Annotated in this window: 124 protein-coding genes, 8 pseudogenes and 1 riboswitch (1 of these 133 running past the window's edge); of the genes and pseudogenes, 114 read left to right on the top strand and 18 right to left on the bottom strand. The window is 41.3% G+C overall.

Annotation, left to right across the window (positions count from 1 at the left end; all coding sequences use genetic code 11):
* The 3 genes from AB5Z12_RS02175 to rlmH form a co-directional block, all read left to right on the top strand.
* Positions 1-1,005, top strand: partial view of a DNA translocase FtsK gene (locus tag AB5Z12_RS02175; protein ID WP_148462573.1) — the 3' portion only. It extends 2,157 nt beyond the left edge of the window; only the last 1,005 of its 3,162 coding nucleotides appear in the window; its start codon lies beyond the left edge, outside the window; its stop codon occupies positions 1,003-1,005.
* Between the two features lie 152 nt (positions 1,006-1,157).
* On the top strand, positions 1,158-1,460 hold the full coding sequence (locus AB5Z12_RS02170; protein ID WP_118578395.1) for a Dabb family protein: 303 nt from the start codon (positions 1,158-1,160) through the stop codon (positions 1,458-1,460).
* Entirely contained in the window at positions 1,461-1,940 is a 480-nt protein-coding gene (gene rlmH / locus AB5Z12_RS02165; protein WP_148462572.1) for a 23S rRNA (pseudouridine(1915)-N(3))-methyltransferase RlmH, read from the top strand.
* 240 nt (positions 1,941-2,180) lie between these two features.
* On the opposite strand, the gene AB5Z12_RS02160 is transcribed toward rlmH, so the two are convergent.
* The gene (locus tag AB5Z12_RS02160) at positions 2,181-3,338 is read right to left on the bottom strand and encodes a pyridoxal phosphate-dependent aminotransferase (RefSeq protein ID WP_173769123.1); all 1,158 of its coding nucleotides are present in this window, start codon (positions 3,336-3,338) and stop codon (positions 2,181-2,183) included.
* Between the two features lie 411 nt (positions 3,339-3,749).
* Between AB5Z12_RS02160 and AB5Z12_RS02155 the strand changes: the two genes are divergently transcribed.
* From AB5Z12_RS02155 to AB5Z12_RS02090, 14 genes are all read left to right on the top strand, one after another.
* Complete coding sequence (locus AB5Z12_RS02155; RefSeq protein ID WP_118578392.1) at positions 3,750-4,691, top strand: tRNA-dihydrouridine synthase; 942 nt, start codon at positions 3,750-3,752, stop codon at positions 4,689-4,691.
* Positions 4,692-4,770: 79 nt separating this feature from the next.
* Positions 4,771-5,319: a DUF2284 domain-containing protein gene (locus AB5Z12_RS02150; protein WP_118578391.1), complete on the top strand. Its 549-nt coding sequence runs from the start codon at positions 4,771-4,773 to the stop codon at positions 5,317-5,319.
* A gap of 74 nt (positions 5,320-5,393) precedes the next feature.
* Positions 5,394-5,660, top strand: coding sequence for a YabP/YqfC family sporulation protein (locus tag AB5Z12_RS02145; protein WP_118578390.1), 267 nt, complete (start codon positions 5,394-5,396; stop codon positions 5,658-5,660).
* A 17-nt stretch (positions 5,661-5,677) separates the two neighbouring features.
* The gene (locus tag AB5Z12_RS02140; RefSeq protein WP_368356834.1) at positions 5,678-5,752 is read left to right on the top strand and encodes a hypothetical protein; all 75 of its coding nucleotides are present in this window, start codon (positions 5,678-5,680) and stop codon (positions 5,750-5,752) included.
* Between the two features lie 17 nt (positions 5,753-5,769).
* Positions 5,770-6,969 carry a sporulation protein YqfD gene (locus tag AB5Z12_RS02135; protein ID WP_368356827.1) on the top strand — a complete coding sequence of 400 codons (1,200 nt, stop codon included), beginning with the start codon at positions 5,770-5,772 and terminating at the stop codon, positions 6,967-6,969.
* Positions 6,970-7,045: 76 nt separating this feature from the next.
* Positions 7,046-8,065: a PhoH family protein gene (locus AB5Z12_RS02130; protein WP_118578388.1), complete on the top strand. Its 1,020-nt coding sequence runs from the start codon at positions 7,046-7,048 to the stop codon at positions 8,063-8,065.
* Between the two features lie 171 nt (positions 8,066-8,236).
* Complete coding sequence (gene ybeY, locus AB5Z12_RS02125; RefSeq protein WP_226814799.1) at positions 8,237-8,734, top strand: rRNA maturation RNase YbeY; 498 nt, start codon at positions 8,237-8,239, stop codon at positions 8,732-8,734.
* Between the two features lie 371 nt (positions 8,735-9,105).
* Positions 9,106-10,119 (top strand): DUF3048 domain-containing protein, encoded by a 1,014-nt coding sequence (locus tag AB5Z12_RS02120; protein ID WP_226814800.1) that lies wholly within the window; start codon positions 9,106-9,108, stop codon positions 10,117-10,119.
* Positions 10,120-10,462: 343 nt separating this feature from the next.
* Positions 10,463-11,320 (top strand): glutamate 5-kinase, encoded by an 858-nt coding sequence (gene proB / locus AB5Z12_RS02115; RefSeq protein WP_118578387.1) that lies wholly within the window; start codon positions 10,463-10,465, stop codon positions 11,318-11,320.
* An 84-nt stretch (positions 11,321-11,404) separates the two neighbouring features.
* Complete coding sequence (locus AB5Z12_RS02110) at positions 11,405-11,626, top strand: DUF896 domain-containing protein (RefSeq protein ID WP_118578386.1); 222 nt, start codon at positions 11,405-11,407, stop codon at positions 11,624-11,626.
* Positions 11,604-12,164 carry a 5-formyltetrahydrofolate cyclo-ligase gene (locus AB5Z12_RS02105; protein WP_118578385.1) on the top strand — a complete coding sequence of 187 codons (561 nt, stop codon included), beginning with the start codon at positions 11,604-11,606 and terminating at the stop codon, positions 12,162-12,164. Before AB5Z12_RS02110 ends, AB5Z12_RS02105 begins: the two co-directional genes overlap by 23 nt.
* Positions 12,165-13,415, top strand: a complete 1,251-nt coding sequence (locus AB5Z12_RS02100) for a glutamate-5-semialdehyde dehydrogenase (RefSeq protein WP_173715584.1) — start codon at positions 12,165-12,167, stop codon at positions 13,413-13,415.
* 88 nt (positions 13,416-13,503) lie between these two features.
* A complete protein-coding gene (locus AB5Z12_RS02095) occupies positions 13,504-15,783 on the top strand; it encodes a hypothetical protein (protein ID WP_173769124.1) in 2,280 nt (759 codons plus the stop codon).
* Between the two features lie 257 nt (positions 15,784-16,040).
* On the top strand, positions 16,041-17,057 hold the full coding sequence (locus AB5Z12_RS02090; protein WP_226814801.1) for a M14 family zinc carboxypeptidase: 1,017 nt from the start codon (positions 16,041-16,043) through the stop codon (positions 17,055-17,057).
* A 166-nt stretch (positions 17,058-17,223) separates the two neighbouring features.
* On the opposite strand, the gene AB5Z12_RS02085 is transcribed toward AB5Z12_RS02090, so the two are convergent.
* Entirely contained in the window at positions 17,224-18,594 is a 1,371-nt protein-coding gene (locus AB5Z12_RS02085) for an MATE family efflux transporter (RefSeq protein ID WP_118578383.1), read from the bottom strand.
* A gap of 372 nt (positions 18,595-18,966) precedes the next feature.
* On the opposite strand from AB5Z12_RS02085, the gene AB5Z12_RS02080 reads away from it, so the two are divergent.
* The 3 genes from AB5Z12_RS02080 (at position 18,967) to AB5Z12_RS02070 (ending at position 20,437) form a co-directional block, all read left to right on the top strand.
* Positions 18,967-19,332, top strand: a complete 366-nt coding sequence (locus tag AB5Z12_RS02080) for a BMC domain-containing protein (protein WP_118578382.1) — start codon at positions 18,967-18,969, stop codon at positions 19,330-19,332.
* A gap of 11 nt (positions 19,333-19,343) precedes the next feature.
* Positions 19,344-19,772, top strand: coding sequence for a BMC domain-containing protein (locus AB5Z12_RS02075; RefSeq protein WP_118578381.1), 429 nt, complete (start codon positions 19,344-19,346; stop codon positions 19,770-19,772).
* Positions 19,773-19,897: 125 nt separating this feature from the next.
* Positions 19,898-20,437: a EutP/PduV family microcompartment system protein gene (locus tag AB5Z12_RS02070; RefSeq protein ID WP_148462568.1), complete on the top strand. Its 540-nt coding sequence runs from the start codon at positions 19,898-19,900 to the stop codon at positions 20,435-20,437.
* Between the two features lie 93 nt (positions 20,438-20,530).
* Here AB5Z12_RS02070 and AB5Z12_RS02065 read toward each other — a convergent pair whose 3' ends face one another.
* A complete protein-coding gene (locus AB5Z12_RS02065) occupies positions 20,531-20,920 on the bottom strand; it encodes a hypothetical protein (RefSeq protein ID WP_148462567.1) in 390 nt (129 codons plus the stop codon).
* 357 nt (positions 20,921-21,277) lie between these two features.
* On the opposite strand from AB5Z12_RS02065, the gene AB5Z12_RS02060 reads away from it, so the two are divergent.
* The gene (locus AB5Z12_RS02060; protein ID WP_173719510.1) at positions 21,278-21,787 is read left to right on the top strand and encodes an Ig-like domain-containing protein; all 510 of its coding nucleotides are present in this window, start codon (positions 21,278-21,280) and stop codon (positions 21,785-21,787) included.
* A 32-nt stretch (positions 21,788-21,819) separates the two neighbouring features.
* Here AB5Z12_RS02060 and AB5Z12_RS02055 read toward each other — a convergent pair whose 3' ends face one another.
* Positions 21,820-22,701, bottom strand: coding sequence for an AraC family transcriptional regulator (locus tag AB5Z12_RS02055; protein WP_118578380.1), 882 nt, complete (start codon positions 22,699-22,701; stop codon positions 21,820-21,822).
* Positions 22,702-23,007: 306 nt separating this feature from the next.
* Here AB5Z12_RS02055 and AB5Z12_RS02050 point away from each other — a divergent pair, with 306 nt between their 5' ends.
* The 5 genes from AB5Z12_RS02050 (at position 23,008) to AB5Z12_RS02030 (ending at position 27,700) form a co-directional block, all read left to right on the top strand.
* Positions 23,008-24,243 (top strand): galactokinase family protein, encoded by a 1,236-nt coding sequence (locus AB5Z12_RS02050; RefSeq protein ID WP_148462565.1) that lies wholly within the window; start codon positions 23,008-23,010, stop codon positions 24,241-24,243.
* A 214-nt stretch (positions 24,244-24,457) separates the two neighbouring features.
* Complete coding sequence (locus AB5Z12_RS02045) at positions 24,458-25,708, top strand: DNA polymerase IV (protein WP_148462564.1); 1,251 nt, start codon at positions 24,458-24,460, stop codon at positions 25,706-25,708.
* A gap of 174 nt (positions 25,709-25,882) precedes the next feature.
* The gene (locus tag AB5Z12_RS02040) at positions 25,883-26,239 is read left to right on the top strand and encodes a GntR family transcriptional regulator (RefSeq protein ID WP_173773243.1); all 357 of its coding nucleotides are present in this window, start codon (positions 25,883-25,885) and stop codon (positions 26,237-26,239) included.
* 16 nt (positions 26,240-26,255) lie between these two features.
* Entirely contained in the window at positions 26,256-26,966 is a 711-nt protein-coding gene (locus AB5Z12_RS02035) for an ABC transporter ATP-binding protein (protein ID WP_179962500.1), read from the top strand.
* Entirely contained in the window at positions 26,960-27,700 is a 741-nt protein-coding gene (locus AB5Z12_RS02030) for a hypothetical protein (protein WP_313721979.1), read from the top strand. The genes AB5Z12_RS02035 and AB5Z12_RS02030 overlap by 7 nt, the downstream gene beginning before the upstream one ends.
* 129 nt (positions 27,701-27,829) lie before the next feature.
* On the opposite strand, the gene AB5Z12_RS02025 is transcribed toward AB5Z12_RS02030, so the two are convergent.
* Positions 27,830-28,063 (bottom strand): alpha/beta-type small acid-soluble spore protein, encoded by a 234-nt coding sequence (locus tag AB5Z12_RS02025; RefSeq protein ID WP_118584211.1) that lies wholly within the window; start codon positions 28,061-28,063, stop codon positions 27,830-27,832.
* A gap of 331 nt (positions 28,064-28,394) precedes the next feature.
* Between AB5Z12_RS02025 and AB5Z12_RS02020 the strand changes: the two are divergent.
* The 4 genes and pseudogenes from AB5Z12_RS02020 to AB5Z12_RS02005 form a co-directional block, all read left to right on the top strand.
* Positions 28,395-28,748: pseudogene (locus AB5Z12_RS02020) on the top strand (response regulator transcription factor); the annotation flags it as partial.
* A 14-nt stretch (positions 28,749-28,762) separates the two neighbouring features.
* Positions 28,763-29,488, top strand: coding sequence for a non-hydrolyzing UDP-N-acetylglucosamine 2-epimerase (gene wecB, locus AB5Z12_RS02015; RefSeq protein WP_368356826.1), 726 nt, complete (start codon positions 28,763-28,765; stop codon positions 29,486-29,488).
* A gap of 49 nt (positions 29,489-29,537) precedes the next feature.
* Entirely contained in the window at positions 29,538-30,623 is a 1,086-nt protein-coding gene (locus tag AB5Z12_RS02010; RefSeq protein ID WP_368368539.1) for a hypothetical protein, read from the top strand.
* A gap of 353 nt (positions 30,624-30,976) precedes the next feature.
* Positions 30,977-31,759 (top strand): ZIP family metal transporter, encoded by a 783-nt coding sequence (locus tag AB5Z12_RS02005; RefSeq protein WP_173770888.1) that lies wholly within the window; start codon positions 30,977-30,979, stop codon positions 31,757-31,759.
* A gap of 267 nt (positions 31,760-32,026) precedes the next feature.
* On the opposite strand, the gene AB5Z12_RS02000 is transcribed toward AB5Z12_RS02005, so the two are convergent.
* The 3 genes from AB5Z12_RS02000 to AB5Z12_RS01990 are packed head-to-tail and all read right to left on the bottom strand — an operon-like array spanning position 32,027 to position 34,691.
* On the bottom strand, positions 32,027-32,452 hold the full coding sequence (locus AB5Z12_RS02000) for an aspartate carbamoyltransferase regulatory subunit (RefSeq protein WP_148462559.1): 426 nt from the start codon (positions 32,450-32,452) through the stop codon (positions 32,027-32,029).
* Positions 32,452-33,393, bottom strand: a complete 942-nt coding sequence (gene pyrB / locus AB5Z12_RS01995; RefSeq protein ID WP_195478796.1) for an aspartate carbamoyltransferase — start codon at positions 33,391-33,393, stop codon at positions 32,452-32,454. The genes AB5Z12_RS02000 and pyrB overlap by 1 nt, the downstream gene beginning before the upstream one ends.
* Entirely contained in the window at positions 33,390-34,691 is a 1,302-nt protein-coding gene (locus tag AB5Z12_RS01990; RefSeq protein WP_368366354.1) for an adenylosuccinate synthase, read from the bottom strand. Before AB5Z12_RS01990 ends, pyrB begins: the two co-directional genes overlap by 4 nt.
* A gap of 180 nt (positions 34,692-34,871) precedes the next feature.
* Between AB5Z12_RS01990 and AB5Z12_RS01985 the strand changes: the two genes are divergently transcribed.
* From AB5Z12_RS01985 to AB5Z12_RS01920, 14 genes and pseudogenes are all read left to right on the top strand, one after another.
* Positions 34,872-35,765, top strand: a complete 894-nt coding sequence (locus tag AB5Z12_RS01985) for a LysR family transcriptional regulator (RefSeq protein WP_227201138.1) — start codon at positions 34,872-34,874, stop codon at positions 35,763-35,765.
* Between the two features lie 55 nt (positions 35,766-35,820).
* Complete coding sequence (locus tag AB5Z12_RS01980) at positions 35,821-36,294, top strand: DUF2284 domain-containing protein (protein WP_368357495.1); 474 nt, start codon at positions 35,821-35,823, stop codon at positions 36,292-36,294.
* A gap of 166 nt (positions 36,295-36,460) precedes the next feature.
* A complete protein-coding gene (locus AB5Z12_RS01975) occupies positions 36,461-37,267 on the top strand; it encodes a DUF4866 domain-containing protein (RefSeq protein ID WP_195591161.1) in 807 nt (268 codons plus the stop codon).
* A 27-nt stretch (positions 37,268-37,294) separates the two neighbouring features.
* Positions 37,295-38,626: a threonine/serine exporter ThrE family protein gene (locus AB5Z12_RS01970; RefSeq protein ID WP_195409835.1), complete on the top strand. Its 1,332-nt coding sequence runs from the start codon at positions 37,295-37,297 to the stop codon at positions 38,624-38,626.
* Between the two features lie 76 nt (positions 38,627-38,702).
* Positions 38,703-38,987, top strand: coding sequence for a hypothetical protein (locus AB5Z12_RS01965; protein WP_243249314.1), 285 nt, complete (start codon positions 38,703-38,705; stop codon positions 38,985-38,987).
* Between the two features lie 671 nt (positions 38,988-39,658).
* Complete coding sequence (locus AB5Z12_RS01960; protein WP_368368538.1) at positions 39,659-39,832, top strand: hypothetical protein; 174 nt, start codon at positions 39,659-39,661, stop codon at positions 39,830-39,832.
* A gap of 37 nt (positions 39,833-39,869) precedes the next feature.
* On the top strand, positions 39,870-40,250 hold the full coding sequence (locus AB5Z12_RS01955; RefSeq protein WP_368357496.1) for a hypothetical protein: 381 nt from the start codon (positions 39,870-39,872) through the stop codon (positions 40,248-40,250).
* A pseudogene (locus tag AB5Z12_RS01950) lies at positions 40,240-40,931 on the top strand (transglutaminase family protein). Before AB5Z12_RS01955 ends, AB5Z12_RS01950 begins: the two are co-directional and overlap by 11 nt.
* Positions 40,906-41,625: a class I SAM-dependent methyltransferase gene (locus AB5Z12_RS01945; RefSeq protein WP_243249313.1), complete on the top strand. Its 720-nt coding sequence runs from the start codon at positions 40,906-40,908 to the stop codon at positions 41,623-41,625. Before AB5Z12_RS01950 ends, AB5Z12_RS01945 begins: the two are co-directional and overlap by 26 nt.
* A gap of 165 nt (positions 41,626-41,790) precedes the next feature.
* Positions 41,791-42,003: pseudogene (locus tag AB5Z12_RS01940) on the top strand (ATP-binding cassette domain-containing protein); the annotation flags it as partial.
* A 227-nt stretch (positions 42,004-42,230) separates the two neighbouring features.
* Positions 42,231-42,923, top strand: coding sequence for a Crp/Fnr family transcriptional regulator (locus AB5Z12_RS01935; protein WP_173717498.1), 693 nt, complete (start codon positions 42,231-42,233; stop codon positions 42,921-42,923).
* A 39-nt stretch (positions 42,924-42,962) separates the two neighbouring features.
* Positions 42,963-43,394, top strand: coding sequence for a flavodoxin family protein (locus tag AB5Z12_RS01930; protein WP_148463783.1), 432 nt, complete (start codon positions 42,963-42,965; stop codon positions 43,392-43,394).
* Positions 43,395-43,419: 25 nt separating this feature from the next.
* Positions 43,420-45,174 (top strand): annotated as a pseudogene (locus AB5Z12_RS01925) (DNA/RNA helicase domain-containing protein).
* A 14-nt stretch (positions 45,175-45,188) separates the two neighbouring features.
* Positions 45,189-45,509 (top strand): nucleotide pyrophosphohydrolase, encoded by a 321-nt coding sequence (locus AB5Z12_RS01920; RefSeq protein ID WP_173717500.1) that lies wholly within the window; start codon positions 45,189-45,191, stop codon positions 45,507-45,509.
* Between the two features lie 44 nt (positions 45,510-45,553).
* Here AB5Z12_RS01920 and AB5Z12_RS01915 read toward each other — a convergent pair whose 3' ends face one another.
* Positions 45,554-46,084: a CdaR family transcriptional regulator gene (locus AB5Z12_RS01915; RefSeq protein ID WP_173717501.1), complete on the bottom strand. Its 531-nt coding sequence runs from the start codon at positions 46,082-46,084 to the stop codon at positions 45,554-45,556.
* 585 nt (positions 46,085-46,669) lie between these two features.
* On the opposite strand from AB5Z12_RS01915, the gene AB5Z12_RS01910 reads away from it, so the two are divergent.
* The 9 genes from AB5Z12_RS01910 (at position 46,670) to AB5Z12_RS01870 (ending at position 51,902) form a co-directional block, all read left to right on the top strand.
* Positions 46,670-47,506 carry a zinc ribbon domain-containing protein gene (locus AB5Z12_RS01910; RefSeq protein ID WP_272111260.1) on the top strand — a complete coding sequence of 279 codons (837 nt, stop codon included), beginning with the start codon at positions 46,670-46,672 and terminating at the stop codon, positions 47,504-47,506.
* A gap of 91 nt (positions 47,507-47,597) precedes the next feature.
* Complete coding sequence (locus AB5Z12_RS01905; RefSeq protein WP_173717503.1) at positions 47,598-48,191, top strand: TetR/AcrR family transcriptional regulator; 594 nt, start codon at positions 47,598-47,600, stop codon at positions 48,189-48,191.
* A gap of 87 nt (positions 48,192-48,278) precedes the next feature.
* Complete coding sequence (locus AB5Z12_RS01900) at positions 48,279-48,557, top strand: hypothetical protein (protein ID WP_173717504.1); 279 nt, start codon at positions 48,279-48,281, stop codon at positions 48,555-48,557.
* Positions 48,529-48,816, top strand: a complete 288-nt coding sequence (locus AB5Z12_RS01895; RefSeq protein WP_226815906.1) for a hypothetical protein — start codon at positions 48,529-48,531, stop codon at positions 48,814-48,816. The genes AB5Z12_RS01900 and AB5Z12_RS01895 overlap by 29 nt, the downstream gene beginning before the upstream one ends.
* A 61-nt stretch (positions 48,817-48,877) precedes the next feature.
* Positions 48,878-49,516 (top strand): CHC2 zinc finger domain-containing protein, encoded by a 639-nt coding sequence (locus tag AB5Z12_RS01890; protein WP_173717505.1) that lies wholly within the window; start codon positions 48,878-48,880, stop codon positions 49,514-49,516.
* Positions 49,434-50,765: a virulence-associated E family protein gene (locus AB5Z12_RS01885; protein ID WP_173717506.1), complete on the top strand. Its 1,332-nt coding sequence runs from the start codon at positions 49,434-49,436 to the stop codon at positions 50,763-50,765. Before AB5Z12_RS01890 ends, AB5Z12_RS01885 begins: the two co-directional genes overlap by 83 nt.
* Before the next feature lie 224 nt (positions 50,766-50,989).
* A complete protein-coding gene (locus tag AB5Z12_RS01880; protein ID WP_055263562.1) occupies positions 50,990-51,169 on the top strand; it encodes a transposon-encoded TnpW family protein in 180 nt (59 codons plus the stop codon).
* A 96-nt stretch (positions 51,170-51,265) separates the two neighbouring features.
* Complete coding sequence (locus tag AB5Z12_RS01875; RefSeq protein WP_173717507.1) at positions 51,266-51,496, top strand: hypothetical protein; 231 nt, start codon at positions 51,266-51,268, stop codon at positions 51,494-51,496.
* Positions 51,497-51,566: 70 nt separating this feature from the next.
* A complete protein-coding gene (locus AB5Z12_RS01870; RefSeq protein ID WP_173717508.1) occupies positions 51,567-51,902 on the top strand; it encodes a pyridoxamine 5'-phosphate oxidase family protein in 336 nt (111 codons plus the stop codon).
* A 106-nt stretch (positions 51,903-52,008) separates the two neighbouring features.
* Here the strand turns inward: AB5Z12_RS01870 and AB5Z12_RS01865 are convergent, their stop codons facing one another.
* Entirely contained in the window at positions 52,009-52,740 is a 732-nt protein-coding gene (locus tag AB5Z12_RS01865; protein ID WP_173770326.1) for an XRE family transcriptional regulator, read from the bottom strand.
* Positions 52,741-53,566: 826 nt separating this feature from the next.
* Between AB5Z12_RS01865 and ltrA the strand changes: the two genes are divergently transcribed.
* The 13 genes and pseudogenes from ltrA (at position 53,567) to AB5Z12_RS01800 (ending at position 61,183) form a co-directional block, all read left to right on the top strand.
* Positions 53,567-55,036, top strand: a complete 1,470-nt coding sequence (ltrA, locus tag AB5Z12_RS01860) for a group II intron reverse transcriptase/maturase (RefSeq protein ID WP_173770327.1) — start codon at positions 53,567-53,569, stop codon at positions 55,034-55,036.
* A gap of 134 nt (positions 55,037-55,170) precedes the next feature.
* Positions 55,171-56,357, top strand: a pseudogene (locus AB5Z12_RS01855) (DNA polymerase IV).
* Between the two features lie 14 nt (positions 56,358-56,371).
* A complete protein-coding gene (locus AB5Z12_RS01850) occupies positions 56,372-56,584 on the top strand; it encodes a DNA-binding protein (protein ID WP_117594103.1) in 213 nt (70 codons plus the stop codon).
* 12 nt (positions 56,585-56,596) lie between these two features.
* Positions 56,597-56,836 (top strand): hypothetical protein, encoded by a 240-nt coding sequence (locus AB5Z12_RS01845; protein ID WP_173770328.1) that lies wholly within the window; start codon positions 56,597-56,599, stop codon positions 56,834-56,836.
* A 259-nt stretch (positions 56,837-57,095) separates the two neighbouring features.
* Positions 57,096-57,467 (top strand): hypothetical protein, encoded by a 372-nt coding sequence (locus AB5Z12_RS01840; RefSeq protein WP_118583137.1) that lies wholly within the window; start codon positions 57,096-57,098, stop codon positions 57,465-57,467.
* A gap of 276 nt (positions 57,468-57,743) precedes the next feature.
* Positions 57,744-57,908: a rubredoxin gene (gene rd / locus AB5Z12_RS01835; RefSeq protein ID WP_368357230.1), complete on the top strand. Its 165-nt coding sequence runs from the start codon at positions 57,744-57,746 to the stop codon at positions 57,906-57,908.
* Between the two features lie 76 nt (positions 57,909-57,984).
* Positions 57,985-58,419, top strand: coding sequence for a bacteriohemerythrin (locus AB5Z12_RS01830; protein WP_368357231.1), 435 nt, complete (start codon positions 57,985-57,987; stop codon positions 58,417-58,419).
* 287 nt (positions 58,420-58,706) lie between these two features.
* Complete coding sequence (locus AB5Z12_RS01825; RefSeq protein WP_368357232.1) at positions 58,707-58,919, top strand: sporulation initiation factor Spo0A C-terminal domain-containing protein; 213 nt, start codon at positions 58,707-58,709, stop codon at positions 58,917-58,919.
* A 4-nt stretch (positions 58,920-58,923) separates the two neighbouring features.
* Positions 58,924-59,352: a hypothetical protein gene (locus AB5Z12_RS01820; RefSeq protein ID WP_024854725.1), complete on the top strand. Its 429-nt coding sequence runs from the start codon at positions 58,924-58,926 to the stop codon at positions 59,350-59,352.
* Positions 59,353-59,531: 179 nt separating this feature from the next.
* The gene (locus AB5Z12_RS01815; RefSeq protein ID WP_005421604.1) at positions 59,532-59,744 is read left to right on the top strand and encodes a DUF6219 family protein; all 213 of its coding nucleotides are present in this window, start codon (positions 59,532-59,534) and stop codon (positions 59,742-59,744) included.
* A 3-nt stretch (positions 59,745-59,747) separates the two neighbouring features.
* Entirely contained in the window at positions 59,748-60,203 is a 456-nt protein-coding gene (gene bcp / locus AB5Z12_RS01810) for a thioredoxin-dependent thiol peroxidase (protein WP_195478322.1), read from the top strand.
* Complete coding sequence (gene yaaA / locus AB5Z12_RS01805; protein ID WP_118583128.1) at positions 60,203-60,949, top strand: peroxide stress protein YaaA; 747 nt, start codon at positions 60,203-60,205, stop codon at positions 60,947-60,949. Before bcp ends, yaaA begins: the two co-directional genes overlap by 1 nt.
* Before the next feature lie 75 nt (positions 60,950-61,024).
* On the top strand, positions 61,025-61,183 hold the full coding sequence (locus AB5Z12_RS01800) for a rubredoxin (protein ID WP_005339874.1): 159 nt from the start codon (positions 61,025-61,027) through the stop codon (positions 61,181-61,183).
* Positions 61,184-61,445: 262 nt separating this feature from the next.
* On the opposite strand, the pseudogene AB5Z12_RS01795 reads toward AB5Z12_RS01800, so the two are convergent.
* Positions 61,446-61,825, bottom strand: a pseudogene (locus AB5Z12_RS01795) (transposase); the annotation flags it as partial.
* 103 nt (positions 61,826-61,928) lie between these two features.
* The gene (locus AB5Z12_RS01790; protein WP_173771954.1) at positions 61,929-63,017 is read right to left on the bottom strand and encodes a histidinol-phosphate transaminase; all 1,089 of its coding nucleotides are present in this window, start codon (positions 63,015-63,017) and stop codon (positions 61,929-61,931) included.
* Positions 63,018-63,169: 152 nt separating this feature from the next.
* Here AB5Z12_RS01790 and AB5Z12_RS01785 point away from each other — a divergent pair, with 152 nt between their 5' ends.
* The 6 genes and pseudogenes from AB5Z12_RS01785 (at position 63,170) to AB5Z12_RS01760 (ending at position 68,127) form a co-directional block, all read left to right on the top strand.
* A complete protein-coding gene (locus AB5Z12_RS01785) occupies positions 63,170-63,985 on the top strand; it encodes a GNAT family N-acetyltransferase (RefSeq protein ID WP_368357233.1) in 816 nt (271 codons plus the stop codon).
* Between the two features lie 45 nt (positions 63,986-64,030).
* Positions 64,031-64,789: a sulfite exporter TauE/SafE family protein gene (locus AB5Z12_RS01780; RefSeq protein WP_368357234.1), complete on the top strand. Its 759-nt coding sequence runs from the start codon at positions 64,031-64,033 to the stop codon at positions 64,787-64,789.
* 167 nt (positions 64,790-64,956) lie between these two features.
* Positions 64,957-65,703 carry an SDR family NAD(P)-dependent oxidoreductase gene (locus tag AB5Z12_RS01775; protein WP_173716729.1) on the top strand — a complete coding sequence of 249 codons (747 nt, stop codon included), beginning with the start codon at positions 64,957-64,959 and terminating at the stop codon, positions 65,701-65,703.
* Between the two features lie 92 nt (positions 65,704-65,795).
* Positions 65,796-66,101 carry a thioredoxin gene (gene trxA, locus AB5Z12_RS01770; protein ID WP_005421612.1) on the top strand — a complete coding sequence of 102 codons (306 nt, stop codon included), beginning with the start codon at positions 65,796-65,798 and terminating at the stop codon, positions 66,099-66,101.
* A 12-nt stretch (positions 66,102-66,113) separates the two neighbouring features.
* Positions 66,114-66,434, top strand: coding sequence for a rhodanese-like domain-containing protein (locus AB5Z12_RS01765; protein WP_368357235.1), 321 nt, complete (start codon positions 66,114-66,116; stop codon positions 66,432-66,434).
* 1 nt (position 66,435) lies between these two features.
* Positions 66,436-68,127 (top strand): annotated as a pseudogene (locus AB5Z12_RS01760) (FAD-dependent oxidoreductase).
* Positions 68,128-68,247: 120 nt separating this feature from the next.
* Here AB5Z12_RS01760 and AB5Z12_RS01755 read toward each other — a convergent pair.
* A complete protein-coding gene (locus AB5Z12_RS01755; RefSeq protein WP_334285474.1) occupies positions 68,248-68,982 on the bottom strand; it encodes a Crp/Fnr family transcriptional regulator in 735 nt (244 codons plus the stop codon).
* 115 nt (positions 68,983-69,097) lie between these two features.
* On the opposite strand from AB5Z12_RS01755, the gene AB5Z12_RS01750 reads away from it, so the two are divergent.
* From AB5Z12_RS01750 to AB5Z12_RS01720, 7 genes are all read left to right on the top strand, one after another.
* The gene (locus AB5Z12_RS01750; protein WP_005330449.1) at positions 69,098-69,421 is read left to right on the top strand and encodes a co-chaperone YbbN; all 324 of its coding nucleotides are present in this window, start codon (positions 69,098-69,100) and stop codon (positions 69,419-69,421) included.
* Between the two features lie 15 nt (positions 69,422-69,436).
* Complete coding sequence (gene trxB / locus AB5Z12_RS01745; RefSeq protein WP_173718989.1) at positions 69,437-70,360, top strand: thioredoxin-disulfide reductase; 924 nt, start codon at positions 69,437-69,439, stop codon at positions 70,358-70,360.
* A 117-nt stretch (positions 70,361-70,477) separates the two neighbouring features.
* Complete coding sequence (locus AB5Z12_RS01740) at positions 70,478-70,768, top strand: hypothetical protein (protein WP_243271409.1); 291 nt, start codon at positions 70,478-70,480, stop codon at positions 70,766-70,768.
* A 412-nt stretch (positions 70,769-71,180) separates the two neighbouring features.
* On the top strand, positions 71,181-71,576 hold the full coding sequence (locus AB5Z12_RS01735; RefSeq protein WP_021926957.1) for a methylglyoxal synthase: 396 nt from the start codon (positions 71,181-71,183) through the stop codon (positions 71,574-71,576).
* Complete coding sequence (gene rsmD / locus AB5Z12_RS01730) at positions 71,573-72,127, top strand: 16S rRNA (guanine(966)-N(2))-methyltransferase RsmD (protein ID WP_195590845.1); 555 nt, start codon at positions 71,573-71,575, stop codon at positions 72,125-72,127. Before AB5Z12_RS01735 ends, rsmD begins: the two co-directional genes overlap by 4 nt.
* Before the next feature lie 9 nt (positions 72,128-72,136).
* Positions 72,137-72,625: a pantetheine-phosphate adenylyltransferase gene (gene coaD / locus AB5Z12_RS01725; protein ID WP_368357236.1), complete on the top strand. Its 489-nt coding sequence runs from the start codon at positions 72,137-72,139 to the stop codon at positions 72,623-72,625.
* Between the two features lie 17 nt (positions 72,626-72,642).
* Positions 72,643-73,278 (top strand): ATPase, encoded by a 636-nt coding sequence (locus AB5Z12_RS01720; RefSeq protein WP_118583101.1) that lies wholly within the window; start codon positions 72,643-72,645, stop codon positions 73,276-73,278.
* An 87-nt stretch (positions 73,279-73,365) separates the two neighbouring features.
* Here the strand turns inward: AB5Z12_RS01720 and AB5Z12_RS01715 are convergent, their stop codons facing one another.
* Complete coding sequence (locus AB5Z12_RS01715) at positions 73,366-74,286, bottom strand: hypothetical protein (RefSeq protein ID WP_368357237.1); 921 nt, start codon at positions 74,284-74,286, stop codon at positions 73,366-73,368.
* Between the two features lie 172 nt (positions 74,287-74,458).
* Between AB5Z12_RS01715 and AB5Z12_RS01710 the strand changes: the two genes are divergently transcribed.
* From AB5Z12_RS01710 to hisI, 13 genes are all read left to right on the top strand, one after another.
* Positions 74,459-75,910, top strand: coding sequence for an aminoacyl-histidine dipeptidase (locus tag AB5Z12_RS01710; protein WP_204452122.1), 1,452 nt, complete (start codon positions 74,459-74,461; stop codon positions 75,908-75,910).
* 252 nt (positions 75,911-76,162) lie between these two features.
* Positions 76,163-76,996 carry a M23 family metallopeptidase gene (locus AB5Z12_RS01705; RefSeq protein ID WP_243271410.1) on the top strand — a complete coding sequence of 278 codons (834 nt, stop codon included), beginning with the start codon at positions 76,163-76,165 and terminating at the stop codon, positions 76,994-76,996.
* Positions 76,997-77,113: 117 nt separating this feature from the next.
* A complete protein-coding gene (locus AB5Z12_RS01700; RefSeq protein ID WP_118583092.1) occupies positions 77,114-77,956 on the top strand; it encodes a GTP pyrophosphokinase family protein in 843 nt (280 codons plus the stop codon).
* 91 nt (positions 77,957-78,047) lie between these two features.
* Positions 78,048-79,958, top strand: a complete 1,911-nt coding sequence (locus tag AB5Z12_RS01695; protein WP_173736056.1) for a YgiQ family radical SAM protein — start codon at positions 78,048-78,050, stop codon at positions 79,956-79,958.
* Positions 79,959-79,968: 10 nt separating this feature from the next.
* Positions 79,969-80,580: a hypothetical protein gene (locus tag AB5Z12_RS01690; protein WP_173736057.1), complete on the top strand. Its 612-nt coding sequence runs from the start codon at positions 79,969-79,971 to the stop codon at positions 80,578-80,580.
* A gap of 13 nt (positions 80,581-80,593) precedes the next feature.
* The gene (locus AB5Z12_RS01685; RefSeq protein ID WP_173718995.1) at positions 80,594-81,574 is read left to right on the top strand and encodes an RluA family pseudouridine synthase; all 981 of its coding nucleotides are present in this window, start codon (positions 80,594-80,596) and stop codon (positions 81,572-81,574) included.
* Between the two features lies 1 nt (position 81,575).
* On the top strand, positions 81,576-82,145 hold the full coding sequence (gene lepB / locus AB5Z12_RS01680) for a signal peptidase I (RefSeq protein WP_173716740.1): 570 nt from the start codon (positions 81,576-81,578) through the stop codon (positions 82,143-82,145).
* 2 nt (positions 82,146-82,147) lie between these two features.
* Complete coding sequence (locus tag AB5Z12_RS01675; RefSeq protein WP_368357238.1) at positions 82,148-82,687, top strand: Holliday junction resolvase RecU; 540 nt, start codon at positions 82,148-82,150, stop codon at positions 82,685-82,687.
* Positions 82,688-82,968: 281 nt separating this feature from the next.
* Complete coding sequence (gene hisZ / locus AB5Z12_RS01670; protein WP_173716742.1) at positions 82,969-84,105, top strand: ATP phosphoribosyltransferase regulatory subunit; 1,137 nt, start codon at positions 82,969-82,971, stop codon at positions 84,103-84,105.
* On the top strand, positions 84,102-84,737 hold the full coding sequence (gene hisG, locus AB5Z12_RS01665; RefSeq protein ID WP_148463394.1) for an ATP phosphoribosyltransferase: 636 nt from the start codon (positions 84,102-84,104) through the stop codon (positions 84,735-84,737). The genes hisZ and hisG overlap by 4 nt, the downstream gene beginning before the upstream one ends.
* Before the next feature lie 48 nt (positions 84,738-84,785).
* Entirely contained in the window at positions 84,786-86,099 is a 1,314-nt protein-coding gene (gene hisD, locus AB5Z12_RS01660) for a histidinol dehydrogenase (RefSeq protein WP_173716743.1), read from the top strand.
* Positions 86,096-86,683 (top strand): imidazoleglycerol-phosphate dehydratase HisB, encoded by a 588-nt coding sequence (gene hisB / locus AB5Z12_RS01655; RefSeq protein WP_173716744.1) that lies wholly within the window; start codon positions 86,096-86,098, stop codon positions 86,681-86,683. Before hisD ends, hisB begins: the two co-directional genes overlap by 4 nt.
* A gap of 128 nt (positions 86,684-86,811) precedes the next feature.
* Entirely contained in the window at positions 86,812-87,156 is a 345-nt protein-coding gene (hisI, locus tag AB5Z12_RS01650) for a phosphoribosyl-AMP cyclohydrolase (RefSeq protein ID WP_118583473.1), read from the top strand.
* On the opposite strand, the gene AB5Z12_RS01645 is transcribed toward hisI, so the two are convergent.
* On the bottom strand, positions 87,140-87,190 hold the full coding sequence (locus AB5Z12_RS01645; protein ID WP_368072645.1) for a hypothetical protein: 51 nt from the start codon (positions 87,188-87,190) through the stop codon (positions 87,140-87,142). The two genes, hisI and AB5Z12_RS01645, sit on opposite strands and share 17 nt — an antisense overlap.
* A gap of 79 nt (positions 87,191-87,269) precedes the next feature.
* Between AB5Z12_RS01645 and AB5Z12_RS01640 the strand changes: the two genes are divergently transcribed.
* The 8 genes from AB5Z12_RS01640 to AB5Z12_RS01605 all read left to right on the top strand — a co-directional run bounded on the left by AB5Z12_RS01640 (position 87,270) and on the right by AB5Z12_RS01605 (position 99,452).
* Complete coding sequence (locus tag AB5Z12_RS01640) at positions 87,270-88,700, top strand: VanW family protein (protein WP_173716745.1); 1,431 nt, start codon at positions 87,270-87,272, stop codon at positions 88,698-88,700.
* Positions 88,701-88,776: 76 nt separating this feature from the next.
* A riboswitch (cobalamin riboswitch) is annotated at positions 88,777-88,976 on the top strand.
* Between the two features lie 197 nt (positions 88,977-89,173).
* Positions 89,174-92,197, top strand: coding sequence for a hypothetical protein (locus AB5Z12_RS01635; RefSeq protein ID WP_237963236.1), 3,024 nt, complete (start codon positions 89,174-89,176; stop codon positions 92,195-92,197).
* 18 nt (positions 92,198-92,215) lie between these two features.
* Complete coding sequence (locus AB5Z12_RS01630; protein ID WP_368368537.1) at positions 92,216-93,454, top strand: ABC transporter substrate-binding protein; 1,239 nt, start codon at positions 92,216-92,218, stop codon at positions 93,452-93,454.
* A 44-nt stretch (positions 93,455-93,498) separates the two neighbouring features.
* On the top strand, positions 93,499-94,551 hold the full coding sequence (locus tag AB5Z12_RS01625; protein ID WP_148463387.1) for an iron ABC transporter permease: 1,053 nt from the start codon (positions 93,499-93,501) through the stop codon (positions 94,549-94,551).
* 1 nt (position 94,552) lies between these two features.
* Complete coding sequence (locus AB5Z12_RS01620; RefSeq protein WP_195992999.1) at positions 94,553-95,653, top strand: ABC transporter ATP-binding protein; 1,101 nt, start codon at positions 94,553-94,555, stop codon at positions 95,651-95,653.
* Positions 95,654-95,746: 93 nt separating this feature from the next.
* The gene (locus AB5Z12_RS01615) at positions 95,747-96,610 is read left to right on the top strand and encodes a YitT family protein (RefSeq protein ID WP_118583485.1); all 864 of its coding nucleotides are present in this window, start codon (positions 95,747-95,749) and stop codon (positions 96,608-96,610) included.
* Between the two features lie 88 nt (positions 96,611-96,698).
* Entirely contained in the window at positions 96,699-97,637 is a 939-nt protein-coding gene (locus tag AB5Z12_RS01610) for an alpha/beta hydrolase (RefSeq protein ID WP_330382812.1), read from the top strand.
* Positions 97,638-97,640: 3 nt separating this feature from the next.
* Positions 97,641-99,452 (top strand): DUF6320 domain-containing protein, encoded by a 1,812-nt coding sequence (locus tag AB5Z12_RS01605; protein WP_368357239.1) that lies wholly within the window; start codon positions 97,641-97,643, stop codon positions 99,450-99,452.
* Between the two features lie 40 nt (positions 99,453-99,492).
* Here AB5Z12_RS01605 and AB5Z12_RS01600 read toward each other — a convergent pair.
* A pseudogene (locus AB5Z12_RS01600) lies at positions 99,493-99,597 on the bottom strand (DUF6783 domain-containing protein); the annotation flags it as partial.
* A 45-nt stretch (positions 99,598-99,642) separates the two neighbouring features.
* Positions 99,643-100,164, bottom strand: a complete 522-nt coding sequence (locus tag AB5Z12_RS01595; protein WP_118583489.1) for a hypothetical protein — start codon at positions 100,162-100,164, stop codon at positions 99,643-99,645.
* A 368-nt stretch (positions 100,165-100,532) separates the two neighbouring features.
* Between AB5Z12_RS01595 and AB5Z12_RS01590 the strand changes: the two genes are divergently transcribed.
* The 9 genes from AB5Z12_RS01590 (at position 100,533) to AB5Z12_RS01550 (ending at position 109,650) form a co-directional block, all read left to right on the top strand.
* A complete protein-coding gene (locus tag AB5Z12_RS01590; RefSeq protein WP_368357240.1) occupies positions 100,533-101,906 on the top strand; it encodes a sodium-dependent transporter in 1,374 nt (457 codons plus the stop codon).
* Positions 101,907-102,202: 296 nt separating this feature from the next.
* Positions 102,203-102,868, top strand: coding sequence for a response regulator transcription factor (locus AB5Z12_RS01585; protein ID WP_368357241.1), 666 nt, complete (start codon positions 102,203-102,205; stop codon positions 102,866-102,868).
* On the top strand, positions 102,865-104,301 hold the full coding sequence (locus AB5Z12_RS01580) for an ATP-binding protein (protein WP_368357242.1): 1,437 nt from the start codon (positions 102,865-102,867) through the stop codon (positions 104,299-104,301). The genes AB5Z12_RS01585 and AB5Z12_RS01580 overlap by 4 nt, the downstream gene beginning before the upstream one ends.
* 172 nt (positions 104,302-104,473) lie before the next feature.
* Positions 104,474-106,060, top strand: coding sequence for a DUF6034 family protein (locus tag AB5Z12_RS01575; protein WP_368357243.1), 1,587 nt, complete (start codon positions 104,474-104,476; stop codon positions 106,058-106,060).
* 1 nt (position 106,061) lies between these two features.
* Positions 106,062-106,511, top strand: a complete 450-nt coding sequence (locus AB5Z12_RS01570) for a hypothetical protein (RefSeq protein ID WP_368357244.1) — start codon at positions 106,062-106,064, stop codon at positions 106,509-106,511.
* The gene (locus AB5Z12_RS01565; RefSeq protein ID WP_368368536.1) at positions 106,471-106,773 is read left to right on the top strand and encodes a hypothetical protein; all 303 of its coding nucleotides are present in this window, start codon (positions 106,471-106,473) and stop codon (positions 106,771-106,773) included. The genes AB5Z12_RS01570 and AB5Z12_RS01565 overlap by 41 nt, the downstream gene beginning before the upstream one ends.
* Before the next feature lie 84 nt (positions 106,774-106,857).
* The gene (locus tag AB5Z12_RS01560; protein ID WP_173716756.1) at positions 106,858-107,418 is read left to right on the top strand and encodes an NUDIX hydrolase; all 561 of its coding nucleotides are present in this window, start codon (positions 106,858-106,860) and stop codon (positions 107,416-107,418) included.
* Between the two features lie 54 nt (positions 107,419-107,472).
* Positions 107,473-108,204, top strand: a complete 732-nt coding sequence (locus AB5Z12_RS01555) for a class I SAM-dependent methyltransferase (RefSeq protein WP_195700314.1) — start codon at positions 107,473-107,475, stop codon at positions 108,202-108,204.
* A gap of 165 nt (positions 108,205-108,369) precedes the next feature.
* Positions 108,370-109,650, top strand: coding sequence for an Ig domain-containing protein (locus AB5Z12_RS01550; protein ID WP_368357245.1), 1,281 nt, complete (start codon positions 108,370-108,372; stop codon positions 109,648-109,650).
* 217 nt (positions 109,651-109,867) lie between these two features.
* Here the strand turns inward: AB5Z12_RS01550 and AB5Z12_RS01545 are convergent, their stop codons facing one another.
* Positions 109,868-110,152: a hypothetical protein gene (locus tag AB5Z12_RS01545; protein ID WP_173736063.1), complete on the bottom strand. Its 285-nt coding sequence runs from the start codon at positions 110,150-110,152 to the stop codon at positions 109,868-109,870.
* 152 nt (positions 110,153-110,304) lie between these two features.
* On the opposite strand from AB5Z12_RS01545, the gene AB5Z12_RS01540 reads away from it, so the two are divergent.
* The 5 genes from AB5Z12_RS01540 (at position 110,305) to AB5Z12_RS01520 (ending at position 114,406) form a co-directional block, all read left to right on the top strand.
* Positions 110,305-111,066: a class I SAM-dependent methyltransferase gene (locus AB5Z12_RS01540; RefSeq protein ID WP_148463379.1), complete on the top strand. Its 762-nt coding sequence runs from the start codon at positions 110,305-110,307 to the stop codon at positions 111,064-111,066.
* Positions 111,067-111,829: 763 nt separating this feature from the next.
* Positions 111,830-112,027, top strand: coding sequence for a hypothetical protein (locus tag AB5Z12_RS01535; RefSeq protein WP_148463378.1), 198 nt, complete (start codon positions 111,830-111,832; stop codon positions 112,025-112,027).
* A 3-nt stretch (positions 112,028-112,030) separates the two neighbouring features.
* Positions 112,031-113,683 carry a hybrid sensor histidine kinase/response regulator gene (locus AB5Z12_RS01530; RefSeq protein WP_148463377.1) on the top strand — a complete coding sequence of 551 codons (1,653 nt, stop codon included), beginning with the start codon at positions 112,031-112,033 and terminating at the stop codon, positions 113,681-113,683.
* Positions 113,683-113,898, top strand: coding sequence for a response regulator (locus AB5Z12_RS01525; RefSeq protein WP_148463376.1), 216 nt, complete (start codon positions 113,683-113,685; stop codon positions 113,896-113,898). The genes AB5Z12_RS01530 and AB5Z12_RS01525 overlap by 1 nt, the downstream gene beginning before the upstream one ends.
* A gap of 241 nt (positions 113,899-114,139) precedes the next feature.
* Complete coding sequence (locus AB5Z12_RS01520; RefSeq protein ID WP_148463375.1) at positions 114,140-114,406, top strand: hypothetical protein; 267 nt, start codon at positions 114,140-114,142, stop codon at positions 114,404-114,406.
* Positions 114,407-114,692 lie beyond the last annotated feature (286 nt).

Raw genomic sequence — 114,692 nt, 5'->3', positions numbered from 1 at the left:
GCAGGTTCCACCGGATCTGGTAAATCTGTTTGTATTAATACACTTATTATCAGTATTTTATATAAAGCCAAGCCGGACGAGGTCAAGCTGATCATGATTGACCCGAAAGTGGTAGAGCTTAGTGTTTATAATGGTATCCCGCATCTGTTCATTCCGGTTGTCACAGATCCGAAGAAAGCTGCCGGGGCTCTGAACTGGGCAGTAAATGAGATGAGTAACCGTTACAATACCTTTGCAGAGTATGGGGTACGAAATCTGGAAGAGTTTAACCGTAAGATCGAGAAGATGAAGTTTCCGGAGGGAGAGCAGCGCCCTGAGAAAATGTGCCAGATCGTCATTATCGTAGATGAGCTTGCAGACCTTATGATGGTAGCACCAGGAGATGTGGAGGACGCTATTTGTCGTCTGGCCCAGCTGGCCCGTGCTGCAGGCATCCATCTGGTTATTGCTACCCAGAGACCGTCTGTCAATGTTATTACCGGTCTTATTAAGGCGAACATGCCGTCACGTATTGCCTTTGCAGTCACTTCCGGTGTGGATTCCAGAACCATTCTGGATATGAATGGTGCTGAGAAGCTTCTTGGTAAAGGAGATATGTTGTTTTATCCGCAGGGCTACCAGAAGCCTGCCAGACTGCAGGGAGCCTTTGTTTCAGATGATGAAGTCAGTAGTATTGTGGATTTCCTTGCAGATAAGAATCCACGGACAGATTACGACAATAAGATTGAACAGCAGATGAACAATGCAGTCCTTACGGCAGGTGGAAGCTCTGGCGGCAATGAGCGGGATGTCTATTTCGAGCAGGCAGGTAAGTTCATTATTGAGAAGGAGAAGGCTTCCATCGGTATGCTGCAGAGAATGTATAAGATTGGATTTAACCGCGCAGCCCGTATTATGGATCAGCTGTGCGATGCCGGGGTTGTAGGGCCGGAAGAGGGCACCAAGCCTCGTAGGGTACTTATGTCTATGGAGGAATTCCAGACATACGTAGAAGAACATTTGTAGGAAATTAATTTATGTTATGAAAATTTGTATATGAATAATAGCACAGAACCTGTCTAAATACGTTTAAAATAAACTATGAGGACGGATTATCAGAAGTATGAATTTGGAGTAATAGTTAAGAAAATATAATTCATGTAAAGGAGACAATAGAAATGGTAAAACATATGGTAATGTGGTCATTTAAAGAAGAGATTCCTGAGGAGAAGAAACCTGAATTAAAAGCACAGATCAAAGAGCATCTTGAAGGTCTGGTTGGTGTTGTGCCAGGGCTCATTAAGGCAGAGGTTGTTACAGACCTTCTTCCATCCAGCACACGTGATTTATGTCTGATCACTGAGCTGGAAAGCGCTGAGGCACTGGCTGCCTATGCAGTAAATCCGAATCATGTTCATGTTGCGGACACTTACGTAAGACCAAATGTATGCGATCGTGTAGCAATGGACTTTGAGGTGTAAATGGAAATTCGTATTATCACAGTTGGAAAAATTAAAGAGAAGTACCTGAATGATGGAATTGCAGAGTACGCCAAGCGTCTTGGCCGCTATTGTAAGCTGAATTTTATCCAGGTGCCAGATGAGAAGACTCCAGATAAAGCTTCCGATGCGCTGAACCGTCAGATCAAAGAGACGGAGGGCAATCGGCTTCTTAGCCATATCCGCGATACAGATTACGTGATTGCACTTGCTATAGAAGGTAAAATGCTGGATTCTGTAGAGCTTTCTGACCTGATTTCCAAATTAGGCGTTCAGGGAAAAAGCAGCATTGCCTTTGTGATCGGAGGATCACTTGGGCTTTCTGATGCTGTTTTGAAACGGGCAAATTATAAGCTCAGTTTTTCAAGAATGACGTTTCCACACCAATTGATGCAGATGATTCTGTTGGAACAAATTTACAGGGGATATCGGATTATGAATCATGAGCCTTATCATAAATAATGAGATTTCATTTTTGTAAAGTTTCATAAATGATAATTGCAGACACAAGAACTCCCAGATGTTAGAGCATGTTTGAGGTAGCTAACATCTGGGAGTTTATTAATTTACATGAGCAATCAGTCCAAACCTAAAGCAACGTTTATGTAAGTTTCTGGCGATTGCTGCCATAACGCGCAAAACGTGTGGTGTACGGTTTGTTAAAGCTTGCAATATATTTGAAGATAAATTTGGGAGTGGTACTTAAATTCCACTTGTGCGGATAGATTCCACAGCCTCTTTGATTTTCTCTGGTGGAAGTACCAACGCGAAGCGCACATATCCTTCCCCATGAGGACCAAAGCTTGCGCCAGGAGTAACGATGACACCGGCTTTTTCCATTAATTCCATACAGAATGCCATGCTGTCCGTGCGTTTTCCAGGAAGCTTTGCCCACACGAACATAGTTCCTTTACCGTTTGGCTTCTCCCAGCCGATGGAAGCAAGTCCGTCGCATAGAGCATCACGGCGTGCCTGGTATTGTCTGCATTGTTCTTTTACGCTGTCCAGAGGTCCCTCCAGAGCAGCGATAGCCGCTTTCTGGATTGGCAGGAACATACCGAAATCGATCTGGCTGCGAAGCTTTTTTAGAGCAGAGATGATTTCTGGATTTCCAATGAGAAAGCTGATTCTGGCGCCGGTTACGTTAAAGGATTTGGAAAGGCTGAAAAATTCAACACCAATCTCCCGCGCGCCAGGAGTGGCAAGAAAACTTCCACCTTCCACGCCATCAAAGATAATATCGCTGTATGCATTGTCATGGATAATTAAAATATCGTATTTTTTTGCAAATGCAACAATTTCTTCATAAAGTCCCGGTGTGGCAATGCTTCCTACCGGGTTGGATGGAAGAGAGACTACCATGTAACGGGCCTTGCGAGCCACATCTTCCGGAATATCCTTTACATATGGCAGGAAATCATGCTCTGCTACAAGCGGGTAGTAGTAAGGAACCGCGCCTCCTAATTTGCTTCCTGCTGCGAAAACCGGATAGCACGGATCTGGAAGAAGAACCACGTCTCCCTCGTCGCATAAAGTCATGCCAAGATGTCCCATGCCTTCCTGACTGCCATAAACGGACATTACCATATCCGGTGTGATTTCCACATGGAAGCGCTTCTTGTAATATGCACAGACCGCATCCAGAAGCTCAGGCAGATCGCGGAGACTGTAACGCCAGTTCTGATCGTCAGCAGCAGCTTCCATCAGTGCTTTCTTAATATGATCTGGTGTATGGAAATCCGGCGTTCCAACACTCATGTTGTAGATCTTCTTTCCCTGTTTCTCAAGTTCAAGCCGCCTTTCATTGAGCGCGGCAAAAATTTCATCTCCAAATAAATTCAGTCTTTTGGAAAAATTCATCGTAAGTAAGCCTTCTTTCTCTCAAAATGCCAAACCAATAGGTTTATGCTAAAATCCTGTTTATTTTATCACAGTACTACAACAGAGTGCAAGACAAAAATGTATTTTCGGGAAAGACATTTGTATTGCTAATAGCAAACGAAAATGGATGGCTGCCGTGCACTGCCAGATTTAGGGGTAAAGTTCTTTTTTGTATAAATTTTAGAAAAAAATAGCAGCAGACACTTAAGAGGGCATTGTCTAAAAATAGAGAAACGTGTATAATTGGCTATATCAAACCAAGGGAGGAAAAGAAAATGAAGAAGTTTCTCGAAGAATTTAAGGAATTTTTTGCATGGTGAAAGCTCTGAATAAAGCAGCTGAGAAAATCCCCCCCCCTTGATTTGAATAAAAAGACATGCGAGGATATAAATGAAAGACTACATGGCCCCTATGGAGGGCGTGACAAACTTTGTATACCGCCGGACGTATCACCGGTTTTATCATCCCATGGATAAATATTTTACTCCGTTTATTTCTGCCAAGCCGAAGAAAAACCTGAGCTTCCAGGAAATTTGCGAGGTGTCACCGGAGCGGAATGAGGGAATGTACGTGGTTCCCCAGATCCTGACCTGCAATGCAGATGATTTTATCCGTACTGCCCAGCTTTTGAAAGATGATTACGGACACCAGGAAGTGAACCTGAATCTTGGTTGTCCTTCTGGAACAGTTACAGCGAAGGGAAAGGGTGCCGGATTTCTGGCAGAGCCCCAGAAGCTGGATCAGTTCCTGGATCAGATTTTTTCGAAACTTGATATGAAAATTTCCATAAAGACCAGAATTGGAACTCACTACGAGGAAGACTGGGAGTATCTGCTGGCCATTTATGAAAAATATCCCATTCATGAACTGATCATCCACCCAAGGATTCAGACAGATATGTATCGCGGAGTGCCGCGGCTCGGAGCTTATGAGAAGGCTGTAAACCGTCTGAAAATGCCACTTTGCTATAATGGGAATCTGTTTTCTGCAGCTGATTATAAGCGGATTACAGAGCGTTTTCCAGACACTTGCTGCTTCATGTATGGAAGAGGGCTGATCACGAATCCGGGGCTGGTAACTGAGATCCGGGAAGGCATTCGTCCGAATAAAAAGACAGTAAGAGAATTCCATGATTGTCTTTTCGAAGAGTATCGGGAACTTCTTTCCGGCGAACGGAATGTGCTGTTCCGTATGAAAGAATTATGGAGCTATATGGCCGTTAATTTTACAAATTATGAGAAATATGCCAAGAAAATCAAGAAATCCCAGCATCTGTCAGAGTATTCGTCTGTGGTATCCAGTTTATTTGCAGAGCAGGATTTGATAGATTAAGTATTTTGGATATTTAGAACGCTGAAAGGATCCCCCTTGGCGGGCTAAATAGCAATAAATAATTCGAAAGAGGAATGACATGTTAAATACCGATCGTTTTGAAGAATTTATATCTCAGTATCCCATTTATGAATACCGCCTTGTGGATACTGCTGAAATAGAGGTAAGGGAGCGGGTGCGGATCATCTGCAAACAGGAGTGTGAGCGCTATGGCACCACCTGGGCTTGTCCCCCTGCTGTGGGCAGCCTGGAAGAATGTGGGAAGCGAATCCACAGTTATCCAAATGGAATTCTTTTTTCCAGTGTGGCAGAGGTTTCTGATGTGATGAACATGGCGGAAATGCTTGCCACCCGAGATGCTCACGAGGAGCTGACTACAGAGGTAGCCGGATTTTTAAAAGGGGAGGGATTTGAGACATTTACCCTGTCCACTGAATCCTGCGATCTTTGCGAGCATTGTGCCTATTTAGACGGAAAGCCCTGTCGCTTCCCTGAGAAAATGCATCCCTGCCTGGAAAGTCACGGTGTAGTGGTAAATGAGCTGGTAGAGCATCATTCCATGGAATATAATCTTGGCGGAAATACCATTCTGTGGTTTTCTCTGGTGCTTTTTCGCCAGAGAGCGTGATCTGTTAACTGTAAATCAGAATGAAAAGAAAACCTCCCGCATAAGCTAGAGATAAAGACCGGGAGGCTTTTTTTATGTCTGTATCAGAACGTTTTATGACAGCTATGGAACTTCCTGGTGACCTGTCCTGTAAAGCCCCTATTATAACGATTACCGGACCGTCGCAGGTACAGATTGAAAATTATAAAAGCATCTTATCCTATACAAGCGAGAAATTAATCGTGGTTACCTGCCAGGGACGCGTGATCCTTCAAGGGAAAAATCTGGAAATATTTCATTACACTACTTGGGAAATGGAAATAAAAGGGCAGATTTTGTCGGTAATGTTAGAGCGTGTTTGAAAAATCATTCCCGCAGTCTGCAAGCTCCGGTTTGCGGTATATTTCACCTAAATTCGGTTGCCGTCCGGCAGTACATCGTAAATCCAATATAAATGGAGGCGAGATTAAAATGAATAACCCCGAAAAAATACTCCATGGATTTTTAGAACTTTCAGTATCCGGTGACCAGCTGGAACGCTTCCTGAATTTGTGCCACGCCAGAGCTGTCTCTTTGGAAAGAATCCGTTATCTGTCAGAAAAAAAGATAACAACTCGCATTTCCATAAATGATTTCCGAAAACTCCTTCCCATACATAGAAAGACCAGAGTCCGTATCCATATTCTGAAAAAAATAGGTTTGCCGTTTTTGCTGCTCAGAATCCAAAAACGCAAGTGCTTTACAGCCGGGTTCCTTCTCTGTGTGGTCTTGCTGCTCTGGCTCTCTGGCCACATCTGGAATATCCACATTGATGGAAATGTAAAAAATTCCACCCCTCAGCTTCTGGAATTTTTGGACCAGCAGGGAATTACTCATGGGATCCGTAAAAATCAGGTTAACTGTACCCGGATTGCCGACCTTCTCAGGAAAAACTACCCGGATATTACTTTTGTTTCTGCCAGGGTTCAGGGTACCCGGCTTCTTCTTACCATTCAGGAAGAAAACCTCACAGAAGATATCCAGCAAACCAACTCCCCATGCAATCTGATTTCCGACCTGGATGGAAAAATTGTGAATATGGTTATCAGAAATGGAACTCCACTTGTTAAAACTGGAGACATTTGCAAACAGGGTGATATTCTGGTATCTGGCGAGGTGCCGATCCTGAACGACAGTCAGGAAGTTGTACGTGTGGAATACGTTCCGGCAGACGCAGACATCTATGTGCGTCATCAGATTGCCTATTATCAGGAGGTCCCCCTTTCCTATGAAAAAAAGGTTCAAAGCGGCACTTCAAAAACCAGCTGGTATTTTCGTGTTGGTGACTTCGTTTTTGGCGCAGATACAGGAAAAAAATCCAGATATATAACCTCAACGGAAGAAATCCCTTGGAAACTTACCGAGAATTTCGTCCTTCCTTTTTCCCTGGGAAAAATCACCCGAACACCTTATAAGATACAGAGCACAGTTTACACGAAAGAACAGGCTCAGAAGAAAGCAGTACAGCAGCTGAGAATATATGAACAAAAACTTCTGAATAAAGGAATCCGGATTGCAGATTCCTGGTTGTCAGTCACATTTGACAGTACAAATTGTACTGTGCAGGGTACATTGACAGTAGACGAAAAAAGCGGAAAGAAGCAGAATATAGAATTCAGTCAGGAATCATAAGTGTTGAAAAACAATCTTTAGAGTGGTATACTTTTACCCAGAGATATTTTTGAACAGACACAAGGAGGAGCAGTTTTTGAAATCCACGAATATAGAGATTGACTCATTAGATATTTTACAGGAGCTTTTTGGAATCAATGATAAGCTGATCAAGGTGATTGAGAATCGTCTTGGCGTATCCATTACCCAGAGAAATTCCTGCATTACCGTAAGTGGGACTAATGACGGCAGGATACATTCAGCTGTGAATATTATTGAAGCCATGAAGGAAGCTCTTGAAAAACAGCAGCAGCTTTCCGTGGATATGATCCATCGTTTTCTGGATGAGACCGAGGAAGAGGATGACAGCGAGGAGGATATTGCAGACAGCACCCGCAAGGTGCTGGGGGATGCAGTGACTTTGAATTATAAGAATATTCCAATTCGAACTAAGACAATCGGACAGAAAAATTATATCACTGCTTTGAAGAACAATACGGTTACTATCTGTATCGGACCTGCCGGTACAGGTAAAACATACCTGGCAGTTGCTTATGCGGCAGAGCTGTACCGGAATGACGAGATTGAGAGAATCATTCTCAGCCGTCCGGCCATTGAAGCGGGCGAGAAGCTTGGTTTCCTCCCGGGAGATTTACAGGAGAAGGTTGATCCTTATCTGAAGCCGCTTTACGATGCACTAAATGACGTATTCGGGCCGGATCAGGCTGCGAAGTTAAGAGAACGGGGAATCATTGAGGTTGCACCTCTTGCATATATGCGAGGCCGTACTTTGAATAACAGTATGATCATCATTGATGAGAGCCAGAATGCCACACTTCCTATTTTGAAAATGGCACTTACCCGTATTGGTACTGGTTCTAAGATGATTCTTACCGGCGATGTAACACAGATCGACCTTTCCAAAGAGACGGATTCCGGACTTCAGAAGTGTGCTTCTATTTTGAAAAATGTAGACGATATTGCTACTATTTCCCTGACGAACCGTGATGTTGTCCGCTGCAAGATCGTGAAGGACATTGTTAAAGCATTTGAGAAAGAGGAAGCGAAAGCCCAGGAAAAGACCCAGAAGCGGGCAGTTCGGAGGACAAGCCGGTAATTGGGAAGCCAGGACAAAATTTTCAGTAAATGACAATCAATATCCTGTGGGAAGATTAATTTGAAACTGAAATGTGAATTTTACAGAATAATTCAAACAAAATAGTAAAATTGAACATATGGTGTCGCCTGTTTGAGAAATCAGGCAGATGTCATACAGGAGGAATAAGTTTTGGTAACAATAGAATACGAATGCGAGACCGATTTTGACCTTGGACTTGACTGTCCGGCGCTTGCGAAGATGGTTGCAGAGAAGGTGCTTGACATGGAGAAATGTCCATGGGATGCACAGGTAAATCTGGTTCTCACAGATAATGAAGAGATTAAAAGGGTAAATACAGAGTTCCGTGGCATTGAGAGAGCTACTGATGTTCTTTCTTTTCCAATGCTGCCATTTGAAACACCGGCAGATTATTCTGTGGCTGAAGATGATGAGTCCTGCTTTGATCTTGACAGTGGAGAGCTTCTTCTGGGAGATATTATGATTTCTGCAGAACGTGTTGCTGCCCAGGCAGAAGAGTATGGACACAGTGTAAAGAGGGAATTTTGCTTCCTAGTTGCACATAGTATGCTACACCTTCTGGGATACGATCACATGACTCCGGAGGAAGCCGCAGATATGGAAGCACGCCAGGCGAAGGCACTGGAGGAACTTGGAATTACCCGTTAAATTTTTTTGTGCATGACCCTATAACTGGAGAGGCTTTTGCTGTTTGCCGGTTACTGTTCACTGGTAACGTTCCGCGAGGTGTTTTTTGTGAACAAAGTTCACAGAAAACCCGAGAGTTGCGGCGCGAAATCATGCAAAGCATGATTTCTGTGCATCGCGAAGCGCGTTACTGTGAACGGAGTGAACAGTAACGTTTGCCGTGAATAAGTTACTATGAAAGTTCCGGATGGCAGTTGCAAAGCGACTGATTTTCATATAAGGTGATGTCATCAGCAGGTGGCATTACCATTCCGGATGTATTTATAAGTGGCGGTTTCTGCAGTTTCTGTTCAGTTAGAAGGTTAAATATATATGCATAAGGAGGAGAAGACATGAAGAAAAAAATATTTAAACTTCTCACAGGAATGTTGCTTTCCTGCGCACTTGCAGGATCCACAGTAGCGGTACAGGCAGAGGAAGCCGGGACAGATACCGTGAAGAGTTATCTTACCGGAGAGGATGTATCTGTCGGCATTGGCCACAGACGTCCCATCGCAGTTATGCTTGGCAACGATACCAATGGCGCTCCACAGAGCGGAACTGAGAACGCAGGAGTTATTTATGAAGCACCGGTAGAGGGAAGCATCACCCGTCTCATGGCGATCATCGAGGACTATGACAATATTCCAAGGATCGGTTCTGTGCGAAGCTGCCGTGATTACTTCCTGTTCTATGCAAATGAGTATGATGCCATCTATTCTCATTATGGACAGGCTGTATATGCACTTCAGTATCTGGACCAGCACCTGATCGACAATCTGAACGGACTTACACTTGGAAATGCTTACTATCGCAGCACAGACCGTGTAGCACCGCACAATGCTTACACTGATTTCTCCCATCTTCAGGCAGGAATCCAGAGCCAGGGCTATAGCCAGGATTATAAAGAGGACTATAATGGTCATTTCCAGTTTGCACCGGAAGGAACTGAGACAACCCTGGATGACGGAGTTTCTGCAAATGTTGTGAAGCTTGATAATTTCGCCTATAACCATCCGTGGTTTGAGTACAATGCAGAGACTAAGGAGTACAGCCGCTTCCAGTTTAATGCACCGCATATTGACCAGAACACAGGTAATCAGCTGACATGTGAGAATATTATTTTACAGTATTCCAACTATGTTCCATATGATCCAAATGGTTATCTGAACGTAGATACCCAGTCCGGAGGTGAGGGCAAATACATCACCAGAGGCAAGGCAATCGACATCCACTGGACAAAGGATTCCCAGTGGGGAATCACTCATTATTATGATTCCAATAATCAGGAGATTCAGCTGAATCCTGGAAAAACATGGGTCGAGATCGTGCTGAATGATTCTGTAGGTTCTGTGTCTTTACAGTAAAATAAATTAAAAATGGAGAGGGACGTCATAAGATAAGGCGTTCCTCTTTTGTATTTACGTGAAAAACATGCTCTAGAGCCTGTCTGCACGAGCGCATGATGCAAATGAACGCGTTTTGACTTGATTTGCAAAAGTGATAGGACGATCAAAACACGGTAGAGCTCTTTCAGATTATGCAATATTTTACAGAAACAATAATTCTACACGTTAAAATGTGAAATTTTTCTGAAATTAAGAACTGTTTACCTGAAACCATGGACGAAATGAAAAAAATGATGTAAGATAAGAAATTGATATGTATGAAAAACTACATGGAAACATAATAACGGAGTTGACAAATAAAATGAATGATCGGGAAAGACTGAAAGATAAAAAACGTATTGTAATCAAGATTGGAAGTTCCTCTCTTACCCATGCTGAAACTGGCAAGCTGAATCTTCGGAAACTGGAGATTCTGGTAAGGGAATTGGGCGATCTTCGAAATCAGGGTAAAGATGTGGTTCTGGTATCTTCAGGTGCCATCGCTGTTGGAGCAGCAGCTCTTGGATTTAAAGAGAAGCCACAGGAGCCTCGTCAGAAACAGGCATGTGCAGCGGTTGGACAGGCCAGACTTATGATGATTTACCAGAAGCTGTTTGGAGAATACAATCAGATGGCAGGTCAGATCCTGATGACCAAAAATACCATGGTAAACAACGCCAACCGCAAAAATGCAGAGAACACGTTTAATGAGCTTTTATCCATGGGTGTGATCCCTATTGTTAATGAGAATGACTCTATTTCCACCTATGAGCTTCAGTCTCTGGAAAAATTCGGAGATAACGATACCCTTTCTGCAGTGGTAGCTGCTCTTATAGGGGCAGATCTTCTGATCCTTATGTCAGACATAGACGGACTTTTTACAGATGATCCGAATACAAATCCAGATGCGAAATTTATTGACACGGTAGAAACATTGGACGATGAACTTCTTAACATGGGAAAATGCTCCTCCGGAAGCAAAGTGGGCACTGGAGGAATGGCTACCAAGCTTACAGCTGCCAGAATTGCCACAGCTGCCGGTACCGACATGGTAATTGCCAATGGCGGCGATTTTCATAATATTCACCGCATTGTGGAGGGCGACCCCTGCGGTACATTGTTTGTTGGAAAGAAAAAGGAAGAGTTTTTCCTGATCGATTATATTGAAAAATTGCTGTAACTGTTCAGTATCTTCACAGTTACAATTGCTTTAAGTTTTTGTATAAATTAAAATTACACAGAACATTCTCAGGAGGAGTATATTATGGACAGCACAAAAATCGACAGAATCAACACCCTTCACCATAAGGCACAGAGTGTAGGCCTTACAGAAGAAGAGAAAAAAGAACAGGCAGAGCTGCGCAAGGAGTATATTGCCACCATTAAGATGAACCTTAGAAATCAGCTGGATAATATTGATGTAAAGGAAGCCGATGGTACGGTTGTGAATCTTGGAGAAAGATATGGAAGAAAAAAGACTCATTAGAAAGCAGATTTTTGCAGCCAGAAAGCAGTGCAGCGATGCGCAGGTAGAAGAATGGAGCCATCAGATTACAGATCAGGTGCTGAAACTCTCAGAGTTTGTGAAGGCTAAGCATATTCTGGCTTATGCAGATTACAATCATGAAGTAATGACCAGATATATCATTGAGGAAGCCTGGAAAGCAGGAAAAGAAGTGGCAGTCCCGAAGGTTGTGGGAAAGGATATGGTTTTTTACCGCCTTACTGATTTTTCTCAGCTAGAGCCTGGATATTTTGGAATTCCGGAGCCTGTCAGAGGCGAGATCGTGAAGTGGGAGGATGCTCTTATGGTCATGCCTGGTGTAGCTTTTGATCCTGAGAACAACAGAGTGGGATATGGCGGCGGCTTTTATGACCGCTTTTTAGAAAAACATCCTGATATTACCAGACTGGCAGTGGCTTTTGATTTTCAGATCCTTGATCTGGTGCCCACAGAACCTACGGACATTTGTCCTCAGATCATTGTGACACAGAGTAAAGTTTACCGGAGGGAGGACTTATAAATGAATGAAATGCTGGAAACTCTTGGCAGGAATGCCAAAGAGGCAGAAATCGTTCTTCGAAACCTTGATACAGCTAAGAAAAATCAGGTTCTGGAGGCTGTTGCAGACAGCCTTGTTGCAGATTCGAAAGCACTTCTTACAGCAAATGCCATTGATGTAGAGAATGGCAGGAAGAATCAGATGCCAGAAGGACTGGTGGACCGTCTGATGTTGACAGAAGCCAGAATTGCAAGCATGGCAGAGGGGCTTCGTCAGGTTGCGGCACTGGAAGATCCTATCGGGGAAGTGACCGGGATGAAAAAACGTCCCAACGGACTTCTCATTGGACAGAAGAGAGTCCCTCTTGGAGTGATCGGAATCATCTACGAGGCAAGACCAAATGTGACAGCAGATGCTTTTGCCCTTTGCTTTAAAACTGGCAACGTGGTGATCTTAAAGGGTGGTAGTGATGCCATCCATTCCAATACTGCTATTGTGGATTGCATCCGCAGAACCCTGGATGAGAATGGAATTACGAAAGATGCGATCCAGCTGATCTCTGATACTTCAAGAGAGACTGCCGGAGAATTCATGAAGATGAATGAATATGTGGATGTACTGATTCCACGAGGAGGCAAAGGTCTTATTAAAGCAGTAGTAAATAACAGCACGATTCCTGTAATCGAAACTGGTACCGGAAACTGCCATATTTATGTGGATGAGAGCGCAGATCTTCAGATGGCGGCAGACATTGTGATGAATGCCAAGACACAGCGGGTGGGTGTCTGCAATGCCTGTGAGTCTCTTCTGGTGCATGAGAAAGTGAAGGATGCTTTCCTTCCGGTTCTTGCAGAGCGCCTTCGGACAAAGAATGTGGAGATGCGTGCTGACGAGGAAGCGAAGGCTTTGATCCCAGACGCAGTCACTGCCACTGAGGAAGACTGGGGTACAGAATATCTGGACTATATACTTTCTATAAAAGTAGTTGGATCTGCAGATGAAGCGATTCGCCACATCAATCGCTACAATACAGGCCATTCAGAGGCAATTATTACCAGAGATTACAACAATGCCCAGAAATTCCTGGATGAAGTAGATGCAGCTGCTGTATATGTGAATGCTTCTACAAGATTTACGGATGGTTTTGAGTTTGGTTTTGGTGCCGAGATCGGAATCAGCACCCAGAAGCTTCATGCCCGTGGCCCCATGGGACTTCTGGCACTTACTTCCACAAAATATATCATTTATGGAAACGGACAGATTCGTCCTTAGGTTTGATTTTTGAACCGAGATATGTTATACTAGACTTCGATGTTAATATTTAATATGGGGGACTCATTTATAAGGAGGACTTTTTAAAATGAAGAAAAAGCAACTTTTGGTATTCATTATGGCGGGAAGCCTTGCAGCCGGAATGTCTCCGGTGACAATGGCATTTGCAGAGGCAGATACCCAGACCGTGACAATAGAGGACATAGTAGCTGTTGCCGCAGAGTCAGAAGAAGGAGAAGCAGCAGCTGAACCAGTGCAGGATATTTCAGATGCCGCAGCAGATACACCTGTGGAAGAACCTGCACAGGCAGCAGATACGCCGACTGCAGAACCAACCCAGGCAGCTGCAGATACACCGGCAGCAGAACCAACCCAGGCAGCTGCAGACACACCGGCAGCAGAACCAGCTCAGGCAGCGGATGCGGTTGTGGATGATGGCTTTAACAGCGGAGATACTGCTGAGCTGACTTTGGAGGAAGAGGAGAGTGCTACCCCTACTCCTGAGACCACTGGTCAGATTATCCTGAAGGCAGCAGATGGAACCCAGACATCCTATTCCACATTAGCAGAGGCAATTGCGGCAGCACCGGTTAATATTGGCAAGGATGGTGAAGTTACCCAGATCCTTGTAACCGGAACTGTAGAGATCAGTGAGACTGTTGTGATCGATCAGAATAAGAATATCTCTATTGCAGCAGCTGCGGATGGAACTACTATTAAACGTGCAGCCGGATTTTTAGGAGATATGTTTAAAGTAAAAGATGAGTCCACTTCTTTCCAGTTTGGTACAGGCAAGGAGGGTGAGACTGTTTTAAGTCTGACTGTAACAGGAGCACTTGACCAGGGGGATGCAACAGGCTCCATTATTTCTGTGGAGGGCGGTTACTTCGGATTGTCCGATGGTGTAACCCTGACAGGAAACAGAACCAGTGCGCCGGGAGCTGCAATCTGTAATTCTGGCGGAAGCATCGGACTGGCAGGTGGTACTATCACAGGAAACCAGTCTGAAGGTATTGTAAATGAAGCTGCTGAAATTACAGGTGGAGCTATTTACAGTCTGGGCGAGATCCGTGTTTCCGGCGCCGTAATTGTAAAGGATAACAAGGACGATGGTCTTAATGATAACAGTATTGTTTTAGGCGGTGATAACGCATGTATCGCAGCAATTGGCCAGCTTGCTGAAACAGCAGACCTTCAGGTAAGAAGAAGTGACGCAGCTGCCGGAAAGATTATTGTAAAGGTCGGTACGGATGCGAATGGTACTGCACTTACTACTATGGAGAATATTCTGGCACATGTTCATTATCTGGACACTACAGAGTATACCATTAACAACCAGACTGGAGCACTTGAGTCTGTTACAGCTCCTGTTAGTACTATGACGCTGACCGCAGATTCTATTTCCTGGAACAAGGCGTATGAGCATACTGTTGATCTGACTTTCCATACCAATGATGCAGGTGTTGGAGGCAGATATTATGTGACCTGGGTGAAGAAATCTGATTCTACACCTGGATTTGAAGCAGTAAAGAGCAATTATAAGAGCTCTGGAGATATTGCTAGCTCTGCAAGCGTACAGTTGACAGATGTAGCTTATGATACAGCCATTAAAGTAGTTGTATATGCTGAGGATTCCAAGGGACTTGAAGCAGTTGCACCACTTGTACTCACATTAAAGGCGAAAGCAAGTACTCCCACAGAAGCTCCGGTTACTACTACACCGACGCCAACCACTCGTGCAACCATTAACCCGTCTGTCAGCGAAAGCAAGGTAACAGGTCTTGAGAAAGCACTGGAATTCTACCCGAAACAGATGTACAATTTCACAGTAATTGGCGCTGGAACTGACAATACAAACCCGATCAAAGGTGATACCAAGTGGATCCCGTATGGCTGGAGCATGTCCGCGAAGAACATTGACACCGGATATCAGAAGAGCTGGTCTATCGGAAATGTAAATGGTATCAAGCAGGCGAAGACCTTTAGAATGTATATCTTCTTCCAGAAGTACATATACAATGGATCCGAATGGGAAGCTACCGGCGTGAAGGAAGCTCTCCCTACAGAATTTAAGTCCAAGGCAATCGACTTCACAGTAACTCCATCCGGCACAATCACGCCAACTGCAACAGCCGGTTCTGGTTCCGGCGGTTATGATTATAACGGAACAGGTAGCGGCGATGGAGATGGAACAGATGGCGATGATGCAGAGAACCATGACGGAACAGACAGCGATACCGGTTCTACATCTGCAACAAACGCGAGAACAGCCGATAACTCCCCGATTGCCACTATGATGATGCTTGCAAGTCTTTCTCTGGTAGCTGGAGGTTATGTTATCGTCAGAAAGAGAAAAAAAGAAATCTAAGAAAATCTATGGCATATGAATAACCATGCATTTTGATCAGAAGTTTTTCTGACAGCAAAATAATAAGAAACATACATTAGGCAGGTCTTTTGACCTGCCTTTTTGCATATAATAATACAGGCAGCGGGGGGACAGGCTATAGCGTGTAAAAAAAGGCCTTCTGCAAGATGTACGTTACACTTTGTTGGAATGATTTTTCAAACACGCTCTAGAGATGAAATGCCGCCTGAGTTTTTTCCTGCTGCAGGAGGTAAAATATGTTGTCAGAAAGCGTATTGTCAGTCAGAAAAGAATTGTTCCCACAGAATAAAACGGCTGTCAGTGACATGCCGAAAGTAAATATACAAAAGAAAGTACAACCGACAGATGCAGATATGGTACAAACATCGCTGTCATTTGAAAACATATATTATTCTTTATGGGAAATAGCTGGACGCTACAGCAGCTTTTGCCAGTTTCGCGTGATTGGAAACAGTCATGACGAGAGAATGATCCCAATGCTGGAAGTTGGCACCGGGGCACAGATGATCTTCTGTGTGGCTGGAATTAATGGAACTCAGGCTCTTTTGCCGGAACTTCTTCTGAAAATGGCAGGAGAATACTGCAGGGCCTACGAATGCGGCTGGAAGCTGGATGAATTTTATGAAGTGAAAAAACTCCTTGATAAAATAAGGATCTGTCTGATTCCGATTCTAAACCCGGATGGTTATGAAATCCGCCAGAATGGCTTTGGTGCTATTCGAAATCCAGTTTACCGTCAAATGCTTCGTATGCAAAGCATTCCTGCTGAGGATTTTGGATATAATGCCCGTGGAATGGATATTTCACATAATTTTCCAACGGTTCATTATATCCGTTCACGTATGGGAGAGGAACCAGCCAGCGAGAATGAGACAAAGGCATTGATCCGGATCATTCAGGAATATGATGGAAGAGGACTTTTGACGTTTGCTCAATCCGGAAGGGAAATCATTTATTATCACTGTCAGCAGGGAGTGGGAAGTCTTCCGAAATCCTACCGGCTGGCAAGACATATGCAGAAATCTTCTTCCTATCATCTGGAAAGGGAACAGATGACCGAATCGGCCAGGGAAAAATTTAAGGGAATGGGAACCCCGGAACAATACTATATTCAAACGAAAAAACAGCCGGCATTTCGTATTAAAGTACCAGCTCAAAGCGGAAATGGAAGAGGCGTTGAAGAGGATAAAAAGGCAGTATATGAGGAAATACATTTGCTTCCATTGGAATATATATTTTCATTAGACAATTAAATGTTATTGTTTGCAGGTGAGCTTTTGTAAAATAATTACCGGGGAAAGCTGGCCGGTAACCATAAAAGGAGATGTCCGAAATAATCGAAACATCTCCTTTTAGTATATGATTTGTTTTTTGGCGTTTACGAAACGCATAGAAGATTGCCATGCGCATCCGAAATGATTATTTTTCGGAAGTAGCAGTTTCCGGTCTTTCGTATTTCCTGCGGATATCTTTCATGACAAAAAGATAGGAAACACCGGTAAATACTGCTGCTGTAACCCACGCTGCCGGGTCACAGAAGCATGCAAGTGCATAACTTCCTACCGCCATGGAAATCATTGCTACAACCAGACGTGCAACCAATTCAGAAACACCACCCATCATAGGCAGGAATCCATATCCGCAGCCCTGCATGGTATTTCGGAATACGAAAATACTGCTTAAAGGAATGTAAAAGATCACACTCATATAAATGTAAGTTTTTGCCCATGGAAGCATGCTGTTCATATCCACATTTCCAGTGAAGAAAAGTCCAAGAGCTGGTTTCAGAAGAATACAAACCAGCACGGCTGCTGCAAGAGCATATACAACAGAAGCTTCCAGAGACGCTTTAACACCCTGGCGGATTCTCTTGATATCACCCTTTCCGAAGTTCTGTCCACTATATGTCGCCATAGTCTGTCCCATAGCCATCATTCCCTGGGTTACCAGGTTCTGCACCTTGCTGGCTGCCGTAAAAGAGGCAACGGCATCGGAACCGAAAAGATTGATGGCAGATTGCATGACCATAGTACCGGAAGCTGTAATTGCAAACTGCAATGCCATAGGAATTCCCATAGCCAGCTGGTTACGGCTCTCCTGGCCGTGAAGCCTCCAATGTCTTCTGTTTGGGGCAAGAGAAGGCATACGTATATAGATGTAGACCAAACAGAGTATTGCGGAAACGCCCTGAGAAATAATGGTTGCCCATGCTGCTCCGGCAACGCCCATTTTAAAATTGATAATCAGTACCAGATCCAGAATTACATTTAAAGCTGCGGAAAATACAAGAAATACCAGCGGAATCTTACTGTTTCCAACTGCACGCAGGTAAGAGGAAAACAGGTTGTAAAAAATAGTGGCGATGATTCCGGCGCTGATGATCATAATGTAGGTATATGCATCCTGAAAAATGTTGTCAGGTGTGTTCATCAGCTTCAGAAGAGGGCGCATGCCCAGCAAACTTAAAGAACTGATGATTACGGTAAAAATCAGGGAAAGAAGAATTCCGTTAGCTACACTGATCTTTACCCCTTCGGTATCTTTGGCACCGAAGCGCTGAGCGGTGAGTACGGAGAAACCAGCTGTGATTCCCTGCGAGAAGCCCACAGTAAGAAACATGATCGTTCCGGTGGATCCGACTGCCGCAAGGGCATCCGCGCCTACATAGCGTCCTACAATAATCGTATCTGCCATATTATAGAGCTGCTGAAAAATGTTTCCAATAATAAGAGGAAGCATAAATTTCAGGATTACCGGCAAAGGCCGGCCTTTTGTCATATCTTTTTCCATAAAAAACTCCTTATTGAGAAATATAGAAATCGTAAATAAAAAGTGTTACTAAATTACTTACATATTAGAGTGTATCAGAGTCTGTTTGAAAAATCATTCCCACAAAATATAACGCACATTTTGCAGATTGCATTTTTTTACATACTCTGGAAGCGAAAATTATTTTATCACACTGCGGATTATCTGTCACTATTTTATTTTTGACTATTTTAAAGGCATTTAATGCCATAATGTTCAAGAAACCACACTTTTTCTCAAAAAATGTTTAGGAATTTTGACTGATATGTTGGTTTTGCTTGCTATTTGCTCTCATAAATGGTAAAATCAAATATAACGTGAAGATATTTTTTTGAAAGAGAGGCATTCATATAAATGGCAAATGAACATGGAGAACAGATCAGAATCGTGCAGGAGACTGTGGCTGGTAAGGAGATTACTTTTGCCCATGTAATGGGAGGACCGGCACCGATCATTTATCAGAAGCTTGGGTTGAATCCGCAGCTGGATTATCGTTCCTCTGCAATTGGAATCATGAATATGACACCTCCGGAATCCGCAGTTATCGCTTCTGATATTGCGGTGAAGAGCGGTAATGTTTATCTTGGATTTGCAGATCGGTTTACAGGGACTTTGATCATTACAGGAGAGATTTCTGATGTAATGTCTGCAATGACTGAAATCGTAAATTATTTCCGGGATTCTCTGGGATATGTGGTCTGCAATATTACGAAACGATAGGAAGTAGAAGCATGGAGCGAATAACGAAGGAAGAGCTGCTGGAAATGCTATTCCATGATGATTATGAACATCTGAAGGGGAAGAAGCTTCGTATGACTCGTGTGCGTGTACCGGGAAAGGAAGTTTGTCTTGCTCATGTGATCAGTCCTTCCCAATCTTGTATTTATGAAAATCTGGGACTGCATATTGGAGTTCATGAGGGGGAAGACCACACAGGAGAATCCATTGGTCTGATCCGTTTTACTCCCTGGGAAGCGGTTGTGGTAGCTGCAGATGTTGCCATGAAGAGTGCAGATGTACAGATCGGGTTTATGGATCGTTTTTGCGGTTCTCTGATCATTACAGGAGGATTGTCCCAGGTGCAGACTGCTGTGGAAGAGGTCGTACGTTTCTTTGACAGAGAGTTAGGCTTTAAAACATGCGCGGTTCACAGAAGCTGACAGATACCTTATGGCTGCGGGAACAGCAGCTTATGGATACGATATTATGATATGCAAATGTAAAAATACTGCACTGCTGTATTTTTACAAGTAAGGTTTATTGAAAACAGGGGAAATACAATTCGATGAAGAAAATTTTTTTGATGGGAAGAAGTGAGGCCGGCAAGACCTCACTGACGCAGGCACTAAAAGGCGAGGAGCTTCATTATATAAAAACACAATATACCAATTCCAATGACGATACCATTGACTCTCCGGGGGAGTATGCAGAGTCAAAAAGATTCAGTGTAGGACTTGCATGTTTTTCCTTTGAGGCAGATGTGGTGGCAATTGTGCAGGCTGCAGATGAGCCATTTAATCTGTTTGGTGCAAGCTGCCGCTCTTTTATCCTTCGTCCTCTTATTGGCATTATCACAAAAATTGATTCACCATATGCCAATATCCCTATGGTGAGACAATGGCTGATCAACGCTGGATGTGAACGCATTTTTATGGTGAATAATGTGACCAGAGAGGGAATTGATGAGTTGATGGAATATCTGCAGGAGGATACCCCGAAGCTTACATTGGAACAGGCGAAATTCAAACAGAGCCTTGGTCTGAACGAGTGGGATCCTCTTCCAGAGGGAGTGGCTTATCCGGAAGAAAAAGAGAATATGCTATAAAAAATTCCCATTCAGATTTTCCTGTTATCTGGATGGGAATTTTTATATGGTATGTTGCTTATGTAAATTACGGTATTAAAGAAATGTACCGCTTTAACAGACAGAGGGTTTCTTCCTTCGGACGATCAGACTGGTGATCGTGCCGTTTTCTGTTTCTTTATACAATTCTGTTAACATCATTTTTACATCCAAAGGTTCCAGAGGAGGAACATATTGGGGCGGTAAATCCTGAAGAATTCCATTTTGGATAAAAGTTGACAATCCTTTTTCCGAGAAAATCGTTACATAATTTTTCTGAATGTTCCGCAATACGGAAAAATGTCTTTCAACAAGGTGGAACATGGTATCATAAGGCAGGTTTGGTGCCTTCATATATTTTTTTATAAGTCCAGGAGTGATATACCTGCCGGGACAGGGATGCGCCATGAGGATTTGCAGTCTGTCAGGACTGGTTCCGGTAAGATACTCCTGCAGCACATCCATAATATTGGAACTGCATTGTACCCAAAGCTCGCAGTTTTGAACCAGAGATAAAAAGTAATTCCGATAATAAAACACTAAAGGCTCATTTTTGAATACCTGGGCAGTACTTTGATCTTCTGCAATTGTTTGAAGGATATTATCCGAATGCAGGGATTTATACAATTTTGAATTATTTGACGGATGGAGAGGGAGCAGCCTATTTCTATAATTCGGATGGAAGAAGGACTAAGGGAAAAGTAGAGAACTACTATTATTTGCCTGACTGTTCAGAAAAAGATACCGATTCTATCAATCGAGGCGGAATGATCCAACCTATTGGATGTCATTTTTTAACTGAGGATGATGAAAAAGTTTGGAATGATAATTGGATTAATAGCAGTTTTAATGTGTGTACCAGAAATGGCATGGGCAGAGGCAAGCTCTGTTCGGGTAGATGCACAGGAGGTTCCAGTAAATGGAAACTGGTACGAGTATAAAATTTCAGAAGGGGAATATGTATATTGTCCTATTGTGATTAAAGATAATGGAAGACTGGATGTAAGTGTTCAGATAAACTTTGAAGGTCACCATTATGTGGGGCTACTGGATCAAAACTATGAGGCTGTCAGGCGGGACAGCGTGAATCCCCCGGAAGAGGAACCGGAGCCTGAAATTGCAATTCCTAAAATAGAAATAGCAGTAGGAGAAACCACAGAATTAACAACAGATAGTAGTTCTGATAATATCAGCTGGGGCAGCACAGATCCGTCCGTAATCGTGGTATCCAACACGGGAACTGTTATGGGCTTAAAATCCGGAACCGCCTGGGTAGCAGGAATCCCCACCGACGGTTCACCGATCATATTATATCAGATATTGGTGCAATAATTGGAAAATAAGTTAGCAACCACCAGTTCAACTTAAAATCTATGATTTCGATATTCCCGGGGACTGCATCCCTTTATTTTGGCAAAAACTTTGGAATAATAATTGGGGTCTGAAAATCCAGCCTTGTCAGCCACCGCGCTGACAGGCTGGTCATCCTGCAAAAACTCCAGGCTGCGCTCGATCCGATATTCCTGCAAAAAGGCAAACAAGGTAGTATTCATATGACGTTTAAAAAGCCGGGTACATTCGCTTTCACACAGGTGGATGTGTCCGGCGATGTCATTTAAGGTGATCTTATTTTGATAATTTTCTTCTATGTAGGACAGAATCTTCTTGATTCGGTCGTATTCCAGAGAGTTTTCCCTGGAAGCCTGGGGTTCGTAGGTAATATGCTCCAGAAGAAGCCGCCACATGGATTGCAGGCAGATGGTAATGTCCAGCTCATAAAAATCCGGTTTCTTTTCATCCAGATCAATAATGCGGAGAAGATATTCGCGAAAAGGCTTGTGCCAGGGCTCACTCTGGTCGATACAGATGGCAGGGAGCATAGAATCCTGAATGACAGGATCTACATATTTGCTGTTGACAGTGCTTTGGAAAAATCCATAAATCAGCCTGGAATCAAAAGTTACAGGAATATAAGCGCAGTCCTTCTGATTTTCCATTGTGCCAGAGTGAAGGGCACCGGAGTTGTTAAATACAATATCTCCTTCTTTTAAGTGGTAAACCATATGGTTGACCTTGTAGCACATAGTGCCTTTTTGCACATAAGTAATCTCTATTTCCGGGTGCCAGTGCCACATAAAGGAACCAGACTCATATTCTGAAAGTTTCTGGTAGCTGACCAGGAATGGAAACTGTTCATTGCCGTGCTGTTTTAATTCTTTTTGAAACTGATTGGTTATGATCTGCATGCCAAACCTCCCGAGAAAAAATTTCATATCCTGTGGACTGTATAGAATTCCATATGTTCAAAAATAGAGAACTACAATAAAACGCATAAATTTACCTGTATTATACATCTGTTAAAGATAAAAACGCAATATATTACTTGTTTTTCGCAAGTTATTTAAGGTAATGCAAAGGAAATGCATGTAAAATGAAATTAACTTGATGAGAGATCCGGATAAGCACAGATGAAGCGGAAAATATGCACTGAGGCAGCTGGAGTACAGAATGTAAAATTATAACAATATTAACAAAAATAGGAGAATGAGACCATGAATTTACCAGAAAAAGCAAACCTTGAGAAAATCTATGGAGAGAACAGTGCCTGCGCAGCTCGTTTCCAGAATCTAGCAGACAACTTTGCCAGAATCTACAAACATGACCATGCAGATTTCTTTACTTCCCCTGGAAGAACAGAAATCATCGGAAACCATGTTGACCACAACGGCGGCAAGGTAATCGCAGGAAGTATCAATCTGGATACCATCGGCGCAGCTGCACCGAATGGAACCAACGTGATCCACATTACAAGTGAAGGCTACAGAGATGAGATCGTAGTTGATCTTGACAAGATCAGCAGAGCCAACTATCCGAAAGGAACCTTTGCCCTGGTTGCCGGTATGATGGAAGGTGCGAAGAAGAATGGCTTTCAGACAGCTGGTTTTGATGCCTATGTAAGCACCAACGTGATCGCAGCAGCAGGAGTAAGTTCCTCTGCATCCTTTGAAATGCTGATCTGCGTAATCATCGATTACTTCTTTAACGACAGCAAGATGACTTACACAGACTATGCAAAGATTGGTCAGTACGCAGAGAACGTATACTGGGATAAAGCTTCCGGAATGATGGATCAGATGGCATGTGCAGTTGGTGGTCCGGTTCTCTTCGACTTTGCAGACAGAAATGATCTGAAATACAGCAAGCTGGACTTCTCCTATGGAAAATTTGATCACAAACTGGTTATTGTAAACACCGGAAAAGGCCATGCAGATCTCAGCCAGGAGTACTCTGAGATTCCAGGTGAGATGAAAGCAGCAGCCAAGGTACTTGGTGCAGAGCTTCTTCATGAGACTACTCTTGAAAATCTGCTTGCACATGTAAACGAGATTCAGGACGACAGAGCAATTCTCCGTTCCATTCACTTCTTTGAAGAGACTTCCCGTGTAGAACGGGCAGCAGAGGCAATTGGTAAGGCAGATTACGAGGAATTTTTGAAGCTGATGGATGAATCCGGAAGATCGTCCTGGGAACTGCTTCAGAACTGCTACTGCATGAAAGACTGCCACGAGCAGAAGATCCCGTTGGTTCTTGCTCTTACCCAGCTGTTCCTGAACAAGATCGGCGGCGGTATCTGCCGAGTACATGGCGGCGGATTTGCCGGTGTTATTGCAGCTGTTGTACCGGAAAATGAAATGGAGAATTATGTAGAATACATTTCCCAGTATGTTGGCAGAGAGAACGTTTATCCAATGGATATCCGCGCAATTGGAGCTGTTCACATTGGATAATGACAATATTCTGAGTTATCTGAACTAAAGGTGACCTTTTTCGCAGCAGCTTTTCGCTATGACAGCCAGTTTAGAACTTTTACAGTCTTTTTGTGTTACCGTATTTGCGTAATATATACATAAAGAATCTGGACATATTTCCTTCTGACGTGCTATATTGAGTCTATCACAGAATTTTCGGAAATAAAGGAAAATACGAAAGAAGGAGAATCAGATGGAAAGATTGATTTTTCATGTTGATGTGAACAGCGCTTTTCTTTCCTGGGAGGCAGCGAGCAGAGTAAAGGCAGGTGAGCCGGATCTGCGGGAAATTCCGTCTGCAGTAGGCGGTGATCCCAGGACACGTACCGGAATCATAGTTGCGAAATCCATTCCTGCCAAGAAATACGGAGTACAGACTGGTGAGCCCGTGGCAATGGCCCTTCGAAAATGCCCGAATCTGGTAGTGGTACCTAGTGATTTTCGCCTTTACACGAAGAATTCCCAGGCATTTAAAGCAATTTGTAAATCTTATGCTCCTGCAATGGAATCCTTTTCTATTGATGAGGTATTTCTGGACATGACTGGAACTTCCCTGATCTACCCGGATCCCATAGCAACAGCCTGTGAGATAAAGGATAAGATTTATCAGGAGCTTGGATTTACAGTAAATGTGGGAATTTCCACCAATAAGCTGCTGGCGAAAATGGCCTCGGACTTCGAGAAGCCAAATAAAGTGCACACCCTTTTCCCGGAAGAAATCCCGGCAAAAATGTGGCCTCTTCCCATCAGAGACCTGTTATTTCTGGGAAAAGCTTCGGAAAAGAAGCTGGTTGATTTCGGTATCCGCACCATAGGGGAACTGGCTCAGGAAAGGGAGTCCACTATTCAGACACTTCTGGGAGAAAAGACCGGACATCAGCTCTTCCAGTACGCCAGAGGCATTGACAATTCTCCGGTTTTGGAAGTGCCTGAAGAGAGTAAAGGCTTCAGCGTGGAGAAGACTTTCAATGATGATATTGTATCTATGGAGCAGATCCAGCCTATTTTATTGGAGCAATGCGATGTGGTAGCCACCAGAATGAGGCGGAAAGGAAAGAAATGTACCTGTATTTCTGTCACCTTCCGCACTCTGGATTTTAAGAATCGTTCCCATCAGATGAAGCTTGGAAGTGCTACGGATGTAACCGATGAAGTCTACGCAAATGCCAGAAAACTGTTCGCAGAGTTCTGGAAAGGGCAGCCATTACGTCTGATCGGTGTGGCACTGACCGGACTTACTGAGGACGGATTCGAACAGATGTCCCTGTTTGAGGACTGTTCGAAAAAGGAACAGCGCCAGAAGCTGGATGCGGCGATGGATGCCATCCGCATGAAATTTGGAAACGACAAGATCACCCGTGCCAGCATTATGAACAGCAATGCAGGGATCGGGCGAAAAGCCAAGGCGCAGATGGAAAACGAAGAAAATGAAAAAGAATTCTAAAAGAAATAGAAAAGAGAACATTGTCATTTCCTTTGCAGGGAAGTGCAATGTTCTTTTTTTACACAGGAAACACGGTTTTGTTCCTTATATGAAAAAATGTAAAAAACCACTTGACAAAAATACAATTCTAGTGTACTATACAGCTATGACAGTGATACAGAAAGAGAGGTAACCATGGAATATAATTCATCGCTGCCAATTTATCTCCAGGCAGCAAATTCTATAAAGCAGGATATTGTAACAGGCAAGCTGTCTCCTGGTGCGAGGCTTCCATCTGTGCGGGATCTGGCGGTAGAATATACCATTAATCCCAATACAGTCAGCCGTGTATATAAAGAATTGGAGATGGAAGGCGTCTGCTTTACCAGACGCGGGATGGGAACCTTCGTGACAGAAGATCCGGAAAGGGTGCAGCAGCTGAAGGAAGAGATGGCAGGAACCCTGATCCGGGAATTTCTGGAGGGAATGGAGCAGCTTGGCTTTTCCAGAGCCCAGGCAATCGGACTTCTGGAGAAAGAACAGTCGGAATGACGAGGAGTGTATAAAAATGATCTTAGAGAGCAGAGAAGTAACGAAGAAATACGGCAGTAAGACTGCTGTGAATCAGGTATCTTTACAATTGGAGCCAGGTCTTGTATACGCCATGCTTGGCCCCAACGGAAGCGGCAAGACTACCTGGATGAAAATGGTGGCAGGACTTGTAAAGCCTACCAGCGGTGAGATCCTTTATCAGGGAACGCCCATTGGCAAAGAAAGTAAAAAAGAGATTGCTTATATGTCCACGGAGCCTTATTTCTACAACTGGATGACAGTTTCAGATGTGGGGAAATATTATGAGGACTTTTTCGAAGATTTTTCCATGGAGAAATACAGACAGATGATTTCCCGCATGGAGCTTACAGAGGACATGAAAGCGAAAAAGCTGTCCTCTGGTATGATGGCCAAGCTGAAAATTGCAGTTACCATGGCAAGGAAGGCCAGGCTGTACTTGCTTGACGAACCGTTGAATGGCATTGACCTTCTTGCAAGAGACCAGATTATGAAGAGCATTCTGGAAGCCATAGATCCAGATGTGACACTGGTAGTTTCCAGCCATCTCGTAGACGAACTGGAACGTGTAGCAGATGCAGCCATTTTTATGAAAGATGGCATTTTGGCAAATCAGTGCATGGTAGAGGAGCTTCGGATCAATGAACACAAATCCGTAGTGGATCTGTACCGTGAAATCTATGGACATGGAGGAGAAGAAGTATGTTAAAGTTGATGAAATACGAGCTTCGGAAAACCGCATTTTCCAAACTGGTTCTGTTAGTGATAACAGCAGTTGCGGAAATTGCATTTTTAATAGGTGTATTTTGGAAAAAGGATAATATTCTGGCAATGGGAATTATTTTCCTGGTCATGTGTACAATATTTGGTGTTATCTACATTGGTATAGAGAGTGTAAATGTTCTCCATCGTGACCTGAATACCAAACAGAGTTATATGTTATTTCTTACGCCAAAGAGCAGCTATCAGATTCTGGGAGCCAAGATCCTGGAAAATGGAATTTCCATTATCATGGCAGGCGCATTTTTTGCAGCACTGGCAGCCCTTGATGTGACAGTGGCAACTCTTTACATTGGTGGTCTGAAAGAGATGATCAATCTGGTGAGTTCCTTTATGGAAGTAAACTGGTCCGTGACTTTTACTCCGGCAGAAGCAGCTTTCTATTTCTTTGGTCTTCTGGCAAGCTGGATCGTCTTCATTGTGAATGCTGACCTGTCCGTGATCTTATCTGCCAGTGTCCTTGCAGGTAAAAAAGGCAGCGGCATCGCCGGCTTCCTTATCTTCCTGGTAATATCTTCTATTATTGGAAAGCTGCTGGATCTCATTCCGGTTCTGAAGAGTATGGAACTTACTTTTGTCCTGTATATTGCAGCATCATTTGCCATTGCGGCAGTGCTGTATGTAATCAGCGGTTGGATCATGGAGAAGAAGCTAAGCGTATAATAGAAAACGCAGGATCAGAAGTTTAGAGCGTCAAAAAAGATCTATTTCAAAACAGGGCATTACCTGCTTCTCGTTGAGGAGTAAGTAATACCCTGTATTTTTTTTTACTTAATCAGGCGTTTTTTTGAATTAGTACTGACCACTCTGGCCGCTCTGTCCTGCGGACATGGATCTTTCCTGCGCCTCGATCATCTTTTTCACCATATATCCACCTACACTACCATTCTGTTTGGAAGTAAGGTTTCCGTTGTATCCGTCTGTAAGCGGCACACCCAGCTCATTTGCAACCTCAAATTTGAAACGATTTAATGCGCCCTTTGCTTCTGGTACAGCTGCTTTGTTAGAAGAAGTATTGTTTGACATAATCATTTTCCTCCTTGGTTAATTGTTGTTTTGTTTGATGTTACATTGCTAGTATGTACTCTGAAAATGAAAATACACTGGGAATAAATGGGGTGCTCAAAAAACAGACAACAAAAAATAAATATGCCGGACAGCAAAATGTTTTAACTTGACGCTACACTCGATAATAATTTATGATAAAATAATTGTGAAAGGAGCTGTTTTACTCTAATTTTCAGGCTGTTCCTATTCCGACCACGATCCGGTTTATATGAAATTTGAATTAAAAAAATGATGTTATGATCAACAAGATTTGCAGGAATGAAATGGAAGTATTGTGAGGTGAAAGAAGATGTACCGGATTTTAATAATAGAAGATGATGATACTATTGCCAAAAATATTGCAGCGCATTTTAATCGTTGGAATTATGAGACAAAGCAGATTGCAGATTTTAAAAATATAATGGAAGAATTTCTGAAGTTTGCTCCTCAACTTGTTCTCTTAGATATCGGACTGCCATTTTACAATGGTTTTTACTGGTGCCAGGAAATACGTAAAATCTCAAAAGTACCGATTCTTTTTCTATCATCAATGAATGATAACATGAATATTGTGATGGCAATGAACATGGGTGGAGACGAATTTATAGAGAAACCGTTTGATCTGAATGTATTAACGGCAAAAGTACAGGCATTGTTGAGACGCGCTTATTCATTTCTATGAACTCTCCCTATCCGGAAGAATTTAACAGGCAGGCCATTGGACTTACTGCCAGCCTGCATTTTGCACCGACTCAGAAAGCAGCGGATGCACTGCTGAAAGAGGGTAAGGATCCAGAGCAGATTTTTGTCACAGGAAATACAGGAATTGATGCTTTGCACTATACGGTGCGAAATGATTTTTATCACCCGGAAACAGAATGGGCAAAAGGCAGCAGACTGATTGCTGTGACAGCACACAGAAGGGAAAATCTGGGAGAACCCATGCGTGATATGTTCCGGGCTATACGCAGGATCGTGGAGGAATTTACAGATGTGAAGGTTATTTATCCTGTACATTTGAATCCGCAGGTCAGAAAAATCGCAGATGAGGAATTCGGTGGATGTGATAGAATACACCTGATCGAACCACTGGATGTGGTAGAATTTCATAACCTGATGAAAGCCAGTTATCTGATCATGACTGATAGTGGCGGAATTCAGGAAGAAGCTCCGGCATTGGGAAAACCTGTGCTGGTCATGCGAGATACAACAGAACGTCCGGAAGGTGTGGAAGCAGGAACCTTAAAGCTTGCAGGCACGAAGATGGAGGATATTTACAGAGAATGCAGGCAGCTTCTTACAGAACCTGAAATTTACAGAAGGATGAGTGAGGCCAGAAATCCTTATGGTGATGGGACTGCAAGTATCAAAATCAGAAAAATCCTGGAGAATATAGATGCATGAGCATAAACACAATTAATGCAGAAGAAAAGTAAAACATCGAAAGAACGTGATGAAACTTATTATATTTTGCATAACTGTGGGAATTTCACTTATGTTCATTTATTATCAGAATCTGAGAAAAGAAATAGATGTCCGGCAGAAATGGCTGGAAACAGTCTTGACCGGAGAAAAAAAGTGGATTCTTGAAAATCAGGGGCCTGAGGGTGAATTTTACATGAATGGAAGTAAAGCCGGAGATGTTAATCCATACTTTGCATGTATGGCTGCACTGGGGCTTCTGGCAGAAACAAAGAACTGCCCCATTACTGAAACAGAGAAAAAAGCTGTTGGCAGGTATCTGGACTGGCATACCGGGATTTTGCTGGAAACAGATGGAAAAATGGGAATCTACAGGAAAAAGAGTGGGAAACTTATTTATAAAGAAAAGGCTGATTCCGAAGACGGGTATCTTGGTATGTATCTTTTTCTTATGGTAAAATATCTGGAAAAGACAGAAAGTACAGACCTGCCGGAATACTGGAAAAAGGGAATCAGCCTTGCATTAAAAAAGATTCAAAGCCTGATGCAGGATGGAATTACACAGGTCTCAGAAGAAAATACAACAGTTTATCTGATGGATAATCTGGAAGTATGGAAAGGCCTGTACGAATTAGAACATGCAGGACTAAAGGATGTGCAGGCAATCCGTGAAATGCGTAATAAGCTACAGGCACAGATAGAAAAGCTATTCTGGGATGATGCAAATCAAAGATGGAGAATTATTGAAAACAGTGATCTGTATCACCAGAAAGAATTTTATCCGGATGGAGTTGCTCAGATTTATCCGCTGATTTATGAATTTCCGGTAAAAGAGAAGAAAAAGCAAAAGATATTATATAAGCAGTTTACGGAAAGGTTTCAGTGGCAGAAGCTGACTAAAAAAAGAAATGGCTTTTTGTGGGCAATGACAGGAATGGCTGCTGCGCAGATGGGGGATATCAATAACCTTTTGGAAATGATAAGAAATTATGAAGCAGAATACTGTGAGAACCGAAAATATCCGCTATACACAGGCGAAGCAGGATGGATTTGTATGGAATGTGAGAAATTGTATAGTTTATATGAAAGAAAAATAAAAACAGGATTTTTGGTTTGACCGGGCTTCCGGCTTTTTGTAAATTGCTGCAGAATATTAAATATGTACTCTTTAGACAATGACTTCAATTGTCCAGAAAAAAATCAAAGCATTGTTGAAAAAATTCTATTGTTACATGATTACGTAAATGATATACTTAAGTACAAGAAAACCGTGTGAAATTACAGCTTGCTTTTTGCACGGTTTCCTTTAAATTAGATAGTTAGTTTTGCCTAACATGATAAAAATATGACAAATTATAGAATAATAGATATTAGGGAATATAATCAACAAGCTATAGAATAAATACTATATCGCTGAAGATAATTACTTTTGCCAATAAATTTTTTCGAGCATATATGAAAGGAAATTTTATGCTAATAAATATTTTTGAAGGTATACTGATTCCATTTGTTGGAACAACGCTAGGTGCAGCATGCGTGTTTTTTATGAGAAAAACACTTAGCAAGTCAGTGCAACGTGCACTTGCAGGGGTTGCAGCAGGTATAATGGTTGCTGCTTCAATCTGGAGTCTTCTGATTCCAGCAATTAAACAATCTGAGAATATGGGAACTTTATCGTTTGTTCCGGCAGTTGTTGGGTTCTGGATGGGTATATTGTTTTTACTCGCACTTAATCATTTGATTCCGCATCTTCATGTTGGAAGTGATCAGGCAGAGGGACCGAAAAGCAAACTTGGCCGTACTACGATGATGGTGTTGGCAGTTACATTGCATAACATCCCTGAAGGTATGGCAGTTGGTGTAATGTATGCAGGATTTCTTGCTGAAAATGCACAGATTACAGCAACAAGTGCACTTGCTTTATCACTTGGAATTGCTATCCAGAATTTTCCGGAAGGAGCGATTATATCCATGCCGCTTAGGGCAGAGGGTGAAAGTAAAAGAAAGGCATTTCTGGGAGGTGTACTTTCAGGAGTGGTTGAACCGATTGGAGCAGTAATGACGATTCTTGCTGCACAGCTGGTAATCCCGGCATTACCATATTTACTGAGCTTTGCAGCAGGAGCCATGTTGTATGTCGTGGTTGAAGAACTAATCCCGGAAATGTCTCAGGGACAGCACTCGAATATTGGTACGCTTTTCTTTGCACTTGGATTTAGTTTGATGATGATCCTGGATGTGGCACTGGGGTAAGAGGAATGTTTCTTATGAGAATATTGATTTATGGTGCGGGTGTGATTGGATCCTTGTATGCGACTTTATTTGCAGATGACGGTTATGAATGGCTATGAGGCAACGAAAGCAATCCGCAGAAGTTCCCATGAACTGGCAAAGACGATCCCTATTATTGCCATGACTGCTAATGCATTTAAATATTTTTTTAAATACCCTTTAGGAATAGAAATAAACCTAAAGGGTATTTTCCTCTTAAGCGACATACAAGGGAGGGTTTGGTAGTTTCTATCTTAAGAGGGAAGCTTCCTGGTTGCAGTAAATACATCTATATTTTCCACTGGAGGACAATTTGAAGATGTGCTCGCAGTTTGCTTCCGTACTGGTAATGCAGCGGGGATTTTTGCATTTGATTACATTTTTTAAAGTTCTTGGCGGAACAGGATGATATTTTTTTACCACCTTTCCATCGCGAATTACGATCAAAGTGACTCCATCGTTTAAATAACCAAGGACTTCAAGACGCTCAGGCTCTGTAAGCCCCTCTATTTTAATCAGATCTTTACAGCCGTATTTTTCACTTCTTACGGACTGCAGTAGGGCAATGGACTGCTTCTGGGAATCCAGTTCCAATAGCTTGTAAATATCCATTCCTTTTCCAGCCGGGATATGGTCGATCACAATTCCATTTTGGATAGATTCAATCTTTAACATTACAGCACCGTCCTTCCTGTCAGCGGATCCGGGATTTCAAGCAGCGCCATAATAAGTGCCATACGGATATATTTTCCGTTTTGTACCTGGTCAAAATAAGCGGCTCTTGGATCCTGATCCACATCTGAGGCAATCTCATCCACCCTTGGAAGAGGATGGAGAACCGGCATATCCGGCTGTGCCAGATTCAGCTTCTCGCGGTTTAAAATATAGGTATCCTTTAACCGGACATAATCTTCTTCGTTAAAGAAACGCTCTTTCTGAACCCTTGTCATATAGAGTACGTCCAGTTTGGGAAGTGTTTCCTCCAGGCTGGTAACCTCTTTGTAAAAAGAATGGTTAGGCTTTAAGGTCTCTTCAATTACGTAATCCGGGATTTTAAGCTCTTCCGGGGAGATGAAGTAAAACTCATTTTCTGGATGACGTACCAGACTGTTTACAAGGGAGTGTACGGTTCTTCCAAATTTCAAGTCACCGCAAAAACCAACTGTCAGGTGATCCAGATGACCTTTTCTCTGGCGGATGGTCATAAGGTCGATTAATGTCTGGGTAGGATGATTATGTCCGCCATCCCCGGCATTGATTACCGGCACTGTGGCATACATGGAAGCGCGAAGGGGAGCGCCTTCCTTGGGATGCCGCATTGCAATGATATCTGCATAGCAGCTTACCACCCGGGCAGTATCGGCTACCGTTTCTCCTTTTGTGGCACTGGACTGTTCAGCACCTGCAAAGCCAAGGGATTTTCCGCCAAGGCTTAACATGGCAGATTCAAAGGAAAGACGGGTTCTGGTACTTGGTTCGTAAAAAAGAGTGGCAATCTTTTTCCCATCTGCCACATGGCTGTACACTTCTGGACTTTCTGCAATGCGGTCAGCCAGATCCAGAACTTTTGTAGTTTCTTCAAGGGTAAAATCAAGTGGATCGATCAAATGTCTCATAACCAGGCTCCTTTTGTTAAAAACTGATCCCGTCTGGCTCCGACGGAAATAAACTGAATTTCATGGTTCAGAAGCTGCTCCAGGATACGAATGTAAGCTTTTGCATTCTCCGGAAGCTCTTCATAGGTCCGGCAGCCCGAAATATCGCATTTCCATCCTGGAAGCATTTCTACTACAGAGGTATAACTATCCAGTTCATCCATAGGATCAAAATCGGTTACTATAACACCGTCACGTTTATAGCCTGTGATCACAGGAATCTCTTTCATGGAACTTAAGACATCCATTTTTGTCAACGCGATCTTATCTGCATTCTGGCATTTTAACCCATAGCGGCTGGCTACGGCATCAAAGGGACCTATCCTTCTGGGACGACCGGTGGCAGCACCATATTCACCGCCAGCTTTCCGCAACGCTTCTTCCCAGTCATCGGACATGGCATGTTCTGCCACAAAAGGACCTGCGCCAACACAGGTGGAATACGCTTTTAAAACGCCAATTACGTGATCCAGGGATTTTCCAGGGATTCCGGCACCAATGGGACCATAGGCAGAAATGGTAGAGGAACTTGAGGTATAGGGGAAAATACCGTAATCAATGTCCCTCATGGCTCCAAGCTGAGCTTCCAGTACCACCTTTTTGCCCTCTGACACTGCCTGTTCCAGATATTCCCCGGTGTCTGCAATATAGGGACCAAACAGTTCAGCCTGTTCCTCACACCAGGTAAGGAGTGCAGGGTAGGACATTGGCTCCTGATGATAACAGCCTGCAAGCTCCAGGTTCTTTGCCTCTAGCATGGTTTTTAATCTGGCTTTTACGGAATCCTCTTTTAAATGAAGGAGATCTCCCAGGCGAAGTGTTTTTTTACGGTACTTGTCACTGTATGCATAGGCGATTCCACGGCGGGTAGAACCAAAGGCACTTCCTGTCTTTGCAAGTCTGTTTTCTTCTAACTCATCCTGCACCTTATGCCATGGCATGGAGACTGTAGCACGTTTTGAAAGTTTCAGATGATCCGGTGTTACCCGGATTTCTTTTTTCTCTATTTCATGGATTTCCTGGGAAAGATGTTCCAGGTCAACCACCATTCCGTCCCCGAGGACGCACACCACACCTGGATGTAAAATACCAGAGGGGAGAAGATTTAAAACGAATTTGCCCTGGGTGGTTACCACTGTGTGACCTGCATTGTTTCCGCCCTGGTAGCGGACAACCACATCTGCCTGCTCTGCAAGAAGATCGATCACACGTCCTTTTCCTTCATCGCCCCAGTTAATACCGGTTACTGCTGTAAGCATTTGTTCCTCCTTTGAAAACTGGTCGGGCTGCTGTTTTCCTATTACAATAAACCGCTTTTTGCCCTACAACAGCGTTCTTTTTTGTTCGAGTACATAATACGCTTGACGTAGAAATAAGTAAAAGCTATAATTGATATGGCTGAAATAAATATATGACATGTCAAAAAAAGGAAAAATATTATGGACGTTAATTTCGAGTATTATAAGATCTTTTATTATGTGGCAAAATACCACAACTTTACCAAGGCGGCCCAGGCGTTAAACAACAGTCAGCCTAATATTACCCGGGCCATGAACTGTCTGGAACAGCAGTTAAATACCACTTTATTTATCCGTACCAACCGCGGCGTACAGCTCACTCCGGAGGGAGAACGGCTTTATATCCATGTGCTAAGTGCAATGGAGCAGTTCCAGGCAGCAGAAGAGGAACTGGCCGACAGCTCCGGATTATCCCACGGAAGTGTAGCCATCGGTGCCAGTGAAACTGCCCTCAATATTTTTCTGCTGGATAAATTAAAAAGTTTTCACATGACTTATCCTGGAATCCGGCTGAGGCTGTACAACCATTCCACCCCGGAAGCCATTGAATCAGTTAAGAGCGGAAAGATTGATTTTGCAGTAGTTTCCACTCCGGCAGAGGTGGATTTCCCATTGAAACAGATCATGCTCATGCCGTTTCAGGAGATTCTGGTTGGAGGCACTACTTTTACCGCCCTTAGCAGTCAGGAGCTTTCCCTTCGGGAGGTAAAGAACTATCCGCTGATTTCTCTTGGGCGGGAAACTATGACCTATAAATTCTACAACAGTGTATTTTTATCACATGGTCTGGATCTTTCCCCGGATACGGAAGCTGCCACTGCGGATCAGATTCTGCCTCTGGTAAAATGCGAGCTTGGGCTTGCTTTTTTGCCCCAGCCGATGGCAGCACCATCCCTTCTGAAAAAAGAGATCGTACAGATCCCATTAAAAGATGAAATTCCGGAGCGCCAGATCTGCCTGGTGTATGATAGCCAGCATCCTATGGGAGCTGCGGCAAGGGAATTAAAAAATACCATTCTATTAGGGCATGTATAAAAACAGCGTATGGAAAAAATTTTGGTAATTAGAAAAAACTTGGAGAAAGTACTTTATGGATTACATAAAAGAAGCGAAAATACTTGGTTTTTCAAATACGGCAATCATGGACACAAAAAAACTCGTATTCAAACCGGAATACCGAAAGTTTTGTGAAGAAAATCAGTGTGGATGTTACAACGTGAATCCAGCGTGTCCACCTGAATGCGGAACGGTAGAATCTATGAAACAAAGGGTATTTGCCTATGAAAAAGCGCTTATTCTACAGACGATACAAAGCAAGGATATGGACTATAAAATGGCGAAGCTTGCGCACAATAAACTCACCGAACAGTTGGCTTCTAAAATAATGGAATCTGGAAATACCGACCTGCTGATCATGTCCGCTGGTCCTTACAGGCACTATTCCTGCCTGTCCGCCTACTGTGTTGATGCCCAGGAAATGGCAGATGCGGTGGGAATGACCTGCTGGGGGACCGATGATAAGATACGGTATTTTTCACAAATTTTATTTCATGGAAACTTATAATGGAAAACACTTACAACGGTCTGTGATATGGCAGACATAAAAATATGATATGAAAAAGAAATCTCTCATCCTATTGCGGTATGACTATAACAATGCTATAATCCCTCCCGAAAAGAGACAGGTACAGTTCTCATTATGATCCAAACAGAAAAAGAGGCGTTTTAGTATGAAAACAGTTTTACCAAGAGAACAAGCTGTAGAAGATATTTTTTCCAGAATCCTGGCTTCCCCGGAGGCATCAGGAAGGCTTCGGAAAGTGTTTTACCAATATCTGGACGATGAACATATGCTGGTGGATGAGGATCCGGACCACTTTTTGCAGGTACTCTTTCACGCTTACCAGAACGGGGATGTAAGTGCTCTTCTTCTGGAATTGTGTGGCAAAAGTATGTTTGATCTGCTCCGCGAAGCCTACCTGATTCCAAGAAAATTCCATGGAAAAGCAGGAGAGAACCCGGTTCTTCTTACTAATGTGGAAGGAGAGCTTCTTCCAGAAACAGGGAAGATGGTTTCCGATCATGAATACGGAAAATTTAAAGAGACATTTGACAGGCATGAGTGTGTACCCAGGTCCGGGCTTTACCTTGCAGATGGATATGACATTGTACATTCTTACACGGACGGACTGGAAATTAAAGAAGAAAAAGAAGAACGCCAGCGTGGAATCTTGATCCTTTATGCACTCCCGGATACCTGTAAGCTGGGTCTTACAGAAGCCCAGACTTATGCCGTTGTATGGAAGACTTTCCAGGAAATCCAGCAGGCAGCACCGCATGCCGTCGTATTCTATGGACAGGAGACCGGTATAAAAAAAGAAAGTCCCGATAAACCCTTTGATGAGCTTGGCGTTCTCCTTCCTATCCATGAGTTTGAGAAGAAAATGCTTCAGCGCATGGAGGAAATTGATGGAATCGTCCTTGCCTGCAGGGAACGGATGATGGAACAGGCTGGAAATGACAGCCTGAAATTATAATGAGACTTTTTTGAAGGAAGTGGCTTTATGCAGTTGGAGAGGGTCAGAAAAAATCACATGGACGTGGAGTGGCATGAATACACCGATGAAAATGGTAAAAATACTCCCGTTATAAATGCGAGCATCACGGAAAAGGCTTCCATTATAGGACGTGTAGGGATTATGTTTTTATCCTGTGGAACTGGAGCATGGAGAGTCCGAAGCTCTATGAATGCCCTGGCGGAAGCGATGGGGATTACTTGCACCACAGATATCGGGCTGATGTCCATTGAGTACACCTGTTTTGATGGGGAAAACGGATTTACCCAGTCGTTATGTCTTACCAATACAGGGGTGAATACGTCAAAGCTGAACCGACTGGAGCATTTTATCCGCGATTTTGAAACAGAGGGGAAAAATATGTCCGGAGAAGAGCTTCATAGCTATCTGGATGAGATTGAAAGAATTCATGGCCTTTATTCCCCGGTAGCCCTGGGGCTGGCTGCCGCCATTGCATGCTGTGGATTTACCTTTCTTCTGGGCGGAGGACTGGTAGAAATGTTCTGTGCTTTTGTTGGCGCAGGACTTGGAAATTTCTTTCGCTGTAAATTAACAAAGCATCATTTTACCCTGTTTCTTGGAATTGTTTCCTCGGTTTCTCTGGCATGCTTTGTATATGCAGGACTTTTGAAATTAGGGGAAATCTTGTTTGGGATTTCCATTCAGCATGAAGCAGGATATATCTGTGCCATGCTTTTTATCATCCCTGGTTTTCCCTTTATTACCAGCGGAGTTGACCTGGCAAAGCTGGATATGCGTTCTGGCATGGAAAGGCTCACTTATGCACTGATCATTGTTCTGGTAGCCGCCATGTCTGCCTGGATCATGGCTATGCTCCTTCACCTGCAGCCAGTGGATTTCATAAAGATCCGTATGTCTGCTGCAATGTGGATCCTCACACGGCTTGTTGCAAGCTTTTTCGGCGTGTTCGGTTTTTCCATCATGTTTAACAGCCCAGTCAGGATTGCCTGTTCTACGGCAGTACTTGGTGCAATTGCAAATACCCTCCGTCTTGAACTGGTGGATCTCGTAGCTTTACCTCCGGCAGTAGCTGCATTTATAGGGGCACTTACAGCCGGACTTCTTGCCTCCCTTTTGAAAAATAAGGTGGGTTATCCAAGGATTTCCGTGACAGTGCCTTCCATTGTGGTCATGGTACCGGGGCTTTATTTATACCGTGGATTTTATAACCTTGGAATCATGTCCTTATCCGTTTCTGCATCCTGGTTTGCAGCTGCGCTTCTGATCATTGCATCGCTTCCGCTTGGACTAATCTTTGCAAGGATTTTAACAGATAAGACGTTTCGGTATTGTACCTGACTTGATTCGTGCTTGTAACAAAGACCGTAATAAATGTGATTGGTGAAATTGTGAAAAGGATATCTGATATTTTCTTTTGACCGGTGATTTTGACCTTACAGGCATTGACTGGGAACCGATTGGAAATATGAATGATATGCAGAATCATGTACTGCCGTATTTGCAGAGTTTTTGCAGTCTGGAAGAAAAAGGTGTGAAGGAGAGACGAGAACAGCAGGTGGCAGAGAAAAATGAGAGCAGAGAAGCTGTGCCAAGAGCTGGCGTTGAAGCAAATACAGCAGTTAAGGATGAAGGAAAAGCTGAAAGAAAGGCAGTAACACAGAAAAAGGCAATGCCAGGAAAAGAAACTGTCGATTCATGAACGTTTAGAAATCAATAAGAGAATTATCCAGGAAAAGCATGGAAAAGATAAGCCGGAGAGAGAAGCTGATTTGGGTGTAAGGACAGTGTAGAATAAGTATAACGAGTCGGAGGTCATGAAGATTATTGTGACCTCCGGCTTTTTGTAAATTGTTAAAAGAATTATATTGTTATATGATTTCGTAAGTGATATACTTAAACATAAGGAAAACCGTGTGAAATTACAGTTTGCTTTTTGCACGGTTTCTTTTATACATGGAAGTTAGTTAAACCTAACAGTAAAACGACGTGAAAGTACTTTTGACTATACAGAAAGGAATACATAATGCTAATAAATGTCTCAGGGACAGCACTCGAATATCGGTACGCTTTTCTTTGAACTTGGATTTAGTTTGATGATGATCTTGGATGTGGCACTGGGGTAAGAGGAGAGGAATGATTCTTATGAGAATATTGATTTATGGTGCTGGTGTGATTGGATCCTTGGAGAACTACCAAACGATGATATTTATGATTTTGTCTTGCTTACTGTCCGGGAAAACCAGCTGTATGAAGCACTTACTGAATTGAAAAATAATAAAAGTAATACGATTGTTACAATGATAAATTCACTGGACAGTTACAATAAATGGGAAGACATTGTCGGAAATGAATATTTTTCGCTTTTTACCCTTGCCATTTTTAGCGATTATGCTGGTAGTTACATTTGGAAGCAGTTTTGGAGATAAATTTATGTGTCAACATGCTATGAAGGCACCAGATGAAATGCGGGAATTGCATAAGCAGTTTTATGCTTATATGAAAAAAATGAAGAAATGCGGATGCAAGGCGAAAAAGGTACAGTGATTGGAGAAAAAAGCATGAAAATGAAAAATATAAAAAATTGTCAATTAAAGAGTTTACAAAAGCAGCAGGAAGATATGAAAGTAACCATGCTGGCATTTACGAAATGTGCAAGAAGGATTATCCGGATCCACAGGCATTTTTTGACAGTGTGAAAAGATGTCTTCGCCCAAATGGAAGATTGATACTGAGAGATGTGATCAGTGACAATAAAGTATTGGTATGGCTAATGAATACATTGGAAATGCCGTTGGCAAATATATGCGGACATGGAGATGTCCAAGTGCCAACAAGAGACATGGTCATAAAATGTTGCAAAAAAGCAGGATTAAAAGTAGAAAAATTTGAAATTCGTAAAGGTATGCGAATGCATTGTGTTGTGAGAAAACCTATGGGAAAGGCGATAGGAAATGAAAGATAAGTATCTTAGGGAAACACGAATGGTTGATTTTTCTAATCCGGCAATTCAAAAACTTATTCAAAATATGAAATGGGTGAATTTGAAAGGATTAAGGCAATCTACAACTATGTAAGAGATGATGTTTTATTTGGATATAATATTGATGACGGAATTTCAGCTTCAAAAGTACTTGCAGATGGTTATGGACAATGTAATACTAAAGGAACTTTATTCATGGCACTTTTACGTGCCTGCAATATTCCATGCAGAGTACATGGTTTTACGATTGATAAAAGCCTGCAGAAAGGAGCTATGACTGGGTTTGTTTACCGTAATGCTCCAAAAAATATTTTCCATAGCTGGGTAGAAATTAATTTTGAAAATCAGTGGTATGAACTGGAAGCTTTCATTTTGGATAAAACCTATATAAAGAAGTTACAGGAACGAAATCCGGAATGTAAAGGTGCATTTTGCGGTTATGGAGTAGCAGTCAAGGATTTCAGAAATCTCATTATTGAATTTGATAGGAACAATACTTATATTCAGAGTGAAGGAATCAATCAGGATTTTGGTGTTTATGATTGTCCAGATGAACTGTTGAAGGAACATCATCAAGAAATTTCAGCCTTTAAAGCATTTGCTTATAGACATATTGGAAGACATCTCATGAATCGTAATGTCAGGAAGATTAGAGAACGATAGTTTTAAGCTTTTAGAATTAAAATTAAATTTGGAGGGTAATATGGCAGACAAAATACAAAATGCCTATGAAACATCAAAAAATATATATGACGATGTTCTTACGCAAAGAAATATTTTCAGCAAACTGTATATTAAGTTATTTTGGAGTGGCACTGATGATAATGATATAGCACGAAAAGTTTTAGCATATGTTCCTGATGACTTTTCAGGAAATCTTCTTGATGTTCCGGTTGGAACTGCTGTATTTACGGAAAACAAATGGAGTTCGCTGAAAAATGCACATATTACTTGCCTTGATTACAGCATAGATATGCTTGATCAAGCCAGAAAAAGACTTGGCAGTCATGCACATATCAAATGTATTCAGGGTGATGTGGGGAATCTGCAAATGGAGAATGAATCTGTTGATACCGTTGTCAGTATGAATGGTTTTCATGCATTTCCTGACAAGCAAAAAGCATTTCATGAAATATGGCGTGTTTTGAAACCAGGCGGCAATTTCATTGCCTGTTTTTATATCAGGGGAAAATCGAAACGGACAGATTGGCTGGTAAAAAATATTCTTGCAAAGAAAGGGTGGTTTTCTCCACCGTTTCAGACGGAGAAAGAGCTGAGAGATATCCTTCAAAAACTATATAAAGAAATGGATATCCATGTTGACGGTTCTATGGTATATTTCCGTTGTGTGAAGTAATGCAATGATGCTGGATTTATAATAAAGTTTCAGATAATAAGTCTGGAACTTTATTTTTGTCTAAATGGATTATTGCCGTCCGTTCAGGTCTGGATAATGCTCGATTCTCATGTTAAGATAATAGAAAAGGTCAGATAAAACTAACACAAAGAAATACCACCAGTGGAAGCAGGAAAACGGCTGTCCGGTGGAGAAAAACAGCGCATTTCCATCGCAAGAGCGATTCTAAAAGATGCACCAATTATTATACTGGATGAAGCAACAGCCAGTGTAGACCCGGAAAATGAACATCTGATCCAGGCAGCTATATCGGAACTTACAAAAGAAAAAACCATAGTAACCATTGCACACAGACTAGTGACGATTGAACAGGCAGACCACCGATTTCTTCCAGTTCCAGTGCTTTTTCAATAACCGGTGTGAAATCTTTCTTCTCATCAATTTCACCATGAGTATAGATGTTGATTCCTTTTCCCTCTGTCTGTTCACATTGAAAACAAAACATTTTTTAATCCTCCGTTTATAGTATTTACCTTTTGTTTCTGCTAAAAGTATAGTATGATAAATACAACTTGTATGTTTGATTTCAAACAGGAGGAACGATTTTGGAAAAATATTTACCTATTCTAAGAAGTAGCCCATTTTTTAAAGGTCTTAATGATAACGAGATATTATCCATATTGCATTGTGTAAATGCAACAGTAATTTCAAAAGAACGGGATTCATATATTTTCAGAGCAGGAGATTCTACCGAGTTAATGGGGCTTGCGGCGTCAGGCTGTGTTCTTGTTATTCAGGAAGACCTCTGGGGACATCGGAATATTCTGTCGAAATGTCATGCCGGAGATTTTTTTGGAGAACCATATGCAGCAAGACCGGGGGCTGTTTTGAATATCAGTGTGGTAGCTGATGAGGATTGTGAGATTATTTTTCTAAATGTCCAGAGGTTGCTGGTCACTTGTCCAACTGCATGTGAGCATCATCAGAAGTTGATCCGTAACCTGGTCAGTGTTCTGGCAAATAAGATACTGATCCTAAACGATAAGATTACACATGTTGGCAAACGAACAACAAGGGATAAACTATTGTCATATCTGTCGGCAGAATCCATCAGACATTCGTCGTTATCTTTTGATATTCCCTTTGATCGGCAGCAGTTGGCAGATTATCTTTGTATTGATCGTGCAGCAATGTCTACGGAGATATCAAAGTTACAAAAAGAAGGCTTTATAAAAACAAATCGAAATCATTTTGAGTTGATTGCTTGTAATGACACAGATTTACAAACTAACAAATGATGGTATAATTTTATTGTTGAACTGACAGAAAGGGTAGATATGAGAAAAGCAATCGTATATGCATCGGTGCATCATGGAAATACAGAAAAAATAGTAAAAAGCATAGCAGAAGAGTGTCAGGTAGATTTGATTGATGCAGTAAAACAGTCAGATGCAGATCTGAGCAGTTATGATATGATCGGGTTTGCATCAGGAATCTATTTTTCAAAGTTTCATCAGTCGATGTTGAAATTTGCTGAAAAGAATTTACCAGATGACAAAAAGGTCTTCCTGATCTGTACTTATGGTGGAAGTGCGAATTATAAATCCATAGAGCAGATTTTGAACAAAAAACATGCCAGCGTAGAGGGTAAATTTGGATGCAAAGGATACGATACATTTGGTCCGTTCAAACTGGTCGGAGGTATTGCAAAAGGACATCCAGATGATAAAGATATCCAATATGCAGTGGAATTTGTAAAAGACTTATAAACACGTAAAGAAGAGGAGCAGTAAAATGGAGGTTGCAAAACCAATCATTCGTAAAATAGATGATACACCTGAGTCATTAAAAATATTTGAAGAGGATTTATGCTCTTGTTCGGATGAAAACGTACAGGAAATAATAACATCGTATCCAACTGTATATATCCATAATTGGAAAGAATCTGATGAGTATGAGGTGTACATAGGAGAATCAAATAATGTGATTCAACGTACAAGACAGCATTATGAGACCGGACTTTATAATGCAAATTCCTGGCAAAACAGAATAACAGGAAAATCTGCGGCCTTGTATATTATCGGTCATGAACATTTTAATAAGTCTATGACATTAGATGTTGAAAATCGTTTGATGCATTATATGCTCAGTGTACCTAAGGTAAGAAAAGTTCATAATCTTCGAGGAAATCCACAGAATCATTATTATCCTATGGAGGAATTGGACAGGATTTTTTCAAAAATCTGGAGAGGCCTTCGGAAAGATAATAAAGATCTTTTTCCAACTGAAAGCATGATACATGATTCTGCAATCTTTAAAGCGTCGCCATTACATAAGTTAACAAAGGAACAGTTACAGGCAAGAGATAAAATAATTGAACGTGTGAAAATGGCTTTATCCATAGGTGCTGCAGGTCAATTAATCTTTGTAGAAGGCGAAGCAGGAACTGGAAAAACAGTATTAAACAGCAGCACATTTTATGAAATATGTTGTCTGGCAGAGGAAAATGGTTTGGATGATCTGAGATGTAATCTGATCATTAATCATGATGAACAAATTACGGTATATGAGCAGATCGCTGAAAAATTAGGTTTAACAGATAAATATGGAGAAGTGGTTTCTAAACCAACACGATTTATAAATACACATTCTCCGAATAATCCAGTAGATATAGCTTTTGTTGATGAGGCTCATTTGCTTTGGACACAGGGTAAACAGTCATATCGTGGTGATAATCAGTTGCAGGATATAATTGAACGCGCCAGGGTAACAGTTGTTATGTTTGATGAGAATCAGATTCTAACAACGGAGCAATTTTGGGAGTCACAAATACTTGACAAATACAGAGAAGAAGCCAAGAAGAATAAGAATTATATTGTGCTTAAAAACCAGTTAAGAATGCATGCAGGGAAAGAAATGTTAAACTGGATAGATGGATTTACAAAGAGAAAAGAGATACTTCCCTTGCCGAAACCTACTATTGACTATAGTATTCGAATCTTTTCTTCGCCAGAAAAACTGGATGAAGAAATATGTAAATTAGCAGACAAAGAGGAATCGTCGTTATCTCGTTTGATCGCAACATATGACTGGGAATATAATGCCAAAACCGATCCAACTGAACGTCTGAGTAAATACTGGGAAGTTCTTATCAATGGATGGCATAAGCCATAGAATAGAGAACTGGAATCTGAATTGTCTCCAAAACAAAAACGTTATAATAAGAAACTAGCGTGGGCAGAGCAGAAACAGACAATCGGAGAGGTAGGATCTACATTTACAATTCAAGGTTTTGATCTGAATTATGCAGGTGTAATTCTAGGTCCATCTGTAAAATATAAGGATGGAAGAATTGTCTTTGATCCAGATTCGAGTTGTAATACAAAAGCTGTCAGAAAACGTACTTTGTCAGATGGGACAAAGAAGAAATTTGGTGAAGAGTTGCTCCGGCATGAAGTAAGAGTCCTTATGACAAGAGGAGTCAATGGATTGTTTATTTATGCTTGTGATGAAGAATTGCGAAAAGCATTATTAGCTGCCGTAGAATAGAGAGGTATGAGGAATTGAATAAAGAAACAATAGATAGAATTAGAAAATTTTCAGAAGATAGAGACTGGGATCAGTTTCATGGACCGGCAAATCTTGCAAAATCAATTGTTATTGAAGCAGCAGAGCTTCTTGAGTGCTTTCAGTGGTGTGATGATAATTTCAATCTTCAACATGTGAAGGAAGAATTGGCAGATGTACTTGTATATTCTCAAAATCTGTTGGATAAGTTGGGACTGGATGCAGATGAGATCGTAAATATGAAGATGGATCAGAATGAGGCAAAATGTCCGGTAGAAAAAGCAAAAGGTAGTGCTGCAAAATATACGGAACTGTAACATCAAAGATAAAACAAGGGTGAATAGCCTGATCGTTTAGCTGTTCACCCTTTCTCAAGAAAATAATATATCATGAGTGCGTTGTATAGCTCCTGACTCTGATATCTGTTTGTAAAATTCTTTCCTGTAAGCTGTTCTACTCTATGTAACCTGTACTTTACAGTGTTTTTATGTGAAAATAGTTTATCAGCTGTCCTTTGCAGATTGCAGTCACACTCGAAATATGCCCACATTGTTTCTATCAATTGCGTATGAGCCTTTTTTTCATACTGCATTACAGGACTAAGCACCTCATTCGCAAACTGCTGCATTGGTGCAGTATTTTCATACGACATCAGCATGCGGTAAAATCCAATCTCATCATAGAATACGATTTTATTCTTCCTGTTAATATGCTCCAATACGGAGTTTGTCTTAGAGGTTTCATGAAAGCTTTTCTGCAGTTTGGATAGGTTCTCACATGTTTCACCTATATTTAAAGTATATTCTATTTCATTTGGATCATTTTGCAAAAACTTAACAAACCGTTCAAAAATCTCTATGATCTTTTTTCGATCACCTGCACAGTTCCTCATAAAACCTATAATCCTGTCACCATAGCAGGAAACGATTGCAGGATAATTACATTGTGAAAAATATTCTTTTAGAGTCTGTGCATAGCTTCTTATCTGGTCATTGGTGCTTCTCTTTTTGACCTTTTAGCCTTGCATTCTTAAATAATTTTGTGCCCTTCATACTGTATTCCTCTCTTCTCGTTAACAATAACGATTTGTTCTTTTGGCACAAATCATAGCATCCTGTCAGAATACAGTCAATAAAATGCAAAATCAACGTTTTTATTTTATTCTTGTGTACGAAAAAAGTCAAATCAATTTGTTTGCTACACACAAATTGTGTACAAACCCAGAAGGCGAGTAATTAGTTCAATTTATTCCTGTATAACATAAGCTTCTGTTTTTGCTACAAGAAAAATGTTTGACGAATTTGAACAGATGCATTATTGTGTAAGAGGGAGGAAAACTTAAATGATAAATAAATTACATTTGGCAATGATTGAATTATATAGAGGGGATGCAAAGAGAATTCAACATTTTTGCAAAGTGCACAGGCTATGCAAAATTGATGACCAAAGAGAAATAACTAAATCATATAGATAGCTTATGGCAACAGCAGGTTGCTTTTCAGACTGCGGATTTATCGATATGATAAAGACAACGGAGGTGACGACTATGGAAACAAAAAAGATAATTCTTAAACTTAGAACAGAAAGAGGAATGTCACAGGACGAGCTGGCAAATAAAGTTATGGTGACGAGACAAGCAGTATCCCGTTGGGAAAATGGAGATACAGTCCCAAATACAGATACACTTAAGCTCTTATCTAAAGAATTTGATGTTTCAATCAATACGCTTTTGGGAGAACCCAGAAAGCTGATCTGCCAGTGCTGCGGGATGCCAATTGATGATGATTCCATATTGGGACGTGATAAGGATGGCACATTAAATGAGGAGTATTGTAAATGGTGCTATGCTGATGGAACGTACACATATAATAACATGGATGAATTGATTGATGTGTGTGTAAAGAATATGGTAAATGAAAACTTTACCGAAGAACAGGCACGTTCTTATTTGAAAGAAATGCTTCCAAAGTTAGATTACTGGAAAAGGTATGATAAACTTAGCGACAATGGGCAGTATGAAGAGTTTAAAAAGCAATTGATAAACGAAATAAATACTCTGCATATAGACGGACTTCCAAGGGTGAACAAGCTAAATGCACTTGTGGGGAAATATGTGAATCTGGAATATACTCTGCCTAATGGACAAAAAGTGAAATTCCTTGATGATCAGAAAACCTATCTGGGGAATCAACTGGAGTCTGAATTCGGAGGAGACAGGTGCTTCGGTATTCTGGCAGGTATGGATTTTATTCTCGTATGTACATATGAGAAGGATGGTGAAAATCCAGAGCTGCTGATTTATAAAAAGAGATAATATAAGCAAAAAGAAAAGTCTTGACAAATAAACGAGCGTTTACTATTATTGAAATGTAAACGGTCGTTTATTTATTTCGGAGGGAGTGTGCATGGGTAATAGGAAAAAGGAAATATTAATTGTGGCACTGCATCTGTTTGCCAGAGATGGTTATGAGGCTGTCTCAGTCAGCCAGATAGCAGGAGAGCTTGATATGACAAAAGGTGCATTGTATCGTCATTACAAAAGCAAAAGAGATATTTTTGACTGTATTGTGCGCCATATGGAGCAGCAGGACGGTGAGCAGGCCAGAGAGAATGAAGTGCCAGAAGAGAGTATTGAAAAGACACCGGAAGAATACCAGAACGTATCATTGTATGATTTTGTGGAATACAGCAAATCTATGTATGAATACTGGACAGAGGATGATTTTGCATCATCGTTTCGGAAGATGCTGACAATAGAGCAGTTTCGCAGTGAAGAGATGCAGAATTTATATCAGCAATATCTGGTATCCGGACCGGCAGAATACGTGAATGATCTGTTCAAAAATATGAAAATAAAAAATCCAGAAGAGAATGCAATTAAATTTTATGCAAATATGTTTTTCTATTATAGCATGTATGATGGAGCAACAGATAAGACGAAAGCAAAATGTCAGTTTGAACATATGATGGACAAAATTGTAGAAGAAATGAAACAGTAAAATAAGAGCCAGACGCTAAGACGCAGAGCAGATTGTAATATTACAATTTTGCACTGCGTCGTTTATATTATGGGAGGTCAGATAAGAATGAAAGCGATCATATATACATCAAATACCGGAAGCACAGCGGAGTATGCACAATTACTGGGAAAAGAATTGAATCTTCCTGTGCATAGTTTGCAGAAGGCCAAAAACAAGGTGCCTGCCGGCAGTGAAATCATTTATCTCGGCTGGATTATGGCAGGAGGAATCAAAGGGTATAACGAGGCAGCAAAATTGTATAAAGTGCGTGCAATCTGTGGCATCGGCATGGGACAGACAGTCACACAGCTAAGATATGATGGTAAATGGCGGAAAGAAAGATAAACTCAGTGATAAATCAAAGTCGGTGGCTTCCAAGGTCGTAAATGCGATTGTTGCCAAACTAGAAAAAGCATCACAGGCACTTTTGGGAAATATCATCTCTGCCCTGAATGAGCCGAAAAATAAGGTTAAGGCAAAGGAACAGATTAAGGAACAGGCAAGGGTTTCCATTCAGGCAAAACTGAAAGAGAAACAGAAGCAGGTTATGGAATATGAGAAAAAACAAGATGTGCATATCAGAAAAAAGAATATGGAACTTTAGGAAGCATTTGTAATCCATTAGTGGAAATACAGATGCTTTTTTATTGTCCGGAAAGGATTGTATGGGAGTATTTGATGAAGTAAAGGAAAGAGTGACCGCAAGGGAAGTCATGGAGAGAGCAGGCATTGTTTTCAATCGAAATAACATGTGCAGATGTCCGTTTCATCAGGACAAAACGGCGAGCATGAAAGTAAAACCGACAGATAAAAAATATTTTTGTTTTGGTTGTGGGGAAAATGGAGATGCGATTGATTTTGTCGCTAAATATTATAACCGGTCACCAAGAGAAGCAGCCATGCAGATAGCTGACGAGTTTGGGATTATCTATGACAGTTCGGTGCGATCACCGCCCAAGCCGGTAAGAAGAGAGAAATCTCCAATGCAGATTCTTGAAGAAACGAAAACAAAGACATATCGGGTGCTGTCCGACTATCTTCATCTGCTGAAAGAATGGGAGCGGAATTTCAGACCGGAAAGCATGGAAAAGATTGATGAAAGATATGTGGAAGCTGTGCAGAATCGGGAAAAGGTTGAGTTTCAGCTTGATACCCTGCTGTGGGGTACGGAAGATGAAAAGGAAGCAGTGATACACGATTTAGGAAAGGGGGTGGAAGATATTGAGAGAAGAGTCAGGGAATATCGCAGGAATCAGGGAACAGTTAATCACAACAGACAAAGGAGCTGTGAAGCAGTGCATTAGAAATGTGGTTACAGTCTTTGAGAACGACCCGAAGTTCAAGGGAGCCATTCGTTATAACATGATGACTGACAGAAACGACATTGTTAAGGGGTTAGGGTGGTATCGTGAGAGTACGGCACTTACAGATTCTGATATAGACCATATCATGTTGTATCTTGAAGAACATTACAGCCTTACAACGGAAAAGAAGATAAAATCGGCTATCAATGTGGTTGCTATGGAAAATAAGTATCATCCGATTCGTGAAAAACTAGGTTCTCTGGTCTGGGATGGGAAAGAACGTATCAAAGATGTGCTTCATCACTTCCTTGGAGCCGATCAGAACAATTATGTCTATGAAGCAATGAAAGTCCTTCTGTTAGGGGCAATTTCAAGGGTATACCGACCTGGAACGAAGTTTGAATATATGCTGATTCTGGTGGGTGGTCAGGGAGCCGGAAAGTCAACGTTTTTCAGATTCCTAGCCATGAATGATTCATGGTTTACGGATGATTTGAAGAAACTTGATGATGAAAATGTGTTCCGGAAGATGCAGGGGCATTTAATCATAGAACTGTCAGAAATGATAGCAACAGCCAGTGCAAGGAGCATTGAGGATATAAAGTCATTCATCAGCAGACAGAGCGACATTTACAAGGTTCCTTATGAGACACAGCCAAAGGACAGACCGAGACAGTGCGTGTTTGGTGGCACTTCCAACGCTATGGACACGCTTCCTCTCGACAGAACAGGCAATAGACGATTTATGCCGGTCATGGTTTATCCAGACAGGGCTGAGTGCCATATTCTTAAAAATGAAGAGCTTTCAAGAAAGTATATCGAGCAGGTGTGGGCGGAAGCTATGGAGATATACAGGTCAGGAGAGTTCAGGCTTATGCTAAGCAGGGAATCAGCCGAGTATCTGAAAGATTATCAGAAGCAGTTCATGCCGGAAGATGCAGATGCAGGAATGATACTTGCGTTTCTTGATAATTTCAAGGGGGACAGGGTTTGTTCCAAAATGCTTTGGAAAGAAGCTCTTCACAGGGCTTATGAGCCAAAGAGAATTGAATTGAAACAGATTTGCGACATTATGAATAATTCGGTAACAGACTGGATTATGAGTGATGGTGCCATGCATTTCGGTGTCTATGGCAAACAGCGTGGCTGGGTTCGTGCCGGTTTCTCTCAGGGAATCCCCGACAAAGCGGACAGCGATGGTTTTATGGCAGTACCGAAGCAACTGGAATTAGAGATACCATTCAAGTAACAGAATTGATGATGTTACCTTTTGGTTACTGGTTCTGTTACCCAGTGAAAGTATTGATTTTACTGGGTTTTCTCTTGTAGGTAACAAAAGTAACAAGAAAATAGAAAAATAAATAAAACACAGGTAGCAGATACAGGTAGGGTGATTTGAGAGGTCTTTTCGGTCATGTTACCTTTTTTGTTACCTGTCCCTTGTAGGGGGAATCTTGGAAAGGAGAGGTACGAATGCAGGAAGAGAAAACAGCGGAAAATAAAGCAAATTATATTGATGGTGGCAATTTCAAGGCGAGAATAGGAAACACTACCTACCTTGTCGGGGTGTTCTTCAACAAAGCAAAAAAGGTAACAATAGAGGACAGAATGAAGAATTTAATCTGTCAGGAAGTGACAGCAGGCAATTTCTAAGGCTGTACACCACAAAAACAACTCATTTTTTAATGAATTATCATTCTCTGTATTGACAAAACGCTTCCTAAGGGTTGTACCATCGATAAGGCAGGTATGATTGCGACGGACGATAAAAATATCGGTACAAGTGGTGATGAATTTAATGATTCAACAGCAAAATATGTATTAGGTAATGCATGGAATGGAAACTCATATCGATATACGTTAAGTAAGGAAAATGCACAGGAAGGAGAAACCTGGTATGCCCGGGCATATCTTGTTTATACTGATGCAGAAGGAAATGTGAATACGATTTATGGGAAGATAATATTGGCTAATGCGTAAGACAAGGTAATGGATCAGAGAAAAATCATAATTTTTGATAATAATTATTCGGAAAATGGAGGATTAAGCAATGGAACGAGTTTGTAAATTTTTAAAAGAAGCAGGAACATATTATTTAGAAACAGTAGAAGGCGATCAGCCAAGAGTAAGACCTTTTGGAACAGCACATATTTTTGAAGGAAAACTTTACATACAGACAGGTAAAGTCAAAGAGGTATCAAAGCAGTTACACGCAAATTCAAAGGCAGAAATCTGTGCTTTTAAGAATGGTGAGTGGCTTCGTGTTGCTGGTGAACTGATTGAGGATGACAGAGTAGAAGCAAGACAGTCTATGCTTGATGCATATCCTTCATTACAGAAGATAGTCTGGCTGCAGGAACCTATGGCTTCAGCCAAATCTGCTTGAATGAGATTCCGTTCTTCACGAATATCTTTTAGTGTATTATTGATTGCCATTCAATCACTTCCTTTGTTTATTGTTATCAGCAGGATCATGAACCTGCGGTTGAAATCTAATGAAATCCCGGAATTTCTGCACCTTTGCATTTCCCGATTACTTTTCCAAAAATTTTAAAAGAGTCAGATTCCAAAACCTGGATAGGACGATATTTTTGATTTAAAGAGATCAGATAAACACCATCTGGTTCATCGTGTAATTCCTTGATGTAAGTATTGCCGTTGAGATAGAAGATTCCAATTTCACCATTAGCAAGAGAATCTTTTTTCTGAATCCATGCAACATCGCCTGTATGATAAAGTGGCTCCATACTGTCACCGGAGATCCGTACGCCAAAGTCCGTCTGCTCAGGAGCAAGATGTCCTACGTCATAGGTTTCTTTTACAGAATCTTCCAGGTAATTTCCAGTACCAGCAGAAACTGGTTCCCAGGTAATTTCTACCGGATGATAGAATGGGATAATCTTTGCAGACAGTGGAGAAAACTTTTTAGAAGCTTTCAAAATATCAGCAAATTCAATCAATTTATTTCTGCCTTCTTCATTCAATCCACTCATAATGTTATATGGATTTTCTCCAAAGAAGGATTCATATATATCTTCGATATCAAGTAACTGGCAAAGTGTCAGGAAAACATGTAAAGCTGGTTCTCGTGCATTGGTCTCCCATTTGGAGATTGCTTTTGTAGTGACCTGAATACCTTCCTGAGAAAGCAGGTCTACCAGATCTGATTGAGAGTATCCTTTCTTTTTTCTATTTTCTGCTAATATTTCCCCGAAATCACGCATTTGTTCGCCTCATTTCCATTTGAATTTTCTATATGCATTATACCGTATGTTAGAAATAAAATCAACAATAATCTCCAAAATGGAGAAAATGCAACCAGGATGTTACTTGATTATCTCCGGCATGTCGATATATACTAAGCATACAAAAATTGATAAGACATCATGTTGAAGGAAACAGCTGGGGGGTGAAAAGTTTGAGTGAGCGTGTGATCCTGCATAGTAATATGAACTGTTTTGTGTGACTTGAAAGTCACTACATTTATTGTCTTACCGTAAGGTGTAAGACCTGCTGTTCCGTCAGTTGAGTCTAATATCTACAAAGTAGCGGGTAACTGCTATGAGGAAACGAGATATGAAAAATCATCTTTACAGAGATGTAGAACTGATTCCGTGAGGATAAGAACAAGTAAGAGCAACACTGACTTGAGATGATGACTGGGATAGAATGGCTAAGATATCTGAATCACTGGTAAATGCCGTTATGCGCGAACAGGCCAAAGGTTGCTGGGCCTGGCCCAAAATGGGAATGCGGTTTGGTTGGGGGTTGAAACAGCCATCACACGGACTATAGAACCGTCGGCAGAAAGGTGGAGCCTAATCTACCAGCATAAATGTAGTGGAACAAGGTAAGCCCGTATATCTCCATAAAGATACGGAAAGTAACCCGTAAGGGAAACCGATAGATGTGCGGGTAAGGAGGACGGAGAAAGCGAATGCCTTCTTGTAATGAGAAGGATAGAGAATATACTCACCCGAAAGGGGGCAGACTTCCGTCTGGTCTTATGTTGCAAGAGAATTAGCAGAATTTCTGAAAGGAGAAATGCAAATGTACGAGAAATCGTGTGCATCTTCAAATCACATTAAGAGCTGGAAGGATATTGATTTTGGAACAGCTGAATATGAGGTTAAGAAACTGCAGATGCGTATTGCAAAGGCTGTAAAGGAGAACAGAGTAGGAAAAATCAAATCCTTACAATGGACTCTGACTCATTCGTTTTATGCAAAAGCAATTGCTGTAAAAAGAGTAACAGAAAACAAGGGTAAAAGAACACCTGGAGTAGATGGCGTGTGTTGGATAAGTAATGAGGACAAATTTAACGCCATATTCACACTTCAGAGAAGAGGATACCAACCTCAACCGCTCAGACGAATCTACATTCCAAAGAAAAATGGAAAAAAGAGACCACTGAGTATTCCTACAATGAAAGATAGGGCAATGCAAACATTACACAAAATGGCACTGGAACCAGTCACAGAAACTCTGGCAGACGGCACTTCATACGGATTCAGACCCAACAGATGTGTTCAAGACGCTATAGAGCAATGTTTTGTCGACTTGGCTCGAAAAACAGCACCAGAATGGGTGTTGGAAGGTGACATAAAAGGATGTTTCGATAACATAAATCATGAATGGATGCAAAAGAATATCCCTATGGACAAAGAAATTTTGCACAAATTTCTTAAAGCTGGATTTGTGGAAAAGGGAAAACTCAATGCTACTGACCAAGGAACACCACAGGGAGGTACTATTTCACCGACGCTGTGTAATTATGTATTGGACGGATTAGAAAGATTATTGAAGAATAAGTTCAAACGGTATTGGTCGAAAGGTAGACAGATAAATCCAAAAGTAAATCTGGTGCGCTATGCAGATGATTTCATTATTACAGGAGCATCAGAGGAACTATTAAGAAACGAGGTACTACCTTTAGTAAAAGAGTTCACGCATGAAAGAGGATTAGAATTATCGGATGAAAAGACAGTTATTACGAACATACACGATGGATTTGACTTTTTGGGTTGTAATATTCGTAAATATGGGGATAAATTACTTACCAAACCATCAAAACAGAATGTTAAATCAATTATGCGTAAAATTCGTGGAACAATTAAGAAGTTCCGAACGGGCAAGCAATCCGATCTGATCAAATGCCTGAATCCTATTATCAGAGGATGGGTGAACTTTCAGAAGTATAACGTATCTTCGGTTGCATTTAGATATGTGGACTGGCAGACATTCAAGGCGCTATGGAGATGGTGCCGACGTAGACATAAAAACAAACCAGCCGCATGGATAAGAGATAAATATTTCCACAGAATCGGAAACCGTAGCTGGACTTTCTCTGAAAAGCTGACGGAGGATAATTATCTCGCATTAGTATATGCAACCGACACAAACATTACCCGTTTTACACGTATTAAAGCGGAAGCGAATCCCTACGATGAAATTTGGATGGAATACTTCGCTGAACGCAAAAATAAATCCTACAGCAATTTCAAATTTGTATACGAATGATATACAACCGGCTTATTGTGGCAGCAATAGGCTTTATAAGGCTTGAGCCGTATGATGGGAAACTATCACGTACGGTTCTTAGGGGAGGGAAGGACAGTAATGCTCTTCTCTTACCCGACTATGCTAGTGTGGAAATGCTTTATCATCCAGAATATGCTGGTAAGCCATTAGCTGTAGGAGGAGATCCTGAAGCGAGGCATGGAATTGTATTGACGGCGAATTATATTGCAAAGCAAAAAGGTGTAAAGACCGGAATGGCATTATGGCAGGCAAAACAGATTTGTCCGGAAATCATATTTGTACCACCACGGATGGATTTGTATTTGAGATTTTCACAGATGGCAAGAGAAATCTATTTGGAGTATACGGACAAGATCGAGCCATATGGAATTGATGAAGCCTGGCTGGATGTATCGGACAGCAGAAATCTGAAAGGAAGCGGAATGACGATTGCAAGAGAAATCAGCCATCGGATTAAATACGAATTGGGTGTAACGGTAAGTATTGGAATTTCCTGGAATAAGATTTATGCGAAACTTGGTTCAGATTATAAAAAGCCGGATGCAATCACAGAGTTTAATCGAGAAAATTATAAAGACAGGATATGGCAGCTTCCAGCGTCAGATTTGCTTTATGTCGGAAGACAGACAAATAAGAAATTGCAAAAACTTGGAATCCGGACAATCGGGCAACTTGCGGAATCAGACGAAAAGTTGTTAGAGAGTCATTTTGGAAAAATAGGAAATGTATTATGGGCGCAAATGGCTGGGATGAAGATCCGGTTTGCAAGGAAGGATATGAAGCACCAGTAAAGTCGATAGGTAATAGCACTACAACACCGAGAGATCTGGAAAATGATCTGGATGTCTGGATCATTCAAATAGCATTGGCAGAAAGTGTAGCTGCACGATTGCGGAAACATGGATTTAAATGCAAAACAGTAGAAATTACAGTTCGAGATAATGGATTGTATAGTTTTTCCAGACAGATACATTTACGACAGTCAACGAATATTACAAACGAGATTGTAACTGCAGCATTTCAGCTATTTAAAGATAATTACAAATGGGAACATCCCATTAGAAGCCTGGGAATCCGAGCTGCGGGTCTTGTGTTAGATGATATTCCCGTGCAGTTGGATTTATTTGGAAATCAGGAGAAAAAGGAAAAGTTAGAGAAGCTGGATCGCACTGTAGATGAGATCAGACGACGGTTTGGTTATTTCAGTATACAGCGAGCGGCAATGTATCAGGATAAAGTCTTATCCCACTTAGACGCTGGTACGCACACGATCCATCCACACAGTTATTTTCATGGGTAATTGGAGGGATAGATTTGAAAAAAGCATTAACCAGAAAACAGAAAGAAAGTTATCAGTGTATTTTGGATTATACGAAGGAGCATGGATATCCGCCGACAGTACGGGAATTTGGAAAAATGATCGGAGTAAGATCAACATCATCTGCTTTTTCCAGAATCAAACAGTTGGAGTTAAATGGATATATCCGCAGAATCCCGGCATCGCCAAGAGCAATTGAGATTTTATAGTGGGGTGTCGGCATGAACAAAGTATATGTAGATGTAGTAGCAGAGTTTCGGAAAGACGGACAGCTGGTTCCCATATTTTTTACATGGGAGGATGGAAGAAAGTATAGCATTGACAGAACTTTGAAAATCGAGCGGTGCGCCAGCAGAAAGGCAGGCGGTGTAGGAATGATGTACACCTGTATGATACAGGGGCAGGAAAGCCACTTGTTTTACGAAGTGGATAAATGGTTTATGGAGAGAAAAACAGCATAAGGAGAGATAGGTATAGACGATATTATTTGGATTATTAACCGGCAGGGATAGTCACTTTCCCTTTATATTCCTGCAGGTTTTACATAAGAAGATGGATTCCGGTCAGCAAAGGCAGCTCCCACAATGCCTTTTGGATATCCGCTTCTGCAAGTTGTAGTAAGTAATTGCTTCCCATCAAAATCATGAGATCGTGGTACCGCAGGCAAAGGATAAAAGATTTAAACCGTCACTGGGCGTTGAGGAAGAGTAGGTGAGTAATATGAGATACGAAGATTCGATGAAAGGTGTAGCTGATCAGATAATCAAAGAACAGCAGCGAGCCAGTAAAATTAAAAACAATCCAGAAGAGTTCCATTGGCATGACGAATATGCAACGTTGAATTTCTTTCGGTTTATCTGCAAAAATATCGGTAACTTGAGAAATGGAGAAATTGAAAAAATGGTCACACGTTTAAAGTACATAGATCAGAAAGCAGTGGAAAACCATGTGAATGGTGCTGTTTGGGCATTTGATTATGATAAGATGTTCTGTGTATTGATGGAAAATGAAATTTGTCGAAAGGTATGTGAAAAGAATAAATATAACAGTTGGATGAATCTGATTGGACAGTATTGTGTTTCAAGGACTTAAAGACGAAGAAAGTTGTTGGAGAGAAATAATTTCCAGCAACTCTGTCTTTAATGAATAGAGTTCATTTTTTTATTCAACTATTCCCATGATATATACAATATGTAAATGTGCAATTCAAATATCAGTTTATGCTAAGTGCAAAAATAATAATAATTACTATTATTGACAAAAGAATAATTATCATGTATAATACAGATACATAAGAAACAAAGTGTTAGAAAAATTGCTAGGAACTTGGTAACAAAAATAAATCGACATTGAAAAGGGAAAATGACTATGAAAAAATATGAATGTGAACCATGTGGATATATTTATGATCCGGCAGTAGGAGATCCAGACGCCGGTATCGCTTCAGAAACTGCATTTGAGGATATTCCAGATGACTGGACATGCCCAATCTGCGGATTAGGAAAAGATGTTTTCGTTCCTGTAGAAGACTAAGCAGAAAATACAGGTACGAAACTGCCAGACATTAAAAGAGCCTAAGAGAACATATAAAAGAAATGGAGGTCAAATTATGACTTACGATTTAAACATTACCTTTGATGACAATTTAGTAACAGGAAATAAAACAATCGATACACAGCACAAAGAATTGATTGACCGTATTCAGAACTTTGTAATTGCCTGTCAAAATGGCGACAGCAAGCTAAAGGCAATCAAACTTCTGGATTATCTTAACGAGTATACTGACTTTCATTTTAAAGAAGAAGAAGCACTTCAGGAAAAAGCCGGTTATCCAGAGCGTGAAAAACATTATGAAAAACATGAAGAGTTTAAAAAGACAATTCAGGAACTGTATGAATACCTTCAGGAGTATGAAGGACCAACAGATCGGTTCAGTGAACTTGTACAGAAAAATGTAATCGACTGGCTGTTTGGACACATTAAAACATACGACCGCTCTGTGGCAAAATTTATCTTTATGAAACAAAATCCAGATCGATGCTAAAATAAACCAGGGAACGAGTTCACTCAGAATGTAGACAACGTGATGAAGTAAACTAGGGGCTGTCATAATGCAGCCCCTTTCCTGTTATAGCGATATTCTAGGTAATATATTGCGCTGGCATGACATATTATTTTACTACTACTATATGGGAAGAGCAAGCAGTTCTTCTTTTTTTGTCCTTTTTATCCAATTTTAAGTTGTAAAGTCTCTTTTCATGCCAACAGAAATATGCTAAATTGATTTTATAGAACAAGATATAATTCCACTTATATATCTGAGGAAAATGAATGAGAGAGAAAACTATATATGAGAAGATTGCAGAAAAGTATAACACAACACCAGAAGAAGTACGCAGAGAAATGCAGATAGCCATAGATGCAGGATTTGTTAATCCTGACCCGGCAGTGCAGGAAGAATGGGAGAAAATGACACTTAAAGGAGACAGGCCCACACCGGAAGAAGTAATCAATTACGCAGTAAAAAAATTAAAAGGAAATTAAAAATATGAAGAAAAAGATAATTGCAGTAATTTCAGGAACAGCAATCTTGATAATTGCTGCAGGAAGTATTTATGGGAAATTTGAATCCAGTCATAAAGAAGGCGAACCAGATGTAGTTGGAACTTTTTCTGTAAATCGGGATGAAAATATAACCGTGGTCGCAAATAGGGAAGATATTGAGGATAGAGAAGCGTTTGCAAGAAAACTTTTGCAGATGTACAAGGATGATTCTTTTCATTCGACAAAATTCTCCACAGACAGAGGATATGCGACGAGCATTGATATGAACATCTATTTATGGAAAGAAGATATTGAAGACGGGGAATCGGTAATGACGGCCGAATATAGACCTGTAGAATACGGAAAGGACTATGATGTTGTCAATAATCCTGATAAATTTCAACTATATATAGATGGAAAAGAGATTAAATAGTAATCTCCTGAAAGCAAGCTTTTTGTCAATTATTTCAAAGAAAAATTAAAGGATAACAATACATAGTTTTGACAATGATATTTTGAAAAATTTTATAGGAATGTTCTATTATCAAATTGACATAGGAATATGGTAGCGTATAATTAGAATTGAATACACTGAAAAAATGGAGGAATTACATGAAAGCACATAAATATTGGTCAGTAGGAGCATTGATCACAATGCTTGGGACTTTTTACACTGGATATAAAAAGCAAAAATCAAGTCACAAATACTTTGCTTTAAGTTCTATGTTATGTATGGTAATGGCGATATATACAGGTCATAAAATGATTACCGGGAATAGGAAGAAAAAGGCGAATAAAGAGAAAGATACAGAAAGGGAGGGATAAATAATGTTGGAAGTAGGGGTTAAGGCACCGGATTTTGAGTTGCCAGATCAAAATGGGAAAATACATAGATTATCGGATTATACAGGAAAAAAAGTGATTTTATATTTCTATCCCAAGGATAATACAGCGGGATGCACGAAACAGGCATGTGGGTTTTCTGAGCGATACCCTCAGTTTACCGAAAAAGGAGCAGTTATTCTTGGAGTCAGTAAGGATTCTGTATCCTCTCATAAGAGATTTGAGGAAAAATATGGATTGGCATTTACACTTTTAGCAGATCCAGAGCGGAAAGTTATTGAAGCATATGATGTATGGAAAGAAAAGAAAAATTATGGAAAAGTCTCTATGGGAGTAGTAAGAACCACATATCTTATTGATAAACAGGGGATTATTATAAAGGCAAATGATAAAGTCAAGGCTGCAGATGATCCTGAAAATATGCTCAAGGAATTAGATTAATGAAGATAATATTATCACCTGCTAAAAAGATGATTACAGATACTGACAGCATAGCGCCGGATGGATTGCCTGAATTTATTGAAAAGACGACAGAGATACAAAGTTGGTTGAAAAGTAAGTCAAAAGAAGAACTGAAGACTATCTGGAAATGTAATGACAAAATTACAGAACAGAACTTCAATAGATTGGAAAACATGGATCTTTATCATTTACTTACCCCAGCTGTCTTATCATATGAAGGAATTGCTTTTCAATATATGGCTCCATCCGTGTTTGAGGACAGTCAGTTCGAGTATGTACAAAAGCATTTGAGAATAATATCTGCATTTTATGGTGTGTTAAAACCAAGGGATGGTGTGACGCCTTATCGTTTGGAAATGCAGACGAAGGTTGGAATAGGAGAAACAAAAAATCTGTATGAGTACTGGGGAGATTTATTATACCGCTCAGTGATTGATAACAGCAGGATTATAATCAATCTGGCATCGAAAGAATACTCTAAGTGCATAGAAAAATATCTGACACGACAGGATAGATACATTACGATTACATTTTGTGAGTTATCAGGAGATAAACTGGTGACAAAAGGTACATATGCTAAGATGGCCCGTGGTGAAATGGTTAGGTTCATGGCTGAAAACAGAATTGAAAATCCTGAGGATATTAAGAAATTTGATAGACTAGGCTATTCATTCCGCTCTGATTTATCATCAGATGCAGAATATGTTTTTGAACGGAAAAAATGATGATTGAATGATTATTTTAAATAAAAGGTAATCAGTAATATTGATTATTATAATAATAGAAGGAGGAACAAACTAATGAAATATGTATGTGACGTTTGCGGATGGGAATATGATGAAGAGGAAGGTTATCCTGAAGGTGGTATTGCACCAGGAACAAAGTGGGAGGACGTTCCAGAAGATTTTGAATGCCCATTATGTAATGTTGGAAAAGATCAGTTTTCAGAAGTTGAATAAAATTCTGATTATTTAAATACGGCTAGATAAACAAAAACCCTGGTGCGTGTGAGCAACAGGGTTTCAGACTGTAGACAAACTTGGTGTTGGGTGTTATGCCCAGCACCATTTTTCTTTTAAAACTTCTTTTCTTTTTATTTTCTTCAAAATCAACAAAAATCTGGCTGTGTTCCAACCTCGTTTTTCCAGGATCTTTGCCAGTTTTTTCAGATTCATGCATGCAAAGGTAAGCCCGGCTTTCATTTCCATCCGTGCTTTTTTCCAGAATCTTTGAAAAGATATGCTCAAAAAGGTCTGTATCTTTGAAACGGCGGGTATAATTCTTTCCAAATGTAGAGAAATGAGGTACTGGATCTAACATGTCTAGTCCGAGAAACCAACGGTATGCAACGTTTACCTCGATCTCTTTCATGGTCTGACGCATGCTTTTTATCCCATAGAGATACTGAATGAATGGTATCTTTATCAGCATGACGGGATCCATACTGGGACGGCCGTTATCCGGACAGTATTTTTCTTCAACCAGATCATAAATAAAATTCCAATTGATTGCTTTATCAATCAATCGCAGCATATGGTTTTGAGGTACCATGTCATCCATGGAAAACATCATCATTTGTTATCTGCATTTTTCGTCATCATAAAAAACACCGCCCTTCTGATATTTATTATATCAGAAAAGCGGTTCCAACAATAGCAAAACCCTGCAAAAGCAGGGCTTTGTCTACAGTCTGAAGCAGCTGGATTACAGCTGCTTCAGTACGTTTAAGAGTTTTGTATTATCGTCGTGCATCATGATGCAGAAGCGGACAAATTCGCCGTCCAGGCACTGGAAGGAAGAACAGTCGCGGATCATCAGGCCTTTTTTGATGCAGGCCTCAAAGACATCGGCGGAAGTCAGACCGTCCCGGCGGATTTTTAATAAGATGAAATTGGCATAGGCAGGATAAACTTTAAAAGTAGGGATATTTTGAAGTTCCTGCTCCATGCGGTCACGCTCATCGAGGATCAGATCACGCGTTTCCTGAATGTAGTCGTGGTCACGGAGCATCAGCTCTCCGGCAAAGGCACCAAGACTGTTCAGTGACCATGGCGTCTGTTTTTCTCGCATTTTGGAAAGAAATTCCATATTTCCGGTAATTCCGTAACCAAGACGCATGCCCGGTGCAGCATAAAATTTAGAAACACCACGCAGTACCATAAGATTGGTAAATTCTCTGGTCAGAGGAATTGCAGTTATTTCTTCGACATCTGGTGCGAACTCTACGTAAGTTTCATCGATCATGACAAAAATATCTTTATCTGCACAGAATGCGATCAGTTTGCGGAGATCTTCCTCCATGATTGCAGAGGAAGTCGGATTATTCGGATTGCAGAGAATCAGGAAATCATAACCGTTTTCCAGAGTTTTGCACAGATCCTCTACATCGAGAGTGAAATTTCGTTCTTCTCGCAGATGATAATATTCCTGTGTGCTTCCGGAGAAAGAAAGTTCTCTGGAATATTCGGAATATGTCGGTCCGAGAATCAGGGTGTGTTTCGGCGCACGTTCCTGAATCAGAAGTGAGATCAGTTCACTGGAACCATTTCCCGGTAAAATAAATTCAGCGGGAATCCTGCAGTATTCTGAGATCGTATTTCTGAGAGATACATAATCTCTGTCCGGATAAGAAGAAAAAAGATCGACATTTTCTGCAATTTCTTTTTTTACAGAGGCGGAGAGGCCAAGAGGATTGACATTTGCCCCGAATTTAACGATATCTTCTTTATTTAAATGATAGTAGTCACATATTTTTTCTATGTCACTTCCATGAAAAACCATTTTTGTAGTCATAAGGTTACACTCCTCATTATTTCGCTATTTACTATAATAAATCATCGAAGCGTTTTTTACAATAGACAACCGCCGAAGATGTGTTATACTAGAAAAACAGGTGTTGCTGTGAACAGCAATAACTAATAAATATGCAAGACGGGGGAATGAATATGAGATTGCAGACAGTACAGGATGCATTGAATCAAAAAAATATCAGGTTTGAATATACCGAAGAAGACGGATGCGGAAGTCTGGATTTTATGTTCCGCGGACTGAAATTCCATGTGTGGGAATATCACGATGGAGTCTGGGGTGCAGAGACAAATATCTATGAGGCAGGCAGAAGTGAGGATATTGAGGGCGATTATGAAGAAAAGATTGCCGGAGAAATTCTGTCTTGGCCGGATATGATCAATAATAGAAAAATGAAACTTGTAAACATTTCCGATGAAGGCGCAAAATATAAATGGCAGCTTTATGATCTGTATGACAAAGCATTTCCGGAACAGGAGAAAAAGCCCCTGCAGGTAATGGAAAACCTGGTAGCAGATGGAAAGATGGAGATGCTTGCAATGGTTGACGAAGATGAATTCGTAGGACTGGCAATCAATCTGATCGATGCGGAGCAGGATAGGGCGCTTCTGGATTATTATGCAATTGTACCGGAGAAAAGAAATTACGGATATGGAAGCAGGGGACTGGAGGCATTACTTAAAAAGTTCAAAAATCATAAATATATTTTTGAAATAGAAACACAGGATGAAAAAGCAGAAAATGCTGAAGAACGCAAAAAAAGAAAGGCTTTTTATCTTCGGAACGGACTTCAGGAGACGGGATTGTTTGTAAATGTGTATGATACAGATTTTGAAATCCTTACACCGGACGGTGAGCTGACTTTCTGGGAATATGTAGATTTTCTGCGAGAAGTAATGTATGAAGAATACGTACAGATTCTTCGCCCGACATTGATTGCGATGAAAAAATAATAAAAATACAAAAGGAAATTGAGGACAGGGAACGTGGGAGAAAATGTGGTTTTAGTTTATCTGGTAGTATGTTTTTTTGTATTTCTGGCAGGATTTGTGGATTCGATTGCCGGAGGAGGCGGACTGATCTCACTTCCGGCATATATGATTGCGGGACTGCCGGTACATACTGCAATTGCAACAAATAAAATGAGCAGCTCCATGGGAACTTTCGTGGCATCTTTTCACTACATGAAAAAAGGCTTTATGAAATGGAAAATCTGTATTCCGGCAGTTTTTGGTGCAATTGCCGGATCCTGGATAGGATCTCATCTGGCTCTTCTGATTTCGGAGAAAGCTTTAAAGATCGCCATGCTGGTTGTGCTTCCGGTCATTTTGTTTTATGTACTGAGAAGCAAAGCACTGAAAGGAAAAGACGAAAATGCAACAGACGTAATCAATGGAATGCTGATTTTTAAAAGTATTCTGATCGCAGCTGTAGTTGGTATTTATGATGGGATTTACGGACCGGGAACAGGAACATTTCTGATGCTTTTATTTACCGGTTTCTGTCATATGACATTAAACGATGCAGCAGGTGCCACAAAGGCAATCAATCTGACAACCAATATCACAGCACTTGTCGTATTTCTGATCAATGGCAAAGTGCTTTTGCCACTGGGAATTGCAGCAGGAGTTTGTAACATGGCAGGGAATTATCTTGGAAGTCATAGCTTTACTTCAAACGGTCACAAGATCGTAAAACCGGTTATGATTGTGGTGATCGTGATCTTCTTCATTAAAGTATTAACAGAACTGATTTGAAACACACAAAAGGGGACTTATTTCACATCCCCCTTTGTCTACAGTCTGAAACCCTGGTGCGTGTGAGCAACAGGGTTTTTTATTGCGATAGTTTGTGATGATATCACAGAAAATGATTTACCTTTTGCTTATAATGTAACTACAAACAAAGTAAGGAGGTAGTCTAAATGAGATTAAAAGATAAAGTTGCAATCATTACGGGTGGAAGCCGTGGTATAGGATTTGCTACATCTGATAAATTCTTGAAGGAAGGTGCTTCAGTTGTGTTGGCAGCAAGTTCACAGGAATCGGCAGATGTTGCTGTAGATAAATTAAAAGAAAAATATCCCAATGCAATAGTTGCTGGAATTAGTCCAAATCTGGCAAGCATGGAGTCTGTCAGAAAGGCTTTTAAAGAGGCAACTGAAAAATATGGATGTGTCGACATACTGGTAAATAATGCAGGGATTTCAGAAAACACCTCATTTATGGATTATACAGAGGAGACTTTTGATAAAGTCATGGATCTAAATGTAAAAGGAGTATTTAATACTACTCGTGTAGCAGCAGAATGTATGGTGGCAAGAGGCAAGGGGGTCATTCTCTCAACTTCTTCCATGGTGAGTATTTCGGGACAGCCAAGTGGGTTTGCTTATCCGGCATCGAAGTTTGCAGTAAACGGATTGACTGTATCATTAGCAAGAGAACTAGGACCTAAAGGTATTCGTGTTAATGCTGTTGCACCTGGGATTACAGAAACTGATATGATGAAGGCCGTGCCAAAGGAAGTTATCGAACCTATGATTGAAAGAATTCCATTGCGTCGTCTTGGACAGCCAGAAGATATTGCCAATGCGTTTGTGTTTCTTGCTTCAGATGAGGCGAGTTACATTACAGGTGTTATATTAAGTGTAGATGGTATGGCAAGAAGTTAAGTTAATGAGGTATGGTGATGTAATCACGGAAAATAAATGAAATTAAGACTATAATAAATCTACAAAAAGAAAAAGATAAGGAGGACTGTAAAATGTCTGCTATTAATATCAATAAAAATAATTTTCAGAACGAAGTACTGAATTCCGATAAACCCGTTCTTTTAGATTTTTGGGCATCTTGGTGTGCGCCTTGCCGCATGGTAGTACCTATTGTAGAGGAGATTGCAAGTGAGCGTAGAGATATTAAAGTTGGAAAGATTAATGTAGATGAAGAGCCTGAACTGGCAAATAAGTTCAGTATTATGAGCATTCCGACTTTAGTGGTTATGAAGAATGGGAAGATTGTACAGCAGGTTTCAGGGGCGAGACCTAAGAATGCGATTTTAGAAATGCTTTAGGGAGGTGTGCTAATGGGATTTTTTGATCTCTTTAAACAGTCGAATATTAATCAAGGCATAGAAGAATATAAAAGGACTGATGATGCAGTTCTGCTGGATGTACGTACACCGCAGGAATATCAGGAAGGACATATACCAGAAAGTAAAAATGTGCCGTTGCAGCAACTTGACAATATTGCTTCTGTAGCGAAGAATAAGGATATCCCACTGTTTGTATACTGTTATTCCGGTTCACGAAGCCGCCAGGCAACTGGGACACTGCAACGAATGGGATATTCTAAAGTAAATAATATCGGTGGCATTGCAGCTTACTCAGGAAAGGTGGAAAAATAAGATGAAGGTAATAATTGTAGGAGGTGTAGCCGGAGGAGCTACAGCCGCAGCAAGAATACGCAGACTGAATGAACATGCTGAAATTACTGTGTTTGAAAGATCCGGATACATATCCTATGCAAATTGTGGACTTCCATATTATATTGGAGACGTGATCACAGACCCGGAAGAACTTACACTACAGACACCAGAGAGTTTTTTTAAACGCTTCCGTATTAACATGAAAATTCATCATGAAGTTATCTCCATACATCCGGAACGTAAAACGGTTTCAGTGAAAAATTTAGAGAATGGTGAGATATTTGAAGAAAAATATGATAAGCTGATCCTCTCTCCAGGTGCAAAGCCAACACAGCCGAGACTTCCCGGAGTAGGTATTGATAAACTTTTTACACTTCGTACTGTAGAAGACACTTTTCGGATAAAGGAATATATAAATAAGAATCATCCAAAATCGGCTGTATTGGCAGGTGGCGGTTTTATTGGTCTGGAACTGGCAGAAAATTTGAGGGAGCTTGGCATGGATGTTACGATTGTCCAGCGGCCTAAGCAGCTGATGAACCCTTTTGACCCGGATATGGCATCCATGATCCATAATGAAATGAGAAAGCATGGGATAAAACTGGTACTGGGCTATACAGTAGAAGGATTTAAAGAAAAAGACAACGGAGTGGAGGTCCTGTTGAAAGATAATCCATCCCTTCAGGCTGATATGGTAGTTCTGGCAATCGGAGTCACACCAGACACAGTATTAGCAAAAGAAGCCGGTCTGGAACTTGGCATCAAGGAAAGTATTATAGTGAATGACAGAATGGAAACCTCTGTACCGGATATTTATGCTGCAGGTGATGCTGTTTAGGTAAAACATTATGTTACGGGTAATGATGCGCTGATTTCTTTGGCAGGACCAGCCAATAAACAGGGCAGAATCATCGCTGATAATATTTGTGGCGGTGATAGTCGTTACCTGGGCAGTCAGGGAAGCTCCGTTATAAAAGTGTTTGATATGACAGCAGCCACTACAGGTATCAATGAAACCAATGCCAAAAAGTCAGGATTAGAGGTAGATACAGTAATTCTTTCTCCTATGAGTCATGCCGGTTACTATCCTGGTGGAAAAGTGATGACCATGAAGGTGGTTTTTGAAAAAGAGACCTATCGTTTGCTTGGTGCTCAGATTATTGGATATGAAGGAGTTGATAAACGTATTGATGTGCTGGCAACAGCAATCCATGCAGGGCTGAAGGCAACCCAGCTGAAGGATTTGGATCTCGCATATGCACCGCCTTATTCCTCTGCCAAGGATCCTGTAAATATGGCAGGATTCATGATAGACAATATAGCAAAAGATACCTTAAAACAATGGCATCTGGAAGATATGGATAAGATTTCTAGAGATAAAAGTGTTGTGTTGCTGGATGTGAGAACTGTAGGTGAATTTAACAGGGGGCATATGAATGGATTCAAAAACATTCCTGTAGATGAACTAAGGGAACGTATCAATGAAATTGAGAAGGGAAAGCCTGTTTACCTGATATGCCAGAGTGGGCTGCGAAGTTATATTGCCAGTCGTATTCTGGAAGGAAATGGATATGAAACATACAACTTCTCCGGCGGATTCCGCTTCTATGATGCAGTTGTCAATGACCGTGCGCTGATTGAAAAGGCATATGCATGTGGTATGGATTATTAAAAATAATCATAATATTTTTATAATTTTCTCGTAATATAAAAAGATCCCCCATTTATTAGAATGACTTTCATAATTCTGATAAATGGAGGATTCTTCTTTATATGTTACAGAAAAACAATTTTATGACCTTTGGAGTGTTTCCAGTCTTTTTGGATCAAGGATTGTGATTTTGCCGCGGGAGAGTTTGACGAGACCCTCGCCTTGAAAGTATCGAAGCATTCGAGTGATAACTTCCCTGTGGGAACCAAGATGATTAGCAATCGTCTCATGAGTGATTTTCAGCTCGTTTGTTCCTTCGATAGAGGTCTCTTCTAAAAGAAATGAAGCAACACGCTTATCCAAACTCTTCCACATGATTTGTTCAATCAGCCACATGACATCAGAAAAACGGGTGGCTATTAACTCATTGGTATAGTTTGCGACGGGAGCAGATTCCTTCATAATGCCCTTATAGATTTCAGCAGGGATGATCCAAAGATCAGTATCTTTTTCTGCTTCAATGGTTACTTCAAATTGAATGGAGCGTATGATACATGAGGCGGATAAAAGACACATATCCATATCGAACAGACGGTAAAGTGTAATCTCTCGTCCTTCATCTGAAAGTATGTAGGTTCGAAGCTGCCCGGATTTAACCAGTAATAATCCAGTGCAATCCAGGTTTCCATTGTGAATGATTGTCCCTTTTTTTACATACTGTGTGATTAAATTGTCTGAAATTATTTTTTTCTGTGTTGTATTTAAGTCATTCCATAGTGGAAAACAATTTTCGAAGTTCATAACCGTTATCTCCTTTACGAATATAGTATACTTGCTTTTTTTAGATGCGTCAATTATGTAACTGGCATATGCCACAAATAGAAATAAAAAGAAGTGTAATAAAGTAAATTATCTTTTCTGTGATATCATCACAGAAGCAAGATCTTTTATGCGATATATTAAGTTCAAACAGGAGAAGGAGTTGAAAAATATGACATCAATAAATATAAATAAAGAAAAGTTTGGACAATTAATTCATAAAGAAAAACCGGTTTTGGTTGATTTCTGGGCACCTTGGTGTGGTTATTGCCGTAGAATTGGAGCGGCTTATGAAAAAATAAGTGAAGAATACAGCGATATTCTTATTGCTGGAAAAGTAAATATTGATGAAGAACCACAGATTGCAGAAGCTGAAAAGATTGAGATAATTCCTACGCTGGTTTTATATCGAGATGGAAAGGCAATAGATTCTATTGTTGCACCTGAATCAAAAATAATGATAGAGAATTTTATTAATGAAGCATTGGAAAAATAAAAGGAGGACTGCTGTATGAATGAAAATCATGTTTACGATATGATTATCGTGGGGGGAGGACCTGGAGGGTATACTTCAGCATTATACGCAGCCAGAGCAGGATTTGATACAATTGTTTTAGAAAAATTATCTGCAGGTGGTCAGATGTCATTGACCTGGCAGATTGATAACTATCCTGGTTTTGAAAATGGAATTGACGGATTTTCATTGGCAGAGAAAATGCAAAAACAGGCGGAAAAATTTGGCGCTAAAAGTGAATATGCTGAAGTTTTTAATATGGATTTAACAGGAAAGCTTAAGAGAGTAGAAACTAGTTCGGGAATTTATATTGGGAAAACAGTAGTGATTGCTACTGGAGCAAATCCAAGAGAACTTGGTCTCGCTAAAGAAAAAGAATTGATAGGTCATGGGGTTGCTTATTGTGCCTCCTGTGATGGTATGTTTTATAAAGATAAGATCGTGGTGGTTGTTGGTGGTGGAAATTCTGCTGTATCAGATGCTGCTCTTTTAAGTCGAATTGCTAAGAAAGTCATCATTGTTCATCGTAGAGATACATTACGTGCAACGAAAATCTACCATGACCAGCTGATGAAAACTGAAAATATAGAGTTTCGATGGAATAATACAGTAAATGAACTGATTTATGGAGAACGATTGACTGGTGTGCGGTTGAAAGATACAGTTACAGGAGAAGAAAACATTATAGAATGTGACGGCCTGTTTGTGAGTATAGGAAGAAAACCGACAACAGATTTTTTAGATAATCAGATAGAACTGGATAATAAAGGATATATTGTGGCAGGTGAAAACACTGAAACGAGTATTCCGGGTGTTTATGCTGTAGGAGATGTCAGAACAAAGTTACTTCGTCAGATAGTAACAGCAGTGGCAGATGGTGCTATGGCAGTACATATGGCAAAAGAGTATATGGAGAAATAATAATCAGAATTTGAATAGTGAACTTTTTATACTGAAATATGTACGATTTCAATAATGACATGAACTTATGGGAACGTATTGCGGATACTTTGTGAACTTTATCCTGATACAATGATTATGCTGATGAAAGAAGGCATTCAGAATGAAATTACACTAGAAATACTTATGACAAAAAAACATAAGAAAACACCGGAAGAAAAAGCAGCTGTTGCGAAACAAAAGAAACAACAGATGAGAGCAAAACTGAAAAAAGAAACAAGAGATAATCTGGCTAAAGAAGAGATCTTGCAAGATGACCGATTTTTCTTTATTGCCGGTTATACCTCCGGAGGTGCACCGTATGGTATCACCTTGGAGGAAATGGGTCTGAAACCTTGGGATGATTTGGAGGAAAATAAAATGGTGTAAAAGTGGTGTAAACAAACAAAAATCAGCTGTGAAGACTATTGAAAACTATTGAAAACAATACGCTTCTCATAAAAATATGCAAAAAAAGTGGGTTATTATATTTTTTTACATATAAAAAGAAATTGTGAAATTTTTATCTTTAAATGTGCGAAAATTATGAAAATTGTGCGTATTCATATACTTATACAGAAGAATTTTCATGTAATAAGGCTAAAAAATGAAGCGTAGCGGTAGAATACGGAGCTGATTTGCACAATAAAATATAAAAAAACCAGATAAATCAATACGTCATTTAAAAACAAATTCTTAACAAATAATGAATTTTGTATATATTCAAACGTTTTTGTTGCACTTCTTTTGTCAATTTGCTATAATTGGTACAATAAACAGAAAGAAATGGGAGAGGTGAACTATGAATTTAGGTATCATTGCACATAATAGTAAAAAAGTTCTCATTGAAGATTTCTGTATCGCTTATAAGAACATCCTGGCCAAGCATGAAGTATATGCTACCGGCACTACAGGAAGAAGAATTGAGGAAGCCACCGGTCTTCATGTCCATAAGTTTTTACCGGGCAGTATCGGAGGCGATAAGCAGTTCATGGAAATGGTAGAGCGGCAGGATCTGGATATGGTAATACTTTTCTATAATCCTGTTATGATAGATCCAAAGGAGCCAGACATCACAGCTATTGTAAAGCGCTGTGACCAGTATAATATTCCGGTGGCGACCAATATCGCTACTGCAGAACTTCTTATTCTTGGACTGGCTCGTGGTGATCTGGATTGGAGACTGAATCTGAAATGAGAGTCATCGCAGGAAAAGCAAGACGACTGAACCTTAAGACTGTGCCGGGTATGGACACACGCCCCACCACAGACCGCATCAAAGAAACTCTTTTTAATATTCTTCAGCCTGAACTTCTGGATTGTCACTTCCTTGATCTGTTCAGCGGAAGCGGTGCAATCGGCATTGAGGCATTAAGCCGCGGAGCAGCTCGGGCTGTTTTTGTTGAAAAAAATCCCAAGGCATGCACATGCATAAGAGAAAATCTGACATTTACAAAACTTGCAGATAGTGGTACACTGCTGAATATGGACGTGATGCAGGCCCTTCGTTCCTTAGAAGGAAAGGGCGTTTTCGAATGCATATTTATGGATCCCCCATATAACCATGAGCTGGAGCGTCAGGTTCTGGAATACCTTCAGGACAGCAGTATTCTGGATGAGAATACACTGATCATCGTGGAAGCTGACCTTACTACAGATTTCGGTTATGTGGAAGATCTTGGCTACAGACAGCTGCGTTCCAAAGAATACAAAACTAACAAGCATATCTTTTTATGCCGGGGAAAGTGAGAAAAATACATGGTAATAGCTGTTTATCCAGGAAGTTTTGATCCGGCCACTTATGGTCATCTGGACATAATCAAGCGTGCAAGCGTATCTTTCGACAAAGTAATCGTAGGAGTTTTGCATAATTCTGCAAAAAGTCCGTTGTTTTCTGTTGAAGAACGTGTTAATATACTAGAAAAGGCAACAAAAGACATGGAGAATGTAGAAATCAAGGCATTCAAGGGTCTTTCTGTGAACTTTGCCAGAGAGAATCATGCACAGGTGATCGTGCGCGGGCTTCGTGCAGTTACAGATTTTGAATTTGAACTGCAGATGGCACAGACAAACCGAGTGCTTGCTCCGGATATTGACACCGTATTTCTGACGACAAGCCTGGAATATGCATATCTTAGCTCTACTATTATGAAAGAAGTAGCAGGCTATGATGGCGACCTGAGCAAATTTGCTCCGTCGGAAATTACCGAAGCTGTTAAGAAAAAAATGCACGATTTGAAGAAATAGAATAAGGAGAGTTTACTATGAGCAGCAGAATTGAACAGATCATTGAAGAAATCGAAGAATATGTAGACAGTTGTAAATATCAGCCACTTTCTACAACTAAGATTGTAGTGAATAAAGAAGAAATCGAAGAGCTTCTTCGTGAACTTCGTCTTAAGACTCCAGACGAGATCAAACGTTATCAGAAGATCATCAGCAATAAGGATGCCATCCTTGAGGATGCACAGACAAAGGCAGATGCACTGATCGCAGATGCACAGAATAAAGCTCAGGAGCTTGTTACCCAGCATGAGATCATGCAGAAAGCATATGCGCAGGCAAACGAGACTATCAATGCAGCGAATCGTCAGGCTCAGGAGATTCTGGATTCCGCTACACAGGATGCTAACAGCATTCGTCTCAGCGCGATCACATACACAGATGACATGATGGCAAACATCGGTTCCGTACTTACCCAGACTCTTGAGGATGCTGGCGGCAAATATAAAGGATTCATCGATGCTCTTCAGGCATGCATGGATGTTGTAAACCATAACCGTCAGGAGCTTGCACCACAGACTGCTCAGGCAGCTGCAATGTCCGGCTCTTATCAGCCGGCTGATACAGAGGCTTCCAAGGAAGATGAAGCTCTTCTGGACGAGATTGGCGATAACTAATTTTGCTGCGCGAAATATAGCAGACTTTATCTGATTGCGATTCACTAAAACTATTCTATAAATGTTTTATGTGAGCAGGGATCATGTTTATAAGAATATAAGTATGAGAACAGCAGTAACTGCTGCATTCATACATTTGGCAGAAGCGTACGGATGAAGGGAGAGTTCCTTTCCAAGTACGCTTTTTGTTTGCGCCATAATACAGAATCCTCCGAATGCACTCATACACAGTGCAAGAAATACACGAAGAGAATAAGAAAACCCGGACAGCAGGAGCCCATGGAGCCCAGTGGTAACTTCTATCAGTCCGAGAAGAATATATTTTCCCTGTGCAGGAAGATACCAGAAATGACTTATGGCAGCGGACAGTATAGAGAACATAAGAATGTAACCACCCAGTTTTGCCATAGTTTCAAAACTATTCATAATGACAAAATCCAGAAGCCCGGCAGAAGTATATTCCTGCTCAGATATTTTTGGCGTACAAAAGGAAAGCAGTGAGTTTTTTCTATAGACTGTAAAGCGAAAAAAACACATGCAGATCATGTCTGATAGAAACAGAATCCCCACAAGAAAACCAATATGTAATTTTCCCTCCAGACAGATATGTCCCACATAAGTAATAAGAAAGGCCGGACTTGGATTATTGCAGAAAGTTAACAAATATTCGGCCTCCTGCCGGCTGATTTTTCCAGCATAATACAAATCTGCGGTTAATTTTGCCCCCATAGGGTAACCGGTGAGAAGTCCCAGAAGAAATACATAGGCTCCTCCTGGAGAAAGCCCAAAAACGACCTTGAAAAAAGGAGCAGTTGGTTGTAAAATTTTTGTAATCCAATCTGTGTGCACCAGAATTCCTGTAAGGATCATAAACGGAAGAAGGGTAGGCAGTAAGGTCTCTAACCACAGTTTCAGTCCGTTTCTTGCCGCAGCAAGAGCTTCGGCCGGGTAACACAGAAGGAAGAGTAAAAGCAGGATAACAGAAAGCAGGATCATTTTTTTCTTCATTTTGACCTCGTTATTAAAAATAAAAGCCCAACATGTGAAGTTATAGTCAGGTTGTGTTCAGCAGCCTGAAGTATGTTTAAAAAATCATTATATAAAATTTATATTCTGTTTCTGTCTCAAAATGCCGAAAAGATAAATGCAAACCATATATAAAATTTTGGAGGTAACCCATATGGCAATTTTAGAAAACTTCGAACCCAAAAATGTGTTTCACTATTTTGAGGAAATCTGTGGTATTCCACATGGTTCAGGAAATACCAAACAAATCAGTGATTATCTGGTGAATTTTGCAAAGGAGCATGATTTGAAATATGTTCAGGATGACATGAATAATGTTGTGATTTATAAACCTGCAACACCTGGCTACGAAAACGCGCCCACAGTCATCCTTCAGGGACATATGGATATGGTTTGTGCAAAATGCCCGGAAATCGAACATGATTTTACAAAAGATGGACTAAAGCTGGTTGTGAAAGATGGTTTTTTATCAGCCGAGGGCACTACTCTTGGCGGCGATGACGGAATTGCAGTGGCTTATGGCCTTGCACTTTTAGACAGTACAAATTTGCCGCATCCGGCTTTGGAGGTTGTTTTCACAGTTGATGAAGAGACGGGGCTTCTGGGCGCTGACGGATTCGATTGCAGCCTTTTGAAGGGAAGAAGAATGATCAATCTGGATTCTGAAAAAGAGGGCTGTCTGTGGGTGAGCTGTGCCGGTGGTGTTGCTGGAAATTCTTATCTGCCAGTCCGGCGTGTGAACGCTTCCGGCAGAAAAGTTAACGTAAAAGTCTGTGGACTTGTGGGAGGCCATTCCGGAGCTGAAATACACAAAAACCGCGCAAGTGCCAATATTCTTATGGGACAGTTTCTTTATGAACTTTCCCATGTCTGTGGTTATGCATTAAAAGAATTAGAAGGTGGTCAGCAGGACAACGTTATTACAAAAGAATGCGAAGCGGTTCTTCTTGTGCTTCCGGAAGAAATTTCTCAGATCACTTCCCTTGCAAAGAAAATGCAGAAGGATTTCCGGGCAGAATACACTGGTACAGATGATACTATTACAATTCAGATAACAGAAGAAGGGGATATGGATGCACAGGTTCTTCATCCCACCAGCCAGGAAAAAGTGCTTTTTTATCTGATGAACATGCCATTTGGTGTTAAGAAAATGAGTGGTACCATAGAAAATCTGGTGGAAACCTCCTGCAATCCCGGAATTCTGAAGCTGTATGGGGACGAGTTGTTTGTACAGACCAGTATCCGAAGCTCTGTAGGAACTGCCAAAGAGGCTCTTTCCCATAAAATCCAATATCTGACAGAATTTCTGGGAGGCGAATATGAGACTGAGGGGGCTTATCCTGCATGGGAGTATCGTAAAGCTTCTCCTCTTCGTGACAAGATGGTAGAAATTTATAAAAACATGTACGGTAAAGACCTGGAGGTAGTTGCCATTCATGCCGGTCTGGAATGTGGTATTTTTTATGAGCGAATGGAAAACCTTGACTGCACCTCTCTTGGACCGGATATTCTGGACATCCACACCAGCAAAGAACGCCTTGATATGGCTTCTGTGAAACGGGTTTGGGAATATCTGACAGAAGTATTGAAAAATTTGAAAGACTGATAATTACATGTATATTTAAAAGCCTGTTTTTCATAAAACTTTTGGCATACCCCCATTAAATAGTAACTGTGGCTGCCATAGCCTTTGATCATTCGAATCAGCTGTATTTGGAAAAATACTTTCCGTACAGCTGAATTTTTGTTCTAATTTTTCTGATTTTCCATATATTATCTGAGGGTGAAAAAATCGTTACTATTTACTGGTAACAAAAAATCATCCACCTTTTCCCATATATTAAAGAGAGGAAATGCCATGAAAAGAAAGACCGGGAAACACTTACTCCTTCTTCTTTTTCTTTTACCGCTGCTTATCTTGCTTCAGAATTTTATTCAGCAAAGAAGCCAGGCCTCCCTGTTAAAACCGGACACCTGTTTTACAGAAAGCTTCCGGGAACAGGCTTTGTCGTCTGTGCTATATGCAGAGTTAGAAGAACGAGTGCTTTCAGATGGAGAATTTGCCGATCTTCTTACAACAACTATGCTGAATGGAAAATTTTTCCCCAAATATCTTTCCGGGAACAGGGAAGCATATCTGCGCTTCAAACCAAAAGCCTATTATGACCTGAGAAGCTGTTATCTGGCTGTCTGGAAAGACCTGGAAAATTTTCCCATTCCGATCAGAAACGATAGAGAAATATGGAAAGAGATTTTTTATGAAAACACCTTTGGTGCTGCCCGAAGCTATGGTGGAAGCCGAACGCACGAAGGCTGTGATCTCTTTGGCAGGGTTTCTCAATCCGGATTTTATCCTGTGATTTCCATGACTGATGGCAAAATAGAAAAAATCGGATGGCTTTCTCTTGGCGGATACCGGATCGGAATCCGTTCTCCTCATGGAGGGTATTTTTATTATGCCCATCTTGCATCCTATGAAAAATATTTTCAGACAGGTGAAACAGTGGAAGCGGGGCAGATCCTTGGATTCATGGGAGATACCGGATACGGAGAAGAAGGAATGTCCGGAAAATTTCCGGTTCATCTTCATCTGGGAATCTACATAAATCCACAGGGAAAAGAGGAACTGAGTGTGAACCCTTACTATGTCTTACAGGCAATGGAGAAAAAAGTAAAAAAATACACTTATTGATAACAAATTTTTTGAAATATATGCTATAATAATTAAAAATATGGGCAGACACACTTAAATTTAACTGCGGAATATTTTTCATGATACAATGCCCATATTCTGTAAGGAGCGATTTATATGGAAATACAGTTATGGAGAAGCATTTTATGCCCCTACGAACTGGCAGTCAGGGAACTGATTGTCAAATTTGAACACATTATCAGCGAACATCGAGAAAATGATCTGTATTCCCCTATTGAGCAGGTAAGCGGACGAGTGAAAAGTGTATCCAGCATTCTGGAGAAAATGCAGCGCAAGCATATTCCTATGGAACGCATGGAGGAAGAAGTAGAAGACATTGCTGGAATCCGTATTATCTGTCAGTTTGAGGAAGATATTGAGACAGTAGCATCCCTGATTCAAAACCGGTCAGATATGACCATTAAGAGTGAGAAAAATTATCTGAAGCATGTGAAACAGAGTGGTTACAGAAGTCTCCATCTGATCATTTATTATACAGTAGAAACATTAAATGGTCCCCGGAAGCTGCAGGCGGAAATTCAGATTCGAACCATGGCTATGGACTTCTGGGCAACGATCGAACATTCCCTTCAGTACAAGTATAAAGGGGACATGCCGCCGCATGTGGCAGAGCGTCTGACGAATGCCGCGGATGCTATTATTTTGCTGGATCAGGAAATGTCTTCTGTGCGCGATGAAATCATGGATGCCCAGAATTCTTCCCAGATGCAGTCCAATCTTGTAAAAGATATCCTCAATAATATAGAGAATCTTTACCGCGTATCCAGCGAACGGGAGATTACCAAAATTCAGACAGAATTCCTTCGTGTTTTCCATACCAAGGATTTGAAACAGCTGGAGCGCTTTCACAGACAGCTTGATATTATCGCGGAAGGTTACCGCGCCCAGGCTGTTTACCATAATATCGGACATCAGCCAGGCAAGAGCTGTATTTCATAAATCTGTCCGAAAATACGTTACTGTTCATTTTGTTCACATCATTCTTGGAACACGCCTTACAGAATGAGCAGTGCATAGGAGAAAAATATAGATGTCACAATTTTTACCAGTTACAAAAAAAGACATGGAGGACAGAGGCTGGGATCAGGTGGATTTTGTCTACGTGACAGGAGATGCTTACGTAGATCATTCCTCTTTTGGTACTGCTATTATCAGCCGCCTTCTGGAGAGCCGGGGCTATAAAGTGGGAATTATCCCACAGCCCGACTGGCGCAGGAAGGAGAGTATTGCCGTATTTGGAGAGCCTCGCCTTGGCTTCCTTGTAAGTGCCGGCAATATGGATTCCATGGTTAATCACTATACCGTTGCAAAAAAGCACCGCCAGAAGGATTCTTATTCTCCTGGCGGTAAAATGGGTTTGAGGCCGGACCGTGCTGTTATTGTATACAGTAATCTGATTCGTCAGACTTTTAAGAAAACTCCTGTAATCCTTGGTGGAATCGAGGCAAGCCTCAGACGTATGGCACATTACGATTACTGGGAAAATAAGGTGAAGCACAGTATCCTCATAGATTCCGGCGCAGACCTGATTTCTTACGGAATGGGAGAGCATTCTATTATTGAGATTGCAGAGGCTCTTGACAGCGGAATCCCTGTCAGCGAAATTACCTATGTGGCAGGAACCGTCTATAAATGCAGGGATCTGTCCCGCACTTACGAGCCGATCATACTTCCTTCTTTTGATGAAGTACAGGCGGATAAGCAGGCTTATGCCAGAAGCTTTGCCATCCAGTATCAGAATACAGATCCTTTTACAGCAGGAACCATGGCCGAATTCTACGGAACAAAGGGTTACGTGATCCAGAATCCACCTGCATTACCTCTTACACAGGAGGAGATGGACGATGTATATGATCTTCCTTATGCGGGAAATTATCATCCCATGTATGAGAAAGACGGCGGAATTCCTGCATTAGAGGAAATTAAATTCAGCCTTACCAGCAACAGGGGATGTTTCGGAAGCTGCAGCTTCTGTGCATTAACTTTTCATCAGGGGAGAATCCTGCAGACCAGAAGTCATGAATCAATTCTGAAAGAAGCGGTCCACATGACCGAGGAGAAAGATTTCAAAGGATATATCCACGATGTAGGCGGACCTACAGCAGACTTTCGCCAGCCTTCCTGCCAGAAACAGCTGACCAGAGGCGTTTGCAAGAACCGTCATTGTCTGTTTCCGGAGCCATGTAAGAATCTGACCGCGGATCACAAAAATTACGTTTCTCTTCTTCGTAAGCTCCGGGATCTTCCAAAAGTAAAAAAAGTATTTGTCCGTTCCGGTGTGCGTTTCGATTATGTGTTGGCAGACCCGGACAAGACTTTTCTTAATGAACTTGCCAAATATCATGTAAGCGGACAGCTTCGTGTAGCTCCTGAGCATGTTTCCAATCAGGTGCTGAAATATATGGGCAAACCGTCCCACGAAGTGTATGAGAAGTTTTTGAAGGAATTTGACAAGGCAAATAAGAAGGCTGGCTTACAGCAGTTTGCCGTGCCATATTTTATGTCCTCCCATCCGGGATGTACCATGAAAGAAGCTGTGAAACTGGCAGAATATGTCCGTGATCTTGGCTTTACTCCGGAGCAGGTGCAGGACTTTTACCCAACACCTTCTACACTGTCTACCTGTATGTATTACACGGGGATCCATCCTCTTACAGGCGAAGAGGTTTATGTGCCGAAGAGCGCCCATGAAAAAGCCATTCAACGTGCACTTATGCAATATAAGAATCCGGTCAACAGAGAACTGGTTCTCGAAGGATTGAAAATTGCAGGGCGTATGGATCTGGTTGGGTATGGAGAAAAATGTCTGATCCGGCCTGTCAGAAAAGGGCATGGTGACAGCAAATATACAGAGAATGCCGGGCGTAACAGAGAATCAAAGCATGGTCCGGCACCAAAGAAAACCATCCGCAATCATCACACAAGAAAAAAGCAGAAATAGGAGTGTTTTCATGAAATTAATGCAGACAAACAAAGGAGAATTCGGATATCTGAAGCGTGAACGAAAGCGCAGGATTATAATTGCTGCCATTATGCTTGGTGTCCCCATTTTTATTTTCATCAGCATGTGGATCTACCTTGGTACCAGAAATTCTGTCTGGACGATCATTGCTCTGGTAGGATCTCTTCCAGGCTGTAAGGCTGTGGTAGATGTGATCATGGTCTATCTGGCAAAGCCTGTAGATCCGGTCCTGTACAAGAAGATCCATGCACATCAGGGTGATCTTGTCATGGCGTACGAGATGTATATGACTTTCTATGAAAAAAAATGCACCATAGATGCCATTGCAGTATGCGGAAATACCGTAGTCGGTTATACCAGTGATCCGAAGGCAGATACAAATTTTATGGCTGCAGAAGCCCAGAAACTGGTTCGCAAAAACGGCTATAAAGTAGATGTGAAAATTCTGGGAGAGCTTCGCCCTTTCCTGGAACGTCTTGATTCTATGAACGAACACAAGGAATCCTTAGAAGAAGGGCTTCGCTTTACACCAGATCCAAGATATCCGGATTTTACCAGAGATGAAATGGTGAAGCATGTGATCCTGAATTTGTGTATCTAAGGGGATATCCAGCATGAAAGAGTTTATTATTAATGAAAATGAAGCGGGACAGCGCTTTGACAAATATTTAGGAAAGCTTCTCCGTGAAGCCCCCAAAAGCTTTTTTTACAAAATGCTCCGCAAGAAAAATATTACCTTAAACGGTGGCAGAGCCACTGGAAATGAGAAGCTTTCCACTGGTGACCACGTAAAGCTTTTCCTTTCGGATGAAACTTTCGGGAAATTTGCAGGAGTACAGGAAACGGTAGCAAGAGCTCATCAGAAGCTTGATATTGTATACGAAGACGACAATATCCTTCTGATTAACAAACCTGTGGGAATGCTTTCCCAGCCTGCAGATGATAAGGAACCATCACTGGTAGAATTTCTGACGGGGTATCTTCTGGAAAGCGGAGCGGTTACAGAGGCGTCTTTACATACCTTCCGCCCATCTGTCTGCAATCGTCTGGACCGCAATACCAGCGGACTTGTGGCTGCGGGGAAGTCCCTGGCAGGACTTCAGGAGCTTTCTTCATTGTTTCATGATCGAAGCCTTCACAAATTTTACCGCTGCCTGGTAAATGGTGTTATAAAAAATGAAAAATATATCAAAGGATATTTGCATAAAGACGAAAAATGTAATAAAGTAACAGTACAGGAAACGGAAACATCCGGAGCACTTCCCATTGAGACCAGATACCGTCCCCTTGAAGATAACGGAACCGTTACCCTTCTTGAGGTGGAGCTGATCACCGGACGCACACATCAGATCAGGGCACACCTTGCAGGAACTGGTCATCCCCTTATTGGAGATTACAAGTACGGCAGGCGTACCTTAAACGATGAATACTGCAGAAAGTATGGTCTGAAATCGCAGCTGCTTCACGCATACAGGTTGGAAATCCCGGAAATTGAAGGGCGTCTTTCCTATCTGTCTGGCAAAGAGTTCACGGCTCCTTTGCCTTATCTGTTTCAAAAAATCCTGAAAGAGGAACACGTAGAGGAGAATAAATAATATGAAAATCTGGCATGAAGTATGGGACTATATAAAAATGATCATCATTGTAGTTGCTATAGTCCTGGTTATCAACAATGTAGTACTGATCAACGCAAAAATCCCTTCTCCATCCATGGAGAAGACTATTATGACCGGCGACCGTATCTTTGGATTCCGTCTTGCATATGGTATCAATCTGGATCTGTTTGGACATGAGATTTCCAAAAAAGTCAAGGATCCCGAGCGCTTTGACATTGTAATTTTCAAGTATCCGGATGATGAAAGCCAGCTTTTCATCAAACGTGTGATCGGACTTCCGGGAGAGACTGTTGAGATCAAAGACGGAAAGGTATACATCGACGGTTCTGAGACTGCTCTTGATGATTCCTTTATTCCAGAGAAAATGCAGGGAAGCTTCGGTCCATATACAGTTCCGGATAATTGCTATTTTATGCTGGGTGATAACCGAAATGATTCTAAGGATTCCCGCTTCTGGAAGAACACGTTCGTCCGCTTTGACCAGATCGTAGGGAAAGCAGTTGTAAGATATTATCCTTCCATCAAGCTTCTTGGCTACGAGGAACCGTAAGAATGGCGACATGGAACAGCAGAGGGCTCCGGGGTTCTACCCTGGAGGACCTTGTAAACCGAACAAACGATCAGTACAGGGAGAAGGGACTTGCTCTGATACAGAAGATTCCCACTCCCATCACTCCGGTACGCATGGACAAAGAGAACCGTCACATTACTCTGGCATACTTTGACCAGCGAAGTACTGTTGACTATATAGGTGCAGTACAGGGAATTCCTGTCTGCTTTGATGCAAAGGAATGCAGCACCCAGACGTTTCCTCTGGCAAATATTCATCCTCATCAGGTGAAATTTATGGAGGACTTTGAAAAACAGAATGGCGTGGCATTTTTTCTTATATTTTTCAGTCAGTTGAACTTATTTTATTATCTGCCTTTTCGGGAACTGTTGGCATACTGGAGACGGATGGAAGAGGGCGGACGGAAAAGCTTCCGCAGGGAGGAACTGGATGAGAAGTATTACCTGCCGAAAAAGAGCGGCTTTCTGGTTCCTTATTTAGAGGGATTAAAGTTGGATCTGGAAACACGCGTGTTGCCATAACACACGCAACGTTACTGTTCACTCCGTTTACAGTAACACGCTTCGCGATGAACAGAAATCATGCTTTGCATGATTTCGCGCCGCAACTCTCGGGTTTTCTGTGAACTTTGTTCACAAAAAACATCTCGCGGAATGTTACCAGTGAACAGTAACCACGCAACACTTCGTCTTGACAATCTTGGAATATTCCACTATAATCAACATTGATTTCGCATTATCGTAGTAGCGTGATAAAGCGTTATGTAATTAACAAGCAAGAAACAACATGGAGGAAACATGATATGCAGAGAATTTTTCATACGCCGGAGGGTGTACGGGATATTTACAGTCAGGAATGCAGCCGAAAACAAAAGCTTCAGGAAAAGCTTCACCGTGTATTCCATCAGTATGGCTTTGAAGATATAGAAACTCCCACATTTGAATATTTTGAAGTGTTTAGTAAAGAAGTGGGAACCATTCCCTCCAGGGATCTTTATAAATTTTTTGACAGAGAAGGCAATACCCTTGTTCTTCGACCTGACTTTACACCGTCCGTTTCCAGAGCCTGTGCTACCTATTTTAACCCTGAAAAAGAAGTAGTAAGTCTGTGTTATACAGGCAACACTTTTATCAATAATTCCAGCTTTCGCGGAAGATTGAAAGAGACAACCCAGATGGGCGTTGAGCGTATGGGCGATGATTCACCGGAAGCAGATGCAGAGATTCTGGCTATGACAGTAGAGTGTCTGCTTGCGACAGGACTTACCGAATTTCAGGTAAGCGTTGGGCAGGTTGACTATTATAAAGCGATTTTTGCCCAGACAGGCTTGAGCCAGGAAGAGGAAGAAGAGCTTCGGGAGCTGATTTCCCAGAAAAACTATTTTGGTGTGGAAGAGCTTGTAAAGAATAAGAACATGGATAAATCCCTTGCAAGAGTTCTTTCCCAGCTTCCTCAGATGTTCGGATCGACAGAAGTTCTGGAAAAGGCAAAATCCCTTACGGACAATCCACAGGCATTAAAGGCGGTTGCGCGTCTGGAAGAAATCTATGAGCTTCTGAAGGTTTACGGCTATGAGAAATACGTTACTTTTGATTTTGCAATGTTAAGCAAATATCATTACTATACCGGAATCATTTTCCAGGCTTATACCTATGGTACAGGAGAAGCGTTGATCAAGGGCGGACGCTACAATCAGCTGATGAAGCATTTCGGCAAGCCTGCTGCATCCATCGGGTTTGCCATTGTAGTAGATAACCTTCTGATGGCTCTTTCCAGACAGAAAATCGAAATGGAGGGAGAGGAGGGCGTTACGGTTATCACTTACCGCAAAGAAAACCGTATCCAGGCAATCCAGAAGGCCAAAGAGCTTCGCGCCCAGGGCAGAAATGTAGCCCTTCGCCCAGAGAAAGTAACTAAGGTTTGTGAGGTGGAATTATGAGATATCTGACTTTTGCCCTTACCAAGGGAAGACTTGCAGACAAAACCCTTGCCATGCTTGAGAAAATCGGGATCACCTGCGAAGAGATGAAAGATAAGGATTCCCGTAAACTGATTTTTGTAAATGAAGAATTAAAGCTTCGTTTTTTCCTTGCCAAAGGACCAGATGTACCTACATATGTAGAATATGGCGCAGCTGACATCGGAATTGTCGGAAAGGATACGATCCTGGAAGAAGGCCGTAAGCTTTACGAGGTAATGGATCTTGGATTTGGAGCCTGCCGCATGTGTGTTTGCGGACCTGAAAGTGCCAAACCCCTTCTGAATTCAAATCAGCTGATTCGTGTGGCAACCAAATATCCAAACATTGCCAAAGATTATTTCTATAATAAGAAACATCAGACTGTGGAAATCATTAAGCTGAATGGTTCTATTGAGCTTGCCCCTATTGTAGGTCTTTCTGAAGTGATTGTGGATATCGTTGAGACCGGAAGCACACTTCGTGAAAATGGACTGAAGGTGTTAGAAGAAGTTTGCCCTCTTTCAGCAAGAATGGTTGTGAATCAGGTAAGCATGAAAATGGAAAATGAAAGAATCAGTAAGCTGATTGAAGATTTACGAAAGGTAATCTGAAATTACTGTTTTTTCTGGAATAAAATAAAATTGGAAGGATCGATCACAATGCGTACAGTAAGATTAACAAAAGAATCTACCAAAGATATCCTGGAAAATCTTTTAAAACGGAGCCCTAATAATTACGGCAAGTTCGAAGCCGCAGTAGCAGATATTCTTGCAAATGTAAAAGAAAAAGGGGATGAAGCTCTTTTTTCTTACACAAAAGAATTTGATAAAGTAGAGGTAACTCCGGAAACCATACGTGTAACCGAAGCGGAAATTGAAGAAGCATATAAAGCAGTTGATGCATCCTTATTGGAAGTTATCCGCAAGGCACTTGTAAACATCCGCAGCTACCATGAGAAACAGCGTCAGAACAGTTGGTTTACCAGTACCGAAAATGGCACCATGCTTGGTCAGAAGGTAACACCATTAAATCGTGTAGGTGTTTATGTTCCAGGCGGAAAAGCAGTTTATCCTTCTTCTGTATTAATGAATATTGTGCCGGCAAAAGTGGCAGGAGTACCTCACATCGTTATGACCACACCTCCTGGGAAAGACGGTAAAGTAAATCCATCCACTCTGGTTGCTGCCAAAGAAGCAGGCGCTGATGAGATCTATAAAGTTGGTGGTGCACAGGCAATCGGAGCACTTGCTTATGGTACTGCAAGCATCCCAAAGGTAGACAAGATCGTAGGACCTGGCAACATTTTTGTAGCCCTTGCAAAAAAGGCTGTTTATGGACATGTGAGCATTGATTCCATCGCTGGTCCAAGTGAGATCCTTGTCCTTGCAGATGAAACTGCAAATGCACACTATGTAGCAGCAGATCTTCTTTCTCAGGCAGAACACGATGAGATGGCTTCTGCAATCCTCATTACTACCAGTACAGAACTGGCACAGAATGTAGAGAAAGAGATTGAAGGCTATCTGAAGGTTCTTTCCAGAAAAGAGATCATCGAAAAATCTCTGGAGAATTTTGGATATATCCTTATTGCAGAAGATATGGATGAAGCAATTGAAGCAGCGAATGAGATTGCTTCGGAACATATGGAAATTGTCACTAAGAACGCTTTTGAGGTAATGATGAAGGTACGAAATGCAGGCGCTATTTTCATTGGAGAGTACAGTTCTGAACCTCTTGGTGATTATTTCGCGGGACCGAACCACGTTCTTCCTACCAACGGAACAGCCAAGTTCTTCTCTGCACTTTCCGTTGACGATTTTATTAAGAAATCCAGTATTGTATATTATTCCAGGTCTGCATTACAGGAAATCCACAAGGACATCATCCAGTTTGCATCCTCAGAGCAGCTAACTGCACACGCCAACTCCATTGCAGTCCGCTTTGAAGAGGAAGATAAAAAGGAGCAGTCATGACAAGAGAAGCTACTGTTGAACGAAATACAAAGGAAACTAAAATTGCCATAAAGCTGAATCTGGACGGAACCGGAAAAAGCAGTCTGGATACAGGTGTGGGATTTTTCGATCACATGTTAGATGGCTTTACCCGCCACGGACTTTTTGATCTGGATATAAAGGTAAAGGGTGATCTTCAGGTTGACGATCATCATACCATTGAAGATACGGGAATTGTTCTTGGCACAGCTATTAAAGAAGCGGTTGGAGACAAGAAAGGAATCAGGCGTTACGGAAGCTGCATCCTTCCAATGGATGAGTGTCTTGTGCTTTGCGCCATTGATCTCGGGGGACGCCCGTATCTTTCCTTCGAAGGTACGTTTACCAGTGAAAAAATTGGAGATATGTCCACAGAAATGGTGAAGGAATTCTTTTACGCCATTTCTTATACGGCAGCCATGAATCTTCACATTAAGGTTCTAACACCGGGAAATAATCACCATATGGCAGAAGCCATGTTCAAAAGCTTTGCAAAGGCGCTGGATATGGCGGTAGCTTATGATCCTCGTATTACAGATGTGCTTTCTACGAAGGGAAGTCTCTAAGGGCAGAACAAACAGAATTACAATTAAGACGATATGATATATGCCACTTGTTTTCATTTTTTTCGAATTGAGCATGAAAGCAGGTGGCATAATTGCAGAAGAATTTTTCATAAAGGAGTATTAAAAATATGGAACAGAACCAATTAAAGTCCAAAATGTCCTGGTCAGATTTCAAATTAAACAGTGACGGCATGGTTCCGGTTATTGTGCAGGATTACAAAACAGACGAAGTTCTTATGCTTGCGTACATGAACGAGAAAGCATACCTTACCACTCTGAAGCTGGGAAAAATGACTTACTGGAGCCGCAGCCGCAACGAGCTCTGGACCAAAGGACTAACCTCCGGTCATGTTCAGTATGTGAAATCATTGACTATTGACTGTGATAATGATACAATTCTGGCAAAAGTAGAGCAGGTAGGGGCTGCATGCCATACCGGAAACCGGACATGCTTTTTTACCCCATTGCTCTAAAGCCTGTTTGAAAAATCATTCCTGCAATCTGCACGCCCCACTTTGCGATATATTTTGCAGAAAGCCTTTTTCAAACACGCTCTAAAAAAGACTGCAAAAGGTAAAATTATTACATGAAAAAACAAGTGAAAAACGGTGTGATCAAAGTTCTGATCCTGGTTCTGATTCTGGCAGGTGCGTATGGGCTGTGGTGTCATTTTCTTACAGATAATGTAATCTGGAAGAAGCTTAAAATAAACGGCATAGCCATTCAGGGAATGACCAAAGAGGAAGCCATTGACGCAATTTCAAAAGATTTTCAGGAAAAATATGAGAACACACAGATGACCATTACCCTGAATGGAAAGAACTTTAAGGTATCCATCTATCCTGTTCTCGGTCTTGATGTAAAATCAATTGTAGAAAGTGCCTATGCTCTTGGACATGGTGCCTGGTTTACTCATGGAACTGACCGCATCGAACTGATGAACAGCAAGACAAAGGAAGAAGTCACCCTTATGCCAGAAGCCCGAAACAAAGACGAACTGGACAAGCTTCTGGAGGATGCTGGAATTTCAAAGGGATCCACCACTATACAGACTTCCTGTGAACTTACAGATACAGAGCTGGTTATCACTAAGGGAAAAACCGGAATCGGTCCGGATATGGATGCATTGAAAGAAGCGATTCTAAAAGCAATTTCCATAGAAGATTATGAAGCTGTTATCGAATGTCCTACTATGAAGACACCGCCAGAGGAACTGGATCTGGAAGCCTATTATGAAAAAGTACATACAGATGCCACAGATGCTTCTCTGGGGGAAAATAATGAAATTATTCCGGCAGTTACCGGAATTTCATTTGATGTGAAGTCAGCTGCAAAGAAGCTGGAAAAAGCAAAAGAAGGGGCAAAGATTACCATCCCCCTTGAAATAACCCTACCCGAAGTTTCTACAGAAGAGATAGAAGCCCTTCCTTATCTGAATCTTCTTGGTACTTATACTACATATGGCGGAGGTACCGAAAACCGTGTTGCCAATTTGAAGCTTGCCGTGGAAGCCTGTGATGGAATGGAACTTCAGCCAGGACAGATTTTTTCCTACAACGATACTTTAGGTCCACGTACTGAGGAACGAGGGTACAGGGAAGCAACTGTAATTGTAGGAGGCGAACATGCCCAGGATATCGGAGGCGGAATCTGCCAGATTTCCACTACGTTGTTTATGGCATGCCTGCAGTCTGATCTGACCATTGTTGAGCGTCATAATCACGCTGCCCGAATTGATTATGTTGAGGATGGTCTGGACGCAGCAGTGGTGTGGGGAGGTCAGGATTTCCGTTTTCAGAATAATACTGCTTATCCAATTAAAATTGAAGCCTCTTACGATGAAAAAGAGGAAGCCGTAACGGTATCCATTTACGGAACCCAAACTGACAATAATACGGTAGAGATTACTACAGAGCATTCCGATCCAAACACCTGTAAAACCTACCGCAGTGTCTACGATGAGAATGGAACACTTCTCCGCACAGATGAAGTCGGGTACAGTAAATACAAGCAATAACCCTATAAATCTATTGATTTCGACATAACGGTCTGCTATAATGAGGTGAATTGAATAAATCCGTTTTCAGTGCCAGACATATCTGTCTGCTACAGCGTGCAGATTGTGGGAATATTTTTCAACACGCTCTAAGAGGGAATCAGGTGAAAGTCCTGAACGATCCGGTCACTGTAACCAGGGAGTAGAATCCAGTGAAACCATTGGTATATTGCTGAGAAGGATGGATTCTGTGTTGATCTGTAAGTCAGGAAACCTGCTGAATTCGTTTAATGAAAGCTTCCGAAGAAAGTACTTCATTCTCATTAATATATTTGATAATACAATATATTGAATTTTTAGTGCCTGTTTTCTCAGAGGAAGCAGGCATTTTTTTGAAATAATCCTGTCAGGATTGCCCATTGTACAAACAGGCTCCAGAAGCAATTGGGATTTATTCAAATTATAAAATAATAGGAAGAATCGAGGAAAAAGAAATGAAAAGAAATTCAAAACGCTTTCTTGCACTGTTCCTTTCCGTCGCGATGACGGTCACTCCTGCTGTACTTACACAGGCAGAAAATGAGGATGCAAACGTACAGGTTTCTGTTACACCAACTCCAGAAACAGAGGCGGAGAAGACTGCTGTTGCTGCTGAGACCCCTGTGCAGGAGAACGCAACAGCTGAGGAAGAAAACACTGACACTACAGTAACTCCGGCAGCAGTGGATGCCTCTGCTGTGAAAGAGACACCTGCTGCTACAGAAACACCTGCCTCTGAGACCACTCCTGAGGTTACTGCATCACCTGCTGAAGAAAGCAAAAATGAGGAAGCAGAAGCTCCACAGCCTACAGCTGCACCAGAAACAACAGAAGAGGGCAAAACCGAAGAGACAGATAAACCAGAAACAAAGCCAGAGGATCTGAACCCAGATGGTTCCAACATGACCATTGACAAGGAAGATAACAGTGCATATAAAATGCTTAAAATCAAAAGCTCTTCTGCTGAATTAAATGGTGATAAAATTAAGATAACCCTCAATACTGACGGAAAGAACTATGAGAAGCTTTATCTTGGTTCTAAAGAAGATCCTGACGAAGCAAAAAATGCAGCAGCAATCGTTGGTACAGAAAATGAAGATGGTTATACTTTCATTTTTGAGGTTCCTGCCAGTGAACAGGTCCAGACTTTCAGCATCGTACCATTTTCTGTAAAAAATCAGAAATGGTACACAAATATGGCTTTGAAACTGAACGTTCCAGGAATGAAAGCCCCGGAACCAACAGCTACTCCAGAGCCAACTGCAGCCCCTGAGCCAACTGCCACTCCACTGCCAACTGCAGCTCCAACCCAGGCACCAGCCCAGAATGAGATTACAGATGCCGGAATCAAGCTTGTAAAAGAAAACGGTGATGAATTTGCAATGTTCGTAATCACCGGTTCCACTGTAAAGGTTTCGGAGGATAAGTATATTGTCACACTTTCTACCGCAAAACAGAATTATGACATGATCTATCTTGGCAGTGCCAGTGACTCTGATAAAGAAGCAAATTCCATCAAAGGAGTAGAGAACAGTGCAGGAGGCTATACCTACACCTTTGAAGTTACTGCAAGCAAGGAAGCTCAGACAATAGCAGTCGTTCCTCATTCCAAGAAGAGCCAGAACTGGTACGCAAAGGGTATATTGACGATTACCGTACCGGCGGTTCCAGGATATGGAGAGGCTGCTCCAACACCGGAACCAACTGTTTCCCCAGAGCCTACCGAAGCACCGGTTGAGACTCCTGCACCAACTGAAACTCCAGTGCCAAGCACAACTCCGGAAGCAGCCAACACCCCAGAGCCAACAGCAACTCCTGCTCCAGGCAGCTGTGCAAGCGGAATTTATAATGTTACAGTAAACTCCAGTTCATCTATGTTCCGTGTAATTGACTGTGTCCTCACTTCCAAAAACGGAAAAATGACAGCTGTTCTTACTTTAAGCGGAACTGGTTACGACTATCTATGTCTGGGAACAAAAGAAGAAGCTGCCGCAGCAGATTCCTCCACCTGGGTTCCATATGTGGCAGACGCAAATGGCAAATATACATATGAGATTCCTGTTGAAGCCCTGGACAATGGAATTGCAGTTGCTGCTTTTTCCCACAAAAACCAGATCTGGTATGACAGAATCCTGACTTTCCAGTCCAGCACTTTGAATAAGATAGGTGACGTACAGGATGATCCGCAGCCAGACACTGCTCCTGACACAACAATCACAGCAACTCCTGCACCCACTGCAAAACCAAATAAAAAACCGACAGCAACCCCTACACCAACAGCAACTCCAAAGCCAGACAAGAAACCGGAAGAGGAATCCAAATACGAATCTGACTTAAGCGGCGGAACAGCATCTGTAAACAGTTCTACTACATTAGCAGATGGAACCTATACTCCTGACAGCTTCTCCTGGTCTGGTGGCTCTGGAAAGGTCAATATTTCCTGTAACAAAGTTACGGTAACAAATGGTCAGGCATATGCGACTATTGTATTCAGCAGTGAATATTACGGTTATGTAAAAGCCAATGGAAATAAATATTACGGTGCATGCGGCGGCGGAACTTCTACTTTCACAATTCCGGTAGCACTGAACCAGAATAATACGATCATTGGTATGACAACCAGAATGTCCCAGGCTCATGAAATCACTTACACCATTTATATCGCTTTAAAGGGTGCAAACGATCCGAAGAAAACAGACAAGGATAACCCGGCAGAGGACAACAGCATGCTTTCCACAGGAAACAAGAAGCTGGATGATTCTGCACCAGAGATCACAGGTCTTGAGTATAAAGACGAAACTACTCTTGAGCATGCAAAATACTTTAAGCTTTATCACTACGCAAAGGGCATTACCCTTCTTGAAGTAGATATGACAACAGATACTGCAAGAAAACCGGAAACTGTTGATTCCGGAAAAGAAAATGCAAAAACAGAAGCTGCTGATTCCCAGGAACTTACAGGTACAGAAAAGCTCTACATGGGCAATGTTGTAAAATACCTGATCGTACCTGAGGGTGCTGTTATCCCTGCAGGACTTGATAAAGATGTAATCGTGATCAACCAGCCGGTAGAATCTGCTTATGTGGCTTCCACAGATGCTCTTAACATTTTGGATAAGCTTGATCTTACAGACAAAGTTACTGCTCTTGGAATGGAAAAAGAGGACTGTACGGTAGACAGCCTTACAGCTGCTCTGGAAGATGGTTCCGTAACTTTTGCAGGAAAAGATGAAGATACAGATTACAAAGCTCTTGTAAAGAGTCAGTGCGGTATTTCTATCCTTTCTTCTGATATTCTCCCGACAGAGGAAGCAGACACAGAAGCAAAAGAAAACCTTCTGAAAGATTCCGCAGAGAAATATTCCACTCTGAAAATCCCGTTTATCGTGGACCGTTCTGCAGATGAAAAGGATGACAATGCAAAAGCTGAGTGGGAAAAAGCTTACGAAGCAATTTTTGTAACTGATGAGGAAGAATAAATTATTATTCTTCACCATATGCACAGTAACAAGAATAATCAGCAGGAGAAAATAAAAATGTATGACAAAAAGCTGAAATATAAAATTTTAAGTATTTTTGCGGCAGCAGTTATGACATTTACTGCCATTACTCCGGTATGGGCAGAAGAGGAGAACCTGGAAGCAGATGCTTCTGGGGAGACTTCTTCTGACACATCAGAAGAAAATGCTGCACCTGAAATTGCAGGTCTAACTTATGAATCCGCCATGGATCTGTCTTTTGCAGAATGCTTTGATGTGTATTATTATAATGACGGTTACAAACTTCTGGACATCCATGATAGTGCCAGATATCTGATCGTCCCAGAGGGCAAAGAGGCACCCGATGATCTGGATCCTGAAATCCAGATCCTTCAGCAGCCACTTGACACCATCTACATGGCAGCCACTTCCCCAATGGCATTGTTCGATGCAATCGGAAGTGTAGACTCCATCAAGCTGTCAGGTCTTGATGCTTCCGGCTGGTATATCCAGTCAGCTGCTGATGCTATCAATAACGGCGAAATGACTTTTGCGGGAAAATACGATGAACCGGATTACGAGCTTCTGGTAGGTGACGACTGTGATCTTGCAATAGAGTCTACTATGATCCTTCATGCGCCGAAGGTACAGGAGATGATCGAAACTCTTGGAATTCCTGTTTTCACCGACCGTTCCAGCTATGAGAGCCAGCCCCTTGGACGTACAGAATGGATCAAGCTTTATGGCGCAATGATGAACAAAGAAGAGGAGGCAAAGACCTTCTTTGACCAGCAGGCACAGGTTATTGAGAAGCTAAAGGACTTTACAAATACGGAAAAAACAGTTGCGTTTTTCTACATCAATACCAGCGGTTCTCCTGTAGTACGTAATCCTAAAGATTATATTTCCAGTATGATCGAGATTGCCGGTGGAAGAAATGTATTCGCAGATCTTCAGGATGACAGTGGAAAAACTTCCGTTGCCATTACCATGGAGGAATTCTATAATACTGCGGCAGATGCAGATTATCTGATCTACAACTCCAGTATTGATGCGTCTGTAAAAAGCATAGACGATCTTCTTGCAAAAGAAAGTCTGATGGCTGATTTTAAAGCCGTAAAAGAGGGAAATGTCTGGGTAACTGATGATTCCATGTACCAGCATACAGATACAATTGGTGAACTGATCACAGATCTGAACCTGATGCTTACCGGCGGAAGTGAAGAGGATATGACTTTTCTTCATAAGCTGAGCTGACAGCAGGTTCTGTTGTAAATGAAACAAAAATGGAGAAAAATAAAATGAGCAATCAATCCGCTGGAACTAGCTTCCACATGGAAAATTTTAAGAGACGATCTCGTTATGCTATGGTTTTCATTCTGCTGATCCTGGCTTTTGGTCTGATCACAGTTTTGAATATCAACACAGGAAATGTTCATATTTCTCTGTCTGAGATCATAGATATCCTGCTGAAAAAAGCCACAGATACAAAAGAATACAGCATCATCTGGAAAATCCGTCTTCCCAGGATCCTGATGGCTGCCATTCTTGGAGGTGCCTTATCCCTATCTGGTTTTCTTCTTCAGACCTTTTTTGAAAATCCCATTGCAGGACCTTTTGTTCTGGGAATTTCTTCCGGTGCGAAAATGGTAGTAGCTCTTACCATGATTTATTATCTTGGCAGAGCTGTAAACGTAACTTCTTACACTCTGATCATTGCAGCTTTTATTGGTTCCCTGATTTCCATTGGTTTTATTCTTCTGATTTCAAAAAGGATCAAGCACATGGCCACCCTTCTGGTTGCTGGAATCATGATCGGCTATATCTGTTCTGCAGTAACTGATTTTGTGGTAACTTTTGCAGATGATTCCGATATTGTAAATCTTCACGGATGGTCACAGGGAAGCTTCTCCGGTATGAGCTGGAGTAACGTTTACATTTCCTGTGTGGTGGTAGGAATTACCCTGATCCTGACTTTCCTGCTGTCAAAGCCCATCGGTGCTTATCAGCTGGGAGAAGCTTATGCACAAAGCATGGGCGTAAATATCAAATTCTTCCGTGTTGCATTGATTTTGCTTTCCAGTATTTTATCAGCAACTGTAACTGCTTTTGCAGGACCGATTTCTTTCGTTGGAATTGCAGTCCCATTTCTGATGAAAAGAAGCTTCGGCACATCCAGACCACTTATAATCATTCCGGGAACATTCCTGGGCGGTGCAGTTTTCTGTATGATGTGTGACCTGATTGCCAGAATGGCTTTTGCCCCTCTGGAGCTGAATATCAGTACCGTTACCTCCATCTTTGGAGCACCTGTTGTTATTTTCATGATGTTGCGGAAGAAGAGAGGAAACTGAAATGGATAATTACTATTTTCATATGGATAACCTTTCTGTCGGTTATGACAAAAAGGCCTTAATTCATGATATCTGTATTGGAATTAAAAAAGGGGAGATTGTAACCCTCATTGGTCCAAATGGTTCTGGTAAATCTACGATTCTGAAAAGTATCACAAGACAGCTGCAGATCATTGGTGGAAAAGTTTACTTTGATGATCGCAATCTGAATTCTTTTTCCTATAAAGAGCTTTCCACACGCATGGCAGTAGTTCTTACGGAACGAATGCGTCCGGAGCTTATGACCTGTCATGATATTGTGGCAACCGGACGCTACCCTTATACAGGCAGACTCGGTATTCTTTCCAGAGAGGATGAGGAAAAGGTAGAGGAAGCCATGAGAGCGGTGCATGCGGAATCGCTTGGCAGTCGTGACTTTAACAACATCAGCGATGGCCAGCGTCAGAGAGTGCTTCTTGCCCGTGCGATCTGCCAGGAACCGGATATTATTATTCTGGATGAGCCAACCTCTTTCCTTGATATCAAACATAAGCTGGATCTTTTATCCATTCTTCGGGATATGGCAAAAAAGAAGCAGATCACAGTTATCATGTCTCTTCACGAAATCGATCTGGCACAGAAAATTGCAGATAAGATCATCTGCGTAAAGGGAGATACTATTTCTCATTTTGGAAAGCCGGAAGATATTTTTGAAGAGAACATGATCAAGGAGCTGTATGAGATCAACAATGGATTTTTTGATCCCCTGTTTGGAAGTATTGAGCTTCCGAAACCAGACGGAGAAGCGAAAACTTTCGTAATCTGTGGAAACGGCACTGGTATTCCCATATTCCGTCAGCTGCAGAAAGAGCATACACCTTTTATTGCAGGTATTCTTTACACCAATGACGTGGATTACCGCCTGGCAAGACTATTGGCTTCAAAGGTGATCACGGAAGAACCCTTCATGGAAATCAGTGAAGAAGCCTTCCAGAAGGCGCAAAAAGCCATGGAAAGCTGTGAGAGGATAATCTGCACGGCTGTTCCAGTTGGAAGCTGCAATAAGCGGTTAGGAGAGCTTATAGATGCAGCGAAGAAGAGCGGGAAAACAGAGTTTGTATAATTCTGCCTTGCGGGATTCTTTGATTCCGTTTCTTTACAGGACTCATTTTTTACGTTATACTGAGCTCACCGAAAGAAGGAGAGGACTCGTTTTATGAAAAAAAATATTTTTACAAAAGACAACCTGATGTTCTTTATCATTCTGAATCTGGGATTGATTTTTACAGCGGTTGGAATTGCCATTTTTAAAACACCCAACCATTTCGCATTTGGTGGTACATCTGGTCTGTCTATTATCCTTTCTACCTTATTTCCGAAGTGGAATGTAGGTGCATTTATGTGGATCGTCAATGCAGCACTTGTTGTACTTGGATTTTTCTTCCTTGGAATCCGCTCCATGGGCTGGACTGTCTATTCCTCTTTTGCCCTGTCTTTCTATGTAAGTGCCTGTGAAGCTATTTATCCCCTTAGTTCGCCACTTACACATGACGTGTTCCTGGAGCTTTGTTTTGCAGTGATCCTTCCTGCAGTGGGAGCTGCTATGGTATTTAATGTCGGTGCCTCCACTGGTGGTACTGATATTGTGGCAATGATTTTGCACAAATATACCAGCCTTGAGATCGGACGTGCCCTTTTGGTCAGTGACCTGGGAATTGTGCTGATCGCTGCTTACCTTTACGGTGCCCAGACCGGACTTTACTGTATTCTTGGAATGATCCTGAAATGCACTGTAGTAGACAGTGCAATTGAGAGTCTGAACCTGAGAAAGGTATGTACGATCATTAGTAAATATCCGGAGCAGGTAGAAGAGTTCATCATCAATGACCTGCATCGTTCTGCCACAGAGCAGAAGGCCTTTGGCATCTATACCAAGAAGGAGCAGAAGGTAATGATGACTGTGCTTACCCGAAGCGAGACCAACCGTCTTCGTATTCATTTAAGACAGATTGATCCTCATGCATTTATTACCATCGTAAACAGCAGCGAAATCATTGGAAAAGGCTTCCGTTCTATCTGATGCCTGCCAGCTAATGCAGAAGACTGATTTTTCCATAACAGAACAGTCTGATGAAGCTTGATTTTAAAACCAGAAAGGAATACAGGCCATGATTTCCAAAACCATGCGAGCAATTCTCCACACCCTTTCCTACGGCAATATCGAAGTGGAATCCTCCCGCAGACTGGTGGACATTAAGAAGCTGGATGCCATGAATATTTTTCTGAAAAAAATGGATATCCAGATTTTCAACGGGGACTACGAAATCCCTCTGCGGATTTATTTTCCTACTGAAGAAGCCATGACAAACGGGGTGGAAAAAGGCCATACTTTTCCAGTTCTTCTATTTTTTCATGGCGGAGGATGGGTGACAGAAAGTGTGGATACCTATAACCGTGTATGTGCCAGAATGTCCCAGTCTACCGGTCATATTGTAGTATCTGTGGAATACAGGCTTGCTCCTGAATATCGTTTTCCAACGGCTCTGATGGACTGTTATGCAGCGGCGAAAGCGCTTTACACCAATAAGCTGATTCTGAATACTGATCCCCGGAAAATCACTATCATGGGTGACAGTGCCGGAGGAAATCTTGCAGCCGCAGTTGCTCTTATGGCAAGAGACAAGGGCGACTTTCAGGTATTCCGGCAGATTCTTATTTATCCAGCCTTATATAATACCTATACAACCGCATCTCCCTATGCCTCTGTGCAAAAGAACGGCACCGACTACCTGCTTACTGCAGTGAAAATGCAGGATTATCTGAATCTGTATGAAAGCTGCCCCGAGGATCGGGTCAACCCTTATTTTGCACCTCTTCTGGCAAGAGATTTTTCTAATATGCCAGAAACCCTGATTCTCACAGCAGAGTTTGATCCTCTTCGTGATGAAGGCGAAGATTATGGAAAAAAACTGGCAGAGGCTGGTAATTATGTGGAAGTACACCGGATCAAAGATGCACTTCACGGCTTTTTTGCTCTTGGAATCCGCTTTTTCCATGTGCAGGAGAGTTTTTCTTATATGAACGAATTCTTAAAAAGGGAAGTGTAAAAATTGAAAGAAGGATATTCGAACTGGAGAAAACTGGATAACGCGGCCCTTGCTTTTCCTCTGGTAACTGGCAAAAATGATACCAGAGTATTTCGTTTTTACTGTGAACTAAAGGAAAATGTAAAACCGGAGCTTCTCCAGACCGCTCTTGAAAAAACCATGGAAAAATATCCTCTGTTTCAGATGGTTCTCCGAAAAGGATTATTCTGGTTCTACCTGGAACACAGGGATATTCGTCCAATTGTAAAGGAAGAGAAGAAGCCTCCATGCAGCAGGCTGTATGTTCCAGACAAAAAGAATCTTCTTTTTCAGGTCAGCTATTATGAAAAAAGGATCAATTTTGAAGTTTTCCATGCGCTGACAGATGGTACCGGGGCAATGCATTTTCTTCAGGAACTGGTAATCAATTATCTGAAGAAGGCTCACCCGGAACAAAATCTGCCATCTCTGCCAGTCAAGGATACAAGCACCCCCGGTGATCAAGAGGAGGATAGCTTTTCCCAGTATTATTCCTCAGATATTCCCGGAAATTCTGAGAAAAAAACTCGCGCTGTCAGACTTCCGGGAGAACGGCTGCTTCATGAGGATATGCACATTACAGAGATTGTACTTCCGGTAAAAGAGCTTCATGCAAAAGCAAAAGAATATGGTGTCTCCATAACCATTCTGATCACAGCCATGTTTCTTTGTTCCATCCATGAGGAAATTCCCAAGAGCAGGCAAAATCGCCCCATTGCCCTTATGGTTCCTGTAAATCTGCGGAATTATTTTCCCTCACAGTCTATGGCAAATTTTTTTGGCTGGATAGAAGTGGGACATGATTTTTCCCAAACTTCTGATTTTACAGAAATTCTGGCTCACGTGAAAGAGCAGTTTGCCGCGGAACTGGTAGAAGAGAAAATTGCCAGACATATGAATAGCTATGTCCGCCTGGAAAAAAATCCGATCATCCGTGCAGTTCCCCTGGAAATAAAAAAATATTTCCTTATGCTGGGAGCAAACCTGGGCTCCAAAAGCATTACGGCTGTTTATTCCAATATTGGGATTCTTCGTTTTCCAAAGGAGTATAACCAGTACATTGACCGTTTCGGAATTTTCGCAAGCACCAACTCCATGCAGCTTTGTTCCTGTTCTTACGAAAACGAAATGGTTCTTGGATTTACTTCCAAGCTTCCCAAGGATAATATTCAGCGAAATTTTCTGAACATGCTGAAAAAAGAAGAAATTCCTTATACAGAAAAAACCAATAATTTCCCCGGCTGTTCCCTGAAAGAGAAAAAGGAGGAGCAGAGAATCGTGCAGGTTTTCAATTTTGTCTGCATTGCAGCTGCAATTCTCTGCGGCATGATCAATTACCTTACACGGGAAAAATTGGACTGGTTCTGGTTCGCCGCAGCTGGCTGTCTTTGCGGATGGCTGATCGTAGCAGTTGCTTATGCCAAATGGAGGAATATCTTAAAAAACGAGATCATACAGTTGATCCTGGTAACTGTTATCGCGGTTCTGTGGGACAAATATACCGGATGGCATGGCTGGTCTCTGGATTTTGTCCTCCCATTTGGCGCTCTTGCAGTGCTTGGCTCTATACCTGTGATCGTAAAAGTACAAAAGCTGGAAAAAGAAGAGTATCTGTTTTACCTTGTTCAGGCTGCTTTTGCTGGTCTGGTACCGCTGATCCTTATGTTGCTTCACCTGATCCGTTTCCCATACCCATCTGTGGTATGCACAGGAATCAGCCTGCTGGTATTTGCAGGAATGTTTATTTTTAGCAGCAATGATACTATCCGGGAGTTTCATAAAAAACTTAGAATGTAATAAAGTGGACACAGATTGCAAGGACTTCTTTGCTGAAATTTCAGTTAAACAGTCCTTGCAATCTGTGTCCGTCTGTTATGTCTGATAACCTAAAGCGTATTTGATAAATCATTCCCGCAATCTGCACGCCCCACTTTGCGGGAGTTTTTGCAGAAAGCCCTTTTCAAATACGCTCTGGAAGTTAATATAATTAAATTTCTACAAGAATTCCCTTCTCTTTATCATACTTACAATATTTGCCATTTCCGGAAATAAATGGCTGATAAGTATTCGTACGTGTATCTTTCACATATACAATTCCTGTGGCGATCATTTCTACCAATGAGAAACGTTTACTCAGGCTTGAGATCCAGGAGTAGGTTTTATTACTGTCAGAATCAGCAGCAACCAGACTGTATCCCTCTTCACACGGTTTCAGAGAGAAGTAAATTTTCTCCGGCTTAGAAGTCTCTTTAAATACCTGGCTTGCTATATAAGTAGAAAAATTCTTCTCCACAAACTGCTGGAAAGAGTATAAGGTATAAACCTCTCCGCTGACTTCGTCTGTAATCCGGTCTCCGCGCTGCAGACGCGCCTTGATCAGAGACAAAGTCTCAATGGTCCAGTTGATAAAGGAAATGCTGCTGTAGGTCATGCTCTCCAAAAGCTGGTCGATCAGTTTCTTTGTGAGAACATTTGATTTCGTTGCTTCGTTAAACAATTCTTCATTCATAATCCGCACCCTCCATAACATATATATGTTAATTGATAATCTTAATTATAAGATCTTATTTTGTTAAAATCAATAATTTCTCCTTCGTTTTTGTATTATTTGTTATTGTTATTATTTTATAGTTACTGTTCATTGGTAACATTCCGCGAGGTGTTTTTTGTGAACAAAGTTCACGGAAAACCCGAGAATTGCGGCGCGAAATCATGCGAATGCATGATTTCTGTGCATCGCGGAGCGGTTACTGCTCACGGAGTGAACAGTAATATTTTATATATTGTTTGCCTTTAACACAAAACCATGTTATCATCATAAGAGTTGGAGTTTGTAAAAAGCAAAAACAAATTTTACGAATTTGGAAGGAAAAATTTATGGAAAAACATCATCATGAACGAAGTACTTTTTCCGGTAAACTGGGATTTGTACTGTCTGCTGCCGGAGCTTCCGTCGGACTGGGAAATATATGGCGATTTCCTTACCTTGCGGCAAAATACGGCGGTGGAATTTTTTTACTGATTTACATTATTCTGGCACTTACTTTTGGCTACTCCATGATTGTCGCCGAAACCGCCCTTGGCCGAATGACAAGAAAAAGCCCGGTAGGTGCTTTTGGAAAATTTGGCAAGTCTAAATGGCTGTCCTTTGGTGGCTGGATCAATGCTATCATTCCAGTCCTGATCGTGCCATACTATTCTGTTATCGGCGGATGGGTTATCAAATATCTGATCGAATATATAAAAGGTAACAGCCAGAAGCTGGCAGAAGACGGATATTTTTCTGAGTTTATTTCGAATGGTACCTCCACAGAGGTCTGTTTCCTTATTTTTGCAATTTTAACAGTTGCAATCATTTATGCAGGAGTCCGAAACGGAGTAGAGCGCGTTTCCAAATTTATGATGCCGGTTCTGGTATTTTTATCTGTGCTTATTACTGTTTACTCTGTTACAAGACCAGGTGCCCTTGCAGGAGTGAAATATTTCCTGGTACCAAATATTGAGAATTTCTCCTGGATGACAGTGGTAGCCGCCATGGGTCAGATGTTTTATTCCCTGTCTATTGCCATGGGAATTCTGGTAACCTTTGGCTCTTATATGAAAAAGGACGTATCTATCGAAGGTTCCACCAAGAATGTAGAAGTGTTTGACACTGCAATTGCCATTATGGCAGGTCTGATGATCATTCCGGCTGTGTTTGCATTCTCCGGTGGAGATCCGGATACTTTACAGGCAGGACCGGCGCTTATGTTCATCACCATTCCCAAGGTATTTGCCAGTATGGGGTTGGGAACTCCCATTGGGATTCTGTTCTTTGTACTGGTGCTGTGCGCAGCTCTTACCAGCTCTATTGCCCTGACGGAGAGCGCTGTATCTACCTTCCAGGACGAACTGAGATGGCACAGAAAGAAAGCAACCGTTATTGTTGGTGTGATCATGATTCTTCTTGGAACTCTTTCTTCCCTTGGATATGGACCGCTTGGCTTTGTAAAAATCATTGGAATGCAGTTTCTGGATTTCTTTGATTTCCTCACCAATTCTGTAATGATGCCAATTGCCGCACTTGCAACCTGTCTTTTAATTTCCAGAAAAGTGGGAGTGGAAAAGATTGAGGAGGAAGTAGTAGCTGAAGGCGGAACTTTCCGCAGGAAAAAGATTTTTAACTTTATGATCAAATACCTCTGCCCGATATTTGCAGCAATTATCCTGCTTAGCTCTGTAGCAAATGCATTTGGACTGATTTCCATGTAAATGATTTGTAACTGCTCTGTACCTTCTCAGTTACCACTTCGCGAAATAATACCTGCTGAATAAATACAATAATTTTTTAATCGCCCCACCCATCTCAGGTGGGGCGATTGTATAAGGAACTGCCTCCATATCTACAAAGCTTTGAAGTCTGCCACATTTCCATCAATAACGCACACAACTTTTCCCTATATCTGCTTTTTACAATATGGTTACATTTATCACTACCAAAACATGTATAATAGAACCAGTACATCGAATAAAGATTATTTTTCAGAGTATACAAGAAAGGACCCGAAATGAAAGCCAGAATACTTGTAATAGAAGATGAACCAGCAATCAATAACTTACTCTGCATGAACCTGGAAGTCACCGGCTACCAGACCGTAAGCTACCTGGACGGCAATGACGCCAGCGAAGGAATTGCCTGGGATCATGATTTCCAGTGCGCCCTTGTAGACATTATGCTCCCTGGAAAAGATGGATATACCCTTTTACCAGAACTAAACCACTACGGCATTCCCGTCATTTTTCTCACCGCCAGGGCCGACATCGCAAGCAAAGTAAAAGGCCTTAAAGAAGGTGCCGAAGACTATATAGTAAAGCCCTTCGAGATGCTGGAAGTAATGGTCCGCCTGGAGAAAGTACTGGAACGTCACGGAAATATACAGGAGCAGATACAGATTGACGATATTACCATAGACACCATAAGCCATACCGTTACCAGAAATGGAGAGGAAATTTACTTGAAACCAATGGAATACAACTGCCTTATGATGTTCGTCCGCAATCCCAATAAAGCTCTTACAAGAGAGCAGCTTCTGGCCGGCCTCTGGGGCGTGGAATTCGAAGGAGAAACAAGGACAGTAGATGCACATGTGGGACGTATCCGCAAGAAGCTGGGCTGGCAGGACAGGATCAAAACCATTCCCCGTATTGGATACCGACTGGAGGTGGAATTTTGAAGCTTTTTACAAAAATCTTTTTACAGGTGGCCTGCATGATCCTGATTTTATCCTCCGCTGTTTTTTTCTATACTTCATATCGCTGGAAGAATCAGAGTATTCAGTATATCAATAACTATGAATATACCAAATTTCAGAATAATCTTTTACAATTTGAAGAGAAATTAAGACTTACAAGCAGTCAGTCCGCTAATTCCGATGAGAAAGTCCGAAACCGAATTCTGATCTACGCTTTCCGACAGATTTTCCATGACAATGCTGTTCTATATCAGAATGGCGAAGAACTTTACAACGGTACCGCCTATGCCTTCGATGTTCAGGGAATCCAGGAGCAACTGGGAGAAGTGGAATTACACGGAAAATGGTATGACGCGGATACTTATATCTGTGATCCCCTTATCAGCAAAGCCGACGGTAAAACACTGTTGCTTTTTTTTTATTCCTCCACAGAGTCAACTACAAATCTGAATTATCAGATTGTCACTTATAAAGATGTTTCTGATGTTCTGGAGAGTAACAGGATCCTTTTTTATCAGGCGGGTATGTTGACGCTGGTTCTTCTTCTGTTAACCGGAACAATTCTCTTTTTCAGCCTGCGGAAAATTATGGCACCCCTTACAAAATTAAGGAAAGCTGCGGTTTCTGTATCTGAAGGCAAATATGATATACAAGTTCCAGCAGAAGGAGATACGGAACTGGCGCAGGTTGGCAAATGCTTTAATCAGATGTCCTCCAAGGTAAAAGAGCAGATTGAATGCCTTTCCACTATAAACCATACACAACGACAGTTAATGGGAAGTCTTGCCCACGAGCTGAAAACACCTATGACCTCTATCCTGGGATATGCAGATACCCTTCTCACAGTGCGCCTGCAAAGACAGCAGCAGGAGAGAGCTCTCTCCTATATTTCCAGTGAATGCCGCAGGCTGTCCCGACTTTCGGTAAAAATGCTGGAACTTACCGGATTATATGAAACTGGGGAGGCACGATTTGCCCCAACAGAAAATTCAGTGAAAGCTTTTCTGGAGGATTCCAGACAGCTTAACCTCTGCCGTCTGAAGGAGAAGAATATCTGTCTGGAACTTCAGTGTGAACCTGCTGATCTGAAGAAAAACTTTGACAAAGATCTTATGTTAAGTCTGGTAAACAATTTTATTGACAACGCAGTAAAAGCCTCCGCGGACAATTCCAGACTCATACTGGAAGCAACGGCTGAGAAACTGATGGTCCGGGATTTTGGCAAAGGAATCCCGGCTGAAGATCTTGATAAAGTGACAGAGGCATTTTATATGGTTGACAAATCCCGTTCCCGGGCCAATGGAAGTGTGGGACTTGGACTTGCACTTTGTAAAAAAATCGCAGATATACATGGATTTCAGTTGAAAATTGAAAGTGAAATAGGAAAGGGAACCTGTGTATTCATTAAATGGTAACGAATTTCTTTCCAGATTACAATTCAGTTACAATTTACGGAAGATTTGGTGTAATTCCAAGTACTATAATCTATATCAGAACATAACCGGATGATTACTATGAGCAATATCAAACACCCGTTCCCCTGGGTCTCCGGTTATGTTCAAACATCGAAAGGGAGACTTCACACAAATGAGAAAGAATATAGAAAGAATAATCGGACTTACTCTTTGCATGGGAATGTTAGCGGGATGTGCACAGACACCAGAATCTTCCCTTGTAAGGCAGAAGGGAAATAAAGCACTGGATTCTTACAAAGAAGCGGATGACAAGGATGTCAATATGGCAGGAAATGCCTCTTCCGCTGATCAGACAACTGCTTCTGAAAGTACTGGTACAAGTGATACTGCTGCCTCCACTGACGTTCACCCGGATAATGCCTCAGCTGCCAGAACCACTATCCGCGACCTGATCAATGCGCCTGAGACTTACAAAAGTCAGGTAACAGACGACACGTCTAAGCTTGTGGTAAATACGGATGCAGCTGTAGAAATACCAGATGTGGAAAAGATATCTGCAATTTCTGTTACACCAGCTGCAGTCACACAGGATCTTCTTGATGGTATCACGGATGCCTTTTTCTCAAATGCGAAGATTTACACTGCAGACAGCTATTATGTACAGACAAAGGATGAGATCAAGAAAAAAATCGATGAATTAAAAAAAGATGTTGCCAACGGTAATCTGGATCCCAATAATTGGGGAACCGATGATAATGGCAATCTCGTATATGATATTTACGATGACATTGATTATAGGGAAAGCCAGTATGAATCTGCACCTGAAACGAGAAATCTGGTAGAAGGAAGACCTGCCGTGGGAGTGCAGACATACAGCAATACTGGTGAAGTTATGGAAGACAATGCTTTTACCGGTATCGCCCAGTTAGATGACGGCTCCCAATATTCTTATCGTACCTCTTCCTGGGGAGCCTATTCTTTGGAAGTAAGAATCCAGAAGATAGCCCAAAAAGACGGTAAAGAAATCCCTTCTGACGCTGTCTGGTCCGATTATTCCAGCAGCAGTCCATATGAAAAACCTACCGAAAAATCTATTGGAATTTCGTTGGATGACGCGAAGAAATTAGCCCAGGAAAAAGCAGATGCCATGGGCCTTGACGATTTAAACCAATGCGGATGGGATTATGCGATTCAGACGTCCATTGGAACAGATGATAACTCCAGTTATCTCGGAAGTGGTTATGTTATCTACTACAGCCGTACCATAAATGGAACTCCGCTTACCTATACCATGGATGCAGGTGGAGCGCTTGAAGACATGGACAGTACTATGGAAACCTGGGCTTACGAAAACCTTTATTTTTATGTAAATGCAGACGGAATCGACAGCATGACTTATTGCAATCCATACACCATCGGAGAAACTAAGACTGAGAATTTAAGCCTGCTTCCATTCAGCGAGATCATGAATATCTACGAAAAAATGATGATCGTCACCAACGCGGACAACCTTACCTATGAAAATTCCAGGGTATTCAATATTGACCGTATCGTTCTTGGCTATGCCAGAATTTATGAGCCATCCACAGATGCCCATACCGGTCTTCTGGTTCCTGTCTGGGATTTCTTCGGATCCCGCAAGATTGACTCCGAATATGATGGCGAAACCTACTCAGATACGACAGATTGGCCTACCTGGAGCTTTCTTACCATCAATGCAGTAGACGGAAGTATTATAGACCGTAGTCTGGGATACTGATATGAAGCAGACACTTGGAATTGTACGCTACAATTTCTTCGGCTTTTTCCGTAATCCCAAAGTGATTTTTACCCTCTTTCTGGAATTTGTGCTCAGTTTTCTGCTTACAGGAAGAATCATGGTTGTTATGGATAACTACAATACGCCTGTACAGGCAATTGAACCTTTCCTGTGGACCTTCGGGGATGGAACAGCAGTGCTTCTAAGTTCCATGCTTTTGCTTTTGCTGTTCTCCGACCTGCCGAAAATGACACCAGTCACTCCTTATCAGCTGATCCGTAACACCAAGAAGAAATGGCTCTTAGGCCAGTTTGTCTATATTACATTCGTAACGATTTTATATACATGTTTTATGCTTTTGTTTACTTCTGTGCTGTGCATGAAGGACAGCTATCCAGGCAATCTGTGGAGTGACACAGCAGCACTGCTTAGACAGTATCGATTCAAATAAAAGTTCTACTGAATACAGCAGTTCCATTTCCGACAGTAGTTTCACGGCTATGGACAGTCCCGGGAATAATATTTCACCAATGTCCAGTCTTCCTTGTAAAGTTGTTGCAATACTCCCCGGAGAAGATGATCAGATCTATAGCCCTCTCTCCCAGGCAAAAATTCTGTGCAGCGAATCTGGCACTGCGCTGACTGTAACAAAGGTGTTGCTAAAGATAAAGGGAAAGACCAATCTTGAAAACGCTAAACAGCATTTTGAATAACAAAGATACTTCCTTTTCAGGTGTAAATAAATATCTGCTTATGTTATACTATTGTACAAGACCAATAAAAAGGAGCACTCTATAATGAACAGACAGGAACTACTTAACCAAATTGAGCATTATACCCCGTTCAATGAACAAGAAGAGACGGATAAGCAGCTTATTCTGAACTGGATCAGAAATAATACCAATGCTTTTTCCAGAGAAAACACGGTAGCACATATGACTGCTTCTGCCTGGGTGGTAAATCAGGATAAAAGCAAAATTCTCATGGTCTATCACAATATTTATAATTCCTGGTCCTGGCTGGGAGGGCATGCGGACGGAGAAACGGATTTACTTGCAGTTGCCCTTCGGGAAGTGAAAGAGGAAGCGGGGATTTCCCATGTCTGTCCTGTATCTGAGGAGATTTTTTCTTTGGAATCCCTTACAGTAGATGGACATGTGAAAAAGGGCAAATATGTGTCCAGCCATTTACATCTGAATGTAACATATCTGCTGGAAGCAGATTTTGAGGAAGCTGTCTCCATAAAAGCCGACGAGAACAGTGGTGTCGCCTGGTTTTCCCCTGAAGAAGCGCTGAAGAAATCTACAGAACCATGGTTTGTAGAACATGTGTACTCCAAGCTGATTGAGAAAATGTAATGAAAGAAGCCAACAATTATAATACTTATATTATACAAAGAAAGAGAAGAGAACATGAGTGAGAAAATTGTAGTTTGCCTTGAAAAAGGTGGCGCAAGAGATATGGCTGAAGCTTTTTCCAGGCGCACAAATACCCCAATCTCTGAAAAGCCGGGAGAGCACCTGACGGTGCTTTTTAATTCCAAAGGTGTTTCTTTAACCGGATATGGTCTGGCTTATCAGGGAGATTTCGAAAATATGCTTCACCGGGTGACCAACGGAAGATTACAGCATGAAATGCTGGTACGGGCTTCCAAATCAGAAAAGCCAGGGCGTAAGGCGATAGATGCCACAGCAGGTATGGGAGAGGATGGATTTCTTCTGGCTGCCCAGGGGTATGAGGTAACTCTGTATGAGCAGAATCCAGTGATTGCTGTTCTTTTGAAGGATGCCCTGCGCCGGGCAAAGAAGCATCCCATATTGAAAGAGATCGCTGCCCGCATGAAACTGACAGAAGGCAACAGCGTGGAATTAATGCCCGCACTCCTGGATCCTGTAGACGTCATATACCTGGATCCCATGTTCCCCGCAAGACAAAAGTCCAGCCTGATCAACAAAAAACTGCAGCTCATCCAGAAGCTGGAGCCCCCATGCTCCCAAGAGACCGACCTTTTCGACGCCGCTATCAGCGCAGACCCGGATAAGATCATTGTAAAACGACCGCTGAAAAGTGATTTTCTGGCAGGAAGGAAGCCTTCTTATACGTTAAGCGGAAAAGCGATTCGATATGATTGTTATACGTTGTAGAGGAAATAAATTAGCAGAGCAGGCAGATGAATAAATGATATATGCATAGCAGCATTTTTATAATCCTTTTCGATTACTGTCAGAAGTGCTAGTGCAAATTAGAAGCAACTATGTATAATAAGAATAAAAAGGACAGTATTGCTTATAAGAAAGGAGAAAATGCTTATGAGAAATGGTAAAAAATCATTAAAAAAAGCCAGCGTACTGCTTACTACCTTCTTACTTGTAGTAATGTGTCTGGCAGTGGATACCACATCTGTAAGTGCCGCGAAGATCAAACTGAACAAAACAAAGCTTACCTTGACCCAGGGCAAGAAATACCGTTTAAAGGTAAAAGGCACAAAAAAGAAAGTGAAATGGTCCTCCACAAAGAAATCAGTGGCAACTGTCAATAAAAAGGGTGTCGTTACAGCAAAGAAAAAAGGAACTGCATATATTAAAGCTAAAGTTGGCAAAAAAACATACAAGTGTAAGGTTACTGTTAAGAGTAAAAAAGCACCTGCAAAGCCAGCACCTACAACACCTTCTGCTCCGGTAAATCCGCCGGCAGAGCCTACAGCAACACCTACCACAGCTCCAGCAAAAACACCAGTACTAAGTGCAACATCTTTAAGCATGCGTAAAGGTGAATATTATCAGCTTAGCGTACAGGATCCTAAGCATCTGCCCGTATGGACCAGTTCAAACAAGAATATTGCAGAGGTAGACAGTCAGGGAAAGGTACATGCAATTAATGTTGGAACAACAGAAATCAAAGTAGATGCAGGGATTGTTCTTACATGCACAGTTACAGTTACCATGGAAACAAAGCCTCAAACTGAACCAGTTCTTTCGAAAGCAGTTATAAAAGGGCAGCGGTCAGTCAAGAATGAAGCTGGCGAATCTGTAGTGATCGAGATTCCTCTGAATACTTATACCTATACTTTCAGCACAATTCCAACAAACGTGGAAGAATTGAAGCAGTATAACATCAGCGGTGATGATGGGAGATATAAGGTGCTCGCTCTTTATGTCATGTCACTTCGGACCTGGAAACCGGAAAATCAGACAGATTGCGAAGAAATGATCGGATATTTATGCAATAAGCAGTTATCTGTTTATGAGAAGCAGAGATTAGCAGAGCAAATGAAAAAGAGTAAACAGTATCTCTATCTTGGAAATGCATTCTTAAATGGTGCAACTCCGGCGAATGACTACACACCTTCACAGCCTTATTCAATTACATTAACTCAGGATTCTTTAGTAGATGAAGATCAGATATACATTCCGGCAAATCCTTCCATACCATCTCCTGATCAGTATAGAGCCTTTATCTATTGCAAGGCTTCTGACAGTGGTAAATGGATCAATGTTTATAAATCATCTAAGGACGGAAACTGGTATATGTATAAATGGATGGATCTGATCACTTCAATAAAAGCCCCGGCTTCAAGTAATCCATTCTAAATATGTCTTCAGGTGATTCATTCTAATTACAAGAGGGCAGACATCAAAGACCTCGGTTTTTGGTGTCTGCCCTTAATGTATTTTATAAAAATTATATCTGTAACCACTGGGGGTGACAGTATACTAAGAGAAATCTTTTTGGACACTTTGACAGCAGCTTCCCAAACTACTGCCACGGACTCCCCAAAAACAACTTGTGACGATCATCAGCAGTTGCTTATAGAACTATTCTACTAAAAATCATTCTTTCCGTATTAGCTAGCCAGAACGGCTCTCCTGTAGGGCAATGAGTTTCATACCAGTTAAAACCGCCTTTTTCACTTCCAATCTTTCCGATTAATGATGTCTGCCCAAGTGAAAATAGATATTCTACATTTTTAGGCTCTTGATACCATAATAGCAATCTAATTCCTCCCATGCTAAAATACCCTCCATTTCCACTCCAGCCGTATTGAACATGACCATTAGCAAGCAGTCTTGCAATAATACTTGCATCACCCATTTTATATTCCTCCGTTCAGTATTTTATTGGACCTAAACTGTGCTTTAACATATTCTTTTTAAATATAATATATTTTATATTGTATATTAAGTCATTTATCCCGTTTTTATGGTATTATAAGAAAACAAAGAACAGGATAGGAGGCGTTTGAAATGAATCATAATGATATAGTCAGACAGTCATTCAAAAAACAGGCTGAAAAATTTGTAGCATATCATATGTCAAAAGTGGAATATACAGACTATCTGATTCAGAAAATCGCAGCAACAGGAGAAGAACATGCATTAGAAGTAGCTGCCGGGACCTGTATTTGTGGCAGGGCTCTGGCTCCTTATGTAAAGGATATTACCTGTCTGGATATGACGGAAGAAATGCTGGCACAGGGAATCAGACTTGCCGAAGAAAGTCATATAGAAAATATTTACTTTCAAAGTGGTAATGCCGAAAAACTTCCATACGAACCCGAAACCTTTGACCTGGTGATCACAAGGCTTTCTTTCCATCATTTTGACAATCCTGAGAAACCTTTTGAAGAGATGAAACGTGTCTTGAAAAAAGGGGGAAAGATGGTGGTCTGGGATATGGAAGCTGCCGAGGAGCCTTTACGAGAAATTGATGATAAGATTGAAAATATGCGTGATCCTTCTCATACCAGAATCCTCAGCAGGGAAGAATTTGAAGAAATGTTCAAGAAAGATTTTGCACTGCAATGCGAAGAAACTACTCTGGTGCCGGTGAATCTAAAAAGTTGGATGGAACTGACTGATACTTCGGAAGATGTGCAAGAAGAGATAACAAATTTGATGAAAGCTGAATTAGAAGGCGGTAGAAAAACCGGTTTTTCACCATATAATAAAGATTCACAAATCATGTTTGATCATAGATGGCTATTACTAATTGGTGTAAAAAAATAATGGTAATAAAAATAAGCAGGAAACTCCTTTGAAGAGTTCCTGCTTTTCTTGAAATGTCCTAATATTTAGATAGGATTCGGGGGCATATTTATAAATGTAATTACAGCTCTAAAGAATCTTCTGCATCTATTCGGGTTTTGTTACACCAGACATCTGTACAAAATAAAGAAATCTCTGTGCAGATAAAAGCGACGTTGGAAAATAATAGTCAGATGTATAAACTGAAATTGCATACGCTGTGGTCGCCTATGAAGAAAGACGTATGCATAGGAATTATCGGGTATTTTGACATTATAAAATAGAAAAATACAACAAATGTAGGATATGATGGAATTGCCGTTCATGTGTATATCTGGATGGAAGGAACAGACGCTGATTGCGTCAACGGAAAATCTGTTGAAGATGATTCGTCTACTTATGATGTGACAGTAAAACTTGCCGGAGTTGCAAGCGGAAATTAAATGTTCTTTTGAAAGGTCATGGCACGAACCATGGCTTTTCTTTTACCCCAACATCCCCATATTGGCAACTATCCCCACTCACCCCACTCTTTTTCAGTACATTTACTGAATTGCTATTTTCCCGACTTCTCGGCTTGCCATATAGCTGAGAAATTTATGAAATGTTCCTGTTTTTTAAATCCTGCAAATACTACTGATGAGCGTGTAAATTTTCATTCTACAATGTAAAAACTCTTTGTTGACGGATATATTTGGATAAGGATATAATCTGTATCAGAGAATTTACAGGGAGATAAACAAGTATGAGTCAGGATATGATTAATAACCGTTTTTTGGAAGAGTCGGTATTTGCTATTGCCGATGGATACTGCGTGATCAATCTCACAAAGAATATTGTACGTGGTTCCATGTATCAGGTAGTTAATGGAAAAAAATATAATCTGAATGAACAATTAGGTTTGCCGGAAAATTCAAGCTTACAGAGTCTGGTGGATGCATAGGCATTGACCATACCTGAAGAAGGTCTTCAAGATTTTCTGCACGAGTTTGACAGAGAACGACTGTTAAAGCGTTTTGAAAATGGTGAACGGCATATATCATTCCGATATTGGACCAGGACTGCTACTTTTGAGCCCATGCTTGCAGAAGATCACATGGCCCTGTACCGGGAAGAAGAAACCGGAGATATCATTGCAGTCAATTATGTTCTTGACCGTACAGAACATTATCGCTTAGAGGAAAAAGAGAGGGCACTGGAAAAATCAAACAGAGAGTATGCGAAGCTTCTGGAAGAAGAGAAAAAGCATACGGCTATGATCGAGGAATTAACGAAGAAACTGCAAAGTCAGCTGGAGTTATTTACCGTATCCATCCCTGGCGGTGTCAAAATCAGTAATGATGACCCGGAATATTCTTTTAAATATGTTTCAGAACAATTTGCAAATATGCTCGGTTACGCAACACCGAAGGAACTGATGGACGCTTCTGGCGGTAATATTATCGGTCTTGCTCATCCAGATGACGTAAAGGTCGGACTTGCAGATGCATTAAATCAATATACGCATTCCGATCATTATGCTACTATTTACCGGATACGCTGTAAGGACGGCACATACAAATACATCGAAGATCGTGGACAGAAAGTAATAAAGGAAGACGGAACCATTGAACATTGGAATCTCATGCTGGATAAAAATGACTTCATGCACAAATCAATTGCATTGGAAAGTGAAAAGAAAGCAAATAAAAGCAAGTCTGATTTTCTCTCCAGGATGTCTCATGATATGAGAACCCCACTGAATGGCATTATCGGATTGCTGAAGATTGCTGAGAAGCATTTTGATGACAGTGAATTGGTTCTGGAAAATTTCGGAAAAATGCAGGTAGCCGCAGATTATCTATTGTCACTTATTAATGATATTCTTCAGATGAGCAAAATCGAAGATGGAAATGTACCGCTAACGCAGGAAATCATCAACTTTGATGAATTAAGTCAGGATGTTCTGACTATCATAGAACAGCGGGCAAAAGACAGAGGAATTCAAATGCAGTTCCGTTCAAAAAAAGAAGGGCTTCGATATCCTTTTATTTATGGAAGTCCGGTGCATATGAGACAGATTTTTCTTAATATTTATGGAAACTGTATTAAGTATAACCGGATTGGCGGCAAGATAATAACGGTGTTGGATTATACAGAAGTAGTGGATGGAATTACGACATATGAATGGACGATCACAGATACAGGCATTGGCATGAGTAAGGAATATCTGAAGCATATATTTGAGCCGTTTTCGCAGGAAAGGAATGATTCTGGAAGTACACAACAGGGAATTGGACTGGGAATGTCGATTGTAAAAGGCCTGATTGAAAAAATGGGCGGAACAATTAAAATAAAAAGCGAAGAAGGAATCGGATCAACTTTTATTATCAGAATTTCGTTTAAACTTGCTTCCGCACCAGATACAGTAAAGAAAACAGCAGCACAGATGGATATTAGTGGATTAAACTTATTGCTGGTGGAGGATAATGAACTGAACGCAGAAATTGCGAAAACTCTGTTGTCTGATGAAGGTGCAAATCTGACAGTTGCAGAAGATGGACTGCAGGCGGTCAGGATGTTTCAGAGAAACCGGAAGGTTATTTTGACGCAATTCTGATGGATATCATGATGCCTGTAATGGATGGGCTTACTGCGACAAAAACAATCCGGTCACTGAAACATCCTGATGCTGAGACAATTCCAATCATTGCCATGACAGCAAATGCTTTTCAGGAGGACGCTGAAAAATGTATTGCTGTTGGAATGAATGCACATCTGGCAAAACCTTTGGATATTGAGAAAGTAAAGATGACCATTTATAAATATATATAAGAAAAGTCAGCAAGGAGGTATTGACGCATGTTTAGAGAAATATATAATTTGCACAGCACTCTTATTGCGTCCAATGATAACATCTCCATGCCTGTTGATAAGATAATGATATGAGCAAAAACGTCTTTTCATCTGTTTGAGGAAAGACGTTTTTTATATGAAAATGTTTTGGAAGAGGAGTGACCGAAAATGAGTTTATTATGGATGGAATATGAAACAGAGTTTGAACACTTGGTAGAGAATGGTGATCACGCACAATATCATCCAGATGATGGGCGGAACCATTCAGGTAGAGAGCAAACTGGGAGAAGGAAGCCATTTTGAGGTGATTCTTCCGATAGAACTAGATAAAACAGCGGATCGAAGTATCAGATCCCGGATGGAAGTTATAGATACCGTATCTATGATTGGACCTTATATGAATGAAGTCCTTCCGCCGACACCGCCAAAGCGAAAACAGCAGCCTATAGATATTCCAGATTTATACACTTTTTTCTTTACACAATAATATCCTTGAATTTATATTCATGAGTAGGTATAATAAAATATAGTATGTCAAATTTTAGCTGTTAAATGATGGCTTGTGTCAAATAATAGTTAATAATTACAAAGTAGTATAATATTCACTTTTTTATCCCATAAAAAATACTGCAATATCAGCTAAGTTAGCAACCACCAGTTCAACTCAACATCATAAACTTAAGATTAGATATTACACATTTATATTATCCTGCTAAAAACTCATTTCAAAAGGGCAGATTAAAACGAAGAGAAATCTTCACAGAGCTCCTTCT

This window comes from Ruminococcus sp. RTP21358st1_G6_RTP21358_211008 (genome assembly GCF_040908885.1).
Taxonomy (GTDB): Bacteria; Bacillota; Clostridia; order Lachnospirales; family Lachnospiraceae; genus Blautia_A; species Blautia_A faecis.
The sequence above is the reverse complement of the archived record's forward strand: the minus strand, read 5'-3'. Positions and strand labels throughout refer to the sequence as shown.

Coding starts and splice junctions, on each gene's coding strand:
- AB5Z12_RS02170 (WP_118578395.1), top strand. CDS start 1,158: ATGGTAAAACATATGGTAATGTGGTCATTTAAAGAAGAGATTCCTGAG.
- rlmH (WP_148462572.1), top strand. CDS start 1,461: ATGGAAATTCGTATTATCACAGTTGGAAAAATTAAAGAGAAGTACCTG.
- AB5Z12_RS02160 (WP_173769123.1), bottom strand. CDS start 3,338: ATGAATTTTTCCAAAAGACTGAATTTATTTGGAGATGAAATTTTTGCC.
- AB5Z12_RS02155 (WP_118578392.1), top strand. CDS start 3,750: ATGAAAGACTACATGGCCCCTATGGAGGGCGTGACAAACTTTGTATAC.
- AB5Z12_RS02150 (WP_118578391.1), top strand. CDS start 4,771: ATGTTAAATACCGATCGTTTTGAAGAATTTATATCTCAGTATCCCATT.
- AB5Z12_RS02145 (WP_118578390.1), top strand. CDS start 5,394: ATGTCTGTATCAGAACGTTTTATGACAGCTATGGAACTTCCTGGTGAC.
- AB5Z12_RS02135 (WP_368356827.1), top strand. CDS start 5,770: ATGAATAACCCCGAAAAAATACTCCATGGATTTTTAGAACTTTCAGTA.
- AB5Z12_RS02120 (WP_226814800.1), top strand. CDS start 9,106: ATGAAGAAAAAAATATTTAAACTTCTCACAGGAATGTTGCTTTCCTGC.
- proB (WP_118578387.1), top strand. CDS start 10,463: ATGAATGATCGGGAAAGACTGAAAGATAAAAAACGTATTGTAATCAAG.
- AB5Z12_RS02110 (WP_118578386.1), top strand. CDS start 11,405: ATGGACAGCACAAAAATCGACAGAATCAACACCCTTCACCATAAGGCA.
- AB5Z12_RS02105 (WP_118578385.1), top strand. CDS start 11,604: ATGGAAGAAAAAAGACTCATTAGAAAGCAGATTTTTGCAGCCAGAAAG.
- AB5Z12_RS02100 (WP_173715584.1), top strand. CDS start 12,165: ATGAATGAAATGCTGGAAACTCTTGGCAGGAATGCCAAAGAGGCAGAA.
- AB5Z12_RS02095 (WP_173769124.1), top strand. CDS start 13,504: ATGAAGAAAAAGCAACTTTTGGTATTCATTATGGCGGGAAGCCTTGCA.
- AB5Z12_RS02090 (WP_226814801.1), top strand. CDS start 16,041: ATGTTGTCAGAAAGCGTATTGTCAGTCAGAAAAGAATTGTTCCCACAG.
- AB5Z12_RS02085 (WP_118578383.1), bottom strand. CDS start 18,594: ATGGAAAAAGATATGACAAAAGGCCGGCCTTTGCCGGTAATCCTGAAA.
- AB5Z12_RS02080 (WP_118578382.1), top strand. CDS start 18,967: ATGGCAAATGAACATGGAGAACAGATCAGAATCGTGCAGGAGACTGTG.
- AB5Z12_RS02075 (WP_118578381.1), top strand. CDS start 19,344: ATGGAGCGAATAACGAAGGAAGAGCTGCTGGAAATGCTATTCCATGAT.
- AB5Z12_RS02070 (WP_148462568.1), top strand. CDS start 19,898: ATGAAGAAAATTTTTTTGATGGGAAGAAGTGAGGCCGGCAAGACCTCA.
- AB5Z12_RS02065 (WP_148462567.1), bottom strand. CDS start 20,920: ATGGATGTGCTGCAGGAGTATCTTACCGGAACCAGTCCTGACAGACTG.
- AB5Z12_RS02060 (WP_173719510.1), top strand. CDS start 21,278: ATGATAATTGGATTAATAGCAGTTTTAATGTGTGTACCAGAAATGGCA.
- AB5Z12_RS02055 (WP_118578380.1), bottom strand. CDS start 22,701: ATGCAGATCATAACCAATCAGTTTCAAAAAGAATTAAAACAGCACGGC.
- AB5Z12_RS02050 (WP_148462565.1), top strand. CDS start 23,008: ATGAATTTACCAGAAAAAGCAAACCTTGAGAAAATCTATGGAGAGAAC.
- AB5Z12_RS02045 (WP_148462564.1), top strand. CDS start 24,458: ATGGAAAGATTGATTTTTCATGTTGATGTGAACAGCGCTTTTCTTTCC.
- AB5Z12_RS02040 (WP_173773243.1), top strand. CDS start 25,883: ATGGAATATAATTCATCGCTGCCAATTTATCTCCAGGCAGCAAATTCT.
- AB5Z12_RS02035 (WP_179962500.1), top strand. CDS start 26,256: ATGATCTTAGAGAGCAGAGAAGTAACGAAGAAATACGGCAGTAAGACT.
- AB5Z12_RS02030 (WP_313721979.1), top strand. CDS start 26,960: ATGTTAAAGTTGATGAAATACGAGCTTCGGAAAACCGCATTTTCCAAA.
- AB5Z12_RS02025 (WP_118584211.1), bottom strand. CDS start 28,063: ATGTCAAACAATACTTCTTCTAACAAAGCAGCTGTACCAGAAGCAAAG.
- wecB (WP_368356826.1), top strand. CDS start 28,763: ATGAACTCTCCCTATCCGGAAGAATTTAACAGGCAGGCCATTGGACTT.
- AB5Z12_RS02010 (WP_368368539.1), top strand. CDS start 29,538: ATGAAACTTATTATATTTTGCATAACTGTGGGAATTTCACTTATGTTC.
- AB5Z12_RS02005 (WP_173770888.1), top strand. CDS start 30,977: ATGCTAATAAATATTTTTGAAGGTATACTGATTCCATTTGTTGGAACA.
- AB5Z12_RS02000 (WP_148462559.1), bottom strand. CDS start 32,452: ATGTTAAAGATTGAATCTATCCAAAATGGAATTGTGATCGACCATATC.
- pyrB (WP_195478796.1), bottom strand. CDS start 33,393: ATGAGACATTTGATCGATCCACTTGATTTTACCCTTGAAGAAACTACA.
- AB5Z12_RS01990 (WP_368366354.1), bottom strand. CDS start 34,691: ATGCTTACAGCAGTAACCGGTATTAACTGGGGCGATGAAGGAAAAGGA.
- AB5Z12_RS01985 (WP_227201138.1), top strand. CDS start 34,872: ATGGACGTTAATTTCGAGTATTATAAGATCTTTTATTATGTGGCAAAA.
- AB5Z12_RS01980 (WP_368357495.1), top strand. CDS start 35,821: ATGGATTACATAAAAGAAGCGAAAATACTTGGTTTTTCAAATACGGCA.
- AB5Z12_RS01975 (WP_195591161.1), top strand. CDS start 36,461: ATGAAAACAGTTTTACCAAGAGAACAAGCTGTAGAAGATATTTTTTCC.
- AB5Z12_RS01970 (WP_195409835.1), top strand. CDS start 37,295: ATGCAGTTGGAGAGGGTCAGAAAAAATCACATGGACGTGGAGTGGCAT.
- AB5Z12_RS01945 (WP_243249313.1), top strand. CDS start 40,906: ATGTCAGGAAGATTAGAGAACGATAGTTTTAAGCTTTTAGAATTAAAA.
- AB5Z12_RS01930 (WP_148463783.1), top strand. CDS start 42,963: ATGAGAAAAGCAATCGTATATGCATCGGTGCATCATGGAAATACAGAA.
- AB5Z12_RS01915 (WP_173717501.1), bottom strand. CDS start 46,084: ATGAGGAACTGTGCAGGTGATCGAAAAAAGATCATAGAGATTTTTGAA.
- AB5Z12_RS01910 (WP_272111260.1), top strand. CDS start 46,670: ATGGCAACAGCAGGTTGCTTTTCAGACTGCGGATTTATCGATATGATA.
- AB5Z12_RS01905 (WP_173717503.1), top strand. CDS start 47,598: ATGGGTAATAGGAAAAAGGAAATATTAATTGTGGCACTGCATCTGTTT.
- AB5Z12_RS01900 (WP_173717504.1), top strand. CDS start 48,279: ATGAAAGCGATCATATATACATCAAATACCGGAAGCACAGCGGAGTAT.
- AB5Z12_RS01895 (WP_226815906.1), top strand. CDS start 48,529: ATGATGGTAAATGGCGGAAAGAAAGATAAACTCAGTGATAAATCAAAG.
- AB5Z12_RS01890 (WP_173717505.1), top strand. CDS start 48,878: ATGGGAGTATTTGATGAAGTAAAGGAAAGAGTGACCGCAAGGGAAGTC.
- AB5Z12_RS01880 (WP_055263562.1), top strand. CDS start 50,990: ATGCAGGAAGAGAAAACAGCGGAAAATAAAGCAAATTATATTGATGGT.
- AB5Z12_RS01875 (WP_173717507.1), top strand. CDS start 51,266: ATGATTGCGACGGACGATAAAAATATCGGTACAAGTGGTGATGAATTT.
- AB5Z12_RS01870 (WP_173717508.1), top strand. CDS start 51,567: ATGGAACGAGTTTGTAAATTTTTAAAAGAAGCAGGAACATATTATTTA.
- AB5Z12_RS01865 (WP_173770326.1), bottom strand. CDS start 52,740: ATGCGTGATTTCGGGGAAATATTAGCAGAAAATAGAAAAAAGAAAGGA.
- ltrA (WP_173770327.1), top strand. CDS start 53,567: ATGTACGAGAAATCGTGTGCATCTTCAAATCACATTAAGAGCTGGAAG.
- AB5Z12_RS01845 (WP_173770328.1), top strand. CDS start 56,597: ATGAACAAAGTATATGTAGATGTAGTAGCAGAGTTTCGGAAAGACGGA.
- AB5Z12_RS01840 (WP_118583137.1), top strand. CDS start 57,096: ATGAGATACGAAGATTCGATGAAAGGTGTAGCTGATCAGATAATCAAA.
- rd (WP_368357230.1), top strand. CDS start 57,744: ATGAAAAAATATGAATGTGAACCATGTGGATATATTTATGATCCGGCA.
- AB5Z12_RS01830 (WP_368357231.1), top strand. CDS start 57,985: ATGACTTACGATTTAAACATTACCTTTGATGACAATTTAGTAACAGGA.
- AB5Z12_RS01825 (WP_368357232.1), top strand. CDS start 58,707: ATGAGAGAGAAAACTATATATGAGAAGATTGCAGAAAAGTATAACACA.
- AB5Z12_RS01820 (WP_024854725.1), top strand. CDS start 58,924: ATGAAGAAAAAGATAATTGCAGTAATTTCAGGAACAGCAATCTTGATA.
- AB5Z12_RS01815 (WP_005421604.1), top strand. CDS start 59,532: ATGAAAGCACATAAATATTGGTCAGTAGGAGCATTGATCACAATGCTT.
- bcp (WP_195478322.1), top strand. CDS start 59,748: ATGTTGGAAGTAGGGGTTAAGGCACCGGATTTTGAGTTGCCAGATCAA.
- yaaA (WP_118583128.1), top strand. CDS start 60,203: ATGAAGATAATATTATCACCTGCTAAAAAGATGATTACAGATACTGAC.
- AB5Z12_RS01800 (WP_005339874.1), top strand. CDS start 61,025: ATGAAATATGTATGTGACGTTTGCGGATGGGAATATGATGAAGAGGAA.
- AB5Z12_RS01790 (WP_173771954.1), bottom strand. CDS start 63,017: ATGACTACAAAAATGGTTTTTCATGGAAGTGACATAGAAAAAATATGT.
- AB5Z12_RS01785 (WP_368357233.1), top strand. CDS start 63,170: ATGAGATTGCAGACAGTACAGGATGCATTGAATCAAAAAAATATCAGG.
- AB5Z12_RS01775 (WP_173716729.1), top strand. CDS start 64,957: ATGAGATTAAAAGATAAAGTTGCAATCATTACGGGTGGAAGCCGTGGT.
- trxA (WP_005421612.1), top strand. CDS start 65,796: ATGTCTGCTATTAATATCAATAAAAATAATTTTCAGAACGAAGTACTG.
- AB5Z12_RS01765 (WP_368357235.1), top strand. CDS start 66,114: ATGGGATTTTTTGATCTCTTTAAACAGTCGAATATTAATCAAGGCATA.
- AB5Z12_RS01750 (WP_005330449.1), top strand. CDS start 69,098: ATGACATCAATAAATATAAATAAAGAAAAGTTTGGACAATTAATTCAT.
- trxB (WP_173718989.1), top strand. CDS start 69,437: ATGAATGAAAATCATGTTTACGATATGATTATCGTGGGGGGAGGACCT.
- AB5Z12_RS01740 (WP_243271409.1), top strand. CDS start 70,478: ATGCTGATGAAAGAAGGCATTCAGAATGAAATTACACTAGAAATACTT.
- AB5Z12_RS01735 (WP_021926957.1), top strand. CDS start 71,181: ATGAATTTAGGTATCATTGCACATAATAGTAAAAAAGTTCTCATTGAA.
- rsmD (WP_195590845.1), top strand. CDS start 71,573: ATGAGAGTCATCGCAGGAAAAGCAAGACGACTGAACCTTAAGACTGTG.
- coaD (WP_368357236.1), top strand. CDS start 72,137: ATGGTAATAGCTGTTTATCCAGGAAGTTTTGATCCGGCCACTTATGGT.
- AB5Z12_RS01720 (WP_118583101.1), top strand. CDS start 72,643: ATGAGCAGCAGAATTGAACAGATCATTGAAGAAATCGAAGAATATGTA.
- AB5Z12_RS01715 (WP_368357237.1), bottom strand. CDS start 74,286: ATGAAGAAAAAAATGATCCTGCTTTCTGTTATCCTGCTTTTACTCTTC.
- AB5Z12_RS01710 (WP_204452122.1), top strand. CDS start 74,459: ATGGCAATTTTAGAAAACTTCGAACCCAAAAATGTGTTTCACTATTTT.
- AB5Z12_RS01705 (WP_243271410.1), top strand. CDS start 76,163: ATGAAAAGAAAGACCGGGAAACACTTACTCCTTCTTCTTTTTCTTTTA.
- AB5Z12_RS01700 (WP_118583092.1), top strand. CDS start 77,114: ATGGAAATACAGTTATGGAGAAGCATTTTATGCCCCTACGAACTGGCA.
- AB5Z12_RS01695 (WP_173736056.1), top strand. CDS start 78,048: ATGTCACAATTTTTACCAGTTACAAAAAAAGACATGGAGGACAGAGGC.
- AB5Z12_RS01690 (WP_173736057.1), top strand. CDS start 79,969: ATGAAATTAATGCAGACAAACAAAGGAGAATTCGGATATCTGAAGCGT.
- AB5Z12_RS01685 (WP_173718995.1), top strand. CDS start 80,594: ATGAAAGAGTTTATTATTAATGAAAATGAAGCGGGACAGCGCTTTGAC.
- lepB (WP_173716740.1), top strand. CDS start 81,576: ATGAAAATCTGGCATGAAGTATGGGACTATATAAAAATGATCATCATT.
- AB5Z12_RS01675 (WP_368357238.1), top strand. CDS start 82,148: ATGGCGACATGGAACAGCAGAGGGCTCCGGGGTTCTACCCTGGAGGAC.
- hisZ (WP_173716742.1), top strand. CDS start 82,969: ATGCAGAGAATTTTTCATACGCCGGAGGGTGTACGGGATATTTACAGT.
- hisG (WP_148463394.1), top strand. CDS start 84,102: ATGAGATATCTGACTTTTGCCCTTACCAAGGGAAGACTTGCAGACAAA.
- hisD (WP_173716743.1), top strand. CDS start 84,786: ATGCGTACAGTAAGATTAACAAAAGAATCTACCAAAGATATCCTGGAA.
- hisB (WP_173716744.1), top strand. CDS start 86,096: ATGACAAGAGAAGCTACTGTTGAACGAAATACAAAGGAAACTAAAATT.
- hisI (WP_118583473.1), top strand. CDS start 86,812: ATGGAACAGAACCAATTAAAGTCCAAAATGTCCTGGTCAGATTTCAAA.
- AB5Z12_RS01640 (WP_173716745.1), top strand. CDS start 87,270: ATGAAAAAACAAGTGAAAAACGGTGTGATCAAAGTTCTGATCCTGGTT.
- AB5Z12_RS01635 (WP_237963236.1), top strand. CDS start 89,174: ATGAAAAGAAATTCAAAACGCTTTCTTGCACTGTTCCTTTCCGTCGCG.
- AB5Z12_RS01630 (WP_368368537.1), top strand. CDS start 92,216: ATGCACAGTAACAAGAATAATCAGCAGGAGAAAATAAAAATGTATGAC.
- AB5Z12_RS01625 (WP_148463387.1), top strand. CDS start 93,499: ATGAGCAATCAATCCGCTGGAACTAGCTTCCACATGGAAAATTTTAAG.
- AB5Z12_RS01620 (WP_195992999.1), top strand. CDS start 94,553: ATGGATAATTACTATTTTCATATGGATAACCTTTCTGTCGGTTATGAC.
- AB5Z12_RS01615 (WP_118583485.1), top strand. CDS start 95,747: ATGAAAAAAAATATTTTTACAAAAGACAACCTGATGTTCTTTATCATT.
- AB5Z12_RS01610 (WP_330382812.1), top strand. CDS start 96,699: ATGATTTCCAAAACCATGCGAGCAATTCTCCACACCCTTTCCTACGGC.
- AB5Z12_RS01595 (WP_118583489.1), bottom strand. CDS start 100,164: ATGAATGAAGAATTGTTTAACGAAGCAACGAAATCAAATGTTCTCACA.
- AB5Z12_RS01590 (WP_368357240.1), top strand. CDS start 100,533: ATGGAAAAACATCATCATGAACGAAGTACTTTTTCCGGTAAACTGGGA.
- AB5Z12_RS01585 (WP_368357241.1), top strand. CDS start 102,203: ATGAAAGCCAGAATACTTGTAATAGAAGATGAACCAGCAATCAATAAC.
- AB5Z12_RS01575 (WP_368357243.1), top strand. CDS start 104,474: ATGAGAAAGAATATAGAAAGAATAATCGGACTTACTCTTTGCATGGGA.
- AB5Z12_RS01570 (WP_368357244.1), top strand. CDS start 106,062: ATGAAGCAGACACTTGGAATTGTACGCTACAATTTCTTCGGCTTTTTC.
- AB5Z12_RS01560 (WP_173716756.1), top strand. CDS start 106,858: ATGAACAGACAGGAACTACTTAACCAAATTGAGCATTATACCCCGTTC.
- AB5Z12_RS01555 (WP_195700314.1), top strand. CDS start 107,473: ATGAGTGAGAAAATTGTAGTTTGCCTTGAAAAAGGTGGCGCAAGAGAT.
- AB5Z12_RS01550 (WP_368357245.1), top strand. CDS start 108,370: ATGAGAAATGGTAAAAAATCATTAAAAAAAGCCAGCGTACTGCTTACT.
- AB5Z12_RS01545 (WP_173736063.1), bottom strand. CDS start 110,152: ATGGGTGATGCAAGTATTATTGCAAGACTGCTTGCTAATGGTCATGTT.
- AB5Z12_RS01540 (WP_148463379.1), top strand. CDS start 110,305: ATGAATCATAATGATATAGTCAGACAGTCATTCAAAAAACAGGCTGAA.
- AB5Z12_RS01535 (WP_148463378.1), top strand. CDS start 111,830: ATGAGTCAGGATATGATTAATAACCGTTTTTTGGAAGAGTCGGTATTT.
- AB5Z12_RS01525 (WP_148463376.1), top strand. CDS start 113,683: ATGGATATCATGATGCCTGTAATGGATGGGCTTACTGCGACAAAAACA.
- AB5Z12_RS01520 (WP_148463375.1), top strand. CDS start 114,140: ATGGTGATCACGCACAATATCATCCAGATGATGGGCGGAACCATTCAG.